This window comes from Erwinia billingiae Eb661 (assembly GCF_000196615.1).
Lineage (GTDB): Bacteria > Pseudomonadota > Gammaproteobacteria > Enterobacterales > Enterobacteriaceae > Erwinia > Erwinia billingiae.
Map to the genome: position 1 here is coordinate 3,898,707 of NC_014306.1, position 115,343 is coordinate 4,014,049.

92 protein-coding genes and 3 tRNA genes (2 of these 95 cut by a window edge) are annotated in these 115,343 nt (G+C 56.4%); 25 read left to right on the forward strand and 70 right to left on the reverse strand.

The genetic code is table 11. From position 1 onward, the window contains the following. Together EBC_RS19260 and EBC_RS19265 are read right to left on the reverse strand one after the other, a co-directional pair. On the reverse strand, positions 1 to 39 hold the 5' portion of the coding sequence (locus EBC_RS19260) for a nitrate reductase subunit alpha (protein WP_013203520.1). Its footprint begins 3,723 nt before the window's first position; the window shows 39 of its 3,762 coding nt (coding positions 1-39); the start codon lies at positions 37 to 39; its stop codon lies beyond the left edge, outside the window. 306 nt (positions 40 to 345) lie between these two features. After that, complete coding sequence (locus EBC_RS19265; protein WP_013203521.1) at positions 346 to 1,740, reverse strand: NarK family nitrate/nitrite MFS transporter; 1,395 nt, start codon at positions 1,738 to 1,740, stop codon at positions 346 to 348. A 323-nt stretch (positions 1,741 to 2,063) separates the two neighbouring features. Here EBC_RS19265 and narL point away from each other — a divergent pair, with 323 nt between their 5' ends. Next, positions 2,064 to 2,711 (forward strand): two-component system response regulator NarL, encoded by a 648-nt coding sequence (narL, locus tag EBC_RS19270; protein WP_013203522.1) that lies wholly within the window; start codon positions 2,064 to 2,066, stop codon positions 2,709 to 2,711. 29 nt (positions 2,712 to 2,740) lie between these two features. Here the strand turns inward: narL and EBC_RS19275 are convergent, their stop codons facing one another. Beyond that, entirely contained in the window at positions 2,741 to 3,688 is a 948-nt protein-coding gene (locus tag EBC_RS19275; protein ID WP_197535583.1) for a LysR family transcriptional regulator, read from the reverse strand. Between the two features lie 148 nt (positions 3,689 to 3,836). Here EBC_RS19275 and EBC_RS19280 point away from each other — a divergent pair, with 148 nt between their 5' ends. Beyond that, the gene (locus EBC_RS19280) at positions 3,837 to 4,823 is read left to right on the forward strand and encodes an aldo/keto reductase (RefSeq protein WP_013203524.1); all 987 of its coding nucleotides are present in this window, start codon (positions 3,837 to 3,839) and stop codon (positions 4,821 to 4,823) included. A 103-nt stretch (positions 4,824 to 4,926) separates the two neighbouring features. On the opposite strand, the gene EBC_RS19285 is transcribed toward EBC_RS19280, so the two are convergent. The 7 genes from EBC_RS19285 to EBC_RS19315 form a co-directional block, all read right to left on the reverse strand. Then, positions 4,927 to 5,841 carry a nucleotidyl transferase AbiEii/AbiGii toxin family protein gene (locus EBC_RS19285; RefSeq protein ID WP_013203525.1) on the reverse strand — a complete coding sequence of 305 codons (915 nt, stop codon included), beginning with the start codon at positions 5,839 to 5,841 and terminating at the stop codon, positions 4,927 to 4,929. 6 nt (positions 5,842 to 5,847) lie between these two features. Beyond that, a complete protein-coding gene (locus EBC_RS19290; RefSeq protein ID WP_013203526.1) occupies positions 5,848 to 6,621 on the reverse strand; it encodes a type IV toxin-antitoxin system AbiEi family antitoxin in 774 nt (257 codons plus the stop codon). Positions 6,622 to 6,810: 189 nt separating this feature from the next. Further along, positions 6,811 to 7,830, reverse strand: a complete 1,020-nt coding sequence (locus EBC_RS19295; RefSeq protein ID WP_013203527.1) for a fimbrial protein — start codon at positions 7,828 to 7,830, stop codon at positions 6,811 to 6,813. Then, entirely contained in the window at positions 7,831 to 10,290 is a 2,460-nt protein-coding gene (locus tag EBC_RS19300; protein ID WP_162096476.1) for a fimbria/pilus outer membrane usher protein, read from the reverse strand. Between the two features lie 156 nt (positions 10,291 to 10,446). Further along, entirely contained in the window at positions 10,447 to 11,136 is a 690-nt protein-coding gene (locus EBC_RS19305) for a fimbrial biogenesis chaperone (RefSeq protein WP_013203529.1), read from the reverse strand. Positions 11,137 to 11,197: 61 nt separating this feature from the next. After that, positions 11,198 to 11,749 carry a fimbrial protein gene (locus EBC_RS24730; RefSeq protein WP_013203530.1) on the reverse strand — a complete coding sequence of 184 codons (552 nt, stop codon included), beginning with the start codon at positions 11,747 to 11,749 and terminating at the stop codon, positions 11,198 to 11,200. 211 nt (positions 11,750 to 11,960) lie between these two features. Beyond that, on the reverse strand, positions 11,961 to 12,380 hold the full coding sequence (locus EBC_RS19315; protein WP_013203531.1) for a DUF4354 family protein: 420 nt from the start codon (positions 12,378 to 12,380) through the stop codon (positions 11,961 to 11,963). A gap of 1,108 nt (positions 12,381 to 13,488) precedes the next feature. Here EBC_RS19315 and mutS point away from each other — a divergent pair. The 4 genes from mutS (at position 13,489) to biuH (ending at position 19,864) form a co-directional block, all read left to right on the forward strand. Beyond that, positions 13,489 to 16,050 (forward strand): DNA mismatch repair protein MutS, encoded by a 2,562-nt coding sequence (gene mutS / locus EBC_RS19320; RefSeq protein ID WP_013203532.1) that lies wholly within the window; start codon positions 13,489 to 13,491, stop codon positions 16,048 to 16,050. A gap of 328 nt (positions 16,051 to 16,378) precedes the next feature. After that, positions 16,379 to 17,821 (forward strand): amidase, encoded by a 1,443-nt coding sequence (locus EBC_RS19325; protein WP_049789623.1) that lies wholly within the window; start codon positions 16,379 to 16,381, stop codon positions 17,819 to 17,821. Between the two features lie 37 nt (positions 17,822 to 17,858). Then, positions 17,859 to 19,160 (forward strand): purine-cytosine permease family protein, encoded by a 1,302-nt coding sequence (locus tag EBC_RS19330; RefSeq protein WP_013203535.1) that lies wholly within the window; start codon positions 17,859 to 17,861, stop codon positions 19,158 to 19,160. A gap of 17 nt (positions 19,161 to 19,177) precedes the next feature. Next, complete coding sequence (gene biuH, locus EBC_RS19335) at positions 19,178 to 19,864, forward strand: biuret amidohydrolase (RefSeq protein WP_013203536.1); 687 nt, start codon at positions 19,178 to 19,180, stop codon at positions 19,862 to 19,864. Positions 19,865 to 19,933: 69 nt separating this feature from the next. Here the strand turns inward: biuH and rpoS are convergent, their stop codons facing one another. The 13 genes from rpoS to cysG all read right to left on the reverse strand — a co-directional run bounded on the left by rpoS (position 19,934) and on the right by cysG (position 31,325). Continuing rightward, the gene (gene rpoS, locus EBC_RS19340; protein ID WP_013203537.1) at positions 19,934 to 20,926 is read right to left on the reverse strand and encodes an RNA polymerase sigma factor RpoS; all 993 of its coding nucleotides are present in this window, start codon (positions 20,924 to 20,926) and stop codon (positions 19,934 to 19,936) included. Positions 20,927 to 20,980: 54 nt separating this feature from the next. Next, entirely contained in the window at positions 20,981 to 22,147 is a 1,167-nt protein-coding gene (gene nlpD, locus EBC_RS19345) for a murein hydrolase activator NlpD (protein ID WP_013203538.1), read from the reverse strand. Between the two features lie 143 nt (positions 22,148 to 22,290). Next, positions 22,291 to 22,917: a protein-L-isoaspartate(D-aspartate) O-methyltransferase gene (locus tag EBC_RS19350; RefSeq protein ID WP_013203539.1), complete on the reverse strand. Its 627-nt coding sequence runs from the start codon at positions 22,915 to 22,917 to the stop codon at positions 22,291 to 22,293. Continuing rightward, positions 22,911 to 23,672, reverse strand: coding sequence for a 5'/3'-nucleotidase SurE (surE, locus tag EBC_RS19355; protein ID WP_013203540.1), 762 nt, complete (start codon positions 23,670 to 23,672; stop codon positions 22,911 to 22,913). The genes EBC_RS19350 and surE overlap by 7 nt, the downstream gene beginning before the upstream one ends. Next, a complete protein-coding gene (gene truD / locus EBC_RS19360; RefSeq protein WP_013203541.1) occupies positions 23,653 to 24,699 on the reverse strand; it encodes a tRNA pseudouridine(13) synthase TruD in 1,047 nt (348 codons plus the stop codon). The genes surE and truD overlap by 20 nt, the downstream gene beginning before the upstream one ends. Beyond that, positions 24,699 to 25,178 carry a 2-C-methyl-D-erythritol 2,4-cyclodiphosphate synthase gene (gene ispF, locus EBC_RS19365; RefSeq protein ID WP_013203542.1) on the reverse strand — a complete coding sequence of 160 codons (480 nt, stop codon included), beginning with the start codon at positions 25,176 to 25,178 and terminating at the stop codon, positions 24,699 to 24,701. Before ispF ends, truD begins: the two co-directional genes overlap by 1 nt. After that, a complete protein-coding gene (ispD, locus tag EBC_RS19370) occupies positions 25,178 to 25,888 on the reverse strand; it encodes a 2-C-methyl-D-erythritol 4-phosphate cytidylyltransferase (RefSeq protein WP_041692396.1) in 711 nt (236 codons plus the stop codon). The genes ispF and ispD overlap by 1 nt, the downstream gene beginning before the upstream one ends. Before the next feature lie 9 nt (positions 25,889 to 25,897). Continuing rightward, positions 25,898 to 26,218, reverse strand: a complete 321-nt coding sequence (ftsB, locus tag EBC_RS19375; protein ID WP_013203544.1) for a cell division protein FtsB — start codon at positions 26,216 to 26,218, stop codon at positions 25,898 to 25,900. Between the two features lie 203 nt (positions 26,219 to 26,421). Beyond that, positions 26,422 to 26,742 carry a DUF3561 family protein gene (locus tag EBC_RS19380; protein WP_013203545.1) on the reverse strand — a complete coding sequence of 107 codons (321 nt, stop codon included), beginning with the start codon at positions 26,740 to 26,742 and terminating at the stop codon, positions 26,422 to 26,424. Positions 26,743 to 26,946: 204 nt separating this feature from the next. Further along, positions 26,947 to 27,555, reverse strand: coding sequence for an adenylyl-sulfate kinase (cysC, locus tag EBC_RS19385; protein WP_013203546.1), 609 nt, complete (start codon positions 27,553 to 27,555; stop codon positions 26,947 to 26,949). Next, positions 27,555 to 28,982, reverse strand: a complete 1,428-nt coding sequence (gene cysN / locus EBC_RS19390; RefSeq protein WP_013203547.1) for a sulfate adenylyltransferase subunit CysN — start codon at positions 28,980 to 28,982, stop codon at positions 27,555 to 27,557. The genes cysC and cysN overlap by 1 nt, the downstream gene beginning before the upstream one ends. 9 nt (positions 28,983 to 28,991) lie before the next feature. Further along, positions 28,992 to 29,900: a sulfate adenylyltransferase subunit CysD gene (cysD, locus tag EBC_RS19395; RefSeq protein ID WP_013203548.1), complete on the reverse strand. Its 909-nt coding sequence runs from the start codon at positions 29,898 to 29,900 to the stop codon at positions 28,992 to 28,994. A 9-nt stretch (positions 29,901 to 29,909) separates the two neighbouring features. Beyond that, positions 29,910 to 31,325, reverse strand: coding sequence for a siroheme synthase CysG (cysG, locus tag EBC_RS19400; RefSeq protein ID WP_013203549.1), 1,416 nt, complete (start codon positions 31,323 to 31,325; stop codon positions 29,910 to 29,912). 255 nt (positions 31,326 to 31,580) lie between these two features. On the opposite strand from cysG, the gene EBC_RS19405 reads away from it, so the two are divergent. Together EBC_RS19405 and EBC_RS19410 are read left to right on the forward strand one after the other, a co-directional pair. Continuing rightward, positions 31,581 to 32,600: an aminopeptidase gene (locus tag EBC_RS19405; RefSeq protein ID WP_013203550.1), complete on the forward strand. Its 1,020-nt coding sequence runs from the start codon at positions 31,581 to 31,583 to the stop codon at positions 32,598 to 32,600. A 13-nt stretch (positions 32,601 to 32,613) separates the two neighbouring features. Next, positions 32,614 to 32,898, forward strand: coding sequence for a YciI family protein (locus tag EBC_RS19410; RefSeq protein ID WP_013203551.1), 285 nt, complete (start codon positions 32,614 to 32,616; stop codon positions 32,896 to 32,898). A 61-nt stretch (positions 32,899 to 32,959) separates the two neighbouring features. On the opposite strand, the gene cysH is transcribed toward EBC_RS19410, so the two are convergent. The 3 genes from cysH to cysJ are packed head-to-tail and all read right to left on the reverse strand — an operon-like array spanning position 32,960 to position 37,225. After that, positions 32,960 to 33,691: a phosphoadenosine phosphosulfate reductase gene (gene cysH, locus EBC_RS19415; RefSeq protein ID WP_013203552.1), complete on the reverse strand. Its 732-nt coding sequence runs from the start codon at positions 33,689 to 33,691 to the stop codon at positions 32,960 to 32,962. Between the two features lie 13 nt (positions 33,692 to 33,704). Next, on the reverse strand, positions 33,705 to 35,420 hold the full coding sequence (gene cysI / locus EBC_RS19420) for an assimilatory sulfite reductase (NADPH) hemoprotein subunit (protein WP_013203553.1): 1,716 nt from the start codon (positions 35,418 to 35,420) through the stop codon (positions 33,705 to 33,707). Then, positions 35,420 to 37,225, reverse strand: coding sequence for an NADPH-dependent assimilatory sulfite reductase flavoprotein subunit (cysJ, locus tag EBC_RS19425; protein WP_013203554.1), 1,806 nt, complete (start codon positions 37,223 to 37,225; stop codon positions 35,420 to 35,422). The genes cysI and cysJ overlap by 1 nt, the downstream gene beginning before the upstream one ends. 306 nt (positions 37,226 to 37,531) lie before the next feature. Between cysJ and queD the strand changes: the two genes are divergently transcribed. Further along, positions 37,532 to 37,891 carry a 6-carboxytetrahydropterin synthase QueD gene (queD, locus tag EBC_RS19430; RefSeq protein WP_013203555.1) on the forward strand — a complete coding sequence of 120 codons (360 nt, stop codon included), beginning with the start codon at positions 37,532 to 37,534 and terminating at the stop codon, positions 37,889 to 37,891. A 104-nt stretch (positions 37,892 to 37,995) separates the two neighbouring features. On the opposite strand, the gene queE is transcribed toward queD, so the two are convergent. Continuing rightward, a complete protein-coding gene (gene queE, locus EBC_RS19435) occupies positions 37,996 to 38,667 on the reverse strand; it encodes a 7-carboxy-7-deazaguanine synthase QueE (protein ID WP_013203556.1) in 672 nt (223 codons plus the stop codon). A 145-nt stretch (positions 38,668 to 38,812) separates the two neighbouring features. Continuing rightward, complete coding sequence (locus tag EBC_RS19440; RefSeq protein WP_013203557.1) at positions 38,813 to 40,699, reverse strand: acyltransferase family protein; 1,887 nt, start codon at positions 40,697 to 40,699, stop codon at positions 38,813 to 38,815. A gap of 324 nt (positions 40,700 to 41,023) precedes the next feature. Here EBC_RS19440 and EBC_RS19445 point away from each other — a divergent pair, with 324 nt between their 5' ends. Next, the gene (locus tag EBC_RS19445; protein ID WP_013203558.1) at positions 41,024 to 42,421 is read left to right on the forward strand and encodes an amidohydrolase family protein; all 1,398 of its coding nucleotides are present in this window, start codon (positions 41,024 to 41,026) and stop codon (positions 42,419 to 42,421) included. Between the two features lie 82 nt (positions 42,422 to 42,503). On the opposite strand, the gene eno is transcribed toward EBC_RS19445, so the two are convergent. The 5 genes from eno to rlmD form a co-directional block, all read right to left on the reverse strand. Beyond that, on the reverse strand, positions 42,504 to 43,799 hold the full coding sequence (gene eno / locus EBC_RS19450; protein ID WP_013203559.1) for a phosphopyruvate hydratase: 1,296 nt from the start codon (positions 43,797 to 43,799) through the stop codon (positions 42,504 to 42,506). A 135-nt stretch (positions 43,800 to 43,934) separates the two neighbouring features. Further along, positions 43,935 to 45,572 (reverse strand): glutamine hydrolyzing CTP synthase, encoded by a 1,638-nt coding sequence (pyrG, locus tag EBC_RS19455; protein WP_013203560.1) that lies wholly within the window; start codon positions 45,570 to 45,572, stop codon positions 43,935 to 43,937. A 194-nt stretch (positions 45,573 to 45,766) separates the two neighbouring features. Then, positions 45,767 to 46,549, reverse strand: a complete 783-nt coding sequence (mazG, locus tag EBC_RS19460; RefSeq protein WP_013203561.1) for a nucleoside triphosphate pyrophosphohydrolase — start codon at positions 46,547 to 46,549, stop codon at positions 45,767 to 45,769. Positions 46,550 to 46,755: 206 nt separating this feature from the next. After that, a complete protein-coding gene (relA, locus tag EBC_RS19465; RefSeq protein ID WP_013203562.1) occupies positions 46,756 to 48,984 on the reverse strand; it encodes a GTP diphosphokinase in 2,229 nt (742 codons plus the stop codon). Between the two features lie 32 nt (positions 48,985 to 49,016). Next, positions 49,017 to 50,333: a 23S rRNA (uracil(1939)-C(5))-methyltransferase RlmD gene (gene rlmD / locus EBC_RS19470; protein ID WP_013203563.1), complete on the reverse strand. Its 1,317-nt coding sequence runs from the start codon at positions 50,331 to 50,333 to the stop codon at positions 49,017 to 49,019. 125 nt (positions 50,334 to 50,458) lie between these two features. Between rlmD and barA the strand changes: the two genes are divergently transcribed. Then, complete coding sequence (barA, locus tag EBC_RS19475) at positions 50,459 to 53,185, forward strand: two-component sensor histidine kinase BarA (RefSeq protein ID WP_013203564.1); 2,727 nt, start codon at positions 50,459 to 50,461, stop codon at positions 53,183 to 53,185. 35 nt (positions 53,186 to 53,220) lie between these two features. Here the strand turns inward: barA and EBC_RS19480 are convergent, their stop codons facing one another. The 6 genes from EBC_RS19480 to EBC_RS19505 all read right to left on the reverse strand — a co-directional run bounded on the left by EBC_RS19480 (position 53,221) and on the right by EBC_RS19505 (position 60,191). Continuing rightward, positions 53,221 to 54,360 (reverse strand): glycerate kinase, encoded by a 1,140-nt coding sequence (locus tag EBC_RS19480; RefSeq protein WP_013203565.1) that lies wholly within the window; start codon positions 54,358 to 54,360, stop codon positions 53,221 to 53,223. Positions 54,361 to 54,434: 74 nt separating this feature from the next. Beyond that, positions 54,435 to 55,319 carry a 2-hydroxy-3-oxopropionate reductase gene (gene garR / locus EBC_RS19485; RefSeq protein WP_013203566.1) on the reverse strand — a complete coding sequence of 295 codons (885 nt, stop codon included), beginning with the start codon at positions 55,317 to 55,319 and terminating at the stop codon, positions 54,435 to 54,437. 24 nt (positions 55,320 to 55,343) lie between these two features. Continuing rightward, the gene (garL, locus tag EBC_RS19490; protein ID WP_013203567.1) at positions 55,344 to 56,114 is read right to left on the reverse strand and encodes a 2-dehydro-3-deoxyglucarate aldolase; all 771 of its coding nucleotides are present in this window, start codon (positions 56,112 to 56,114) and stop codon (positions 55,344 to 55,346) included. A gap of 22 nt (positions 56,115 to 56,136) precedes the next feature. After that, positions 56,137 to 57,477, reverse strand: coding sequence for a glucarate dehydratase (gene gudD, locus EBC_RS19495; RefSeq protein ID WP_013203568.1), 1,341 nt, complete (start codon positions 57,475 to 57,477; stop codon positions 56,137 to 56,139). Between the two features lie 23 nt (positions 57,478 to 57,500). Beyond that, a complete protein-coding gene (locus tag EBC_RS19500; RefSeq protein ID WP_013203569.1) occupies positions 57,501 to 58,838 on the reverse strand; it encodes an enolase C-terminal domain-like protein in 1,338 nt (445 codons plus the stop codon). 9 nt (positions 58,839 to 58,847) lie between these two features. Then, positions 58,848 to 60,191, reverse strand: a complete 1,344-nt coding sequence (locus tag EBC_RS19505; protein ID WP_013203570.1) for an MFS transporter — start codon at positions 60,189 to 60,191, stop codon at positions 58,848 to 58,850. Positions 60,192 to 60,716: 525 nt separating this feature from the next. Between EBC_RS19505 and garD the strand changes: the two genes are divergently transcribed. Continuing rightward, positions 60,717 to 62,276: a galactarate dehydratase gene (gene garD / locus EBC_RS19510; RefSeq protein ID WP_013203572.1), complete on the forward strand. Its 1,560-nt coding sequence runs from the start codon at positions 60,717 to 60,719 to the stop codon at positions 62,274 to 62,276. A gap of 88 nt (positions 62,277 to 62,364) precedes the next feature. Here the strand turns inward: garD and EBC_RS19515 are convergent, their stop codons facing one another. The 4 genes from EBC_RS19515 to syd form a co-directional block, all read right to left on the reverse strand. After that, the gene (locus tag EBC_RS19515; RefSeq protein ID WP_013203573.1) at positions 62,365 to 62,814 is read right to left on the reverse strand and encodes a flavodoxin; all 450 of its coding nucleotides are present in this window, start codon (positions 62,812 to 62,814) and stop codon (positions 62,365 to 62,367) included. A gap of 21 nt (positions 62,815 to 62,835) precedes the next feature. Next, positions 62,836 to 63,615 (reverse strand): tRNA pseudouridine(65) synthase TruC, encoded by a 780-nt coding sequence (gene truC, locus EBC_RS19520; RefSeq protein WP_013203574.1) that lies wholly within the window; start codon positions 63,613 to 63,615, stop codon positions 62,836 to 62,838. Then, positions 63,615 to 63,941, reverse strand: a complete 327-nt coding sequence (locus EBC_RS19525; protein WP_013203575.1) for a YqcC family protein — start codon at positions 63,939 to 63,941, stop codon at positions 63,615 to 63,617. Before EBC_RS19525 ends, truC begins: the two co-directional genes overlap by 1 nt. 560 nt (positions 63,942 to 64,501) lie before the next feature. Further along, positions 64,502 to 65,065: a SecY-interacting protein gene (gene syd / locus EBC_RS19530; protein ID WP_013203576.1), complete on the reverse strand. Its 564-nt coding sequence runs from the start codon at positions 65,063 to 65,065 to the stop codon at positions 64,502 to 64,504. Between the two features lie 92 nt (positions 65,066 to 65,157). Here syd and queF point away from each other — a divergent pair, with 92 nt between their 5' ends. The 3 genes from queF (at position 65,158) to xni (ending at position 68,367) form a co-directional block, all read left to right on the forward strand. Further along, positions 65,158 to 66,003 carry an NADPH-dependent 7-cyano-7-deazaguanine reductase QueF gene (queF, locus tag EBC_RS19535; RefSeq protein WP_013203577.1) on the forward strand — a complete coding sequence of 282 codons (846 nt, stop codon included), beginning with the start codon at positions 65,158 to 65,160 and terminating at the stop codon, positions 66,001 to 66,003. A 189-nt stretch (positions 66,004 to 66,192) separates the two neighbouring features. Beyond that, the gene (gene ppnN / locus EBC_RS19540; protein ID WP_013203578.1) at positions 66,193 to 67,557 is read left to right on the forward strand and encodes a nucleotide 5'-monophosphate nucleosidase PpnN; all 1,365 of its coding nucleotides are present in this window, start codon (positions 66,193 to 66,195) and stop codon (positions 67,555 to 67,557) included. Positions 67,558 to 67,605: 48 nt separating this feature from the next. Continuing rightward, a complete protein-coding gene (gene xni / locus EBC_RS19545) occupies positions 67,606 to 68,367 on the forward strand; it encodes a flap endonuclease Xni (RefSeq protein ID WP_013203579.1) in 762 nt (253 codons plus the stop codon). 74 nt (positions 68,368 to 68,441) lie between these two features. Here xni and rlmM read toward each other — a convergent pair whose 3' ends face one another. The 4 genes from rlmM to EBC_RS19565 form a co-directional block, all read right to left on the reverse strand. Continuing rightward, entirely contained in the window at positions 68,442 to 69,542 is a 1,101-nt protein-coding gene (gene rlmM / locus EBC_RS19550) for a 23S rRNA (cytidine(2498)-2'-O)-methyltransferase RlmM (protein WP_013203580.1), read from the reverse strand. After that, positions 69,535 to 69,930: a DUF423 domain-containing protein gene (locus EBC_RS19555; RefSeq protein ID WP_013203581.1), complete on the reverse strand. Its 396-nt coding sequence runs from the start codon at positions 69,928 to 69,930 to the stop codon at positions 69,535 to 69,537. Before EBC_RS19555 ends, rlmM begins: the two co-directional genes overlap by 8 nt. A 60-nt stretch (positions 69,931 to 69,990) precedes the next feature. After that, positions 69,991 to 70,908, reverse strand: coding sequence for a transcriptional regulator GcvA (locus tag EBC_RS19560; protein WP_013203582.1), 918 nt, complete (start codon positions 70,906 to 70,908; stop codon positions 69,991 to 69,993). Between the two features lie 344 nt (positions 70,909 to 71,252). Then, on the reverse strand, positions 71,253 to 71,477 hold the full coding sequence (locus EBC_RS19565) for a YgdI/YgdR family lipoprotein (RefSeq protein WP_013203583.1): 225 nt from the start codon (positions 71,475 to 71,477) through the stop codon (positions 71,253 to 71,255). Between the two features lie 224 nt (positions 71,478 to 71,701). On the opposite strand from EBC_RS19565, the gene csdA reads away from it, so the two are divergent. Next, positions 71,702 to 72,907 carry a cysteine desulfurase CsdA gene (gene csdA / locus EBC_RS19570; protein WP_013203584.1) on the forward strand — a complete coding sequence of 402 codons (1,206 nt, stop codon included), beginning with the start codon at positions 71,702 to 71,704 and terminating at the stop codon, positions 72,905 to 72,907. Next, entirely contained in the window at positions 72,907 to 73,350 is a 444-nt protein-coding gene (gene csdE, locus EBC_RS19575; RefSeq protein ID WP_041692107.1) for a cysteine desulfurase sulfur acceptor subunit CsdE, read from the forward strand. Before csdA ends, csdE begins: the two co-directional genes overlap by 1 nt. Positions 73,351 to 73,372: 22 nt before the next feature. On the opposite strand, the gene tcdA is transcribed toward csdE, so the two are convergent. Next, positions 73,373 to 74,173, reverse strand: coding sequence for a tRNA cyclic N6-threonylcarbamoyladenosine(37) synthase TcdA (gene tcdA / locus EBC_RS19580; protein WP_013203586.1), 801 nt, complete (start codon positions 74,171 to 74,173; stop codon positions 73,373 to 73,375). A gap of 55 nt (positions 74,174 to 74,228) precedes the next feature. Further along, positions 74,229 to 75,374, reverse strand: a complete 1,146-nt coding sequence (gene mltA, locus EBC_RS19585; protein ID WP_013203587.1) for a murein transglycosylase A — start codon at positions 75,372 to 75,374, stop codon at positions 74,229 to 74,231. A 205-nt stretch (positions 75,375 to 75,579) separates the two neighbouring features. Between mltA and EBC_RS19590 the strand changes: the two genes are divergently transcribed. The 3 genes from EBC_RS19590 (at position 75,580) to EBC_RS19600 (ending at position 75,942) form a co-directional block, all read left to right on the forward strand. After that, positions 75,580 to 75,656: transfer RNA gene (locus EBC_RS19590), tRNA-Met, on the forward strand. A gap of 65 nt (positions 75,657 to 75,721) precedes the next feature. Continuing rightward, positions 75,722 to 75,798 (forward strand) — tRNA-Met (locus tag EBC_RS19595). A gap of 67 nt (positions 75,799 to 75,865) precedes the next feature. Continuing rightward, positions 75,866 to 75,942, forward strand: a tRNA-Met gene (locus EBC_RS19600). A 112-nt stretch (positions 75,943 to 76,054) separates the two neighbouring features. Here EBC_RS19600 and amiC read toward each other — a convergent pair. After that, positions 76,055 to 77,308, reverse strand: coding sequence for an N-acetylmuramoyl-L-alanine amidase AmiC (gene amiC, locus EBC_RS19605; RefSeq protein ID WP_013203588.1), 1,254 nt, complete (start codon positions 77,306 to 77,308; stop codon positions 76,055 to 76,057). 236 nt (positions 77,309 to 77,544) lie between these two features. On the opposite strand from amiC, the gene argA reads away from it, so the two are divergent. Then, positions 77,545 to 78,891 (forward strand): amino-acid N-acetyltransferase, encoded by a 1,347-nt coding sequence (gene argA, locus EBC_RS19610; protein WP_013203590.1) that lies wholly within the window; start codon positions 77,545 to 77,547, stop codon positions 78,889 to 78,891. 53 nt (positions 78,892 to 78,944) lie between these two features. On the opposite strand, the gene recD is transcribed toward argA, so the two are convergent. The 12 genes from recD to rppH all read right to left on the reverse strand — a co-directional run bounded on the left by recD (position 78,945) and on the right by rppH (position 97,395). Beyond that, complete coding sequence (gene recD / locus EBC_RS19615) at positions 78,945 to 80,780, reverse strand: exodeoxyribonuclease V subunit alpha (RefSeq protein ID WP_041692108.1); 1,836 nt, start codon at positions 80,778 to 80,780, stop codon at positions 78,945 to 78,947. Then, positions 80,768 to 84,313, reverse strand: coding sequence for an exodeoxyribonuclease V subunit beta (gene recB, locus EBC_RS19620; protein ID WP_013203592.1), 3,546 nt, complete (start codon positions 84,311 to 84,313; stop codon positions 80,768 to 80,770). The genes recD and recB overlap by 13 nt, the downstream gene beginning before the upstream one ends. Further along, positions 84,310 to 87,195, reverse strand: a complete 2,886-nt coding sequence (ptrA, locus tag EBC_RS19625; RefSeq protein WP_013203593.1) for a pitrilysin — start codon at positions 87,193 to 87,195, stop codon at positions 84,310 to 84,312. The genes recB and ptrA overlap by 4 nt, the downstream gene beginning before the upstream one ends. 159 nt (positions 87,196 to 87,354) lie before the next feature. Then, a complete protein-coding gene (recC, locus tag EBC_RS19630) occupies positions 87,355 to 90,723 on the reverse strand; it encodes an exodeoxyribonuclease V subunit gamma (RefSeq protein ID WP_013203594.1) in 3,369 nt (1,122 codons plus the stop codon). Positions 90,724 to 90,800: 77 nt separating this feature from the next. Further along, positions 90,801 to 91,109, reverse strand: coding sequence for a prepilin-type N-terminal cleavage/methylation domain-containing protein (locus EBC_RS19635; RefSeq protein ID WP_013203595.1), 309 nt, complete (start codon positions 91,107 to 91,109; stop codon positions 90,801 to 90,803). Next, a complete protein-coding gene (locus tag EBC_RS19640; protein WP_041692109.1) occupies positions 91,087 to 91,530 on the reverse strand; it encodes a DUF2509 family protein in 444 nt (147 codons plus the stop codon). Before EBC_RS19640 ends, EBC_RS19635 begins: the two co-directional genes overlap by 23 nt. Then, on the reverse strand, positions 91,527 to 92,075 hold the full coding sequence (locus tag EBC_RS19645; RefSeq protein WP_041692110.1) for a prepilin peptidase-dependent protein: 549 nt from the start codon (positions 92,073 to 92,075) through the stop codon (positions 91,527 to 91,529). Before EBC_RS19645 ends, EBC_RS19640 begins: the two co-directional genes overlap by 4 nt. Then, positions 92,066 to 92,506 (reverse strand): prepilin-type N-terminal cleavage/methylation domain-containing protein, encoded by a 441-nt coding sequence (locus EBC_RS19650; protein WP_331426426.1) that lies wholly within the window; start codon positions 92,504 to 92,506, stop codon positions 92,066 to 92,068. Before EBC_RS19650 ends, EBC_RS19645 begins: the two co-directional genes overlap by 10 nt. 286 nt (positions 92,507 to 92,792) lie before the next feature. Next, entirely contained in the window at positions 92,793 to 93,587 is a 795-nt protein-coding gene (thyA, locus tag EBC_RS19655) for a thymidylate synthase (protein WP_013203598.1), read from the reverse strand. Beyond that, positions 93,584 to 94,465: a prolipoprotein diacylglyceryl transferase gene (lgt, locus tag EBC_RS19660; RefSeq protein WP_013203599.1), complete on the reverse strand. Its 882-nt coding sequence runs from the start codon at positions 94,463 to 94,465 to the stop codon at positions 93,584 to 93,586. Before lgt ends, thyA begins: the two co-directional genes overlap by 4 nt. Positions 94,466 to 94,608: 143 nt before the next feature. Beyond that, the gene (gene ptsP, locus EBC_RS19665) at positions 94,609 to 96,855 is read right to left on the reverse strand and encodes a phosphoenolpyruvate--protein phosphotransferase (protein WP_013203600.1); all 2,247 of its coding nucleotides are present in this window, start codon (positions 96,853 to 96,855) and stop codon (positions 94,609 to 94,611) included. A gap of 12 nt (positions 96,856 to 96,867) precedes the next feature. Next, entirely contained in the window at positions 96,868 to 97,395 is a 528-nt protein-coding gene (rppH, locus tag EBC_RS19670; protein WP_013203601.1) for an RNA pyrophosphohydrolase, read from the reverse strand. Between the two features lie 687 nt (positions 97,396 to 98,082). On the opposite strand from rppH, the gene mutH reads away from it, so the two are divergent. From mutH to EBC_RS19690, 4 genes are all read left to right on the forward strand, one after another. Beyond that, positions 98,083 to 98,769, forward strand: a complete 687-nt coding sequence (mutH, locus tag EBC_RS19675) for a DNA mismatch repair endonuclease MutH (protein WP_013203602.1) — start codon at positions 98,083 to 98,085, stop codon at positions 98,767 to 98,769. Positions 98,770 to 98,872: 103 nt separating this feature from the next. Further along, the gene (locus EBC_RS19680) at positions 98,873 to 99,583 is read left to right on the forward strand and encodes a TerC family protein (RefSeq protein ID WP_013203603.1); all 711 of its coding nucleotides are present in this window, start codon (positions 98,873 to 98,875) and stop codon (positions 99,581 to 99,583) included. Positions 99,584 to 99,761: 178 nt separating this feature from the next. Next, entirely contained in the window at positions 99,762 to 99,977 is a 216-nt protein-coding gene (locus EBC_RS19685; protein ID WP_013203604.1) for a YgdI/YgdR family lipoprotein, read from the forward strand. 195 nt (positions 99,978 to 100,172) lie between these two features. Next, positions 100,173 to 101,213: an NADP(H)-dependent aldo-keto reductase gene (locus EBC_RS19690; protein ID WP_013203605.1), complete on the forward strand. Its 1,041-nt coding sequence runs from the start codon at positions 100,173 to 100,175 to the stop codon at positions 101,211 to 101,213. 74 nt (positions 101,214 to 101,287) lie between these two features. Here EBC_RS19690 and lplT read toward each other — a convergent pair whose 3' ends face one another. The 8 genes from lplT to EBC_RS19730 all read right to left on the reverse strand — a co-directional run. Next, positions 101,288 to 102,499 (reverse strand): lysophospholipid transporter LplT, encoded by a 1,212-nt coding sequence (gene lplT, locus EBC_RS19695; RefSeq protein WP_041692111.1) that lies wholly within the window; start codon positions 102,497 to 102,499, stop codon positions 101,288 to 101,290. Beyond that, positions 102,492 to 104,660 carry a bifunctional acyl-ACP--phospholipid O-acyltransferase/long-chain-fatty-acid--ACP ligase gene (aas, locus tag EBC_RS19700; protein ID WP_013203607.1) on the reverse strand — a complete coding sequence of 723 codons (2,169 nt, stop codon included), beginning with the start codon at positions 104,658 to 104,660 and terminating at the stop codon, positions 102,492 to 102,494. Before aas ends, lplT begins: the two co-directional genes overlap by 8 nt. A 146-nt stretch (positions 104,661 to 104,806) precedes the next feature. After that, the gene (locus tag EBC_RS19705; RefSeq protein WP_013203608.1) at positions 104,807 to 106,207 is read right to left on the reverse strand and encodes an efflux transporter outer membrane subunit; all 1,401 of its coding nucleotides are present in this window, start codon (positions 106,205 to 106,207) and stop codon (positions 104,807 to 104,809) included. Positions 106,208 to 106,212: 5 nt separating this feature from the next. Beyond that, positions 106,213 to 109,302, reverse strand: coding sequence for an efflux RND transporter permease subunit (locus EBC_RS19710; RefSeq protein ID WP_013203609.1), 3,090 nt, complete (start codon positions 109,300 to 109,302; stop codon positions 106,213 to 106,215). Next, positions 109,299 to 112,481, reverse strand: coding sequence for an efflux RND transporter permease subunit (locus tag EBC_RS19715; RefSeq protein WP_013203610.1), 3,183 nt, complete (start codon positions 112,479 to 112,481; stop codon positions 109,299 to 109,301). Before EBC_RS19715 ends, EBC_RS19710 begins: the two co-directional genes overlap by 4 nt. Continuing rightward, positions 112,478 to 113,719, reverse strand: coding sequence for an MdtA/MuxA family multidrug efflux RND transporter periplasmic adaptor subunit (locus EBC_RS19720; protein WP_013203611.1), 1,242 nt, complete (start codon positions 113,717 to 113,719; stop codon positions 112,478 to 112,480). Before EBC_RS19720 ends, EBC_RS19715 begins: the two co-directional genes overlap by 4 nt. Positions 113,720 to 113,880: 161 nt before the next feature. Continuing rightward, positions 113,881 to 115,293 carry an efflux transporter outer membrane subunit gene (locus EBC_RS19725; RefSeq protein WP_013203612.1) on the reverse strand — a complete coding sequence of 471 codons (1,413 nt, stop codon included), beginning with the start codon at positions 115,291 to 115,293 and terminating at the stop codon, positions 113,881 to 113,883. Then, positions 115,293 to 115,343, reverse strand: partial view of an efflux RND transporter permease subunit gene (locus EBC_RS19730; protein WP_013203613.1) — the 3' portion only. The gene runs 3,069 nt beyond the window's last position; the window shows 51 of its 3,120 coding nt (coding positions 3,070-3,120); the start codon falls outside the window, past its right edge; the stop codon is at positions 115,293 to 115,295. The genes EBC_RS19725 and EBC_RS19730 overlap by 1 nt, the downstream gene beginning before the upstream one ends.

Below are 115,343 nucleotides of genomic sequence, written 5' to 3' on the forward strand. Positions count from 1 at the left end.
CTGTTTGAAATAGCGGAACCGGTCAAGAAACTTGCTCATCCGGAATTCTCCTGAAGGCCTGATATTGTTAGGTGTGAAGCGACAACATTGCTTAATCTGCGGGCAGAGTACTGTTGCCCCCGAAGGGGCAGATTGATGGCGATCAACAGAAACAGAGGCTAAACCCGAGGGTTTTAGTCGGAATACCACTAAAGGAGGAGGCGGTGAAAAGCGCGTATTTATCTGAAATTGTTCTATAAAAACACGCTTCGCATCCCTTTCCCGCTTCCCGTTACGCCTGCCCGGCGCAGAGGGAGTAGTGGCTTGCGGTCCGCCTCAACATTGCCGAAACGGACCGAATAACCGCTAGCTGATTTTCTTACGGCCGTAGACCGCCCAGGTGATCACCACGCACAGCAGGTAGAAACCGAGGAAGACTTTCATCGCGCCGGCGGGGGATCCGCTCATCGCCAGTGACATGCCAAACATCTGCGGGATAAAGAAGCCGCCTGCGGCGCCAATGGCGGAGATAAAGCCCAGCGCTGCGGAGGTTTCGGTTACCGCTTCATGCTGCGCCAGTTCGTCGCTGCCGCCCTGCGCTTTCACCCGCTCAAGGGTATTTTTGCGGAAAATAACCGCGATCATCTGGAAGGTCGACCCGCTGCCCAGACCGGCATTGATAAACAGCACCATAAACACGCTGTAGAAGGCGATAAACGATCCCGGATGGTCGCCCGCAGGCAGCGTCATAAACAGCAGTCCGCTGAAGACGGTCATCACCACAAAATTGATCAGCGTGACGCGCACGCCACCGAATTTATCGGACAGCATGCCGCCGACGGAGCGGGCCAATGCGCCAAGGAACGGGCCAAAGAAGGCGTACTTGAGGATCACGATGTCCGGGAACTGGGTTTTGGAGAGCATGGCAAAGCCCGCCGAGAAGCCAATAAAAGAGCCGAAGGTCGCCAGATACAGCACCGCCATAATCCACAGATGGCCGCGTTTAAGCACCGGCAGCTGCTCACGCAGCGAGGATTTCGAGGAGGCCAAATCGTTCATGCCAAACCAGGCCAACAGGGTGCCAATCACCAGGAACGGTACCCACAACCAGGCGGCGTTTTCCAGCCACATCACCTCACTGTTGGCAGCCACCTGCGAACCCCCGCCAAAGAAACTGAAGATGCCGAAGGAGATGGCCAGCGGGGCGAAGAATTGCATCACGCTGACGCCGAGATTGCCCAGGCCGCCATTAATTCCCAGCGCGCTGCCCTGTTTCGCTTTCGGGAAGAAGAAGCTGATATTGCCCATGCTGGAGGCGAAGTTGGCTCCGGCACAGCCGCACAGCAGGGCGATAATCATAAAGGTGGAGAACGAGGTCCGGGTGTCCTGCACCGCGAACCCGAGCCACAGACAAGGGATCAGCAGGATGCCGGTACTGAACGCCGTCCAGCGGCGGCCACCAAAAATGGGGATCACAAACGAGTAAGGCACCCGCAGTAACGCGCAGGCCACGGACGGGAGAGCGGTCAGCAAAAACAGTTGTTCGGTGGTGAAGTTAAACCCCACCTTGTTCAGATTGACGGTAATGGCGCTGAACAGCATCCAGACGCAGAACGCCAGCAGCAGGCAGAACACCGAAATCCACAGGTTACGGCTGGCGATGCGTTTGCCGTATTGCTGCCAGAATTCGGCATTTTCAGGCTGCCAGTCCTGAATGACCGTTCCGCCTTTGGTTGAGGGAGTAGAAGGTGTAAGCGACATAGTGTTCTCAGTGACAGGAAGATTTAACGCACATCCTGCTGATCGCTCTGCTGATTCAGGTTGATGCAAATCAACCAGACGGCAGGTAGTTACTGCGCGTTTTTAGCGCCAGACTCCAAAAGAGGTAGATAAGGGGAGTTTATTAACCTGCTGTATATCCTCAGCTTTAAAACACCACTCCTGCGCTATAATCAATTTCTGAACGAATTTGGAAATTTGGTGTTACCCATTAAGTGGTATAGGGATAATCCGCGGGATACGTAGAATAGCGTCCAGGCCCGGCCAGTCTGGCCTGTAACAGCACTGACCCACAGGACACTACCGTGAAAGAAGAAGCCGCCACCATATTACTGATTGACGATCACCCGATGCTGCGCAACGGGGTGAAACAGCTGATCGCGCTGGACGAGCGGTTGCAGGTGGTTGCCGAAGCGGGCAACGGCACGCTCGGCGTCGAACTGGCGGGGGAACTGGATCCGGATCTAATCCTACTGGACTTAAATATGCCGGGCATGAACGGGCTGGATACGCTGGTGCAATTGCGCACCATCGAGCTTTCGGGCCGCATCGTGGTGTTCAGCGTGTCAGATCATGAAGATGATGTGGTGAATGCGTTGAAGCGCGGTGCCGATGGCTATCTGCTAAAGGATATGGAGCCGGAAGAGTTGCTGAAATCGCTGCATCAGGCCGCCGCCGGGCAAATGGTGCTGAGTGAAACGCTGACCAATGTGCTGGTTGCCAGCCTGCGGGAAAACCGCCCTTCCGACGAGCGGGACATCGAACAGCTCACCCGCCGCGAGCGCGATATCCTCAAGCTGATCAGCCAGGGCATGACCAATAAAGCCATCGCCCGCAAGCTGTCGATCACCGAAAGCACGGTCAAGGTTCACGTTAAGCATCTGCTGAAAAAGATGAAGCTCAAGTCCCGCGTCGAAGCCGCCGTCTGGGCGTTGCAGAGCGGGCATGAGTGAGCAAGCACTGCCGGCGACTGTCAAAACCCTCAGCTTTCCTTCGCCGGATCCTTATCCGGCAAATCGGGCAACGTCTGTAATCCGTTATTCCTGCGAATGATATTAATAAGCTCCCGTAAGGCTGGATGAACATAGCGACGGCTGCTGTAGTACATGTGAAACGGCTCACCCTGACATGCATGGCTCGGCAGCACGTTGATCAGCGACCCGCTGGCAAGCTCAGCATCCACCCGCGACTCCAGCACATAGGCGAGGCCAATCCCGTCGATGGCGGCGGCGATAGTGGTTGAGGTATCTTTCAAGGTGATAGCACCCGGCACACTCATGCTGTAAACACCGTCAGCCCCATCAAACTCCCAGCGGAAACTGGCGTTATTGCCAAGAAGCAGTTGCAGACAGTTATGTTCTGATAATTCAGCCGGGGTGGTTGGCACGCCATGACGCTTCACATACTCCGGCGAGCCGACCACGATCCAACGCTGCGTATCGGTCAAGGCGACGGCAACCATATCCTCGGGCACCAGATGCCCGTATCGCATGCCGGCATCAAAGCCTTCAGAGGTAATATCGACCGGCCTGTCCTCGACAACCACCGTCAGCCTGACGTCTGGCCACTGTTCAGCAAACGCCTTCAGCGCCGGCACGATTAACTGCGCGGCAGCATCGGCAAAAACATTGAGCCGCAATACGCCGAAACGACTGCGGCCAGGCGCGTTGACGGTATCCAGCGCGGACGAAATGACATCAAAACCCTCGGAGAGCTTCTCAGCTACCTCCAGCCCAAGCGCCGTGGGTGAGACCGAGCGACTGGTCCGGTTTAAAAGCCGTGCATCGAGTCGGGTTTCCACCCGGCGTATGGCATGGCTTATGGCGGAAGAAGAGAGGCCAAGTTCGATGGCGGCAAGCTTGAAACTTCGGCAGCGCAGTACCACCAGGAAGGCCTGCAGATCGGCAAAATCAACACGTTCCATTTTCATGATGAATACCATTAACTGATTCAATGAATAGCATGCATCTTTTAGCATGGGATCTCATGGCCCGTAAACGCTAAGCTCTGTTAAACGTTCCCTACTCAGTTTGAACAATCGGTGCGTAAGCTGTCGGCACCCTCAAAAGGAAGTTTTCATGAAGAACAGAATTCTTGGTAAAACGGGCCAGCGTGTTTCCGAAATCGGTTTTGGCGCCTGGGCCATCGGCGGCACCTGGGGTGAAGTCAGCATGGAAGATGCGAAAGGTGCATTGAATGCGGCGCTGGATGCCGGGATGACGTTTATCGACACCGCTGACGTTTACGGTGATGGCCGTTCCGAAAAAATCATCGCCGAGGTGCTAAATGAACGAGGAGGAGATCGCCCGTTCGTGGCGACCAAACTGGGGCGTCGCCTTTCACCGCATGTGGCATCCGGCTACAGCGAAAAAAATCTTAATGACTTTGTCGATCGTTCCCGAGATAACCTGCAAACCGAGACGCTGGATTTAGTCCAGCTGCACTGCCCTCCAACCGAGATCTATTACACCCCTGAAGTTTTCGCGGTGATGGATGAAATGATTAACTCCGGCAAAATTCGCAGCTACGGGGTTTCTGTCGAAAAAGTCGAAGAAGGCCTGAAGGCGCTTGAATACCCGAATGTGTCTTCCATCCAGCTGATTTACAACATTTTCAGGCAGCGCCCTGCCGAGCTTCTGCTTCATGAGGCCAAACGCCGGGATGTCGCTATCATTGCCCGCGTCCCGCTGGCGTCCGGCGTGCTGACAGGCAAAATGACCGCTGACACCGCGTTCGCAGCCGACGATCACCGCACCTTCAACCGTAATGGCGAGCAGTTTGATAAAGGCGAGACCTTTGCGGGCGTGCCATACGATGTGGCGCTGGATGCCGTGGAAGATATCCGTCGCTTGCTGCCGGGTGACACCAGCATGGCAACATTCGCGCTGCGTTGGATCCTGATGAATGAAAATGTCTCGGTGATCATTCCCGGCTCTAAAAATAAAGCCCAGTCAGAAACCAATGCGCAAGCAAGCGCTCTCGCCGACCTGTCCGACGACACTATGCTGGCGTTGAAAACCCTTTATCAAAACAAAATTGCCCCGTGGGTTCATCAGCGCTGGTAAGCAACTGACGCCTTCCTGAACGGAAGGCTTTCAATGCAGATGATTTTAAGCTGCAAGATTTCTCCTCAGCTGGAGCGGTCGGGCACCGATAGGTTCAATATGCTTAAAGATGCAAAACATGCCGGAGAAGAGTCAAAGCTTCGGCATGTTTAGCCTTGTTCATGTTGGCGAGGTTATGCAGCTTCCAACGTACGGCGGGTAACTGGTCAACCCCGGGCAATCCAAGCAATTGCCAGTCCGGGGAGCCTTTTTTAAACGATATCAAAAAATCACGTTCAGCCCGGGAAAGAGACCTGTTTATACATTCGACAAGATCTTTTCGCACATCCTCAAGCTCATTTAACGTAACATCTACTTCTGCCATATTTCTAAACTCACCTGCGTAAAGCCCGGATATCTCTTTAAAATGTGGCTGAAGTAATTCAGTAATCGGCCGGGGATGGCTGATGATATACACCAGCAAGGCTTTGCGTAGCGACTCTGTCACTCCCTCGTTATCCAGCAAGAACTTAACATCGAACAAATCTCTGGGATGCTGGCGGTCAAGCGCAGCGCAAATTTTGCCCGCATAAAGATCGGCGAAAGCGACTACGGACATTTCTGCAAAGCCGAACTCATCTTCAACGGCTTCACAGACAGGCTGGACATGTGGCTGATAGACGGTTCCCCTCAACACCGGTGAGAGTTCAATTTTGATCAGTATTCCTGCACGCTCAACCAACAGCCGCAAAGCATCATTTTTATCTTCATAGGACTTGCTCACCTTACACTCCGGCAGTGCACTTGTTGCCGCTTGCGCAATAGCGTCCAATGCTATTTTTATCTGCATTAACGATTCTTCGCGCTCCAGCACGGGCAAAAACACCAAATCGATATCTACGGATAAGCGAGGAAGATTGCGTACAAACAGATTTATTGCGGTGCCGCCTTTCAATGCAAAACAGTCATGTCTGGCGATGAAGGGGATCAGTTGAAGTAACAGCTGGACCTGCTTATGGTAAATGCTTTCCCTGTCCATATCGATTTACATCTCTCTGGGTACCGTTATCTGCCACGTCTTGTCCAGCCGCCCTCCCTTTGCGATTTCTCGCTTTCCCGTACCAAGCTCATATCGTTCTGGATCCAGATATTTAAGCCAGGCATGCTGGTGTCGGTTGGCCAACCACAGAAAAAGACGTTTCACCTTGATACTGGAACTTGCTTGCAGCAGCAGATCTAACTTACGCGGTGATAATGTTGTCAGGCCCTGCATAAGTTGATCGGCATGTTCAACGCTAATGCTTTTAGGTACGTCTGCCAGCAGTTCAAGAAAAGCTTTTTCAGGCCCGGAATAGCATAAGGTCGGCAGCGACTCCCGCCAGCTATCTTCACGAAAATACTTTGGGTTTTCTGTCACCGATGAAGGCCAGAGCCGTTGTACTCCACGCCATTCGAATTTGGCATCAATGTCAATTTTGTGTAACCAGGCAGGTAACGGGGACGCAGAGAACAGGTGAATGTGGGGTGTGCTTCCTCTGGCTTGATAATGCACCAAACCTTCTATCTCCAGTGCGCTAAATGCTCCGACACAGACCGGTTCGTCGCGCATGCGTTGAAGCGATGCAACGACGCCTTTCCAGTGCTGCGGCTTTTCTTCTCGTGCATAGACACCCGGCGTGAGTGGCAGTAGTGTCCTGCTCTTAACCGCATTATCAAGAAAATGAAGGTTAATTCCCTGAGCGAGCAGCCAGGATTTTGTCGCCACCATGCCAACGGGGAGCAAATTTTTAAGCTGTTGTCGTGCAATGAGATTGAGCATAACTCCCCAGGGGGTTTGAAGAAGCCAGAATTCACGTCGATTACTGCCGTAATCTATTATTTATTCAAACTTACTCTGCCTCGGGGTTTAAGTAAACCTCAATACACGGCAATAAACGCCGTAAAAACCAATATTATTAAACCAACCCTGTTCCTTTGCCTGCGCCCGCAGCGTCAGATTCAGAGCGAATCAATTATAATAAACATTAAATATCACCATCGAATCGGCGCTGCCAGGCGTGACGGTTTCGGCCGTCTGGTAGTACTTCGCTTCGAAATTCACCAGGTTATCCCCCTCGGCGATGGTGGCGACATTATCATTGAAGCCGGCGATTTCCTTGCCGTTCATCAACAGTTGAATGCCGACGCCGGTTGCTGAATTTTCATCGTTACTCAGCGCTATCACGCCCCGGTCTTGATTAGCAAAGCCATAGATCGGCGTGAAGTCAAAGTGGGCCTGGGTTGCTGCGCCCTTACACTCGGTGAGGCTCACGGCAAAAGGCACCTTAGGACCGGTGCTGCCTGCACGGGTAAAGCTGGCTGATGATAATGTCCCCATCTCGACGTCCGTTACGCTGCTAACCGTGCAGCCGCCCGCCGAAACGGTCATGACGCCCGAAAAGGTAAAGCTGTAGAGATGGCCGCGAGCAACGCGATCGGCATTGGCTTCATCAATGTAAGCCGTTTGCGAGAGTGCGTTGGTTTCACCGTATTTAAGATCCTTATTCGTTCTGACAATATATATTTTGTCGGTCAGGGTGGTTGAACCATTGGATAAAAGCCCCCGACGAACCGATGTGCCGGTAAAGGCTGTAGTCATACAGGACCATGTACCGGAAGCGGAATTGAAATTTGTCCAGACGATACCGAGGCCGGAATCCGATATGGCGGTCCCCTCATCAATCACCGGGCAGGTTAAGCCGTCTACCGACACCGTCATACCTGAACTGCTCCAGGCGGTTTGGCTGACCTCAGACACCTGCTGAAAGTTACCCGATGATTTGCAGGTGACGTTCACGTTTTTGGTATCAACATGCAGGATATCGCCGGCCCTCGAATTTTCGGCAACCGCAACATCGCCAAGATTAAGAACATGGACATCGGTATCGGATGTGCAGTTCATGTCTTCTGCAGAAGCAGACTGGCACGTTAAAAGCGCGGCCATCAACGTTATCAGGCACAGTGTGATTTTCAGACTATTTAGCATCATTTAGTTTCCGTTAATTCCGCGTTCGGTGGTCGCATCACACGGCAAGTCAGCCACAATAATGCCGTTATTTTTGCTGCGCCCCTTCGCCGAGAAGGGCACCGTACAGAGCTGTTCGCCCCCGGCCAGAGACACCTGCAACTGCGCTGTTTCGGGCACACCTGCCAGATAAACGCGCCCTTTTTCATCGGTAATCCCGCTGACGTCGTCCACACGGACCACACTCGCCAGCGGCAGCGGCCGTCCATCCCTTGTCAGCGTCAGGAACACCCGCAGCCCAACTTTGGTTTCATATTCAGCCAGCACCAGCGATTCTCTCGATGGCGTTTTACGCTGGATTGACTGCTTCAGATCGACGTCATCTTCTAAGGTGGAGGTGTCCAGGCTGACCTCATTTTCACGATAGGGTGTCAGTGACGGGACGATGGCATACCCGCGCGAATCCGTTGACAGCCCGCTGCGGTTTTTGATTTTGATATCTTTGCCACCCGGTGCCCGCACCAGTGCCCAGGAACTGCCTTCCGATAACTCCCGGGAAAGCGTGACGCCGTACGGGTGGACGACAACCGAGCCGCGTACTCCCCAGTTAACGGATTCGCTTTCACCATAATAATTTGCATATCCCAACGAGGCGGTTGCCTTGCTCCCCTGCAGGCTGCCGGACAGCGCGGTACTGTTCTTCACCCGGCCATCGGATTGACTGCTGCGGGCCTGGGACATTGACCAGGAAAGGTTATTGCTTTCAAGTGAGGTCCCTGACAGCGTGGTCGACAGGCTGCCCGTTCCCCGGTTTGACTGTGACCAGTTATTGCTCATCCGCATGTTGCTGTCGGAGGTCGGCGACAACCATTTGCCGATTGGCAAGCTGACGTTAACGGAGGTGCTGTTGTCGGTGCGACCTGTGCGCCACAACCGGCTCTGGCTTTGGTTCAGGCTGACGGTGACGCCGGAAAAACTTTTACTCCAGCTGCCGGTGATGGAGCGATTACGTGAGTTAGCCCGGTTCCAGTATTCGGATTGATAGGCGCTGAGCGAGACCGATCCGGCCACGCCGGCATTCTGATTCAGGGTTATCTGTGACTTATTCTTCAGCGTGTAGCGCGAGGCCAGGCGGCTGTTGTTAAAATACTCACTCGCTTCATCAAATGCATAGTATCCGTCGGTGCCATAGCGATAACCGGCCAGGGTCATGGAGGTGCCGGTGGTGTCAAACCGTTTACTGTATTTGGCTTGCAGGGACTGCCCGGTTTTGGACGATCCGTCGCTGAAGGTGGTTTCTGCCTGGGTCAAATCCAGCGAAATCGCCCCAAACATTCCCAGACTCTGACCGACACCGAGCGTCCCGGCGCGATAATGTTCGGCCACCAGGCCGCCGCCATACACCGTCGTATTGTTCAGCACGCCATACAGCATTTCGCCCTGCACAAAACGCTGATTTACTGCGCTCTCGGCATTGTTATTGCGCGTGCCATATTCACCGGCGGTCACCGAGTAATTGACCATGCCACGACGGACCGAAATCGGTGGCGAGGCGAATGACTGCGTGTAGCTACGCAACGAACCGTCTTCTTCTTTCACCGTAATCTCAAGATCGCCGGACGAGGATGTCGGATAGAGATCGTTGATCACAAAGGCGCCTGGCGGCACAAAGGTCTGATACAGCAGGTTGCCGTTCTGGCGCACTTCAACCGTGGCATGAGAAAGCGCAATCCCGCGGATTTCCGGCGCATAGCCGCGCTGACTGTCCGCCAGCATTTCGTCCTGGGTGGCCAGCCAGGCCCCCCGGAAGCTGAAGCTGTCCATCACCAGACCGGGGGTAGCCGTTTCACCGGCGACAAAGCGGGCACGCAGCGGACGGATGTCACGCTCCACCGACGTTTGCAGACTGTTCCACTGGCTGATGTTGTTACTGGTACGGCTGTAGGTGCTGTAGTTTCTTAAACGCCAGGGTCCCAGGTTGATGCCACTGCGCACGTTCAGATACTGAGAACTTTGGTTCTGGCTTAGTGCCGACTGATTGCGGGTTTCTGAGCCGGAAGCACTGTAGGAAGCAAAAAACATCGGCAATCCGTCGTCCCACTGTTCAGGGGGGACATCGCCGCGCGCAGACTGATTTAGCGCGGCCTGCGGCAGAGTGATTTCCAGCACCCGCCGTTCAAAATCAAAAAGCGTATCGGCATCGGGGATCGCCGCCGCAAGATCGGAGAGCGTGGCTTCCGCAGGCAGAGAAACCAGTGCCGGGAACGCAGCCACCTTGACGCCCAACTTCTGCAACAATGACGGCGTGAGCTCCGGGCATAAGCGGGTTCCGCAGACGATAAATTTCAGGGTGTATTCGCCCTGCTCTACCCGGTTAACGCTAACCTGCACCGTGTATTCACCTGGCATCTGAATTTCCGGCCGGGACAGGGTTTCAAGGTCAGTATCGGCTTTTTGCGCAGGCGTCAGTTTCAGTGCGTTCACGTTAAAATAAAGCTCCGCCCTGGCCGTTGATAACCCCATTAGCGAGACGATGACAAATAACAGTCCCGCTCCCCGATTTGCTGCCAGATGACTGACAACAAAACCTTGACCTGAATGCTCAGCATCACCACGCATCATTATCTCCAGAACATTGTCTTAGAAATTGACGGTGCGGGAAGGGGTTGTGCCGCCCCAGTCATTGATGGTGCTCCACGAAAAAGTCCGCAGCGCAGAGGCCGGCAGCGCGATCTCAAGGGATGATAAAGGTCGAAGGGTGCCCGGATTTTCAATCTTGCTGCCGTTAACCGTGACCTGAGTCAGGGTGACAACGTAAGGGGTCGGATTTTTGATGATGACGCGGCCAGACCCGGCTGATATCTGCAGTTTTTCTCCGGCGGCGGCCGCGCCACGGGCGGTTAATCCTTCCGGCCGGTAGATAAGTTTGATGATGTTCTGGGTGGCAATGGTCAGGCGCGTTGGATTTTGCTTTTTCTCCACCGCGGGGATTGTGCGGATGTTTAACAGAAACAGGCTTTCACGGTCTTTCGGCAACGCCGTTGGCGATCCGACATAGACAACCCGCACCGGACTTTCTCCACCGGCGGGGAGTTTAAAAAGCGGCGGCGTATTAATAAACGGAATATTATTAGTATCACGACTGTCGAAATTAGAGACCCAGTTCTGAACCAGCTGCGGCGCCTGACGGGGACCATTGCGCAAAGGAACACTGGCTTCTTTCTTACCAGCCTCATAAATCAGCCGTGTTGCACCAAGCGTTAATCCATCAGCCTGGCAAATTAAAGGCAGCAGCAAGGCTATTCCGAGAATAAGTTTAGTGTGTTTCATCGGGAATTGACTCCATATAAAGCGGAAGCATAATTAATTATGCCTCCACTCAATATTTATATTAGGTATTGGCGTAATCGATAACAAAGGTCACATTGGTATCAATCGTTCCGGTGTAATCTGAACTACCGGTATAATCCACCAGCCACGCTTTGAAATTAGCGACAGCCTGGGTTACGCCCGTTTTCAGTGAGTTAAATCCCGTATTTTCAGAGGAGACGCCGGGGGCATAGACAGTCGAAAGATTATCCGCGTCGCTGATACGTATCCCCAGTCCAGCAATATCAGTGGAGAAGAGCGACGTATAGCCCGTCGTGGCGACGGCCGCACCGTTAAAGGTGATAGAGGGGGAGGAGGCAACAGCACAGTCTTTCAGTTCGATACTGAACGGCGTGCCGCCGGTGGTACTGCCAGCCTTACCAAACGAAGTGCTACTGACGGTACCGAAGTTGACGGTTCCCGACGCGGTGGAGCTGCCAGCAATGCTACTGACCGTACAGGCCGCAGCAGAAATGACGCCTTTGAAATTGATTGTCCCGTCCGACGCCAGCGCGCTGGCCGAGAGGCCTAAAGACACCGCTATTACAGCGATTTTGGTACAAAGCTTACTCATGATTATTTCCTATGTTATCAATGTAAAATTTATTTCATTATCTTTCCCGGCAAAATAGGGAGGTATTAAAAACACTCCCTGTTAAAGTGATCACGGATTTCCCTGTCATCCCGATACAATTAATCATTGGGAATCTCCGTTAATTAACTCTTTAAAGAAAGTATGTGTTATCTCGCCGTCACTACGCACACGGATAGATGAATAATATTATTTATCGAACATTAAGGTCTGAAACAACGTCAGGCATTGGGTCATTCTCGGTACTGTTACTTTCTATCCATTTCACAAATGGCAGCGTATAAATGGCTTCATTGTCGCTGAAGAAATAGACCGTCCCCGTTTTACTCTCACCCGGCGCAAACTCTTGTTGTAAATTCAGCTCAACGCCTCTGGCCACAATTTCTTTACCGGCACGGTTGAATAAAACAAAACAGCCCTTTGATAACGTCGCGGCACTGTCTAACGGGTTAAAGATACTGATCCGGTATGAAACCATATACTGCGCTTTATTATGATCCGTCATGCTGCCGACATCTTCATTCGTCGCGTAGATTGGGCCTGGCTGGAACAGCTGATTAGCATATGCCGGAACCCCCACCATCAATAATGCCAACATCAGTATTTTTTTCATTTATGACTCTCGTGATGTTTTTCGCTTAACTTAAATAATTAGAAAAATGATATCAAGCATCTTTACGTGCATTGTTAAGGTGCTGACACTCATTTTAAGAGTGCGATAAAAACGTACAACTCATGAATATCCCATTCCTCTCATGAAAATCTCACGCACTTCTTAACCAACCACAAGTCATTGATAAAAAACACACGAATGTTGATCGCGAGCATTTACATAAATAATTACTCTGATGAAAATATTTTTCAACCTGCGTTATTTGAGCTGTGATAAGGTTTTTTCTTTAGCGTCAGGATTATCTAAGGTCGTGATTAGCGCTTTAACCACGCTTATAATCACGAAAAAATAAACACCTGCGTTAAGCATTTACCCTACGCATCAGGAGTCTCCGATGAGAGGATTAGGTTAACTTTAAACGGGCTTTCCGATATTATTTCTTCCTTGTTTTTATTTAAATAACCCATAACAAATGCCAACACCAGAAAGATATACTTTATAAAATACCCTCTCTGCGGTCAATAGCGGCCTTTAACCAAATAAAAAAGAACTAATAGCGAGTCAGGCCAGTCTGAATTTCGTCTATAGTCTCCTATCATACTGGTCAGTAAGGAAATTCCCCTATTCCACACCCTCACATTAAAATACTTTTAACATTATTAGATTCAATACTTCAAAAATATTCCGGAAAATAACCACCGTTATATAGGTATGCATTGAGGCGTTTTGTTAAGGCAGATATAATTTATTAACAAATAAAATAAATATCGCACAAGTAATGTTAAAGCCATCACGACATATTTCGCATTTATTTTATTGCGAGCGTTGTCGGAAGCTGGAGTTTGCCGACTTGCCCTGCATAATGAATGTTTGGAAAATCGGGTCGATTGGATGGCTATTCACTTGAAGCAGAGCCAGCCGTTTTGCCTTCGCTGAGAAACCCGCTGAGCAGGGTACTCTTCACTGGATTACCTCTGTTTTTTTCGTCAAACTGACCGGCCAGGCTCCCTGCACCAGTTGAGCGACAAATTGACGAGTTTATGTGGATGTAAAGGCTGTGTTAAGGTCCACGTAAGTACTTGAAAGAATTGAAATGAGTAAAATGATTATGAAAGAGTCGATTGACAAGGATTTATCAGGCCACACCCCAATGATGCAGCAATACCTGCGTCTGAAGGCCGATCATCCGGAAATCCTGCTGTTTTACCGCATGGGGGATTTCTACGAACTGTTCTATGACGATGCGAAGCGCGCCTCGCAGCTGCTGGAAATCTCGCTGACTAAACGCGGGGCGTCAGCCGGTGAACCGATCCCGATGGCGGGCGTACCTTATCATGCGGTGGAGAACTACCTGGCGAAGCTGGTGCAGCTGGGCGAATCGGTGGCCATCTGCGAACAGATTGGCGATCCGGCGCTGAGCAAAAGCCCCGTAGAGCGCAAAGTGGTGCGCATCGTGACGCCGGGCACCATCAGTGATGAAGCGCTGTTGCATGAGCGCCAGGATAACCTGCTGGCCGCCATCTGGCAGAGCCCACGCGGCTTCGGCTTCGCCACGCTGGATATCAGCTCTGGCCGCTTCCGCCTGGCGGAGCCGACGGACCTGGAAACCATGGCCGCCGAGCTGACCCGCTCCAATCCTGCTGAACTGCTCTATTCCGAAGACTTCTCCGCCATGTCGCTGATTGAAAACCGCCGTGGCTTGCGTCGTCGCCCATTGTGGGAGTTTGAAGTCGATACCGCGCGTCAGCAGCTGAACATGCAGTTTGGCACCCGCGACCTGAGCGGCTTTGGCGTCGAGCAGGCTCACCATGCGCTGCGCGCGGCGGGCTGCCTGCTGCAATACGTTAAGGATACCCAGCGTACTTCCCTGCCCCATATCCGTTCTCTGACTATGGAGCGGCAGCAGGACGGCATCATTATGGATGCGGCAACGCGCCGTAACCTGGAGATCACCCAGAACCTGGCCGGCGGCATTGAAAACACCCTGGCGGCGGTGCTGGATAAAACCGTCACGCCGATGGGTAGCCGCATGCTGAAACGCTGGCTGCATATGCCGGTGCGGGAGATTAAAACCTTAGAGAACCGTCAGCAGAGCATTGGTGCACTGCAGGACTTTACCGCGGAGCTCTCGCCTCTGCTGCGTCAGGTCGGCGACCTAGAGCGTATTCTTGCGCGTCTGGCACTGCGTACCGCCCGTCCACGCGATCTGGCCCGGATGCGCCACGCCTTCCAGCAGCTGCCTCAGCTCGATGCGCTGCTGGCGGAGGTCGCTACGCCGCATCTGCAAACGCTGCGCACGCAAATGGGCCAGTTTGATGAGTTGCGCGATCTGCTGGAACGGGCGGTGATTGAGTCACCTCCGGTGCTGATCCGCGACGGTGGCGTGATTGCGCCCGGCTACCACGCCGAGCTGGATGAATGGCGTGCGCTGGCCGACGGCGCGACCGACTACCTTGATAAGCTGGAAATCCGTGAGCGGGAAAAACTGGGGCTGGATACGCTGAAGGTCGGCTTCAACGCCGTGCATGGCTATTATATTCAGGTCAGCCGTGGGCAGAGCCATCGGGTGCCGATCAACTATGTCCGTCGTCAGACGCTGAAAAACGTTGAACGCTATATCATTCCCGAGCTGAAAGAGTACGAAGACAAAGTTCTGACCTCGAAAGGCAAGGCGCTGGCGCTGGAAAAAGGCCTGTATGAGCAGCTGTTCGACCTGCTGCTGCCACATCTGGAAGCCTTGCAGCTCAGTGCCGCGGCACTGGCGGAACTGGACGTGCTGTCCAACCTGGCCGAACGCGCGTGGACGCTGAATTACAACTGCCCAACCCTGACCGACAAGCCCGGCATCAAGCTGACCGGCGCGCGTCATCCGGTGGTGGAGCAGGTGCTGAAAGAGCCGTTTATTGCTAACCCGCTGTCGCTCTCTCCGCAGCGCCGCATGCTGGTGATCACCGGTCCCAATATGGGCGGTAAAAGTACCTATATGCGTCAGGCGGCGCTGATCACGCTGCTGGCCTATATTGGCAGCTATGTCCCGGCGGAGCAGGCGGTGATTGGTCCAATCGACCGCATCTTTACCCGTGTGGGTGCTGCGGATGACCTGGCGTCCGGCCGTTCGACCTTTATGGTGGAGATGACCGAAACCGCCAATATCCTGCACAATGCGACCGAACACAGCCTAGTGCTGATGGATGAGATTGGGCGCGGCACCTCAACCTATGATGGCCTGTCACTGGCCTGGGCCTGTGCGGAAAGCCTGGCGAACCGCATCAAGGCGATGACGCTGTTTGCTACCCACTACTTTGAGCTGACCACCCTGCCCGAAAAAATGGAAGGCGTGGCCAACGTTCACCTCGATGCCGTTGAGCATGGCGACACCATCGCCTTTATGCACAGCGTGCAGGAGGGTGCTGCGAGCAAAAGTTACGGCCTGGCCGTTGCCGCGCTGGCGGGCGTGCCGAAAGAGGTGATCAAGCGTGCGCGACAGAAACTGAAAGAGCTGGAAACCCTGTCCGGCAGCGCGGCCAGTAGCAAAGCCGATGGCCCGCAGTTGCCATTACTGGTTGAGGAAACCTCTCCCGCTGTGGAAGCGCTTGAAGCACTGGATGCGGATTCCCTTACGCCGCGTCAGGCGCTGGACTGGATCTATCGCCTGAAAACGATGCTCTAAGCGTCGTTGCTGAACGGCATACGGTCATCACGGGCCGCTGCCGTCTGAAATGCAGAACCAAACGGTGGGCATAATGCCTGCCGTTTTTTTTGCACCACTTTACGGCCAGGCTGCACTCCCGCAGTGATTCTCCTTCTGCACTGAAGCGTCTTAGTGTTATTAACGCAAACCTCCCGCCCATCAAACCCTCACGAATACCGGCCTGTATACAAGATGTTAGACCCGCGTCTTACGCTTATTTTTAGTGCCATCACAAATCTGGCCTGCAATATGCATTGCTATCCTCCAGCTAGCAATCATCAGCTCTTCAGGGGCACAGGGGACACCGTTGAACCAACAGGATATCTTGAATCTTGACGCCATCACGCTGGCGGCACACATCCGCGACAAGTCGCTTTCTCCGGTTGAGGTGGTGACCGCCTCGCTGGCTCGAATGGATCTTCTCGAGCCCGAGCTGCATGCCTTTTGTACGCCAACGCCCGATCTGGCGATGGCGCAGGCCAAAGCGATCGAACAGAAGATCCTGCGCGGCGAAAAGGTCGGCCCATTGGCTGGCGTGCCGGTGGCGATTAAAGATCTGATCAGCACCGCCGGGATCAAAACGGTGTCCGGCTCCTGGATCTACGAAAACTTTATCCCCGATGAAGACGACATCACCGTTGAACGCCTGAAGGCGGCCGGCGCCATCATCCTCGGCAAAACCAACGCGCCGGAGTTTGGCTACAGCGGCACCGGCCACAACCCGGTGTTTCCAACCACCCGCAATCCGTGGAATACCGACTTAACCCCTGGCGGCTCCAGTGCCGGTTCGGCAGCGGCGCTGGCGGCAAGAATGTGCCCGCTGGCGCTGGGGAGCGATGGCGGCGGTTCCGTGCGCATTCCCGCCGCCCACAGCGGCCTGTTTGGCATGAAAGCGTCGATGGGCCGCGTGCCGCTGTATCCCGGCTGCCGCGATGAACGCTTTCCCGGACTCTCCAGCTGGGAATCGCTGGAGCATATTGGCCCGATGACCCGCACCGTGGCGGATGCCGCGCTAATGCTTTCGGTGATCGCCGGACCCGATCCCCGCGACCGCCACTCGATCCCCACCAGCGACATTGACTGGCTCAACGCCCCCAAGGGCAGCCTGAAAGGGCTACGCATTGCCTTCAGCGCTGACTGGGGCTATGCCGCGGTCGACCAACAGGTCCGCGAGGTGGTGGCCAAAGCGGTCAGGGTCTTCGAGCGGGAGTTGGGCTGCATTGTGGTCGAGGCCCATCCAGGCTTCAGCGATCCGAAAGAGACCTTCGCTGCGCTGGTCGCTCAGGAAACCGATCTGACCGGCATGCGCAAACTGATGGAAAGCTATGGCGATCGCATGTCACCCCATCTGGTGGCGATGCTGAACACCGACTGGACCGCCGAGATGTTCACCGATGCCAATATGAAGCGCAAAGAGGTGGTCAACAAAATGTGGCGCTTTATGCAGGGCTACGATTTGTTGCTGACCCCGACGCTGGCAACACCGCCCTTCCCAATCGATATCGAAAGCCCGGCGATGATAGATGGCCGTAGCGTGACGCCTGCCGAATGGCTGGCCTTTGTCTTTCCGATTAACCTTACCGGACAACCGGCCGCCTCTGTGCCGGCTGGCTTTACCGCCGACGGGTTGCCGGTCGGTTTACAGATTGTTGGTCGTCACCTTGACGATGCGCTGGTGCTGCGTGCCAGTGCGGCATTTGAAAAAGTTTGCGGCTGGCAACATCGGTTACCGCCGATGCTGACCCGCTGATTAACGCCTACTGCTATTTACCGGGGATCACACCACTATGAGCCAGAAATCATCGCAGTCGCATGAGAGCACGTCAGGATTAGAGCAGGAGTTTGAAAACGCGGCCGTACCGCTTTCCCATCGCCATACCACCCGTTCGGTTTCTGCGGTGTGGTTTGGTTTCCCGATGATCCTGACCAATGCTGTTTTTGGCGGGATCATGGCGTACAACCTCGGCTTCTGGCATTCAATTATCGCCATTCTGGCCGGCAACCTGGTGCTGTTCGCCTATGTCGGCGCGCTCAGCTATCTGGCGGGCAATACCGGACTGAACTTTGCCATGCAGGCGCGCAAGACCTTCGGCAGCCGTGGCTACATCATTACCTCGGCGTTTCTGTCGACCGTGGTGATTGGCTGGTACGCCTTCCAGACCGGACTGACCGGCACCATCGTTAACGCCACCTTTGGCTGGAATACCTCGTGGGTGATCGTGCTGGCGACGGTGCTGTATACCGGCGTCACCTTCCTTGGCGTGCGCGCGCTGTCGGTGATTGGCATGATTGCTGCGCCGATGTTTGTCATCCTCGGCCTGGTGGCGCTGTACTTTGTCGGCCAGCACACCGACATCAGCCAGATCAGCAGCTATAAAGGTTCCGCCAGCGGCATCAGCATGGGCATCGCGATGACCATGGTGATCGCCGGATTTGCGGATTCGGGCACCATGACCGCCGACTTCACCCGCTGGTCAAAGAACGGCAAATCGGCGGTGGTCGCCACCTTCTCCGCGTTCCCGCTGGCTAACGTTGTTTCGCTGCTTTCGGGCGTGGTGATTGTGTCTGCCGGTGCGGGCATCAATCCGGCACAAAACGGCGGCGATTTCCTGCATCTGCTTACCGGTCACAATCCGGTGCTGGACATGCTGGCGCTGCTGTTCGTCTTTATCAACCTCGGCTCGGTCTGCACCCACTGCCTGTACAACGGCGCGGTCGGTTATGGCCATCTGTTTAAAAGCAAAATGCGTCTGTGGACGGTGATCCTCGGTGTGATTGGCGGACTGCTGGCGGTGATTGGCGTGTGGAGCTATTTCCTGAACTGGCTGAGCCTGTTGGGTGTCGCCGTACCGCCGATTGGCGCGGTGATGATTGTCGACCTGCTGTTTATGGGCCATATCGCCAGTTCTCGCCCGGAAACAACTTACCGCACCAGCGCGTTTGCCTGCTGGGCGTTCGGCACCGTCTGCGCCAGCATCGCGCACGTCTGGTTCCCGGATGCCGGTGAAGCCCTGATTGGCATGGTTGCCGGCGGGGTGGCTTACGGCATCGTGCAGTCACGATCGGCGAAAAAATGGGCCACGGCATAAGCCTGGGGAGAGTCAGCATGCAGGATTTTTATATTCAGGCCGCACCTTACCACTGGCCGTATGACGGCCAGCTTTCGCCGCAAGACACCGCATTAGTGATTATTGATATGCAGACGGACTTCTGCGGAGCAGGCGGATATGTCGATAAGATGGGTTACGACATTGGCTTAACCCGCGCGCCGGTAAAACCCATCAGCGCGCTGCTGGCGGTGATGCGGGCGCAGGGCTTTACTATCATTCATACCCGCGAGGGACACCGGCCCGATCTGGCCGATCTGCCGGCCAATAAGCGCTGGCGATCGCGGCAAAAAGGCGCCGGGATCGGCGATCCCGGCCCGTGCGGGAAAATACTGGTGCGCGGTGAGCCCGGCTGGGAAATCATTCCCGAACTGGAGCCGGCCGCTGGGGAAGTGGTGATCGACAAGCCGGGGAAAGGATCGTTTTACGCCACCGATCTGGAGCTGATCCTGCATACGCGCGGGATCCGAAATCTGCTGCTCACCGGCATCACCACCGATGTTTGCGTACATACTACGATGCGTGAAGCGAACGATCGCGGGTTTGAATGCTTACTGGTTGCCGATTGCTGTGCCGCAACCGATCCGGCAAATCATGCGGCGGCGCTTGAAATGGTGAAAATGCAGGGAGGGGTGTTCGGGGCGGTCGCCGGGTCCAGCGAGGTGCTGAAGGCGTTGAGTCAGTAAACGACGGGCAATAAAAAAGCGGTGGCTTTCGCCACCGCTTTTCGCATTAACATCGGTAAGTGCCCACGATTATTCGCGGAACAGGGCTTCGATACTCAGACCCTGAGCCTGCAGAATTTCACGCAGACGACGCAGACCTTCAACCTGAATCTGACGGACACGTTCACGGGTCAGACCAATTTCGCGACCCACATCTTCTAACGTGGCCGCTTCATAACCTAACAGGCCGAAACGACGCGCTAACACTTCACGCTGCTTGGCGTTCAGTTCGAACAGCCATTTGACGATGCTCTGCTTCATGTCATCGTCCTGGGTGGTATCTTCCGGACCGTTGTCTTTCTCGTCGGCCAGGATATCCAGCAGCGCTTTCTCAGAATCACCGCCTAGTGGCGTGTCGACTGATGTAATGCGTTCGTTGAGGCGCAGCATACGGCTGACATCTTCAACGGGTTTATCAAGCTGTTCGGCAATTTCTTCTGCACTCGGCTCATGATCTAACTTGTGGGTCAGTTCACGCGCGGTGCGGAGATAGACGTTCAGCTCTTTAACGATATGAATAGGCAAACGAATGGTACGGGTTTGGTTCATGATAGCCCGTTCAATCGTCTGGCGAATCCACCAGGTAGCGTAAGTAGAGAAGCGGAACCCTCTTTCAGGGTCAAATTTCTCTACCGCGCGGATTAACCCCAGGTTACCTTCTTCAATCAGATCCAGCAAAGCCAGACCACGATTGCTGTAACGGCGGGCAATCTTCACTACCAAACGCAGGTTGCTTTCGATCATGCGGCGACGAGACGGAACATCACCACGTAATGCGCGACGAGCGAAGAAAACTTCTTCTTCAGCCGTTAGCAGAGGAGAATAACCAATCTCTCCCAGATAGAGCTGCGTCGCGTCCAATACTCGTTGCGTAGCACCTTGTGACAACAGCTCATCTTCAGCTATTTCGTTATCAGCAGGTTCATTTCCGACGAGAGCCTTCTCATCAAAAACCTCAGCTCCGTTTTCGTCGAATTCCGCATCTTCATTTAGATCTTTAACTTTCAGCGTATTCTGGCTCATTTTCGGCTCCTACCCGTGATCCCAAAGCAAAGCACCAGTTGGTGTTCTGCCGGACTATCGCTGCGGTAAATAACGCAGCGGGTTTACGGATTTCCCCTTGTAACGAATTTCAAAATGCAATCTGACCGAACTCGTGCCGGTACTACCCATGGTGGCGATCTTTTGACCCGCTTTAACTTCTTGTTGTTCACGGACCAGCATAGTGTCGTTATGGGCGTATGCACTCAGGTAGTCATCATTATGTTTGATGATAATCAAGTTACCGTAACCGCGAAGGGCGTTACCGGCATACACAACGCGCCCTGAGGCGGTTGAAATGACGGGTTGTCCTCGCGAGCCCGCGATATCAATACCTTTATTGCCTCCTTCGGAAGCAGAGAAGTTATCGATGATCTTACCGTCGGTCGGCCAACGCCAGCTTCCCACTGGGGTGCTGCTGTTGGTTGTGCTACTGACGGTCGGAGCGGTAACCGGCGCTGTTGTCGTTGCAACAGTCGTTGTGCCGGATGATGGCAACATTTTGCCTTCACTTGGTTTACCTGAATCCTCAGAATACGTAATAACAGGCTGGTGTGCAACAGCCCCGCCCTGGTTTTGTGGCGCAGAAGGCTGGACAGCGACACCGCCCGCAGAGGCATCCGCTGCGGTCACCGCATTACCACCGGTTAAGGTTCCACCGGAGCCGTTACTAACCTGCAACTGCTGGCCAACATTGAGCGCATAAGGCGCGGCAACGTTATTTCGTTGGGCTAAATCACGGAAATCATTGCCGGTGATCCAGGCAATATAGAACAGCGTATCGCCCCTTTTCACCGTATAGGTCTGTCCGCCGTAGCTACCTTTAGGAATATTCCCATAAGAACGGTTGTAGACAATATGGCCATTCTCGGTCACCACGTTCTCTTGTGGTGCAGCATTGCTGCTGGAAATGTTCTGTGGCGCGCTCACCACATTGGAGGAGTTGGCCGAAATAGAGGCCGGTGGCGCGGTGTAGCCGCCATTGCCGCTATTGGCGTTGCTGAGCACTCCGCTGTTGCTGTTACCGCTGCCGCTGCTGGCGTTGGAGCCACCGCTCAACATACCGCCAGAGCCGCCGCCACTGCCGACAGAACTGATAGGGGCTTGTGTGGAGTTATCGCTGGAACAACCAGCTAACCAAAAACCAACAAGTGAAACGGCCGCAATCCGGCGCAACTTAAACATTGGGCTTCCCGTGCTCATTTATATCCCCCTGAAGGCAAAACTGTGACTACTGCCGCGACGCATCTGGCCCGCATACAGTAATAAAGAGTGAAATTAAGCAGATAGTAACAACATCACAGACCCGGTGCCATTTACAGATGTGTGCAATTGCTAACGATCCGTCAGGCTAAGTCGCCTTTTACCAGCGGCACAAAACGCACTGGCTCAACGATATCGACGATAAACTCACCGCCCTTACGGCGGATGCGCTTCAGTTCCTGATGCTCTTCACCCACCGGCAACACCAGGATCCCGCCTTCGTCCAACTGCGACATTAGCTCGACAGGAATTTCTGGCGGCGCGGCGGTGACGATGATGGCATCAAACGGCCCGCGAGACGGCCAGCCCTGCCAGCCGTCGCCGTGCCGGGTAGAAACATTATGTAAATCAAGCTGTTTTAACCGTCGCTTGGCCTGCCACTGCAAGCCCTTAATCCGCTCGACGGAGTAAACGTGTTCGACCAGGTGTGCCAGGATCGCAGTCTGATAACCCGATCCGGTACCAATTTCTAACACGCGTGATTCTGGCGTCAGCTCCAGCAGCGCGGTCATTTTCGCCACCATATACGGCTGGGAAATGGTCTGGCCGGAGCCAATCGGCAACGCCATATTCTCCCACGCCTTGTGCTCAAACGCCTCGTCCACAAAACGCTCACGCGGTACATCTTCAATCGCTTTCAGCAACCGTTCATCGTCAATGCCCTGCTGGCGCAACTGCGCCAGTAGCGTATCAATGCGGCGACTCACCATTCGCGACTGACCTCAACGCTGGACAACCACGACGCCACCACATCCTGCGCGGCATGCGCGGTTAAATCGACGTGCAGCGCGGTGACGGACACATAGCCCTGGTCAACTGCGGCAAAATCGGTATCCGGGCCTGCATCCAGCTTTTGTCCCGGCGGCCCAATCCAGTACATCATATTGCCGCGCGGATCCTGCTGCGGGATAACCTGATCGCTGGGATGGCGGCTACCACAACGGGTGACGCGAATGCCCTTGATTTCTGACAACGGCACATCCGGCACGTTGATGTTCAGAATGCGACCGGTGCGTAACGGTTCGCGCAGCAACGCACGCAGTATAGAACAGGTTACCGCCGCTGCCGTGTCGTAATGCTTATGCCCATCCAGCGACACCGCCAGCGCAGGCAGTCCAAGATGACGCCCTTCCATCGCCGCCGCTACCGTCCCGGAATAAATCACATCATCCCCGAGGTTCGGGCCGGCGTTGATGCCGGACACCACGATATCCGGCTTCGGCTGCATCAGCGAGTTCACACCCAGATAGACGCAGTCTGTTGGCGTGCCCATTTGCACCGCGATATCGCCGTTGGGATAGGTGAAGGTGCGTAACGGCGTTTCCAGTGACAGCGAATTGGAGGCGCCGCTGCGGTTGCGGTCAGGCGCCACCAACTGCACCTCAGCAAACTCACGCAAGGCCGCAGCCAGCGTCTGAATGCCGGGCGCATGAATACCGTCATCGTTACTCAGCAATATTCGCATCATCACCTTCTTGTAGAAGAACTTCACGCACCAGCGTGGTGGCAAAACTGCCCGCAGGCAGCCAGAAAGTCAGCTCAACGGTCACGTCATCCTGCCAGTCCCAGCGCAGATCGCGCGGTTTCACCAGCACCGCACGACGGGCCGCATCGACTTTCTCACGCTCAAGCAGTGTAATCAATTCTGTCTCAGTCGCCAGGCTTCGTTGCTCAAAGTCCAGCGCATCCTGCAAGGTTCCCCAGGCGCCGCTGCCGGGAAGCGGTGCGGTCACGCGCAGTTCGTCGTTATCGACGCGCGCCTGCAACGTTTCCAGTTCCGCCTCTTCCGCCACGAACCAGCTGCCCCGTCCGGTCAGCTGGAGTGCATCGCCGGCCATCACGGTGGTCAGCGAGCCCTGCTGCGCTAACCGGTCGCTCGCCACCTGGTTGAACATCGCACTGCGGGCGGCAGAAAACAGGAAGCTGCGCTTGTTACGCTCCTTCACCCGGATCTCGTTGGCTGCCCAGCGGCGCGCCATCAGCAGGTTATTGCCATCATGCCCAAAACGCTGCACGCCAAAATAGTTTGGCACACCGGCGGCGGCAATCTGCTGCAAGCGCTGCTCAACCGCATCACGATCGGAAATCTGACGCAAAATAAGGGTAAAGGCATTGCCCTGCAACGCTCCCGTACGCAGTTTACGTCGATGACGGGCACTTTCCAGTACCTCGCAGCCTGGCAGCTGAAAAGCAGAAAAATCTGGCGTCTCTTTGCCGGGAATGCGCAGGCAAATCCACTGCTCGGTGACCGCATGGCGATCTTTCATGCCGGCAAAGCTGACGTCACGCGGGTGAATACCGGCAAACTTCGCCAGCGCTTCCGCGACAAATCGGGTGTTACAGCCGGTTTTGCGAATGCGCACCAGCACCTGCTCGCCATCGCCGTCCGGGCCATAGCCGAGGTCTTCGATGACGATAAAATCTTCCGGGTTGGCTTTCAGCACGCCTGTGGCCGTGGGCTTGCCGTGCAGCCAGCTCAGCTCATCGACCATTACGCGTCCGCCTTAAAGATCAGCGCAACCGCTTCACAGGCAATGCCTTCGCCACGACCGGTAAAGCCCAGCTTCTCGGTGGTGGTGGCTTTGACGTTAACGTCATCCATATGGATACCCAGATCTTCCGCGATGTTGATGCGCATCTGCGGCACATGAGGCAGCATTTTCGGCGCCTGTGCGATGATCGTGACGTCAACGTTGCCTAAGCGGTAGCCTTTTTTCTGGATCTGACGCCAGGCTTCACGCAGCAGTTCGCGGCTGTCCGCGCCTTTATAGGCGGCGTCCGTGTCCGGGAACAGCTTGCCAATATCGCCCAGCGCGGCGGCACCCAGCAACGCATCGGTCAGCGCATGCAGCGCCACGTCACCGTCGGAATGTGCCAGTAACCCTTTTTCATAAGGAATTCGCACGCCGCCAATAATCAGCGGGCCTTCGCCGCCAAATGCGTGAACATCAAAACCGTGGCCGATACGCATTATGCGCTCTCCTTATTCTGTGATTGAGTCAGGTAAAACGCCGCCAGCGCCAAATCTTCCGGCCGCGTTACCTTAATGTTGTCGCTGCGGCCGATCACCAGTTCAGGATGATAGCCACAATACTCCAGCGCCGATGCCTCGTCGGTGATCGTCGCCCCTTCCCTTAACGCCCGTTCAAGACAGGTGCGCAGCAGTTCCAGCGGGAACAGCTGCGGCGTCAGCGCATGCCATAAGGCTTCGCGATCGACAGTATGCGCTATCGCTTGTTTCCCTGCTTCGGCCCGCTTCATGGTGTCACGCACCGGGGCCGCAAGAATGCCGCCCACGCGACTGGTCGCGGCGATCGCCAGTAACCGCGTGAGGTCATCAAGATGCAGACAGGGACGCGCAGCGTCGTGAACCAACACCCAGCGCGAGGCAGACGCCGCCTGCAGGCCTGCCAGCACGGAATCCGCACGCTCTTTGCCGCCGTTCACCACCGTGATACGCGGATCGCTGGCCATTGGCAGCGCAGGAAAGAAGGGGTCATCAGGACTGATGGCGACAATAATACGGCTGATGGCTGGATGCGCCAGCAAGCTGTTAAGCGCATGTTCCAGCAGCGTTTTGCCACCGATTGAAAGGTATTGTTTGGGGCACTCTGCCTGCATCCGGCTGCCGATCCCGGCAGCGGGAACCACAGCGATGATGTCCGGAAAGGACCCTGCGATGTTCATGAGTTATCGTTGCTGACTGTTAGAAGCACCCTGCTGCGCGTTTCGTTTATTTTGATCCGGCACAAGGCGATAGAAAGTCTCACCGGGTTTAATCATCCCCAGCTCGTTACGTGCGCGTTCCTCAATTGCTTCAGAACCGCCGTTAAGGTCGTCGATTTCTGCAAACAACTGATCGTTTCGCGCTTTTAGCTTCGCGTTGCCGCCTTGTTGCACCGCAACATCGTCTTTAACACGCGTAAAATCATGTATGCCGTTCTTGCCTAACCAGAGCGAATATTGTAACCAGCCCAGTAGCACAAGTAACAGCAGAGTAAGTTTTCCCATCCCCGCCCCCTGAAAACGGCTCAATCATCCCATAACTTTACATCCGACTCCACTTTCACAGTGATTTAACCGTCGATTGGTGGATCGGTGAGCGTTCCCCGCCCTGAAATCAGGTTTTGCGAGCAAAGTTTTGTAACCGCAGTGGGAATTCTGACATCAAATCCTGCCAGCCGGGCTGGCGAAAGATCCAACAAAGAGACCGGCTACCATCCGGTCAGTAGCGTAAACAGCAGCCAGAACAGACAGACCACCACCACAGCGGTCAGCAAAATGGTCCAAATCAACTGGCCCCGCAGCAGCACGTTGGCGACAATGCCGACCAACACCGAAACCGGCAGCAGCGCCAGGAAAAACGGCCAGGTATAAAGAAAGAAAAACAGCGTGTTTGCCCCATACATCACAAAGGGGATCGCCAGCGCGAGCCAGTATGAGGCAAAGCCAACCACACCACCGGGAAATGACCAGGAAGGGTCTTCCTGATCCCGATCGTCTTTGCGGGCGAGCATGGGCGTAACGTTATGCATAAGTATCCTGTTGACGCGAAATACAGCACGCTCTGAGGCGTTTTGCCGGGGCTATCTCAGGGGGTGATGATATCGCGACAACGCGGGAGATCTAACACTTGAACCCGCAATATTGTTACCAATTGTTCGCGGTTTTTCCTACGCAGCAGTAAGAAGCGCCCGGGTCTTTCCAGCGCGCTTCTGTGGCTATTTTTGAGGGCAATATTAACCGGCAATCACACCACGCTGGCGGAGGACATCCAGCGTTTGCGTCAGCAGATGGGCAACGGCCTGTTCACCGTCGAGATGGATTTCCGCCTGTTCAGGCGCTTCGTACACGCCATCGATACCGGTGAAGTTACGCAACTCTCCGGCACGGGCTTTCTTGTAGAGCCCTTTCGGATCGCGGGCTTCGCAGATCGCCAGCGGCGTATCAACGAACACCTCGATAAAGCGCCCTTCTCCCAGCAACTCCCGCACCATCTGACGTTCTTCACGATGCGGAGAGATAAACGCGCTGAGCACCACCAATCCGGCATCGACCATCAGTTTGGCCACTTCACCGACCCGACGGATGTTCTCTTTGCGGTCATCATCACTGAAGCCCAGATCGCGGCACAAACCGTGACGAACATTGTCGCCGTCAAGCAGGTAGGTGCTGACACCCACCTGTTGCAGCGCTTGCTCCACTGCACCGGCCACCGTGGATTTACCCGACCCCGAAAGGCCGGTAAACCACAACAGCACGCCCTGATGGCCATGCTGCTGCTCACGATCTTCACGCGTGACAAAGTGCGAATGCCAGATGACGTTTTCATCGTGTTCTGCGGCCATTATTTGCCGCCCAACAGATCGCGTGCGCCCCAGTGTGGGAAGTGACGGCGAACCAGTTCGTTCAGCTCCAGCTCGAAAGCGCTAAAGTTGCCCGGATTCTGCACCACGTCTTCCAGCGGCTGACGGATCATCCCGGCGCCGACGGTGACGTTGCTCAGGCGATCGATAATGATCATGCCACCGGTCACCGGGTTCTGCTGATACTGATCCAGCACCATCGGCTCATCAAAGGTCAGATCGACCAGACCGATACCGTTCAGCGGCAGGCTTTCCGCATCATGTTTCGCCAGGCTGTTGATCTCAACCTGATGTTCAATCTTCTCAACACGGGCGCGAGTTTTCTTGCCGGCGATTTTAATGTCAAAGCTCTGGCCTGGCACCAGCGGCTGTTCCGCCATCCATACCACGTCAACCGACGCGGCCTGCACTGGCTTGAGCGTGGCATCGGCCGCCACCAGCAAATCACCGCGGCTGATATCGATTTCGTCTTTCAGCACCAGGGTGATCGCTTCACCGGCCTGCGCTTCCTGCAGATCGCCGTCAAAGGTCACGATGCGGGCAATCGACGATTCAACGCCCGATGGCAGCACCTTGACGCGCTGTCCGACGGTCACGGTGCCGGATGCCAGCGTGCCGGCGTAACCGCGGAAATCCAGGTTCGGACGGTTAACGTACTGCACCGGGAAACGCATCGGCTGCTGCTCAACCACGCGCTGCACCTCGACAGTTTCCAGCACGTCCAGCAGCGTTGGGCCGGTGTACCAGCTCATCGCTTCGCTTGGGGAGGCCACGTTCTCGCCTTCCAGCGCCGACAACGGCACAAAGCGGATATCGAGATCGGCGGGCAACTGGCCGGCAAAGTCGAGGTAATCCTGTTTGATCTGCTCGAAGGTCGCTTCGCTGTACTCAACCAGATCCATTTTGTTGATCGCCACGATCAGGTGCTTGATGCCCAGCAGCGTGGAGATAAAGCTGTGTCGACGCGTCTGATCCAGCACGCCTTTACGCGCATCGATCAGCAGGATCGCCAGGTCGCAGGTGGATGCGCCGGTGGCCATGTTGCGGGTGTACTGCTCGTGTCCTGGCGTGTCGGCAATGATGAACTTACGCTTCTCGGTGGAGAAATAGCGGTAGGCGACATCAATGGTAATGCCCTGCTCGCGCTCGGCCTGCAGGCCATCCACCAGCAGCGCCAGATCCAGTTTCTCGCCCTGAGTGCCGTGACGCTTGCTGTCGTTATGCAGTGAAGAGAGCTGATCTTCATAAATCTGACGGGTGTCATGGAGCAGGCGACCAATCAGCGTGCTCTTGCCATCGTCGACGCTGCCGCAGGTCAGAAAACGCAGCAGGCTTTTATGTTGCTGGGCGTGCAGCCAGGCTTCCACGCCGCCCTGGTCGGCAATTTGTTGTGCAATGACGGTATTCATCTCGGCTCCTTAGAAATAACCCTGGCGTTTTTTCAGCTCCATCGAGCCGGACTGGTCGCGGTCGATCATGCGGCCCTGACGTTCACTGGTGGTGGAAACCAGCATCTCTTCAATGATCTCCGGCAGCGTTTGCGCCTCGGATTCCACCGCGCCGGTCAGCGGCCAGCAGCCGAGGGTACGGAATCGGACCATGCGCTGCTCAATCACTTCGCCAGGTTGCAGATCGATACGGTCGTCATCGATCATCATTAACATGCCATCGCGCTCCAGCACCGGACGCGGTGCGGCCAGGTACAATGGCACGATGTCGATGTTTTCCAGGAAGATGTACTGCCAGATATCCAGCTCGGTCCAGTTGGAGAGCGGGAAGACGCGGATACTTTCGCCTTTATTGATCTGGCCGTTGTAGTTGTGCCACAGCTCAGGACGCTGATTTTTCGGGTCCCAGCGGTGGAAACGGTCGCGGAACGAGTAGATACGCTCTTTCGCACGGGATTTTTCTTCATCACGACGGGCACCGCCGAACGCGGCATCAAAGCCGTACTTGTTCAGCGCCTGCTTCAGGCCTTCGGTCTTCATGATGTCGGTGTGCTTGGCACTGCCGTGAACGAAGGGATTGATGCCCATCGCCACGCCTTCCGGGTTTTTGTGTACCAGCAGCTCGGCACCGATGTTTTTCACCGTGCGGTCGCGGAACTCGTACATTTCACGGAATTTCCAGCCGGTATCCACGTGCAGTAACGGGAACGGCAGCGTGCCCGGATAGAATGCCTTGCGCGCCAGGTGCAGCATCACAGAGGAGTCCTTGCCGATGGAGTACATCATCACCGGGTTGCCAAACTCTGCTGCCACTTCACGGATAATATGAATACTTTCCGCTTCCAGTTGACGCAGGTGAGTCAGTCGTTTTTGATCCATAACCTTTCCTCAAGCCAAATTCACAACGGCGGACTCACGTCCGGCCTGCTGCGCTGAATGTTGAAACCATGCCAGTTGCTGATGCAGGTGAACCACTTCGCCTACCACCAGTAATGCCGGCGTCGGTGCGCGTTGCGCTAATGCTTCTAATTCTTCCAGCGTGCCGGTCAGCACCTGCTGATCCTGACGCGTCCCGCGACCGATCACGGCCACCGGCGTCTGTGCGTCGCGGCCATGGGCAATCAGCTGCGAGGAGATTTCCCCCGCCTTCATGGTGCCCATATAAATTGCCAGGGTCTGACGCGAGACCGCCAGGGATGCCCAGTCCAGCCCTTCGCCATCGGCGCGGCAATGACCGGTAATAAAGGTGGCGCTCTGCGCGTAGTCGCGGTGAGTCAGCGGGATGCCGGCATAGGCGGTCGCACCCGCCGCAGCGGTCACGCCAGGCACAACCTGGAAAGGAATGCCGGCTTCAACCGCCGCCTGCAGCTCTTCGCCGCCGCGGCCAAAGATAAACGGGTCACCGCCTTTGAGGCGCACCACGCGCTTGCCCTGTTTCGCCAGCGACACCAGCATGCGGTTGGTCTCTTCCTGCGGAATGCTGTGCGCATTGGCACGCTTGCCCACGCAGATACGGTCGGCGTCACGGCGCACCAGATCGAGAATTTCATCGCTGACCAGATGGTCATACAGCACCACGTCAGCCTGCTGCATCACCTGCAAGCCGCGCAGGGTCAGCAAACCCGGATCGCCCGGACCTGCACCGACCAGAATGATTTCGCCTTCGCCGGCATCGGGATCGTCAAGCTGTTGGTCCAGCGTGCGCTTCGCGCCCTCGATATTGCCGGAGGCCACCTGGCTGGCAAACAGGCCGTTAAAGGCCGCTTCCCAGTAGCGACGACGCTCGGACATTTTTCCGAGCCGCTGCTTCACTTTCGTCCGCCACTGACCGGCAAGCTCCGCCATCTGACCAAGGTTGGCAGGCAGCAGGGCTTCCAGCTTCTCACGCAGTAACCGCGCCAGCACCGGTGCCGTGCCGCTCGACGAGATCGCCACCACCAGCGGGGAGCGGTCGACAATAGAGGGGAAAATAAATGAGCACTTCGGCTGATCGTCCACCACGTTGGCCAGCATCTGACGCTCGGTGGCATCGTGATAGACGCGGGCATTCAGTTCGCCGTCGTCGGTGGCAGCGATCACCAGATAGACGCCGTCCAGCAGCGCGTTCTGATACTCTTTGGCTATCCAGCTGACCTCGCCACTGTTTTCCAGCGCGGTCAGCTCCTCACACAGCGTGCGAGCGGCGATTTGCACCCGGGCACCCGCGCGACGCAGCAAGTCAATCTTGCGCGCAGCCACGTCACCGCCGCCTACAATCAGCACCGGTTTGTTTCGGATGTCAGCAAAAATCGGAAGATAGTCCACGTCAGCCTTTTCTGTAATTACACAAAGTTAGCGTGACTATACGGCCCTGGCTTAAGGCTTATGAAATTACTAATTGGAATGAGTAGTTACCGAATGGAATAACGATCTGGCATAGCATCCGACAAAATGTGCTTAAGGGATGATATTTAGGGGTTTTCAGAGAGATTGAAATTGTGCAATCGCCGTCACACTTTCATACTAAGCGGGTAAAAATATTTCGCAAGATCGTCACAGGATGACGACTAAGGATCCCGCATGTTTTCCCGACTCCGCCTGCGCGCGCTTGCCGTGTTGCTCAGTTGCGGTGCTATTTTTCCTCTGCAGGCCGCCAGCCAGCCAGAGGGCCATTTTGCTGAACAGCAACTGCGTCACATTGCCACCTACTTCCCTGGCCGCATGGCCGGCAGTCCCGCCGAGATGCTGACCGCAGATTATCTGCAACATCAGTTCAGCAGCATGGGCTATGAAAGCAACAAACGCGACTTCACCGCCAGCTATCCCTATCGCTTACAGGATGGGCAGATTACGCCGCATAAAGTCACCGCCACCACGGTGATTGCCGCCCGCGAAGGCAAGGTGCCGCAGCAGATTGTGATCGTCACCCAAGCCGACACCTTTATGCCGGTGAGCGACAGCGATCGCCAGCACAACCTTGGCGGCCTGACGTTACAGGGTGCAGACGATAATGCCTCGGGTCTTGGCGTAATGCTGGAGCTGGCGCAACGTCTTAGCAAGGTGCCGCTGCACTACAGCCTGCGCTTCGTGGCATTAAGCGGTGAAGAGAACGGCCATCAGGGCGAAGCGGATTACCTCGCCCGCCTGAAGCCGGAAGAGAAGAAGAACACGCTGCTGGTGATCAACCTGGACAGCCTGATTGTCGGCGATAAACTTTACTTTGATAGCGGCAGCCACACGCCGGAAGCCGTCGCCCGACAAACCCGCGACCGCGCGCTGGCCATTGCCCGCCAGCACGGACTGGCGGTGGCCAGCAATGGCAAAGCCGTGAAGAACCAGCCGACCGACGATCTGTTCGATAAAGCCGGTATTCCTTTATTACGCGTGCGCGCCACCAACTGGGAGCTGGGTAATAAAGATGGCCAGCAGCAGCGCGCCATCAGCCGCCACTTCCCAGCGGGCACCACGCGCCATCAGGCTTCGCTGGATAATCTGGCTTATCTGGATCGCTGGCTGCCTGGACGCATTACGCAACGCACCCGAAGCACCGTTAAGATCCTGCTGCCGCTGGTCACCGAGCTGGCGAACCCCAAAACCTGAGAGGAGCTACCGCATGTACATCGTCTATCTGAACTATGTCCGCCCGCTGGAAGAGGTGGAAGCCGTACTGGATCCGCACGTCGCCTGGCTGAACAAGTATTTTGACGCCGGCGTGTTTATCACCGCAGGCCGCAAAGATCCGCGCACCGGTGGCGTGCTGATGGTGAAGGATATCGATCGTGAGCGCCTGAACACCATTCTCGCCGAAGATCCCTTCCAGGCCGTTGCCGAGTATGAAGTGACGAAGGTCAACGTCACCCGCAGCGCGGAGGAATTCCAGTCGCTGGTGGGGATTTAAGCGCAAAAAAAAACGCCTGATGGCAGCATCAGGCGTCGATCGTTCATTTCACTCTGCGGCGTTATTCGTGCAGACCGCATTCGCGCTTCAGACCAAAGAAGCGCGTCTCTTCTTCCGCCATGCCTGGCTCCCATTTGCGGGTGGTGTGCGTATCGCCAACCGACAGATAGCCCTGATCCCACAGCGGGTGATAACCCAGATCGTTATCCTGCAGGTATTGATGCACCTGACGGTTATCCCAGTCGATGATTGGCAGCAGCTTAAAGACGCCACGCTGGATGGCCAGCACCGGCAGATTGGCGCGGCTACTGGACTGATCGCGACGCAGACCGGCGAACCACGTCTGGGCCTTCAGCTCTTTCATCGCGCGGTTCATCGGCTCAACTTTATTGATGTCGTTGTAGCGTTCAATGCCTTCCACGCCCTGCTCCCACAACTTGCCGTAACGCGCTTCCTGCCAGGCCGCGCTCTGTTCAGCACGGTAGACTTTCAGGTTGAGCTGCAGCTTGTCGGTCAGATGATCGATAAACTGATAGGTTTCCGGGAACAGGTAGCCGGTATCGGTGAGGATCACCGGAATGCCGGGCTTCGCCTGATTGACCAGATGCAGGCTGACCGCCGCCTGAATGCCAAAGCTGGAAGAGAGCACCGCTTCGCCCGGCAAATTCTCCAGCGCCCAGAGCACGCGATCCTGGGCAGACAGTTTCTCCAGCCTGGTGTTCAGCTCCGCCAGCGCCATCACGCGCTTAACCTTCGGTAATTCGTTCAGTTCAGAGAGATCGAGTACAGACATTATCACGCCTCCGTCATGCCCAAAAATCGCGGGCCGGATCAACAACCGGTTTCACCACGCCTGCGCGGATAGTGAAATCACCAAAGCCTTCATCGGCTTCGCGTTCTGTTGACCAGCGCCCCAGTAATTCATCAAGGGTAGACAAAATTTCGTCTTCGGTGATGTTTTCACGGTACATCCGTGGGATACGCGTACCGATGCGGTTACCGCCCAGATGCAGGTTGTAACGGCCCGGCGCCTTGCCCACCAGCCCAATTTCCGCCAGCAGCGCACGGCCACAGCCGTTAGGACAGCCGGTTACGCGCAGCACGATGTGCTCATCGCCCACGCCGTGTGCGGTCATCAGACCTTCCACCCGGGTGACGAATTCTGGCAGGAAGCGTTCGGCTTCGGCCATCGCCAGCGGACAGGTCGGGAACGACACGCAGGCCATCGAGTTTTCGCGCTGGGCAGTGACGCTTTCCATCAGCCCATGACTGCGCGCCAGCGCTTCAATTTTCGGCTTATCCGCTTCCGGCACGCCGGCAACAATCAGGTTCTGGTTAGCGGTCAGACGGAAGTCGCCCTGGTGAATTTTGGCGATTTCAGCAATACCGGTCTTCAGCGGACGGCCCGGATAATCCAGCAGGCGACCGTTTTCGATAAACAGCGTCAGGTGCCATTTGTCATCGATACCTTTTACCCAGCCAATGCGATCGCCACGGGTGGTGAATTCGTAGGGACGCGTCGGTTCAAAGGTGATGTCAGCACGACGCTCAACTTCCGCCTTAAAGGTTTCCACGCCGACACGCTCAAGGGTGTACTTGGTTTTGGCGTTTTTACGATCGGTACGGTTACCCCAGTCGCGCTGCGTGGTGACCACGGCTTCCGCAACGGCCAACGTTTTATCCAGCGGCAGGAAGCCAAACTCGCTGGCGGTGCGGGCATAGGTCGCTTTGTTACCGTGATCGATAGACAGACCGCCGCCGACCAACAGGTTAAAGCCGATCAGCTTGCCGTTCTCGGCAATTGCCACGAAGTTCAGGTCGTTGGCGTGCAGATCCACGTCGTTGTGCGGTGGCACCACCACGGTGGTTTTGAATTTACGCGGCAGATAGGTTTCGCCCAGAATCGGCTCTTTGTCGGTGGTGGCAACCTTCTCTTTATCCAGCCAGATTTCCGCATAGGCACGGGTCTGCGGCAGCAGATGCTCGGAGAGCTTCTTCGCCCACTCGTAGGCTTCCTGATGCAGTTCGGACTCCACCGGGTTCGAGCTGCACAGCACGTTACGATTGACGTCATTGGCGGTAGCCAGTGAATCCAGCCCCACTTCACTCAGCATCTGGTGAGCGGGCTTCACGTTGCCCTTCAGGATGCCGTGGAACTGGAAGGTCTGACGGTTGGTCAGACGGATGCTGCCATAAATGGTGTTGTTCTCGGCAAATTTGTCGATGCCCAGCCACTGCTTAGGCGTGATGATCCCGCCCGGTAAGCGGCAGCGCAGCATCATCGCGTGGCGCGGTTCCAGCTTCTGCTCGGCACGTTCGGCACGGATATCACGGTCATCCTGCTGATACATGCCGTGGAAACGGATCAGTAAAAAGTTATCGCCGGTAAAGCCGCCGGTCAGACCATTCTGCAGATCTTCGGTGATGGTACCGCGTAAGTAGTTGCTCTCTTTCTTCAGGCGTTCTGCGTCGGTGAGTTTGCCTTCAACCACCAGCGGGCCAGGATGTTTTTCATTGCTCATTAGTAAACGTCTCGCTGATAACGGCGCTCAATGCGCAGCTCACTTAAGAATTCGTCGGCGGTCTCTGTGTCCATGCCACCGTGCTCGGCGACCAGTTCCAGCAAAGCCTGCTCGACATCTTTCGCCATACGGTTGGCATCACCGCAGACATAGATGTGCGCACCCTGTTGGATCCAGTCCCACACTTCCGCCCCTTTGGCGCGGATTTTATCCTGTACATACACTTTCTGCTGCTGGTCACGGGACCAGGCCAGATCGATATTGGTCAGCAGGCCATCCTTCACGTAACGCTGCCACTCTACCTGGTAGAGGAAGTCATCGGTAAAGTGCGGGTTGCCAAAGAACAGCCAGTTTTTGCCGGCGGCGCCGTCCGCATCACGTTGCTGCATAAAGGCGCGGAACGGGGCGATGCCGGTGCCAGGGCCAATCATGATCACCGGCGTTTCCGGGTTGGCCGGTAAACGGAAGTTATCGTTATGCTCAATAAACACCCGCACGTCGCCGTCTTCTTCCAGACGGTCGGCCAGGAAGCTGGACGCCCCGCCCGCACGCGCGCGGCCATCAATGTCGAAGCGGACCGCGCCAACGGTGATATGCACCTCGGTGTCGTTCTCCGCCTGCGATGAAGCAATGGAGTAGAGACGCGGCGTCAGCGGACGCAGCAGCGCAATCAACTGCTCAGCGGTCAGCTCAACCGGCGCGCCGCGTACCATGTCGACGATGGGCGTGTTCTGCGCGTAATGCTGCAGTTTGGGCTTTTCGCTGATCAGGCCCAGCAGCGTTTCGTCGCGGCTCAAGGTGCCGTACTGCTCCACGATCTGCGGCGTGTTGACCGTCAGTTCAAAATGCTTTTGCAGCGCCTCGCTCAGGGTCAGCGTCTGGTCATTGACCGTAACGCTCTCATCGCCTTTCAGCCACACCAGCTCAACCAGCTCCTGCACCAGCGCTGCATCATTTTCAAACCAGACGCCTAACGCATCGCCCGGCTGATAACGCAGACCCGAGTCGCCCAGATCGATTTCAATGTGGCGAACATCTTTGTCAGAGTCACGGCCGGTAATCTTCTGGTTAACGGCGAAGCTGGCGGTTAGCGGCTCTTCTTTGCTGTACGGGCTGCTGAACACTTCGTTCACCGAGCCGGCGGCAGTGGCGGCCGCTGCCGCCGGTGATTCGGCCGGTACGCGGGCTTTCAGGATGGTAACAATCTGCTTGCGCCATTGCTCGGCGTCTGCGGCATATTCCACATCGGCATCGACGCGGTCCAGCAGGCGTTCACCGCCCATCTCCGCCAGCTTGCCGTCGAAGTCCTTCCCGGCCTGGCTAAAGAATTCATATGAAGTATCGCCCAGCCCGAACACCGCAAACGCGGTGTTATCCAGCTTCGGCGCCTTTTTGGACATCAGGAACTTGTGCAACGCCACGGCTTCTTCAGGCGGTTCGCCCTCACCCTGGGTCGAGGTCACCACCACCAGCAGTTTTTCCTGGGCGATCTGCTTGAACTTGTAATCACCGGCGTTAACCAGGTTGACGTTCAGTTTCGCGGCCAGCAGGTCGTCGCGCAGCTGTTCTGCCAGACGGCGGGCGTTGCCGGTTTGCGACGCCGAAAGCAGGGTAATCGCCGGGGCTTCAACCGGTGCCGGTGCGCTGACGGCGGCGGTGCCGGGAGCCTGATTGACCATGCCCCAGAAATAACCGGAGAGCCAGGCCAGCTGAGTCGTGGAGTAATCCCCGGTGGCCGCCTGCAAACGGGCGAGTTGTTCCGGGTTAAGCGGAAGCAGAGAGCTTGGAGGTGCCTGAGTCGTCATTGCGTAGAAGGTTCCAGTATCGGTGGTCCGGGCCGTAAAGACAGCAAGATGAGAGTAGGGTAACGACTAGCATAATAACCATTAAATAAGGGTTGGTAATAATAAATAACCAAAATGACTAAACGGTTTTACGGGTAAGGCATAGTGGCAAAACAGGTTAATTAACTCACTGATATTCAACAGGTTAGAAGCGACATCGTTTACCGTTAGTGCTCAGAATAAGAAACAGCCGGGAAACGGGTGCGAAAAAAGGCTTTTTCGGGTAGACTTCGGCGGTTTTTTCAAGAAAAGTTTACTGAGACTGTTATGGCTACCACGCTGTTTAAAGATTTTATGTTCGAGGCTGCTCACCATCTGCCTAACGTTCCTGCAGGGCACAAATGTGGCCGCCTGCACGGGCACTCCTTCCTGGTGCGGCTCGAAATTACCGGCGAAGTGGATGCGCATACCGGCTGGATTATGGACTTTGCCGAACTGAAAGCGGCCTTCAAGCCGATCTACGACCAGCTCGATCATTACTACCTGAATGAGATTGCCGGTCTGGAGAATCCAACCAGCGAAGTGCTGGCGAAATGGATTTGGGATCAGATGAAACCGAAGCTCGCAGAACTGAGCGCGGTGACCATCAAAGAGACCTGCACCGCGGGCTGCATCTACAGAGGTTAAGCGATCGGCTGCGGCCAACGCTCTGCTTTATTAACCCCGGACAAAGAAAAGGGGAGAACCTTGCGGTTCTCCCCTTTTCTTTGTCCGCTGTTCACAGTGGACCACTAAGCGATGTTCAGGTACTTATGCGTCTGCATCGATAAACGCCAGTTGTGCTTGATACAGGTTTCAATACACAGCTTAGTCGCATCGTCTTTCTGACTGATCGGCTGCAGCGCGATAATCCGCGGCTTGTCATCATTCAGCGTCGCCAACAGCGCCTGTAAAGCCTCCACATCACGCTGACGGGCCACCGGATGCTTCACTTCATCTGCGCGCACCAGCGCCTGATTCAACACGTCATAACCCCCGCGCATATTCACCTTCGGCGACACCGTCACCCAGGTCTCTGCGCTGCAAAGCACCTCGTGAGTACCGCTGGTTTCGATCTGGCAGCTGAAGCCGTGCTGCTGCAGCGTCGCGGTCAGCGGCGTCAGATCGTGGATGCAGGGTTCGCCGCCGGTGATCACAATATGGCGCGCCGTCCAGCCATGGTTGGCAATCACTGCCAGCAACGCGGCGGCATTGGCCGAGCCCCACGCATCGGTTTCGACGGTTTTGGTTAAGATATCGCCCAGCGAGGTTTCCCGATCGGCCAGCTTATCCCAGGTGTGTTTGGTATCACACCAGCTGCAGCCCACCGGGCATCCTTGCAGGCGGATAAAAATTGCCGGAACGCCGGTGTAAAACCCTTCGCCCTGCAACGTCTGGAACATTTCATTAATCGGGTACTGCATGACAGTCTCAACTGGAAGTGAATTTAAGGGCGCAGAGTATGGCAGATTGGCGCGGAGATAGCCAAACCGCTTTGTGCTGGCTGGCGGCTATCTGACTTCCGTTAGGTGAGGGTTGACGGGCCAGCGTGCTGCCAGCCCCGGCGGGTTACATAAAGTTGTCCTGATGCATCTCGGTCATCGCCTGTTTCGCCACGTCTTTTGCGCCACTCAGGGTGAAATGGCCATAGTCGTTGGAGATGGGATGACCATCCGACGCCAGCCCACGACAGATATCGCCCGGACAAATGATGGAATAAACCGAGATGTAGCGGGTCTGCGCATCCACCATCGCCTGCTTCATCGCGCTGTCGGTCTGTTTGATGCTGTGGTCGATCGACGACGCCACCAGATCTTTACGGCCGTCGGTCTGATAGGCCAACAGGTCCGGCAACGCTTCCGAATACTCAATGGTCGGGCCCATCACGATCACGTTGTCCGACACGCCTTTCAGATGCTGTAGTGTGGCTTTCAGCGGCGCAATGTCTTCCGGTGCCCAGCGTGCGGAGATGATGATGCCGTCAATCTTGTGTTTGGGGATCCACGAGCCGTAGACATAATCCACCAGATCGGTACAAGGGTTGCGCAGCGACTGCTGGTACAGCGGCTTACAGCCTGCCGAAGTGGCCTGAATCACATTGATGCCCTGCCCGGCCGCCAGGCTGAGTGCCCGCCACAGATGGGCCGCATGGCTGTCGCCAATCAGCACGTAATTTTTCGCCGTGTCTGAGGTTTTCAGGCAGTAATCCCGATCGAACGGTTTATCTTCCTCGCTTTTACCGTCCACAAAGCAGCGGCCCAGTCGGTACTGATAGTTAAATTCGGGCATGTCCTTGTACTGGGTATATTTCGCCAGCGCCAGCGCATCCGTGGAGAACTGGCCGGCATTGTTGTCGAGATGCCCTTTATAGAAGGTGCCGGAAGCCATCAACACCAGCCCCACCACCGACGCCGCCACAATTCTGCCCGGGCTGAACACCGCCAGCTTGTAGCGGAAGGGGATTTCAATCAGGTAACGAGAGGCGACCGCCAACAGCAGCGACAGGCCAGCGATAACCATCTCGCGAACGCCAGGCGCAAAGTTCGCGAACATCCGGCTGTAAACGATAATCGGCCAGTGCCACAGATACAGGCAGTAGGAGATCATGCCGATGTAGACGATCGGCTTCAGCGCCAGCACGCGGGAAACCGCCGCTTTTTGCCCGGCAAGAATAATCAGGAAGCTGCCGAGACAGGGCCAGATGGCATTCCATGCCGGGAAGGGTTTATCGGTGTTGAGCCACAGGAAGCCAAACAGGATCAGCCCGAGCCCTGCCAGGCTCATCAGATGTTTAATCCCCTGCGAGACCTTCGCCATTTTCGCTTCCAGACCGGCAACCGCAATGATGCCGCCCAGCGCCAGTTCCCAGGCCCGGGTTGGCAGCATATAGAAAGTGAAGGTCGGTTTTCGTGTCACCGCATAGATGCTTAACATCAGCGACACGGCGATAATCAGCAGCATCACCTGCGTGGTGCGCTGACGGAAGAAGCGCACCACCAACAGCAGGATCACCGGGAAGATAATGTAGAACTGCTCTTCAACGGCCAGCGACCAGGTATGCAGCAGCGGCTTCAGTTCGGCTGGCCCGGCAAAGTAGCCGGTGGTTTTCCAGAAGAAGATGTTGGACGAGAACAGCAGCGTGGCCAGCGAACTGTTGCTGAGATCGCTGAACTGCGCCGGCAGCAGATGGTAGTAGCCAAAGGCTAAGGTGGTCAGCATCACCACAAACAGCGGCGGCAGAATGCGCAGGCTGCGGCGTTTGTAAAAATCCAGATAGGAGAAGGTGTTGTTCATAGCGCCATTGTAAATAATGCCGCAGATAAGGTAGCCTGATATCACGAAGAAGATATCCACGCCGGTAAACCCGCCCGGGATCCCGGATATTCCCATGTGATAGGCGATTACCGGCAACACCGCCAGCGCCCGCAGTCCATCAACATCCGCTCTGTATTTCATTTTATACTGGTCCTGATTACATTTCGTTACCGCGAACTTACATAAATTGACCTGATATTTCGCCCTCCTTAACACAAATCAGACCATTCCTTAAAAGGCAGAATTGGTTCGCAACTCATTAATAAAAATCACAAAGTATGCAGATCATCCCGCTGACAGGCCGGTTTTTTCAGATAATCCTCAGGTGGCGTGTGCCGCACCGCTGGGCTGGACTTAAAACCTGCGCTGCCAACCTTGCATATTTTTACATCACACAGGATTGCTAGCAATCTTCATTCAGGTAATATTGCTGGGGAAATGACCACAATAAAAAAGGAAACTGATGTGCAAACCGTTCAACAAAGCCGCAGGAACTTCCTCTCTACCGGCGCCAGAATGACCGCTGGCAGCGCCCTTCTTGCCTCTGGGATGGCAGGCGCCGCAACCGTCAACAATGCATCGGCAAGCGTACCCTGCGACGATGCCAGCCAGACCAAAACCCTCGCTGATGCGCATTACGTCCTGCGAAACGTCAGGCTGGAAGAGGGATTTGAGCGCGAAGGCGAGATGATTATCGCCACGCACACCGCGCTCTACGATCTGGAAATCAATCACGGCAAAATCGTCGCGATAAGTCAGGTTAAGGCGCGCGCGGCCAGCGCCCTGCCCGCCTACGATGCACAGGGCATGCTGCTGCTGCCCGCCACGCGCGATATGCATATCCATCTGGATAAAACCTTTTACGGCAGCCACTGGGAAGCGCCACGCCCGCGCAAAGGCAAAACCATCATGGATATGATTGCCCGTGAGCAGATGCTGATCCCGCAGCTGCTGCCGCATTCCGTGGAGCATGCCGAAGCGATCATCGGGCTGTTGCAATCCAAAGGCACCACCGTTGCCCGCAGCCACTGCAATATCGATCCGGTCAGCGGCCTGAAAAGCCTGGAGCATTTGCAGATTGCCTTGCAGAAGCATCAGCAGGACTTCAGCTGTGAGATTGTGGCGTTTCCACAGCATGGCCTGCTGCACGCTAACGTCGATGGCCTGATGCGTGAAGCGATGCAGATGGGCGTGCAGTACGTTGGCGGCCTCGATCCCACTAACGTCGATGGCGCAATGGAGAAGTCGCTGGATGCGATGTTCCAGATCGCGCTGGATAGCCACAAAGGCGTCGATATCCATCTGCACGAAACCACCCCAGCGGGCATTGCCGCGGTGAAGTACATGATCAGCACCGTCGAGAAGAACCCGCAGCTGAAGGGCAAGGTCACGCTGAGCCACGGCTTTGCGTTATCGGTAATGCAGGGAAATGAGCTGGAAGAGGTGATCCACGGCCTGGCCGAGCAGCAGTTTACCGTGGCTTCCACGGTGCCGATTGGCAAACTCTCGATGCCGCTGCCGCAGTTGAGTGAGAAAGGCGTGTTGGTAATGACCGGCACCGACAGCGTGATCGATCACTGGTCGCCGTTTGGCACCGGCAGCATGCTGGAGAAAGCCAACCTGTATGCCCAGCTGTACGGCAACTCCGACGAGTTCGGCCTGACCCGTTCGCTGGCGATTGCCACCGGCAATATTTTGCCGCTGAGCGATGCCGGGCAGCGTCAGTGGCCGGCGGTCAATGATGCGGCAGAGATGATGCTGGTCGACGCCAGCTGCTCTGCCGAAGCGGTCGCCCGCGTACCGGCGGTGCAGGCCAACTTCCATCAGGGAAGACTGGTGTTCGGACAGCTGAAAAAGGCATAAAAAAACCGGGCCCGCGATTAACGGGCCCGGTTTAGTTTCAGCTGAAATTCCTCAGCCCGCGACGGGCCGGGAAGTCAGGTCATTACTGACCTTTAACTTCTTTCAGACCGTTGAATGGCGCACGTGCTCCCAGCGCTTCTTCGATACGGATCAGCTGGTTGTACTTAGCAACACGGTCAGAACGGCTCATAGAACCGGTTTTGATCTGGCCCGCTGCAGTACCTACCGCCAGGTCAGCGATAGTGGCGTCTTCGGTTTCACCTGAACGGTGAGAGATCACTGCGGTATAACCAGCATCTTTCGCCATTTTGATCGCAGCCAGAGTTTCGGTCAGAGAACCGATCTGGTTGAATTTGATCAGGATGGAGTTAGCGATACCTTTGTCGATACCTTCTTTCAGGATCTTGGTGTTGGTTACGAACAGGTCGTCGCCCACCAGCTGGATTTTGTCGCCCAGTACTTTAGTCTGGTATGCGAAGCCAGCCCAGTCAGATTCGTCCAGACCGTCTTCGATAGAGACGATTGGGTACTGTTTGGTCAGGTCTTCCAGGAAGTGAGTGAACTCTTCAGAGGTGAATTCTTTGTTGCCTTCACCCGCCAGCACATACTTGCCGTCTTTGTAGAATTCAGATGCTGCACAGTCCATCGCCAGGGTGATGTCTTTGCCCAGCTCGTAGCCTGCTGCTTTTACCGCTTCAGCGATAACCGCCAGCGCTTCTGCGTTGGAACCCAGGTTAGGCGCGTAGCCACCTTCGTCACCCACAGCCGTACCCATACCTTTAGACTTCAGCACTTTCGCCAGGGTGTGGAAAACTTCAGAACCCATACGGATGGCTTCTTTCAGGGTTTTTGCGCCCACAGGCTGGATCATGAATTCCTGGATGTCGACGTTGTTGTCGGCGTGCTCGCCGCCATTGATGATGTTCATCATTGGCAGTGGCATAGAGAATTTGCCCGGGGTACCGTTCAGCTCAGCGATGTGCTCATACAGCGGCATGCCTTTGGCAGCAGCAGCGGCTTTCGCAGCAGCCAGAGAAACAGCCAGAATGGCGTTAGCGCCGAACTGGGATTTGTTCTCGGTACCGTCCAGATCGATCATGATCTTGTCGATGTTTGCCTGGTCTTTCGCGTCTTTACCCGTTACCGCGTTAGCGATAGGGCCGTTAACCGCAGCAACGGCTTTCGTTACGCCTTTACCCAGGAAACGAGATTTGTCACCGTCACGCAGTTCCAGCGCTTCGCGAGAACCGGTAGAAGCGCCTGATGGTGCAGCAGCCATACCTACGAAACCGCCTTCCAGGTGCACTTCAGCTTCAACGGTCGGGTTTCCACGGGAGTCGATGATTTCGCGACCGATGACTTTAACGATTTTGGACATTAGTTTTTCCTCAGTATCAAGTTTACTTAAACTCAGACAAACAACGCCCGGATTAACCGCCATTTTGGCGCTGCAGCGTTGTGAGCTGCAGCCCGGCATCTGGTGATTAGTCAGTCAGCGCCATTATGAAAATACTTAGTTTGCCAAACGCTTCTGGTAGTCGCTGGCGGCTTTCACAAAGCCAGCAAACAGCGGGTGACCGTCACGCGGGGTTGAGGTGAATTCCGGATGGAACTGACACGCAACAAACCATGGATGGTCAGGGATCTCAATGATCTCCACCAGCTGGTCATCCCCGGAGCGGCCTGCCACACGTAATCCAGCCGCTTCAATCTGCTTCAACAGCATATTGTTGACTTCATAACGATGGCGATGACGCTCAACAATGGTTTCTGAACCGTACAGCTGGTGAACCAGACTGTCGGTGGTCAGCTGGCACTGCTGGCTGCCCAGACGCATGGTGCCGCCTAAGTCGCTCTGCTCGGTGCGCTGCTCAACATTGCCTTCTTCATCACGCCATTCGGTGATCAATGCCACCACCGGATACTTACAGTCTGGCACAAATTCCGTGGAGTTTGCGCCTTCCATTCCGGCGACGTTACGGGCGAATTCCATCAGCGCAACCTGCATACCCAGGCAAATGCCGAGGTAAGGAACGTTGTTCTCACGCGCGTAACGGGCGGTCATCAGTTTGCCTTCCACACCACGGTAGCCGAAGCCGCCAGGGATAAGAATAGCATCCAAATCTTTCAGCAATTCGACACCGCGGGTTTCAACATCCTGCGAGTCGATCAGCTTGATGTTTACCGTCACACGGTTTTTCAGACCACCGTGCTTCAGGGCTTCAATCACTGACTTGTACGCATCTGGCAGCTCGACATATTTGCCGACCATACCGATAGTCACTTCGCCGCCCGGATTGGCTTCTTCGTAGATCACCTGTTCCCATTCGGCCAGGTTCGCTTCCGGTGCATTCAGATTGAAGCGCTTACAGATAAAGTCATCCAGACCCTGGGATTTTAACATGCCCGGGATTTTATAAATGGAATCAACATCTTTCAGCGAGATTACCGCTTTTTCCGGCACGTTACAGAACAGGGCGATTTTCGCACGTTCGTTGGCGGGTACGGCGCGATCGGAACGGCAAATCAGCACGTCTGGCTGAATACCGATGGACAGCAGTTCTTTTACCGAGTGCTGAGTTGGCTTGGTTTTCACTTCGCCAGCGGCGGCCATGTAAGGCACCAGCGTCAGGTGCATATACAGGGTGTGCTCGCGGCCAACCTGAACCGCCATCTGGCGGATAGCTTCAAGGAATGGCAGGGATTCGATATCACCCACGGTGCCGCCAATTTCAACCAGCACCACATCATGGCCTTCACCGCCTTCGATGATGCGCTCTTTGATGGCATTGGTGATATGCGGAATAACCTGAATGGTCGCGCCCAGATAATCGCCCCGGCGCTCTTTGCGCAGGACTTCTGAGTAGATACGGCCAGTGGTGAAGTTGTTACGACGGCTCATCTTGGTGCGGATGAAACGCTCGTAGTGACCCAAATCCAGATCGGTCTCTGCGCCGTCGTCGGTGACGTACACTTCGCCGTGTTGAGTTGGGCTCATGGTGCCTGGGTCCACGTTGATGTACGGGTCCAGTTTCATGATGGTCACGTTAAGACCGCGTGCTTCAAGAATAGCGGCCAGGGAGGCTGCGGCAATGCCTTTTCCCAGAGAGGATACGACCCCGCCGGTCACAAAAATATAGTTCGTTGTCATGCTGAACCTGAGAAAGTAGGTTTAAAGACGATGGAATAACCAGGACGGGAAAACAGTCTACCCGAATCCCTGCAGTGCCACAATTAATCGTTTCCGATTGTCTGCCTGCCACCGTATTGACCGGCAAAATATTACCCGATTTGCCGGCGGCGGAGGTTGATACAAGTCACACTTTTGTTGAATCGAGTCAGCTATTACTCGCGGGCTTTGATTTGCTGCCAGGCGGCTTCCATCTGTTCGAGCGTTGCGTCCTGCATCGCCAGCCCTTGATCGGCAATGATCTGCTCAACCTGACGGAAGCGGCGTTCGAATTTGTCGTTGGCTTTTTGCAGCGCGATTTCGGCTTTGCTGCCCAGATGCCGCGACAGATTCACCGTGGCAAACAGCAGGTCGCCAATTTCCTCTTCCAGCTTCTGTTGATCGACGACCGCCTGCTTAGCCTCATGCATCACTTCATCGATCTCTTCATACACTTTGTCCAGCACCGGCCCAAGCGTATGCCAGTCGAAGCCGACGTTACTGCAGCGCTTCTGAATTTTGTGCGAGCGCATCAAGGCCGGCAGCGCGCGCGGGATATCATCCAGTGCCGAATGCTGCGCTTTCTCTGCCCGCTCACGGGTTTTAATCTGCTCCCAGTGAGTCAGCACATCCTGACTGCCGCTAACCTTCACGTCGGCAAAAATGTGCGGATGGCGGCGTTCCAGCTTATCGCTGATAGTGTTGCAGATATCGTCGAAGTTAAAGCGCCCTTCTTCATTGGCCATCTGCGCATAAAACACCACCTGGAACAGCAAATCACCCAGCTCGCCCTGCAGATCGTCAAAATCTTCACGGCTGATGGCATCCAGCACTTCGTAGGTTTCTTCAAGGGTGTAAGGCGCGATGGTGGCGTAAGTCTGCTCGCGGTCCCACGGGCAACCGCCTTCAGGATCGCGCAGGGTTTTCATGATGCCCAGCAGGCGATCGAGTGCATTCATAACATTTTCCATAATCAGATTGGCAAGAACTGACAGCCAGAGGGTTGTCGTTCTTGATGTGAACGTATCTTTAACAACGTCGTGGCGTAACTGTCGCAGTCAGGTTGCGTCCCGCCAGCGCACAGGCCTGGGAGCATACATGAGTATGTGACCTGGACGAGCACTGCCGGGACGCAAACTGGCAAGTAAAGTCGCCACCTGACAAATTAATGCAAGCGCCTGGCGTCGATGATGTCTGGAACCTGGTTCAACCGCGCAATCACCCTTCCGAGCACCTGCTGGTTGTAGATCTCAATATCCATATCGATGGTCGCCAGCTGCTTTTTGGTGTCGCTGCGGCTGGAAACACCCAGCACGTTGACCTTTTCATTGGCCAGAATGGTGGTGATATCGCGCAGCAGGCCGCTACGATCGTTGGCGGTGACGCGCACCACCAGCGAATAACCGCTGGAGTAGCTTTCGCCCCACACTGCATCAACAATCCGTTCCGGCGCATGCGAGGTCAGATCGGTCAGCTGATCGCAGTCGGCGCGGTGGATCGAGATCCCGCGTCCCTGGGTGATAAAGCCGACGATATCGTCGCCCGGAATGGGCTGGCAGCAGCGCGCGATATGGTGCATCAGATTGCCGACGCCTTCGACCACCACCCGGCCACTCTCTTTGCTGCGCGGTGCCGCTGATTTCTGCGTGAGCTGACGCAGCGCCTCGCGATCTTCTTCCTCAGCACTGGGCTTGTGCAGCTTCGACTGCAGGAAGTTGCTCATCTGGTTAAGGCGGATATCGCCACCGCCGATGGCGGCCAGCAGCTCGTCCAGCGAGTTAACGTTGTAGCGCGGCAGCAGCAGCTTCTCTGCCTCTTTCATGCTGATATCAAGATGGTCCAGCTCGCTGTCGAGGATCTGACGACCCGCCACCACGTTCTTGTCACGATCCTGCTTACGGAACCAGGCATGAATTTTTGAGCGCCCGCGGCTGGTGGTGACATACCCGAGGTTCGGGTTCAGCCAGTCGCGGCTTGGGTTCGGCTGCTTCTGGGTGATGATGTCGATCTGGTCGCCCATCTGCAGCTGATAGGTAAAGGGCACGATGCGCCCGCTGATCTTGGCACCGATGCAGCGGTGGCCGATATCGCTGTGGATATGATAGGCAAAGTCGAGCGGGGTTGAACCCGCAGGCAAATCCACCACGTCGCCTTTCGGGGTAAACACATACACCCGATCGTCAAACACCTGGCTACGCACCTCATCCAGCATTTCGCCGGAGTCCGCCATCTCTTCCTGCCAGGCAATCAGCTTACGCAGCCAGGCAATACGTTCTTCATGACCTGCCGCACCGCGCGCATTGCCGCCGGTGCCACCCTCTTTGTATTTCCAGTGCGCGGCGACGCCCAGCTCGGCATCTTCATGCATCTGGCGGGTACGGATCTGCACTTCAACGGTTTTGCCTTTCGGCCCCAGCACCACGGTATGGATTGACTGGTAACCGTTCGGTTTCGGATTGGCGACGTAGTCGTCGAATTCGCTGGGCAGATGGCGATAGAGCGTGTGCACAATCCCCAGCGCACCGTAGCAATCCTGCAGGCGTTCGGCCACGATACGCACCGCGCGCACGTCAAACAGCTCGTCAAAGGTCAGCGACTTTTTCTGCATCTTGCGCCAGATGCTGTAGATGTGTTTCGGACGACCATAGACTTCTGCCTTGACGCCCTCTTTCACAATCTCCGTGCGCAGGGATTGCACAAAGGTATCGATGTAACCTTCACGATCGATGCGCCTTTCATGCAGCAATTTGGCGATGCGTTTGTATTCGTCGGGATGCAGATAGCGGAAGCAGAAATCTTCCAGTTCCCATTTGAGCTGGCCGATGCCGAGGCGGTTCGCCAGCGGCGCGTAGATATTGGTACATTCTTTCGCCGCCAGCACGCGCTCATCTTCCGGCGCATCCTTCACTTCGCGCAGGTGGGCGATGCGCTCGGCGAGTTTGATCACCACGCAGCGGAAATCTTCCACCATCGCCAGCAGCATCCGGCGGACGTTATCCACCTGCTCAGGCGCCATGGAATCATTGTGGGTGGCTTTCAGCTGGCGGATGGCGTCCATATCACGCACGCCGTGCACCAGTGAGACAATGGCTTTACCGAAGTGCTCTTCCAGCACCTCTTCAGAGACGACGTGGGTGTTGGCGAGTGGGAACAACAGCGCAGCCCGCAGGCTTTCGTTGTCCATACTGAGCATTGAGAGGATTTCCACCATCTCAACGCCTCGCCACAGCAGCAACGCCGCGTCAGGATGATTCCGGGTGGCTTCTTCGCAATAGCGCCAGGTCTCGGCCAGTCGTTCACATGACTGCGGATTAGAGATCCCCAAACTGGTGATCCATTGGTCGAGTGCAAACTCGCCAGCCGTATTCAAATGTGCACTTCTTACCGCAACCATATCCTCTCCTGCCTTGACGCCCGTCCGGGCGCCTATTTTCGGCTAAATAACACCATGGATTCCACGTGCCCGGTATGCGGAAACATATCAAGCAGCGTAATCCTTTCCAATTGGTAGCCGGAGGTCAGAAGACTCTGACTATCCCGAGCAAGTGTAGTCGGATTACAGGAAACATAGACCACGCGTTCGGGCGCAAGTTTAATGATGTGATCCATCACGCCTGCCGCCCCGGCACGGGCCGGATCCAATAACACCTTGTTAAATCCCTCTGCGGCCCATGGCTGCCGCGTCACGTCCTCTTCCAGATTGTGCTGAAAGAAGCTGACATTATTCAGATTATTCAGGGCGGCATTATAACCACCCTTTGCCGCTAATGCTGCAACGCCCTCCACACCCGTAACATTTTTAACGACTTTTCCTACAGGCAGCGTGAAGTTTCCCATGCCGCAAAACAGGTCAAGCACCCGATCTTCCGGTTGTAAATCGAGCCATGCTAACGCCTGGCTTACCATTTGCTCGTTCAGCGCGCCGTTGACCTGAATAAAATCGCGCGGGCTGAACGTCAGGGTCAGGTCATGGATGCGGTAGAACGGCATCTCCCCATTTACCTGCTCCAGCGTATCGCTTTCTGCTGCCAGGTATAACGCCACCTTATGCTTATGCGAAAACTGTTCCAGTTTTTCACGATCCTCAGCAATTAATGGCTCAAGATGGCGCAACACCAGCAGCGGGCCGTTATCGGCCAGCACCAGCTCGATATGCCCTAAGGTGCTGACTGCGTGTAAAGTGCTCAACACCTGATGCAGCGGCGCGATCAATGCATTAAGTTCGGGCTTTAAAATAGGGCATTGCGTCAGAGAGACCAGATCGTTGGAGCCCGCCTTGCGGAATCCCATTTGCAGCGTTTTGCTGCGCGGCTGGTAGCTGAGGCCCAGCCGGGCACGACGGCGATAGCCATACGCCTCACCGGAAAGGATGGTATCGACCTCGGCCGGCTGACCGGTTTGCTGGCTCAACAGACGCGACAGCGCCTGGGCTTTGCTGCTCTGTTGTAAAGCAGGTGAGACGTGCTGCTGCTGGCAGCCGCCACATTCGGTGAAGTGCGGGCATTTTGGCGTGACGCGGTCCGGGCTGGCCTTGAGGATTTTGCGCGTTTTCCCCCTGGCCCAGGCGCGTTTATCTTCGGTGATATCGACTTCCACCTGCTCACCCGGCAGCGCGCCTGCGATAAACAGCGCTTTACCATTATGCCTGGCCACGCCCTGGCCAAATCCATCGAGGTCATTAACCGTCACTATGATGATCTGGCGGGTCGTCACGCGCCGTTTTGCAGAGTAGAATTGCGCCATTATTCGCCTGTCCCGAAAGTAATCAGCTGTGTCAGCCACTAAAAAGCGTGCGTAGCCTACACCAGCATACGGATTAATTCGACCCGCGTGATGGCCGGGCGAAAGAGATTTTCTTAAGGAAGTTTATGACCAAATATAGCCTGCGGGCACGGATGATGATTTTAATACTGGCCCCGACGCTGATGATTGGCCTGTTATTAAGTACGTTTTTCATCGTACATCGCTATAACGAGCTGCAGAACCAGTTAGTGGACGCGGGCGCCAACATCATCGAGCCGCTGGCGGTTGCCAGTGAATATGGCATGACCTTTCACAGTAAAGAGTCGGTCAGGCAGCTGGTCAGCCTGCTGCACCGTCGCCACTCGGAAATCGTCCGCTCTATTTCGATTTTTGACGCGCAAAATCAGCTATTCGTCACCTCGAACTTTCATACCGACGCCGATAAGCTGCGGCTGCCGGCCGGGCAAAAATTGTCGAATTTATTCAGCTATCAGCGCGAAGGCAATTCGGTCATTCTGCGCACGCCAATTGTCTCTGAAAGCTATTATCCCGACGAGTCACCCGGCGAAGATGCCAAACCCGACGGCAATCCCCTCGGCTATGTGGCGATTGAATTAGATCTGCAGTCGGTGCGCTTGCAGCAATATAAGGAGGTATTTGTCTCCACTCTGCTGCTGCTGCTCTGTTTGTGTCTGGCGATGTACTTTGCCTATCGCCTGATGCGCGATGTCACCAGCCCGATCCGCGATATGGTCAGCACCGTTGACCGCATTCGTCGCGGCCAGCTGGACAGCCGGGTCAACGGCAATATGCTCGGTGAGCTGGATATGCTGAAGAACGGCATCAATTCGATGGCCATGTCGTTAACCGCCTACCACGAAGAGATGCAGCAAAATATCGACCAGGCGACCTCCGATCTGCGCGAAACGCTGGAGCAGATGGAGATCCAGAACGTGGAGCTGGATTTAGCCAAAAAGCGCGCGCAGGAAGCTGCGAGGATCAAGTCCGAGTTCCTGGCAAATATGTCGCACGAGCTGCGCACGCCGCTGAACGGCGTGATCGGCTTTACCCGCCAGACGCTGAAAACCCCGCTGAATATTACCCAACGCGACTATCTGCACACCATCGAGCGGTCTGCCAATAACCTGTTAAGCATCATCAACGACGTGCTCGACTTTTCCAAGCTGGAAGCGGGCAAGCTGGTGCTGGAAACCATCCCGTTCCCGCTGCGCGACACGCTGGATGAAGTGGTGGTGCTGCTGGCGCAGTCGGCCCATGAAAAAGGGCTGGAATTAACGCTCAGCATTCAGCCGGAGGTGCCGGATAACACCATCGGCGATCCGCTGCGCCTGCAGCAAATCATCATCAATCTGTTAGGCAACGCGATCAAATTTACCGAGCGGGGCAACATCGATATCCGTATTGAGCTGCGTTCGCTGAGCACTAACCGGGTGAATCTGGAAGTGCAGATCCACGATACCGGTATTGGCATCTCCGAGAAGCAGCAGTCGCAGCTGTTCCAGGCGTTCCGTCAGGCCGACGCCAGCATTTCCCGTCGCCATGGCGGAACCGGGCTTGGGCTGGTGATCACCCAAAAGCTGGTGAACGAAATGGGCGGGGAAATCTCGCTGCACAGCCGGATGAATCAGGGTTCCACCTTCTGGTTCAATATCAACCTGGCGCTGAATCCGAATGCCAATAGCGATCGCCGGGCAACGGACTGCCTGATCGGTAAACGCCTGGCGTATGTTGAAGCCAACAGTGCCGCGGCAAAAGCGACGCTTGAAATGCTCGGCGCCACGCAGATGAACATCAGCTACAGCACCACGCTGGATGGCCTGCCGGACGGGCATTTTGATGCCCTGCTGCTGGGCCTGCCGGTGACCAAACAGGCCGACCGGGAAATCTCCGCCGAGCTGCTGCTACCCGCCTTGAAACGCGCCGATAACCTGATCATGGCCCTGCCTTGCCAGATGCAGATTTATGCCGAGGAGCTGAAGTCTCGCGGCGTCAACGCCTGCCTGATTAAGCCGGTCAGCCTGACGCGTTTGCTGCCGGTACTGATTGAGAACCACACCCGCGAAGCGGTCTACCTCCCTGCCCGTCTGCGCCTGCCGCTGACGGTGATGGCGGTGGATGATAATCCGGCCAACCTCAAGCTGATTGGCGCGCTGCTGGAAGAGCAGGTTGAAAATATCGTGTTGTGCGACAGCGGTGAAGCGGCGATCAAGCAGGCGCAGCAGCGCAATCTGGACATTATCCTGATGGATATTCAGATGCCGGATATCGACGGCATCCGCGCCAGCGAAATCATCCGCAGTTATTCGCAGCACGCCTCCACGCCGATTGTGGCGGTGACTGCTCATGCGCTGGATGGTGAGAAAGAGCACCTGATTGAAGCCGGGATGAACGACTACCTCGCCAAGCCGATTGATGAAGCCAAACTGAGCCAGCTGCTGGCGCGCTATACGCCGGGATTACTGGCGGTGGCGGCGAAATTGCAGGATGTTCCGGCGTCGCTGGACTGGCAGCTGGCGCTGCGTCAGGCGGCGAATAAGCCGGATTTGGCGCGCGATCTGCTGCAAATGCTGGTGGACTTCCTGCCGGAGGTGAAGGGGCTGGTAGAGAGTTATATGGCGTCTGACGATACGCTGGCGCTACGTGACATTGTTCATAAGCTGCACGGCAGCGCCAGCTACAGCGGCGTGCCAAGGCTGAAGCAGCTTTGTCTGCAGCTGGAACAAGGCCTGCGCGCCCATGACAGCATTGATGCGGTGGAACCGGAGCTGTTTGAACTGCTGGATGAGATGGAAAATGTGGCCAGACTGGCGAAAAATCGGTTGGGTCTCTAAGCCCGGATGGCCGCTAAACAGCGGCCTGATAACCGTCAGAGTTTTTGCCCTATTGCCAGCGTCGCCGCAATATTGCGCGCGCTTAAACGCACGTTTTCGGCGGCATTATCCAGCGCTTCTTCCAGCGTGCAGATGCTGTAAATCACGCTGAACACCGCGTCCAGACCATGCTGATGCACGATCCCCACGTCTTTGGTCAGGCTGCCCGCAATACCAATCACCGGTTTGTTATAGCGTTTCGCCACCTGAGACACGCCAATAGGCACTTTACCGTGAATGGACTGGCTGTCGATTCGGCCTTCACCGGTGATCACCAGCGTCGCATCCTTCACCAGCGCATCCAGCCCTAACGCTTCGGTAACGATTTCGATACCGCGACGCAGTTCTGCCTGGCAGAAAGCGTGCAATGCCACGCCCATGCCGCCCGCCGCGCCGCCGCCGGCAATGGTCAGCACATCTTTATCCAGATCGCGGCGGATCACCCCGGCGTAATGCGCCAGCGCGCTATCCAGCTGTTTCACCAGTTCTGGCGTTGCGCCTTTTTGTGGACCAAAAATGGCCGACGCGCCTTCTTCACCCAGCAACGGATTGGTGACATCGCAGGCCACTTCAAAGCGACAGTGTTTAATGCGGGAATCGAACTGGCTCATATCAATGCGGGCCAGGGCCAGCAGCTGTCCACCGCCATAACCAATCTGCTGGCCGTCCGTGTCCAGCAACTGTGCACCCAGCGCCTGCACCATCCCGGCACCGCCATCATTGGTGGCGCTGCCGCCGATGCCAATAATAAAGTGCTCAACACCCTTATCCAGCGCGTTACGGATCAGCTCGCCGGTGCCATAAGAGGTGGTGATCAGCGGATCGCGCTGGGCGGCCGGCACCAGCTCCAGCCCGCTGGCCGCCGCCATCTCAATAAATGCGCAGCTTTCGTCACCGGATAAGCCGTAAAAAGCGCTCACCGTTTCGCCCAGCGGGCCAGTGACATCAAGCTCAATTATTTTGCCTTTGGTTGCCGCTACCATCGCCTCGACAGTTCCCTCTCCGCCATCTGCTACCGGCAGCTTAACGTAGTGCGCGTCGGGAAATATCTCGCGAAACCCCAGCTCGATCTGCGTGGCGACCTGCTGAGCCGACAGGCTCTCTTTATATGAATCCGGTGCGATTACTATTTTCATACGGTTTCCTGGCGCGTTGACCTGGCCTCAACCAAAAGTGCAGATACCGGCCTGCGGACAAGCCGGACCATAGGCTATTTAGTGATTTCCACTTTCGCTAACTTCTCATAGTAGCAAGCCAGCGCGCTGTGGTCGGACGTGCCCATGCCATCGGCCTTCACCGCCTGCATCATCTCCATCACCGCCGCCGTTAATGGCAGCTGCGCGCCCACGCCATGAGAGGTATCCAGCGCATTGGCTAAATCCTTGATATGCAGATCGATACGGAAACCAGGCTTGAAGTTGCGATCCATCACCATCGGCGCTTTGGCTTCCAGCACGGTGCTGCCGGCCAGACCGCCACGGATCGCCTGGAACACCAGTTCCGGGTTCACGCCCGCCTTGGTAGCCAGCGTCAGCGCTTCGGACATGGCGGCAATGTTCAGCGCCACAATCACCTGATTTGCCAGCTTGGTGACGTTACCGGCACCAATATCGCCGGTGTGCACCACCGAGCCCGCCATCGCTTTCATGATGTCGTAGCACTGATCAAACAGCTCTTTATCGCCGCCGACCATCACCGACAGCGTGCCTTCAATCGCTTTCGGTTCGCCGCCGCTAACCGGCGCATCCAGCAGCGAGATGCTTTTCTTCGCCAGCTCATCGTGAATTTCACGGCTGGCCAGCGGCGCAATGGAACTCATATCAATCACGATAGTGCCCGGTTTTGCGCCCTGGATCACGCTGTCTTCACCGAGCAGGGCTTCTTTCACCTGGGGTGAGTTAGGCAGCATGGTGATGATCACATCGCTCTGCTCGGCCACTTCTTTCGCGCTGCCGGCCACCGTCGCCCCCAGGCTTACCAGCTCAGCTTCGTTTTCGCGGTTATGGTCGCGAACCACTAACGAGTAACCTGCTTTCACCAGGTTTTTGCTCATGGGTTTGCCCATGATGCCCAGACCAATAAAGCCAATTTTCATTTTTTCTTCTCCAGATTCGGGGGATTATTTTTTGAAGCGGTCGCACAGCGCCTGCGTGGCACCACGGAAAACGCCAACGTCGCTGCCTACAGCAACAAATCCAGCGCCCCACTCCAGATAACGACGGGCATCGGCTTCGACCGGCGCCAGGATACCGCTTGGCTTGCCAGCGGCTTTGGCCCGCTCGAACAGGTATTTGATCACTTTCAACACTTCCGGATGCGCGGGCTGGCCGAGGTAGCCCAACGCGGCGGACAGGTCGCCAGGGCCGACAAAAATGCCGTCCACGCCGTCGACCGCAGCAATCGCATCAATGTTGTCGACGCCCAGCTGGGTTTCAATCTGCACCAGCACCGTCACGTTATCGTTGATGGTGTTGTTGTAGTCCGGCACCGTGCCGTACATGTTGCTGCGGTGCGAAACTGAGACGCCACGGATCCCGGCTGGCGGATAACGGGTGGAGGCGACCGCGCGGATGGCTTCCTCTTCGGTTTCGACAAAAGGCACCAGGAAGTTGGAGAAACCGATATCCAGCAGGCGTTTGATGATCACCGGCTCGTTGGTCGGTGGACGTACCACCGGCGCACTGTGGCTGCCTTTCAGCGCCATCAGCTGCGGCACAAAGGTGGTGATGTCATTCGGCGCATGCTCACCGTCCAGCACTAACCAGTCAAAACCGGCCAGCCCAAGCACTTCCGTGGTCAGCGGGTTAGCCATGGCACACCAGCTGCCAATTAAGGTTTCACCGGCCAGCAGGCGCTGACGGAAGCTGTTGGGGTTGTTTACGTAGCTCATCAGTAACTCCTGTGAAAGAAAATTAGCGCACCAGACACGGGCGTTTATTGTCGAAGGTCCAGTTCGGCACCAGGAACTGCATGGCCTGCGCATCGTCGCGCGCGCCCAGTCCGTGCTTCAGATAGAGCTGGTGAGCCTGCATGACTTTATCCATATCCAGCTCCACGCCCAGTCCCGGTTGTTGCGGAACCTGCACCCGTCCGCCTTTAATTTGCAGCGGTTGTCGGGTCAGTCCCTGATTGCCTTCCTGCCAAATCCAGTGGGTATCGATGGCGGTAATTTTGCCAGGCGCGGCGGCGGCCACATGGGTGAACATCGCCAGCGAAATGTCGAAATGATTATTGGAGTGCGAACCCCAGGTGAGGCCAAAGTCATGGCACATCTGCGCCACGCGAACCGAACCTTGCAGGGTCCAGAAGTGCGGATCAGCCAGCGGAATATCGACCGACTGCAAGGACAAAGTATGGCCCATCTGCCGCCAGTCGGTGGCAATCATATTGGTGGCGGTCGGCAGTCCGGTTGCCCGGCGGAACTCGGCCATCACTTCACGGCCGGAATAGCCCTGCTCGGCACCACAGGGATCTTCCGCATACGCCAGCACGCCCTTCAGCTGCTTGCCCAGCGCAATCGCCTCGTTAAGTGACCAGGCGCCGTTCGGATCGAGGGTGATCCTCGCCTGCGGGAAGCGTTTAGCCAGCGCGGTCACCGCTTCGGCCTCTTCGCTGCCTGCCAGCACGCCGCCTTTTAGTTTGAAATCGTTAAAGCCGTATTTCTCGTAGGCCGCTTCAGCCAGCCGCACGACCGTTTCCGGGCTCAGCGCTTCCTGATGGCGCAGGCGATACCAGTCGCAGCTGTCTTCGGGCTGACTTTGGTAAGGCAAGTCGGTCTTACGGCTGTCGCCGATGTAGAACAGGTAGCCCAACATTTCGACCTGGTCGCGCTGCTGACCGTCACCGAGCAACGAAGCCACATTAACGCCGAGGTGCTGACCCAGCAGATCCAGCAGCGCCGCTTCAATGCCGGTAACCACATGAATGGTGGTGCGCAGATCGAAGGTCTGATTTCCCCTGCCGCTGGCATCACGATCGGCGAAAGTTTCGCGCACGTGGCTCAGCAGGTTTTTATATTCGCCCAACCCGTGGCCGATAATCAGCTGCGCCGCGTCTTCCAGCGTTTTACGAATTTTCTCGCCGCCGGGAATTTCACCCACGCCAGTGTGCCCGGAGTTGTCTTTGATGATCACGATATTGCGGGTGAAAAACGGCGCGTGCGCGCCACTCAGATTCAGCAACATGCTGTCGTGACCGGCCACCGGGATAACCTGCATTTCGGTGACTAACGGGGTTCCTGTCATCGCGTTCATAACTCTTCCTTACCTGTCAGGGTTCAGCGTCCAAAGGCCGGACGTTTACGATCGAAGGTCCAGCCGGGGACCAGATACTGCATTGACGTGGCGTCATTACGGGAGCCGCCAGGCAACGTTTTGTAGAGTTCGTGGGCCTTCTCGATTTGCGCCCAGTCCAGCTCAACGCCCAGCCCCGGTGCGTCCGGAACCGCAATTTTGCCCTGGCGGATCTGTAATGGATTTTTGGTCAGGCGCTGGTCGCCTTCCTGCCAGATCCAGTGGGTATCAATGGCGGTCGGCTTACCCGGTGCGGCTGCGGCAACGTGGGTAAACATCGCCAGAGAGATATCGAAATGGTTGTTGGAGTGACAGCCCCAGGTGAGGCCCCAGTCATCACAGAGTTGCGCCACGCGCACCGCGCCGCTCAAGGTCCAGAAATGCGGATCCGCCAACGGGATATCGACCGAATTCAGCATCACCGCGTGATTCATCTCGCGCCAGTTAGTGGCAATCATATTGGTGGCGACCGGCAAACCGGTGGCGCGGCGGAATTCCGCCATCACTTCGCGGCCGGAGTAGCCCTGCTCTGCGCCGCAGGGATCCTCGGCATAGGTCAGAATCCCCTGCAGGTCTTTGCACAGCGCGATGGCTTCATCCAGGTGCCAGGCACCGTTTGGATCAACGGTGATCCGCGCATCCGGGAATCGCTTCTTCATCGCTTTGACGGCATCGATTTCCTGCTCGCCAGGTAAAACGCCGCCTTTCAGCTTGAAGTCCCTGAAGCCATATTTATCCTGTGCGGCTTCCCCCAGGCGAACAATGGCGGCGCTGTCCATCGCCTTTTGATGACGCAGGTGATACCAGTCGTGGCCAGATTTCTCGCCCGCCAGATACGGCAGATCGCTTTTCTCCCGGTCGCCGACGTAGAACAGGTAGCCCAGCACCGTCACTTCATCGCGCTGTTTACCGGGTCCAAGCAGTTCAGCCACCGGCACATTCAGGCATTTGCCCAGTAAATCCAGCAGCGCGGCTTCCAGCGCAGCCACCGCGTTAACCCGCAGTTCGAAGGTCCAGGCGCCTTTGCCAAAGGTATCGAAGTCCGCAGACTGATTGCCTTTGTGCACCTGCTGCACCAGGCTGTTCATCCTGGCCACTTCTTTACCGATCACCTGCGGGATGGCATCGACCAGCGTCTGGTAAATGGTTTCGCCGCCTGGCGCTTCCCCGACGCCGGTGTGCCCGGCGCTGTCCGTTAACACCACAATGTTGCGGGTGAAGAAGGCGCCATGCGCGCCGCCGATGTTCAACAGCATGCTGTCGTGGCCCGCCACCGGAATGACTTTCATCTCAGTAATGACAGGGCTGCTTTGCGTGGTCATAACGCGTCCTTACAAAGGTTTCAGTTCGATGCGTTTGATATCCTGTACCAGCACCAGATAGCTCAGCACGGCGACAAAAGCATGGATACCCACATAAATCAGCGCACCGTTGTACGAGCCGGTAGACGCAATGATGTAGCCGATGGCGATTGGCGTAATGATGCCGGAGATGTTGCCGAACATATTGAACAGACCGCCGCTCAGGCCACTGATCTCTTTCGGCGCGGTATCCGCCATCACCGCCCAGCCCAGTGCACCAATCCCTTTACCGAAGAACGCCAGCGCCATAAAGAACACCACCACCCATTCGGTATCGACGTAGTTACACACCACCATCGAAATCGACAGCAACATGCCGAGCACAATCGGGGTTTTACGGGCGATATTCAGCGAGCCGGTTTTGCGCATCAGCCAGTCGGAAATAATCCCGCCCAGCACGCCGCCAAGGAAGCCGCAGATCGCCGGGATTGAGGCGACCATCCCGGCTTTCAGAATCGACATGCCGCGCGCCTGCACCAGATAGACCGGGAACCAGGTGATAAAGAAATAGGTTAAGGCGTTAATGCAGTACTGGCCCAGGTAGATGCCGACCATCATACGCGAGGTGACTAACTGTTTGATTTGATGCCTTTTCTCAGCCCAACTCACCTTACGTTCTTCTTTTTTCTGATCCATATTGATCAGCGCACCGCCTTGCTCCATGTACTCCAACTCGGCTTTGTTGACGCCCGGATGGTCGTTTGGATCGTGGATCACTTTCAGCCAGATAAAGCTGAGGATGATGCCGAGGCCACCCATAAACCAGAATACGTGCGCCCAGCCAACGGAAGAGACCAGCCAGCCCATAATCGGCGCGAAGATCACCGTGGCGAAGTACTGTGCGGAGTTAAAGATAGCGACCGCGGTGCCACGTTCCTGCGCCGGGAACCAGGCCGCAACAATACGGCTGTTGCCCGGGAAGGAAGGTGCCTCTGCCAGGCCGACCAGGAATCGCAACATAAACAGCGTAGCGATAATGGTGAAGCCGCTGAACAGATCCACGAAGCCTTGCAGTAAGGTGAACAGTGACCAGAGGAAGATACTCCAGAAGTAGACGCGTTTAGACCCGAAGCGGTCCAGCAGCCAGCCTCCCGGAATTTGGCCAACCACATAGGCCCATGAGAATGCGGAGAAGATGTAACCCAGGCCTACCGAGCTGAGCCCGATATCCTTGGACATGGCGGAACCGGCAATGGCGATGGTCGCCCGGTCGCCATAGTTGAAAGAGGTGACGATAAATAACATCACCACTATCCAGTAGCGAGCATTTGTTCTTTTTTGCACGGCGCTCGCAGCACTACTGATTGAATTCATGATGCACTCCTGAAATATAGCGGTCAGGCTACTTTCACTCTGAACTGCATACACATCGCGTTGGGTATCAGAATGATGTTGGGTTAAACACAGCGATTAATTTGGCAGAATAGTTTTCACGCAGCGTGGCAATATCTCATCGTTCTGTTCGCTAAAAAGTATAGGAACAGCCCAAACGGAATACATCGGTAAATAGCCCTATAAAAAGCCATAAATATTCATATTCTTATGGCATATGCACAACCCCTTGCGGGGTGGCTCACGGAACCCGACCGTTCTGCGTGGGCGGTCACAGTCCGGTGGCTTTCCCCTTGCCTTTGTGAGCGTTCTCACTGATATCTGTACGTATGCCAGAAAAAGTCCTGCTCATCCGCCAGTATGTCGGACATCTGCATAATGTTTTCCACCGGGCGGGCTTTTATACTGTTTGGCAGCAGAATACGATTCAGGCACAAAAGGACGCATCGTTCATCACGGAGAGAATAAAAGACGCTTACCTTACTTATTTTCAGGAATTGTCGAGCAATGAACATTCAAAAAAACGATCCGCCCCTTTATATAAAGGTCCATGAGAACGATAACGTTGCCATCGTGGTAAATAATAACGGCCTGGTGGCGGGAACTGAATTTCCTTGCGGGTTGGTACTAAAAGAACATATTCCTCAGGGTCACAAAGTGGCTCTCAGTGATATTGCCAAAGGCGCGAATATTATTCGTTATGGCGAAGTGATTGGCTATGCGGTGAGGGATATCTCACGCGGTGGCTGGATTGACGAATCGCTGGTGGTGCTGCCCGAAGCGCCGGAGCTGTCCAGCCTGCCTCTCGCGAACAATATTCCCCCGGCATTGCCGCCGCTGGAAGGCTATACCTTTGAAGGCTACCGCAATGCGGATGGCAGCGTCGGCACGCGCAATCTGCTGGCCATCACCACCAGCGTTCACTGCGTCGCGGGTGTGGTCGATTATGTGGTGAAGATCATTGAGCGCGACCTGCTGCCCGCGTTCCCGAACGTTGATGGCGTGGTGGCATTAAATCACCTGTACGGCTGTGGCGTGGCGATCAACGCGCCCGCGGCCGTCGTGCCGATCCGCACTATTCACAACCTGGCGCTGAACGCCAACTTCGGTGGAGAAGTGATGGTGGTCGGTTTGGGCTGCGAGAAACTTCAGCCTGAGCGCCTGCTGGAAGGCACGCCCGACGTGCAGACCATTTCGCTGGGCGAAGAAGATGTTGTGCGCCTGCAGGATGAAAAGCATATCGGATTTGAGTCGATGGTCGACGATATCCTGCAGGTGGCCCGTCGGCATTTGCAGCGCCTGAATCAGCGGCAGCGCGAAACGGTTCCGGCTTCGGAATTGATTATCGGTATGCAGTGCGGTGGCAGCGACGCCTTCTCCGGCGTGACCGCGAATCCGGCCGTAGGCTATGCCTCTGATTTGCTGGTGCGCTGTGGAGCCACCGTGATGTTTTCTGAAGTAACGGAAGTGCGTGATGCCATTCATCTGCTGACGCCACGGGTGATCAATGAAGAAGTGGGCAAACGCCTGCTGGAAGAGATGGCGTGGTACGACGACTACCTGAATATGGGTCAGACCGACCGCAGCGCCAACCCTTCGCCAGGCAATAAAAAAGGCGGGCTGGCCAACGTGGTCGAAAAAGCGCTGGGTTCGATCGCTAAATCCGGCCGCAGCCCGATTGTAGAGGTGCTTTCGCCAGGGCAGCGTCCGACCCGACGCGGGCTGATCTACGCCGCCACCCCGGCCAGTGATTTTGTTTGCGGAACGCAGCAGATGGCGTCCGGTATTACCCTGCAGGTGTTTACCACCGGACGGGGAACACCCTATGGCCTGGCCGCCATCCCGGTGATCAAAATGGCGACACGCAACGCGCTGGCCGACAGATGGTTCGACCTGATGGATATTAATGCCGGAACGATTGCCACGGGAGAAGAGAGTATTGAGCAGGTGGGAACGCGCTTGTTTGAGCTGATTCTGGATATTGCCAGCGGACGTAAACAAACCTGGTCCGATCGATGGGGTATTCACAATGCGCTGGCGGTGTTTAACCCTGCGCCAGTCACCTGATTGACGGCTGAGACAAACAGCGAGCGCATCCGGCTATTGATGCCAGGATGCGCCCGACCCAACCGGCGTCGGGAAAAGCGTCAACGGTTTAGCCGATCTGCTTTGCCCAGTCTTCAATCCACGGAGAAGTGATCTCTTCCGGTTCCGGGTTCTCAGTCGCATCCACTAACAGCACCTCACCCACGCGTTTAGCACTGTGTTCCTGCAACAGGGCATCAAACTTCTTGCCGCCGCCACAGAAATCTTCGTAGCTGCTGTCGCCCAACGCAATCACACCGTACTGCAACGTCGGCTGATGGCCCAGCTTGTCTTTGATGGCATGAAACAGCGGAGCGATGCTGTCCGGCAAATCACCCTGACCGGTGGTGGAGGTGATAATCAGCGCCACATGATCGGCATAACGCTGCCAGTCATCCAGCGTCGGATCTTCAAAAATCTTAACCTGATGTCCCTGGTCGATCAGCAGAGGTTCAGCCTCTTCCGCCACCAGCAGCGCATTACCGTAAACGGTGCCTACAAAAATACCTACCTGAGCCATGCTTTTCTCCATTGCTGGCGCTTATTCTGAGGGACTATCCTGCAGGTTAGCCGCCACAAACTCAACCCTTGGGATATGCGGAAGGCACTCCTGCCAACAAAAGGCGGTCATGCACCCTTGCCACACCGAATCGAGGCCGGCACGCAGTACCAGCGGTTCACCGGTAACCGGATGCAGCAGACTCAGCTCGCTGGCATGCAGCATCAGACGCTTCATGCCGAAGTGCTGCGCCGCGCTACGGTTTTGTTTCAGATCGCCGTGCGCGCTGTCGCCGATAATCGGATGGCGAAGATGGCGTAAATGACGGCGCAGCTGATGTTTGCGCCCGGTTTCAGGCTTGAGTTCGACCAGACTGAAGCGCGAAGAGTCGTAACGACTGACCGCGACCGGCAGCTCTGCTTTGGCCAGCGATTTCCAGTGGGTTACCGCAGGCTGTGGCGCTTTGTCCGGGTTAGTGAATTTATCAGCGATTTTGTCCAGCTCTTCGGTCAGCGCATAGTCGAGGGTCTCTTCCCCTTCCAGCCAGCCTCTGACCACCGCATGGTAGGTTTTCTGCATCGCATGCTGTTCGAACTGTTGCGACAGCAGGCGCGCTACCTCGCTCGATAACGCCAGCAGCAGCACGCCGGACGTCGGGCGATCCAACCGGTGTACGGTGAAAACATGCTGACCAATCTGGTCGCGCAGGGTCTGCATCACGAACACCGTTTCATGGCGATCTAACCAGCTGCGGTGGACCAACCAGCCGGCCGGTTTATTGACGGCAACCAGCCACTGGTCCTGATAAAGGATCTCAAGCATCAGGCATCATGCTCAAACAGATCATCCAGCGCGACAAGGACATGCAGCAGGCTGGTGCGCTCGGGCATATCGGCTTCAAGGGCCATTTCGTAATACGGCGCGAGGGCTAATTTCACCGGCAGTTCGGTGCCGGCATCGATCAGCGCATGCATTCTTGGCAGGAAGATCCACTGAAGCCATTGCAGCGGCATCATGGTATCGACGCAGAAAGGTTCCACGCTGTTGAAAGCCTCGCTTTCAGGTGGGATGGACTGCCACAGCCCTTTATCGTGCAGTAGTTGTTCAATCGCCTGAAGGCGAAGCAGAACCTGTTGTTCGCGGCTCATTGGCTGCTCCCTGTTATCCGGTTTTTAATGGCCGCAAGCATACCACTCGCGCCCGGATTGGGAAAATAGCGACAAAAAAAAGGAGCACTGTAATAACAGTGCTCCCGGTTCGTTTGCAGCAATCCCGCCACGCTAATGCTCCCTGCTCGTCCTTGATAACTTTGTCCCCAGTTTTCCTTACAAATCACCTTTCTGGTGATAATCCCTTGCGTCCTGTCTCGCTATCGTCTTTGACAGCTCACTTCTCCATCCTGGAGGTGTCCCTGATCTCATCCTGAGACATCCTTTCTTCATCCTGAAGATTTCCTTGCAACCTCATCCAGAGGGGGTCCTGACTCAATCCTTAAGTCACAGAATCCGTTCTGATTAGGCTATTTTGCCAAATTGACATAAGCAAACAATATGGCTGGCGTTAAAATCCGGGGTAATTGAGGTGAAGCTGGCAAGGTGGAAGCACTATCGCGTTGATTAATAATCAATTAGTGAAAAAACCTGTTCATATGCCCGCGATATTTCTAGCGATCTCTCACAGCGAGTGTGAGAGATGTCTCACAGAAAAATTACCCTTTTCGGCCTGCCGGCAGTTCAACCTGCAACTCAGCGATAAACTGTTCCAAATCAGGCGCTAGCAGACTGCGCTTTTCCGTTCCCAACTGCTCCAGAATCACTTCGCCGGTCAGATTGCAGACCGAAATCACTTCCAGCTCCGAATCCGTGGTGGCGATAAACAGCGTTGGCGACTGTTTCAAGCGACGCTTCATCACCAGATGGCCGATAAGATTTTCCTGCACCCGCAGGTAATCCTCTTCGCTCCAGGTTTGCAGCAAGGTGCAGGCTTTTCCGCCAAACGTGGCCGTCATATCGCCCGCAAATTGCGTACTGTACCAGGCGGCAACGGAAGGCTGGATGCGGAACTCAATGGCGCGTTCAACCGCTTCGAGGTTCTGCGCCAGAGTGAACGGCTGCGGCAGCCAGTAAAGTTCGTCGGCACCGGTCTGCTGCACGCAAGGTGAAGGCACACCCAGTAATTCCACGCTGGCTGGCGGATGGCCGCATACACGGTCCCATTCGTCACAATATTTTTGCGTAAACTCGGTTAAGGCACGGCTGGTTTCTTCAATCATTCTTTTTTCACTCTCTGTAGCCTGAGTTACACTAAGGCTATCTCTGCATTCTGCTCTACCGCCTGCAAACGGCAGGCCATAAGGTTATTACGATGTCTTTAACGGATCCACATCAGGCGCTAAGCAACCTGACGCTCGGCAAGCCAACAGAATACCACGATAAATACCAACCCTCTTTACTGCAAGCCGTTCCGCGCAGCATGAATCGCGAACCTCTGGGTCTGTATCCCGATAGCCTGCCCTTCCACGGTGCCGATATCTGGACACTGTATGAGCTGTCCTGGCTGAACGCGAAAGGCCTGCCACAGGTCGCGGTGGGCGAAATCACCCTGCAGGCCGACAGCGTCAACCTGATCGAATCCAAAAGCTTCAAGCTCTATCTGAACAGCTTCAATCAGACCAAATTTGCCGACTGGGGCGACGTGCGGGCCGCGCTGGAACGCGACCTCAGCGCCTGTGCTGAAGGTAAGGTCACCGTCGCCCTGTTCCGCCTGCAGGAAGTGGAAGGCCAGCCGATTGGCCATTTTGCTGGCTCCTGTATTGATGAACAGGATATCGAAATTGATAATTACCAGTTCACCACGGATTACCTTGAGCAGGCAACGCAGCCGGAAATTGTGGAAGAGCAGCTGGTCAGCCATTTGCTGAAGTCTAACTGCCTGATCACCAATCAGCCCGACTGGGGCTCGGTGCAGATCAGCTATCGCGGGCCGCGCATCCAGCGCGAAGCTCTGCTGCGCTACCTGGTCTCTTTCCGCCATCACAACGAATTTCACGAACAGTGCGTCGAACGTATTTTTAACGACATCCTGCGCTTCTGTAAGCCGGAAAAGCTCAGCGTCTATGCCCGTTATACCCGACGCGGTGGCCTGGATATCAACCCATGGCGCAGCAATGGCGAGTTCAGACCGGGGCATTCTCGGCTGGTCCGCCAGTAATCCACGAAGTTTTGCGCGCCGCGCCGCATAAGCATCGCGCGACACCTTGTTAAATCCCTGCTGACAAGGCTACTCTGGAGTGGGCTCAGGTAATCACCGGGCTCAGGGATTTTACTCTCCGCGTCCGGCCTGTTTTAGCGGGTCAGACCATGGAGTGACGATCACCCGGATGGGTGTAAAGGAGTTAATTTGATTACACATGTCAGCCCGTTGGGCTCAATGGATCTGCTGTCTCAACTGGAAGTCGATATGCTGAAGCAGACTGCCAGCAGCGACCTTTACCAGTTATTCCGCAACTGTTCTCTTGCCGTACTTAACTCCGGAAGTCAGACCGACAGCAGCCATGAGTTGCTTTCTCGTTTTGAGAATTTTGATATCAACGTCCTGCGTCGTGAGCGCGGCGTGAAGCTGGAATTGATCAATCCACCGGAAGAGGCCTTTGTTGATGGCCGGATTATTCGTTCCCTGCAGGCCAACCTGTTTGCGGTGCTGCGCGATATTCTGTTTGTAAACGGCCAGCTCAACAGCAACGAACGTTTCCAGAATCTGGATATTGAAGACACCGTGCAGCTGACCAATATGGTGTTCTCAATCCTGCGCAACGCCCGTGCGCTGCATATTGGCGAAGAACCCAATACCGTGGTGTGCTGGGGTGGCCACTCAATTAACGCGGTGGAATATCAATACTGCCGTAATGTCGGCTCGCAGTTAGGTTTACGTGAGCTGAATATCTGCACCGGCTGTGGGCCGGGTGTGATGGAAGCGCCAATGAAAGGCGCGGCGGTGGGCCATGCTCAGCAGCGCTATAAAGAAGGTCGCTTTATTGGTCTGACCGAGCCGTCCATTATTGCCGCTGAGCCACCGAACCCGCTGGTCAATGAGCTGATTATCATGCCGGATATTGAAAAGCGCCTTGAAGCGTTTGTCCGTATCGCCCACGGCATCATCATCTTCCCAGGCGGCGTAGGAACGGCTGAAGAGCTGCTTTACCTGCTGGGTATTTTGATGAATCCGCACAATCAGGATCAGGTGTTGCCGCTGATCCTGACCGGCCCCAAAGAGAGTGCAGACTACTTTAACGTGCTGGATGAATTTATCGTCAGCACGCTGGGCGAAGCGGCCCGCCAGCACTACACCATCATCATTGATGATGCGCCGGAAGTGGCTCGACTAATGAAGCAAGCGATGCCGAAAGTGAAAGAGCACCGCCGTGAAACGGGTGATGCTTACAGCTTTAACTGGTCGATTCGTATCGCGCCGGATCTTCAGGTGCCGTTTATGCCAACGCATGAAAATATGGCCAACCTGAATCTTCACCCTGACCAGCCTGCCGAGCAGCTTGCGGCCGCGCTGCGCCGGGCTTTCTCGGGCATCGTTGCCGGGAACGTGAAGGATATGGGCATCAAGGCGATTAAAGAAAAAGGCCCGTATAAGCTGCATGGCGATCCGGAAATGATGCGCCGCATGGACGATTTGTTACAGGGATTTGTTGCTCAACACCGCATGAAGCTGCCGGGCACGGCCTACATCCCCTGCTACGAAATCATCAAATAACACTCCCAACCGGAGCGGCTCTTGGGTCGCTCCGCCTTCGTGGTACTTATGACTATTCATTTGCTGATTGTTGATGCCCTGAACCTGATCCGCCGTATCCATGCTGTGCAGGGTTCCCCGTGCCAGGAAACCTGCGTCAACGCCCTGCACCAGTTAATCCGCCACAGCAATCCCACCCATGCGGTGGCCGTGTTTGACGATGACGAACGTCATGAAGGCTGGCGACATCAGCTGCTGCCGGGCTACAAAGCCGGCCGCACGCCAATGCCGGACAGCCTGCATGAGGAGATGCCGCTGCTGCGCGCCGCTTTCGCTGCCGCTGGCGTGGCCTGCTGGCAGGTTGCCGGTGAAGAAGCAGACGATCTGGCGGCCACGCTGGCTTGCAAAGTGGCGGCTGGCGGCCATCAGGCCACCATCGTTTCGACCGATAAAGGCTATTGCCAGCTGCTGGCACCCGCGATCCAGATCCGTGATTATTTCCAGAAACGCTGGCTGGATGTGCCTTTTATCGACGCGGAATTTGGCGTGTCGCCCGCACAGCTGACCGATTACTGGGGGCTGGCAGGCATTAGCAGCAGTAAGATCCCAGGCGTAGCGGGAATTGGCGCCAAAAGCGCGGCGGAGCTGTTAAGGGAGTTTGGTACGCTGGACGCTGTCTATCAGCAGCTTGCCTCGGTGCCGACAAAGTGGCAGAAGAAGCTTCAGGAACATCAGCAGATGGCAGAGATTTGCCGGCAGGTCGCCACGCTGAAAACGGATTTGGTGCTGGAAGGGAATCTGAAAGAGTTACGCTTGCCCGATCGCCTCTGACCGCCCGGCCATGGGGTAAATGGCCGGGCAATTTTCTGCTAATACCCGCCAACATGGCGAGCTATTCTGAAAGCTTACTTCTCGTCACGGCGTCCGGGCTCTGCAGCCCAGATGCGGCGGATATGCACCGTCACTTCTTCACGATCGTGATACAGCTGACGGGCCTGGATCTGGGCATTAATGCCGTTGGCCTTCAGCTTCTCGTCGATCATCGCCAGGTTTTGCGACACTTCCTCATAACGCTTTTTCATCGGCAGCTTGAGGTTAAAGATCGCCTCACGGCACCAGCCGTTAACCACCCAGTCAGCCATCAGGTTGGCAACGCGCACCGGCTTCTCAACCATGTCGCACACCACCCAGTAGATATTGCTGCGGGTTGGGCGGTATTTGAAGCCGTCTTCACGGTGGTGAAACACCTGACCGGTATCCATCAGGCTTGGCGCCATCGGGCCATTATCTACCGCATGAACCATCATGCTGCGTTTCACCAGCTGATAGGTCCAGCCGCCTGGACAGGCGCCTAAATCTACCGCGAACAATCCGCTGCCCAAACGCTCATCCCATTCATCGGCCGGAATAAAGGCGTGGAAGGCTTCTTCCAGCTTCAGCGTGGAACGGCTTGGTGCATCGGAAGGAAACTTCAGGCGCTGGATGCCCATAAACAGCGGCGAGTTATTTTTCGGCATTGAGTAGCCAACGTAGCAACAGCCTGGCGCGATAAAGAACACGTGCACCACAGGACGGCGGTCGGTCTCATACTTCAACAAAATGCCCGCGGCACGCAGGCTGCTGCGCAGCGGTACGGTGAACTTACGGCAAAACTTGAGCAGCTCTTTACTTTCGTTAGTGTCGGGTACTTCGACACGCAGTTCGCCGCCTTTCTCGACAAAGCCGGTCAGCATGCCGGTTACCGGCGTGACGCGGTCTTCCGGCGGCAGGTCGCGCAGCAGTTCGCCAACCACAATCATCTGGCGGGCAAAAATTAGCTCGCTGAAAGGCAGCTCGGCAATCAGCTTTTCCGCTTCTTCCGCCTGATAGCATTCAAACAGCACGTAGCCGGAATCGTCTTTTACCCGCGCAAAGCCAAACACTTCACGCTGGGCGGCTTTAGCGGTAATTTCTGCCGCACACTCTTTCTCAAAGCCCTGACGGCAATACAGTAATACTTTATTCATGGCGTTCTGCCCTTTTTTTCAGACGCAGCGCGCCAACCAACATCAAAATCCAGCCAATCAGGAAGCAGGTGCCGCCGATTGGTGTAACGAAAACCCACAGCTTCAGGTGCGAGAGTGCCAGACAATATAAGCTGCCACTGAACAACACCGTCCCCAGGGCCAGCAAGGCGCTGCTCCAGTAAAACCAGAAATTCGCCCGGCGGATCATCGCCGCAGCCAGACCCATTATCGCCAGCGTATGGAACGCCTGATAATCCAGACCGGTTTTAATCCAGGCCATTTCCGCTGACCCCAGCGATTTACTCAATACGTGGGCGCCAAAAGCACCCAGCATCACATAGACAAACCCGCTTATTGCTGCAAAAACCAGCATCGCACGACTCGACATTTCCCAGATCCTCAGAGGGTGCACGCGCCGCCATCAGGCCACGCGGCAAAAAATCACATCTCAGCTCTCGTATCGAAAGCGGAATTTTTCTTGTTCACTGGCGGCTTTTGCCAGAATCCACTGCCGGAAGGCGGCTATTTTACCCAGTTCTGCCTGACTGTCATGACAAACCAGATAAAAAGCGTTTTTACTGACTAAAACGTCGTTGAACGGGCAAACCAGCCTTCCCGCTTCCAGCTCGGTTTGCGCCATCACATTATTCGCCAGCGCCACGCCCTGCCCGTGAATTGCCGCCTGCAGCACCATCGCACTATGGCTGAAGATCGGCCCTTGCTGCACATTAATATGCCCAACGCCCAGCTGCCGGGTGTAAGACTGCCAGTCCCGGCGCGAGGCATCATGCAGCAACGTCTGGTTAGCCAGGTCTTCCGGCGTCTTCAGCGGCTTATCCCCGGTCAACAGTAAGGGCGAACAGACCGGCAGCAGATATTCGGCGTAGAGTTTTTCCACCCGCAGGCCCGGCCAGTTGCCACGACCATAAAAGATAGCCACATCGACATCATCGGCCAGCTTCTCTTCGTCGCGGTCCACCGCAGAGATCCGTACGTCGATCCCCGGATAAGCTGAGTTAAAGCTGGTGAGCCTCGGCACCAGCCACTGAATGGCAAAACTGGGCAGCAAACTGACCGTCAGCGCGCCCTTTGCACTGCGCGCCTGAAGCTTGCGCGTCGCATCATTCAGCGAGGTAAAAATCTCTTTAATGTCGAGGTAATAGCTTTGCCCTTCTTCGGTCAGCAACAGCGAACGATTGCGACGACGGAACAGCTTCAGCCCAAGAAAGTCCTCTAATGACTTAATCTGGTGGCTGACAGCGGCCTGAGTGACGAACAGCTCTTCGGCGGCTTTGGTAAAGCTGAGATGACGCGCCGCGGCATCAAAAACCCGCAGAGCATTTAAAGGGGGAAGACGTTTTGACATGGTTACCGGATACTTTTGAACATCATCGGAAGTAACACTCCTGACGGAGCTTTACGTATTAGTTTTTTTTATCCGAGACATTATAATTTGTCCGTTGAGGATGTACCAGCAAATACCTATAGTTGCCGCACTTCCTGAGCCGGAACGAAAAGCAGTTTGAAATTGGGGCGGAAACGCCGGATTTTGAAGGGCTTTTGGCTTGTGGTCGTGATGTTGTGTTTGCATTTGATCTGACGCTTTTCAGATCTGATAGCCTGGCTATCTTTTATTCCTGTAGATTTACCCTGTCTGTCCATAGTGATTAATAGCACCGCAAATTGCGGTGCTTTTTTTTTGCCTGAAGCTTACTGGCCCATCTCAACCATTTCTTTCACGTCAGAACGGTTGATCTGCTGTTTGTTGCCATTGGCATCCTGATAGCTGATCATACCGGTATCGGTGTCGACCACAGGTTTGCCGTCTGCGACGATAGTGCGGCCATCATTGGTATGCATCACATAGTTGCTTGAACAAGCAGCCAGGGTAAAGGTCATGGCACAGGCGGCCAGAATTGCAGCAAATTTTTTCATCTTTATTCTCCTTGAAGACGGTAATCCGATAAATCACCTTCAGAGCACGACCTGTTGGCAAAATGCGGGTAAATTGCCTGCCAAAAGGGTGCTTATCTGCTGGTAATGTTTTAAAGCTTTCCTGAAAAAGCATAACCCGCTTTTCCAACTTTGCCAGGAATATGCCTGTTATTCAGAGTGGTCCTGAGTGATACCGCACCAATACATCATTAGTCGAGGAAATTATGACAAGCTTTAATCCCGCCCTCTTTCGTCAGCATTTCCCGGCGCTGGCTGATGCTGGAGTCTATCTCGACAGTGCGGCCACCACCTTAAAACCCTCGGCAGTGATTGACGCTACCCGGCAGTTTTACAGCCTCAGCGCCGGCACCGTTCACCGCAGCCAGTTTGCTGCTGCCCGTGAATTAACCGAAAAATATGAGCAGGCGCGCGAACAGGTTGCCCGGCTGCTGAATGCCCCGCTGGCGACCAATATCGTCTGGACCAAAGGCACCACCGAAGCGATTAACCTGGTGGCTCAAGGCTATTTTCGTCCTCGTTTAGCGCCAGGTGATGAAATTCTGGTGAGTGAAGCCGAGCATCACGCCAACCTGGTACCGTGGCTGATGGTTGCCGCCCAGACCGGCGCAAAAGTGGTGAAGTGGCCGCTGGGCAGCCATCTGCTGCCCGATATGGCCTTGCTGCCAGAACTGCTGTCGTCAAAAACCAAAGTGCTGGCACTTGGACAAATGTCGAACGTCACGGGCGGTTGCCCTGATATCGCTCAGGCCATCGCGCTTGCTCATGGTGTCAGTGCCAAAGTGGTGATTGATGGTGCTCAGGGCGTGGTTCACGCGCCGCCGGATGTGCAAACCCACGATATCGATTTCTACGCATTTTCTGCCCACAAGCTGTATGGCCCCATGGGCATTGGTGCGCTGTATGGCAAAACCGCGCTGCTGGAGGAGATGGAACCCTGGCAGGGCGGCGGCAAAATGCTGAGCAGCGTCAGCTTTGACGGATTCGTCCCGCAGCCGGTGCCGTGGCGCTTTGAGGCAGGAACGCCAAACGTCGCCGGCGTCATTGGGTTAAGCGCCGCGCTAAGCTGGCTGGAAGGCATTGATTTGGACGCCGCCGAGAGCTGGAGTTGTGGATTAGCCGATGTGGCAGAAGAACGCCTATCCGCGCTGAGTGGATTCCGCAGTTACCGGGCCAGCCGCTCCAGCCTGCTTTCGTTTGATATCGCCGGCGTTCACCACAGCGATGTGGTCACGCTGTTGGCGGAAAGCGGCATTGCCTTAAGGGCCGGGCAGCACTGCGCACAGCCGCTGTTGCAGGCATTAGGAGTAAGCGGGACTTTGCGTGCGTCATTTGCGCCGTATAATACCCTTCACGATGTAGACGCGCTGGTCAAAGGGATGACCACCGCACTGGACCTGTTAGGCGATTAATCATGACTTCTTTACTGGCACCTCATCCCTTCGGCGAACTGATTACCGCCGACGGCCTGAAGCAAAAATTCTCGGCGTATACGCAATGGGAAGACCGTTATCGTCAGCTGATCCTGATGGGAAAACAGCTTCCGGCGCTGCCAGAGGCATTAAAAACGGCAGATATCGAACTTAGCGGCTGTGAAAATCGGGTCTGGCTGGGGCATCAACGGCGTGAAGATGGCAGCCTGCACTTTTACGGTGATAGCGAAGGCCGGATCGTGCGCGGATTGCTGGCGGTATTATTAACCGCCGTAGAAGGTCAGCAACCCGCCACTCTGCTGAGTCACGACCCGCTGACGCTGTTTGATGAGCTGGGATTACGTGCCCAGCTGAGCTCGTCGCGCAGCGCCGGGTTGAGCGCGCTGGCGGAAGCGGTGATCGAAGCGGCTAAGGAAAGCTAAGGCTCACACCTGGTGCACGCCATCAGGCGCGCGCGGCTTTCGCCATCATCTTTTTCAGCACGTGGGAAACGGCAATAAAGCCAAAGGTTGCCGTCACCATTGTCGCCGCACCAAAACCTGACGCGCAATCCATCTTCTTCGGACCTTCCGCCGTGCTGCGGGAGGCACAAACCGAGCCATCCGCCTGCGGATACATCAACGCTTCCGTCGAAAATACGCAGTCGATCCCCAGCTTGCCCTTACTGTTTTTCACGATCTTAAAATCGCTCTTCAGCCGCTCACGCAGTTTGGCCGCCAGCGGATCCTGAATAGTCTTCGCCAGATCGGCAACCTGGATCTGAGTCGGATCGATCTGCCCACCGGCTCCCCCCGTGGTCACCAGCGGGATCTTATTGCGGCGGCACCAGGCCAGCAACGCGGCTTTTGGCCGGACGCTGTCGATCGCATCAATCACATAGCTAAAGCCGGCGCTCATCAGCTCAGCCGTATTATCCGGGGTAATAAAATCATCCACGCAGGTGACTTTGCACTCCGGGTTAATTGCCAGAATACGCTCGGCCATCACGTCGGTTTTCGCCTGACCAACCGTCTCTTTCAGCGCATGGATCTGCCGGTTGGTATTGGTGACGCAGACATCATCCATATCAATCAGGGTGATGGCACCAATGCCGGTGCGGGCCAGCGCTTCAGCGGCCCACGAGCCGACGCCGCCAATACCCACCACGCAGATATGCGCGTCGGCAAACAGCTGCAGCGCCGGTTGCCCATACAAACGCGCCGTGCCGCCAAAGCGTTGCAGCCAGGCGTCAGAAAGAGAAGTCATGCTTTACCTCAGAATTCAGTGAAGGGCTGGCGAACCAGCCCGCTAACAGCAACGATTACTGGGTCAGCAGAGCGGAACCGTTAGTGCTATTTGATGCAGAAGAGAATACCGGCACACCAGCACCAGGGGCTGATTTCAGCACCCAGACGCGGCCATAATGGTTGAACCAGCCGGCCATATGCCCCGCCTGCTCACCAATGCCCTGATAGATATCAAAGTGTTGGCCTTTGATCGCACCGCCAACATCCAGCGACACCATCATTCGCATCTCATATTTTCCGGTAAATTTACCGTTGTTGTCCAGTATTGGCACTTCGGCCAGCAGCGCGGTACCCGGCGGGATCAGCGAACGGTCAGACGCCACGGAGGCTTTCGCCACCAGCGGAACGGCGCTGGCTCCGCGCACCGGCGCAAAGTTTTCTGGCTTGAAGAACACAAAGGAGGGGTTCTGCTCCAGCAGTTCGCGCACCTGTTCCGGGCTGTGCTCTTCGCCCCATTTGCGGATCGCCTGCATCGACATATCTTCACGCTTCACTTCACCGCGATCGATTAACACCTTGCCGATACTGCGATACGCGTGGCCATTCTTGCCGCCGTAACCGAAGAAGGTCAGCGGACGACCGTCGCCATAATCCACGTAGCCGCTGCCCTGCACATCCATAATGAAGTTATCCATCAGCGAGTTGCTGTAGCCAACGATGTAGCGATCGCCCAGCGCGCCGCTGTAAATGTCAGCACGGCTTGGCAGGCGTCCGCCTTTAGCACGCGCAGGCATTCTGTATAAAGGATACTGGAACTCGCCCTGGCGCGTGTAACGGGCCTGCAGCACCGGCGTGTAGTAACCGGTGAACTGCACGTTGCCATAGTTATCGGTGCCTTCCATCTGATAGGCATCCAGACCAAACTGGCGCAGCTGGCGCGTGTCGCCGCCCGCCATCAGCCAGGCTTTAATCGAACCGTAGGTGCCGGTCTGGCGGGAATACATCGCCGGCGACGCGTACTGAATTTCGCTGACCTGATCGCTGAAGTCTTTGCCATTCACCGGACGCCCTTTCGCATTCGGCTGATTGACCAGTCCGAGCGGCTCGTCCAGCTTTCCGTCTTTATACTGCTGGCCACGATCGGTCGGTTTTGAGGAACATCCCGCCAGCAGGGCAAGCAACGCCCCTGTTACTGCAAACTTCGCCCAACATCCTTTCATTATTTCACTGCCCTCTATGCGGAATTCCTCGCCGAAGATAGCAAAGGCACCGGGAGAATTAAACGGCTCAACGGTAAAGTTCATCGGTTGCTGTACGAGAATAAGGCAAATGCAGAAGAAGTGAGCAGTAAGCGCTATTTTGATGACTTTATTGCAGAAAGGGGTTGCATCAAAACTCCTACAGCGTATAGTGCGCTTCCACAGACGCGGGATGGAGCAGCCTGGTAGCTCGTCGGGCTCATAACCCGAAGGTCGTCAGTTCAAATCTGGCTCCCGCAACCATTTCTCTTCGGAGAATGTTCTGTGAACAGCAAGACCTGTTGTGATGGAAGCAACAGTATATCGGACGCGGGATGGAGCAGCCTGGTAGCTCGTCGGGCTCATAACCCGAAGGTCGTCAGTTCAAATCTGGCTCCCGCAACCATTTCTCTTCGGAGAAAGCAGTAAAAGAAAGACCTGTTGTGACGGAAGCAACAGTAGTACACTACGGACGCGGGATGGAGCAGCCTGGTAGCTCGTCGGGCTCATAACCCGAAGGTCGTCGGTTCAAATCCGGCTCCCGCAACCAACTTAACACCTTAACGGGTGTTTTTTTGTTTCTGGCCTCCGCCAAATTCCCCGCAATGGATTTGCCTGTGCGCTTAATGCCGGGCGAGCAGCACCCCGCCCCACAATCCCGATTATTTTCTGGGTGCCAGGCTTGCGCCACTGGCGAAGTAAGCTTTGATCCCCGCCAGAATAGATTCCGCCACCTGATGCTGATAACGCGTCGTCCGCAGCTTTCGTTCTTCTTCTAAATTACTGATAAACGCTGTTTCCACCAGAATCGACGGGATGTCGGGCGCTTTCAGCACGGCAAAGCCCGCCTGGTCGACGGTTCGTTTATGTAAATGGTTGACCTTGCCGAGGCGGGACAGCACCTCTTTACCAAATTTCAGGCTGTCGTTGATGGTCAGGCTCTGCACCATATCGAACATGGTGTGATCAAGATAGCGATCGCCGCTCATGCTGACGCCGCCAATCAGGTCTGATTCATTCTGCGTCTGCGCCAGAAAACGTGCCGCAGTGCTGGTCGCGCCTTTGGTCGAGAGCGCAAATACCGACGAGCCGCGTGCCGCACGGCTGGTGAAGGCATCGGCATGGATGGAGATAAACAGATCGGCACGCTGTTTGCGCGCTTTGGCCACCCTGACTTTTAACGGAATAAAGACATCTTCGTTGCGCGTCATATAGGCCCGCATATTGGGCTGCTTGTCGATCAACACCTTCAGTCGTCTGGCGATCTTCAGCACGATGTCCTTTTCGCGGGTTTTATGTTTGCCGATGGCCCCCGAGTCTTCGCCGCCGTGCCCCGGATCGAGCATGATCACAATCGGCCGATCCCGTCCCGCCTTGCCCGGCAAAGCCGCCGCTGCAGGCTGGCTCTTTTCCAGATCGCCTTTGTTGTAATCTTCCAGTAACGACAGAAGCGGATCGTCAGCATGATCGTAACTGCTGCCTTTTGCCGGATAGAGATCCAGCACCAGGCGATCGCGGATCCCGGCGACGGGCGCGAGGGTGAAAATCTTTGGCGACACATTTTGCTTTAGCTCAAGCACCAGTCGGACGGTATTGGCATCGAACTGCCCCACTCGCGCATTTTTAATGTAGGGATCGTTGCTGCGCACCAGGTTCCCGACGCCTTTCAGCGCATGGTTAAGCTGGATATTGGCAATATCAATCACCACACGTTCGGGATGACTGAGCGCAAACTGCTTATATTTCAGCGGGCGGTTGGATTCCAGCGTCAGCCGGGAATAGGTTGAAGACGGCCAGATGCGGATGGCCACCACATGGCTGCTGGCGGCCAGCCCTACTTTGCTGACGCTCAGCAGCACGACGGCGCCGGCGTTTTTTAACCACCGGCGGCGGCCTGGTGAGGGTAAATCGGACATGCTACTCCAGAGGTGTTTGCTGAACTGTGTCTAAAAAAAAGCCAAATGACTACCAAGTGCAAAAACTTTAGCGAATCCCTCCGGCGGTGTCACCCAGAAAAAGCGATAAAATGCAGCGTATTAGCGTGGCCGCCAGGGAAAGAAACCAGAAAATACTGAGAAATTGCCCCTTGCGCCCGGCCAATAAAAGAATAAAAATACACTTTTAGCGAATAATAATTCATAGAGGGTTTGCCGTGAAGGAACGGAGTACCGAGCTGGTTCAGGGTTTTCGTCATACCGTGCCCTATATCAATGCCCACCGTGGTAAGACGTTTGTCATTATGTTGGGTGGTGAAGCCATCGAGCATGAGAACTTCTCAAGCATCGTCAATGATATTGGCCTGCTGCACAGCCTGGGCATTCGCCTGGTGGTGGTGTATGGCGCCCGGCCGCAGATAGACGCCAACCTGGCTGAACACCAGCTGGAGCCGATTTATCACAAGCATACCCGTGTCACCGATGCGCAATCCCTTGAGTTGGTTAAGCAGGCCGCAGGCCGTTTACAGCTGGATATTACCGCCCGCCTGTCGATGAGCCTGAACAATACCCCGTTGCAGGGTGCGCATATTAATGTGGTCAGCGGCAACTTTATTATTGCCCAACCGTTAGGCGTGGATGATGGCGTGGATTACTGCCACAGCGGCCGTATTCGTCGTATCGATGAAGAAGCGATTCACCGTCAGCTGGATAGCGGCGCAATTGTGCTGATGGGGCCGGTTGCGGTTTCCGTCACCGGTGAGAGCTTCAACCTGACCTCTGAAGAAGTGGCGACGCAGTTGGCCATCAAGCTGAAAGCCGAGAAGATGATTGGTTTCTGCTCCGAACAGGGCGTGACCAATGATGAAGGCAATATCATCTCCGAGCTGTTCCCGAATGATGCCCAGCAGCGTATTGAAGAGCTGGAAACGCGCGATGACTACCTGTCCGGCACCGTGCGTTTTCTGCGTGGTGCGGTTAAAGCCTGCCGCAGCGGCGTGCGTCGTAGCCATTTGATCAGCTACCAGGAAGACGGCGCGCTGTTACAGGAACTGTTCTCGCGCGATGGCATCGGTACGCAGATCGTGATGGAAAGTGCCGAGCAGATCCGCCGTGCCACCATTAATGATATCGGCGGCATTCTGGAGTTGATCCGTCCGCTGGAGCAGCAGGGAATTCTGGTTCGTCGCTCACGCGAGCAGCTAGAGATGGAAATTGATAAGTTCACCATCATTGAGCGCGATAACCTGACGATTGGCTGCGCCGCGCTCTATCCGTTCCCGGAAGAAGCGATTGGCGAGATGGCCTGTGTGGCGGTGCATCCTGATTACCGCAGTTCCTCGCGCGGTGAAGCCTTGCTGGAACGCGTGGCACTGCAGGCGCGTCAGATGGGGCTGAAGAAACTCTTCGTGCTGACCACCCGCAGCATTCACTGGTTCCAGGAACGCGGCTTTACGCCGGTCGATATCGAACTGCTGCCGGAAAGCAAAAAGCTGATGTACAACTATCAGCGCCGCTCAAAAGTGCTGATGGCCGATCTGCGCCACGCGCGTCTCTTCTCCTGAAGACCAAAAAGGGGCGATTTATCGCCCCTTTTTAACGTCTCATCTCAGCCCGATTATTCGGTAAGCCGTTCGACCAGCCCGCTGCGCCTCAAGGTGCGCATTTTCACCGCGCTGTTTAACACGTTTTGCTCCGCATACAGCGTTAATCGTAATTTCGCGCGGGTGATGGCGGTGTAAACCAGCTCGCGGGTCAGCACCGGCGTGAACTGATTAGGCAGCACCAGCACGGTGTGATCGAATTCGGATCCCTGCGATTTATGCACCGTCATCGCATAGGCAGTATCGTGCGGCGGCAGTCGGCTGGGCTGTACGGCTTTGATGCTGCCGTCAGGCAGTGGGAAGAACACCTTCAGCGCCTGTTCCTCATCCAGCATCGCAATACCAATGTCGCCGTTAAACAGCCCCAACGCACTGTCGTTGCGGGCAATCATCACCGGCCGGCCGGGATACCATTTATTCGCCGCGCCCGGTGAACGACGGATCAAGCCCGCTTTTTGCAGCGAGACCTCAATGCGTTCATTCAGCCCCATCACCCCAAACGGCCCTTCGCGCAGCGCGCAAAGCAGCTGGAAACGGCTAAACGCATCCAGCACATCGGCAGGCTGTGCACCGGCTGCAAGGCGGCTCAGATAGTCGCGGTATCCGGCAACACAGGCAGTAAGCAGATGCTGATACGCTTCGCTACTCCCCAACGTGAAGCGCTCAATATCGGCGTAATCAGCGGCAAAGACTGCATCGACCTGGCGCGTATCGCCCGCATTGACGGCCAGCGCCAGCTGACCAATTCCTGAAGAGGCATCGAAGCGGTAGCTCTTGCGCAGCAGGCAAATACTGTCACGCACCGGCGGCGCCTGCGGGTCTTCCCGGCCTTCGATAAGGCAGCCCGTTAAGGCACTCAGCTCTTCTGCACGTGCAAGACTGTATCCCGTTTCAGCGCAGCGGCAGATATCGCCCAATACCGCGCCCGCTTCAACCGAGGCCAGCTGATCGCGGTCACCGAGGAAGATCACCCGCGCCTGCGAAGGTAACGCGGCAATCAGGTTAGCCATCATCGGCAGATCGACCATCGACGCTTCATCCACCACCAGCAGATCGAGGTGCAATGGGTTACCGGCGTGATAACGCATTCTCTGACTGCCGGGCACCGCACCGAGCAGGCGGTGCAGCGTGGTCGCCTCAGCCGGGAACCGCTGTTTCTCCTCGTTACTGACCTCCAGCCGCTGCAGAGCTTTGCCCAGCGATTCGGTCAATCGGGCCGCGGCTTTACCGGTTGGCGCGGCCAGACGGATACGTACCGTCTCTTGCGACAGCGAGAGCAAGGTGGCCAGCAGTTTGGCCACGGTGGTGGTTTTACCGGTGCCTGGTCCGCCGGAAATCACCGAGATCTGACGGGTGATCGCGACCGCAGCCGCAATCTTTTGCCAGTCATCCGGCTGCTGACCAAACTGCCGATCCAGTGCTGCGCGCAGCTGCTGCGGGTCGAATGCGGTTGCAGCGGCTTCCCGCCCAATAAATCGCGCCACCTCTCCTTCAGACTGCCACATGCGGTGCAGGTAAAGACGCTGCTGATGCAAAACCAGCGGTGTGGCCGTGGAACCGTCACCGACGGCCTCAGCGTTTTGCAACAGGTCCAGCCACGCTGGTTCACCCGCTGCCCGCCACAGCTGACGGGCAAGTTCAGGCTGTCGCCCGTCAAACAACGCCTGTTCGGTAAACTGGGCCAAAGGCAGGCAAACATGCCCTTCTCCGGCTTCCGCGCTGACGCAGGCCGCGGCCAGCATTAAAGCAGGATGATCTTCAGACGCAATCATGCGGGCAAACTGTATATCCAGCGAGCGGAACAGCCGCAGTTCACCGGCCTGTTGCAACAGCGCGGCTATCCCTGACATACGTCCTCCTGCGCGGTACCGGCAAACAGCGCGTCCAGCGCGGTGATAAACCCAACATCCGGCCGCGTTCGGTAAATACCGTTCTCGCTGGCGGTGCCGTCCACGCCGCGTAAAAACAAATAGAACACGCCACCAAAATGCTGCTGATAGTCATAATCCGCCAGACGATGGCGCAGATAGCGGTGCAGCGCCAGGCTGTAAAGTTGATACTGCAAATCATAGCGGTGCGATTGCATTGCCAGCGCCATCGCCTCTGGCGTGTAGTCTTCTGCTGAAGCCCCGAGCCAGTTGGATTTGTAATCGAGCAGGTAATATTTCCCCTGCCAGCAAAAGACCAGGTCGATAAAGCCTTTCAGCATCCCCTGAACCTGCTGGAAGTTTAGTGGAGGACATTCGGCAGAAAGCGGATCGTGGTGGCGAATAAGCTTATCCAGTCCGGAAGCGGTCAGCATTTGCTGAATCGGCAGATAGAACTGCAGCTCGACCTGGCGCTTATCGGCAGGAAGCTGGCTGAGGCTGACGCCGGAATCATCCAGCGGCGTTTGGAGAATCCGCTCCAGCCAGGCCTTCATCACCGGCAGCCAGGCAAGGTCATGTCCTTGTGCCAGCAGCTGCTCGCTGAGCCACTCATCCTCAACGGGTTGCGTGAAGTCCAGGTTTTCAAAAAGCCCGTGCAGGAAGGTCCCCGGCGCGGCGCCACGCGGAAAACTGTGCGGCGTCAGCTGGCTCATCAGCGGGTTCTGACCTTCGCCTGCGGCATCGACGTCCAGTTTAGGTAGCAGGTCGAAGGTGACCGACTGTCCGTGTTGCTGAAGGCCGGAGTAGCTGGTAACTCGCCACTCATCGCGCAGCGTTCGGCCGATCTGCTGGCTGCTTAATACCTGCTCTTCATCCTGCACCGGCTGCCACGGCGTGGCATCTGGCGCTGCGGCGGCAATCACCTCAATAGAATCATTTTCCAGTGACTGGAGATGGCTGAGCAGCTGGCTGGCATCGGCAGCTTCGCCATGCTGAACCAGATAGCCCAACGCGCTGCGATGCAGGTCACTGTTGCCCTCTTTCTTGCGGTTGCCTTTAACCAGAGGCGCAATGCCTACGCTGCAATGCCAGACCGAACGGGTCAGCGCCACATACAGCAGCCGCAGATCTTCGGCCAGCCGTTCCTGCTCGGCCAGCTCAACACTCTCTTCATCGTCACGCAAATCCAGCAAGGCCTGATAGCTCTCACGGTCGTGATAAATGCCCTGTCCCGCTTCGCGATAGTTGGCGACAAATGGCAGCCAGACCAGCGGATACTGCAATCCTTTGGATTTATGGATGGTGACGATCTGCACCAGATGACGATCGCTCTCCAGCCGCAGCTGCTGGCTGGATGACTGCCCGTTGGGCTGAGCCACTTCCTGCGCCAGCCAGCGAACCAGCGCATGTTCACTGTCCAGCTGGGCCGAAGCTTCCTGCAGCAGTTCACCGAGATGCAGCAGGTCGGTCAGCCGCCGTTCCCCGCTCTCTGAAGCCAGTAAATCTTCGGCAATATTGCGGTTAATCATCAGCTCACGCAGCATCGGCAGCACGCCGCGTTTTAGCCAGCGTTGACGGTAGCCGTCGAACTCATCCACCAGCGCATCCCAGGCACGCTCATTCTGGTTTAGCGCATCCAGCGTGACCGCATCCAGACCAAAAATGCTGGTGGCCAGCGCGCTGCGCAGCACGCGTTCCTGCTCCGGGGCCAGAACCGCCTGCAGCAGCCAGAGCATTTCACGCGCTTCCGGTGTGGTGAAAACGCTGTCGCGGTTTGAAAGATACACTGAGGGAATATTCAGGCCATTCAGGGCTTCACGCATCACCGAGGCTTCACCGCGGCTGCGAACCAGAATGGTGATATCAGAGGCCTGAACCGGGCGATGTTTTTCGCCTTTGCCAATCAGCGCAGTACCTTGCTGACCCGCGGTCAGCCAGTGGCAAATTTCCGCCGCGCACTGACGAGCCATAAACTGTTGGTAATCACTTACTCCGACGCCGTCGCCAGGCTGCAGCCAGAAGCGCAATGCCGGTTGCTCAGTGCCATCAAGAGTAAAACTCAGGGCGGCATTCGGTCCGGCAGGTTGCACCGCAATAAACGGGATATCGCTGAATAAAAATGGATGTTGTTGCTGAGAAAACAGACGGTTAACGCTGTTAACCATGCCCGGAGAAGAGCGCCAGTTGGTCTCCAGCGTATAGTGGGCACTAACTTCATTACGCGCTTTCATATAGGTGAAGATGTCTGCACCCCGGAAAGCGTAGATCGCCTGCTTCGGGTCACCTATCAGCAACAGCGCATTCTCGGGCTGCTTGCCATACAGGGTACGGAAGATGCGGTACTGCTGCGGATCGGTATCCTGGAATTCATCTATCAGCGCCACCGGATAGCGTCCACGGATAGCCTCAGCTAATGCGCCTCCGGCCGGTTGCTGAAGCGCACTGTCCAGCCTGCCCAGCAGATCGTCAAAGCCCAGTAACGCGTTGAGCTGCTTCTCTTTTTGCGTGGCAAAACGGATTTCACTTAAGGCGCGTGCGATCACCAGCTCGCGCAGAGAGAGAGGCTCCGCCAGGAAGCGGTCTATCTCGTCAAACAGCGGATGCTGAGGTGCTTCACCCTTTTTGGTTTTCTCCAGCAAAACCCGCTGACTAAAACGCTCGAGATCTTTGGGGAAGCTGTAATCCTGCGTCTCTTCCGTCGCCCACTGATTAAGCTTCTCCAGCCAATTAGGTAAGTGCTTACTACTGTAACTGCGCTTATCCACGCCAGAGTTAGCAATCACATCATGCAGGTTTCCCGCGGCCAGCCAGGCGGCCTTCAGCCGGTCAATCTCGGCAATGATTTTTTCATGCCGCTCGGTAAAGGTTTCCTGCAGATTGGGCGGGTGTTTGAGTGACGGTGCTTCACCGTTCAACCAGGGCGATAGCGTGCTGAGCAACTGCTCCGGCCCCTGCCACATCTGGGTCATCACCCGGGCAATCGGCAATGGCAACGGATAACAGTAGCGACGCCAGAAATCAGCCGTGGCCTGTCGGCGTAACGGATACTCATCTTCAATCAGCTGTTGTTCAAACAGCATGCCGGATTCAAAGGCGTTGAGGTTGAGCATGCGCTGACAAAAGCCGTGAATGGTGAAGATCCCGGCGTCATCCATCTGACGCTCGGCGGCCAGTAACTGGGCAGCGGCCTGCTGTAAATCGGGAATTTGCTCAAGGAGGTGGGCCAACATCACATCTGAAGACTGCCCCCGCACGCAGGCGATGCGCAGCTTATGGATGTTTTCCCGGATGCGGCCACGCAGTTCAGCGGTGGCCGCCTCGGTGAAGGTCACCACCAGAATTTCCTCTACCGGCAGAGGGCGGCTGTAAGCCGCTTCGCCGCCCAGCCCTAACAGTAAACGGAGGTAGAGCAATCCGATAGTAAAGGTCTTGCCGGTGCCTGCCGAGGCCTCGATAAGCCTTTCTCCCTGCAATGGCAGCGTTAAGGGATCAAGGCGCTGGGCAAGTTGAGTCATGGTTTATCGCTTTTCACCGGGAAAGATTGCTGCAGTTTGGACACTTCTTTCCAGTTGGTAAAGCCTTCTGGTTTGGCATAATCCGCCTTATCGTGCTGACTGCCTGAAATTTGTGATAACAGCGTCAGGCCCTGCGGTTCAATCACCGCCTTGTGGAAGAAGGTGGCCATTTTTTCCGGCGTCAGCGCCTGGATCTGCGCAATCACCTTCTCGCGCGTATCAAACTGGTAGTTTTCACGGTTGAAGTCTTTGCTGAAGCGTCCGGCTTCTTCATCCAGGGTTTGCGGTCGTTGCTTCAACTCGTTAATCATCGACGCCTGATACTGCGCAAAATCGTCTTTGCTCATCTCACGCAGGCGTTTCTCCGCGGTTGGATAGAACGCCTGGAAACGGGTCAGCAGGTAGGCTGGCTGCTTCACGTTACTCTGCAGCAGGAAGCCAATGCCCCACTGACGGCCAACCGGCATCTGGAAGGAGAATACCGCATAGCCCAGCTGTTCTTCGGTACGCAGCTGGTTGTAGAACCACGGCTGGATGATCTGGCTTAACAGCGCGCTACTGGCAACGCTCTCATATTCCGGATAGCCCAGCGGGACATACAGCGCGGCCAGCGCAGAATCCGTACTGCTGCCTTCATCCTGCAAGTTGGCGGAGGTTTTCTTGTCGATGTACAGATACTGACTGTGCCACCAACTTTCTCCTGAGCAGTTCAGCTGGCTCTTCACGTCCGTGGCCAGGGTCTTAGTGGCGTCTTCGGTCATGTTACCCACTACCATCAGCTCCGGCGTCGCCTTCTCCAGCAGCATATTGCGATAGGCTTTTACCTCATCCAGCGTGATGCCCGCCACCAGCGCACGGCGTTCGCTGCGTTGGGTGTAAGGCAGTTGCGAAACCATCTGGGCAGGCTGAATGGCCAGCTCAAAGGCTTTGCCCTTCGCTGCGGAGGCCAGCCGTTCCAGATACCAGGACTTAGCCTGATCCAACATCTGCTGATCGGGCTGGTAGGTGGCGTAGCTTTTCAGCAGCTCTTTCATCAGTTCTGGCAGATGCTGGGTAAAACCGCTGGCGCTAAAGGTCACACCATCGTCTTCACCGGTGGAGAAACTGATCCCCGCCACCGAGGCCTGAGAATTCAGCTCGTCCAGCGCCAGCCCGGCCATATAATCATTCAGCCCATACATCACCTGATTTTTAGCCGTGCTCATCGCCTCTTTATTACGCAGCGAAAGGGTAATACTGGCCTTGGGGTCATCGGCGTAATACTGGCTAGGCATATAAAACACCCGCAGACCTGGCTGATTCACCACTTCGGCCGGATGATCGTATTTATGATCCGGCTTAATCAGGCTGAAATCGTTGGGGATATACGGGTTAAGCACCGGCAACGACAGGTCGATTTTTTCACTGGCCGCCTGCCACTGCGCGAAATGCTCAGGGGTGATGGTATCGACCTGATAAGGCGCGTTAACGAAATACGCCACTTTGTTGTGAGGTTCGTCCGGGCTGATGTACCAGATGCGGGCATTCTGTGGCGTCATGCCGTCAAGACGGGCCTTGATCGCCTGCGGATCGTACTGGTCGGCGATATAGGGGGCGTCCAGGGTATCGGCAACCGGAACCCGCAGCATGGTGTCAGCCAGCCATTCGATATAATCCATATCACGGGTAATGGATGGGTAACGGAAATCGAGATTCAATACGTTGGCGACTTCATCGAAATAGCGCTTATCGATGCCGCCAGTGCGCAGCGTATTCAGATAGCTGAACACCGCCGCAACCACCCGATCGCGGTCAGCCTGGCCCTTATCGGTCAGCGAAACGGAAATAGAGAACACGCCGCCGTTGCGGTCAACCACCGGGTCGGCGCCGGCATCAATGGAATCCGCCAGCCCCTGATTTTGCAGCCAGTCAGAAAGGGTGTTCTTACTGCGGTTGCCAATCAGATAGGCAATCAGCGTGTCGGTCTTACTGCGGAATTTGTCGCTGTTATTTTCAATACGGAATTCAATTTTCAGCTGCTTGCGCGGTTGAGCAGGAACGTAATGAATGATGATGCCTTTCTGCTTGTCGGTGACCACCGGCACGGTGATAGCCGGCACCGTCGCATTACGGTTTGCCACCCGGCCAAAGGTTTTGGCCGCAATGGTCTGCAGCTCATCCATCGGCTTATTACTGTAAATCACCGCCTTCATCAAATTGGCAGAGTAATAACGCTGATAGAAGGCGGTTAACGCATCGTGCAATTTGCTGTCCGGCTTGTCCTTCAACGTGTCCAGATTTCCGCCGGAGAACAGCGAGCTTGGGTGATCGGGATTCAGCGTTTCGGCACCCACTTGCGCCATACGCAGGCCGTCGCGTGAGCGAGCCATGGTCAGTTCCGCATTGACCGCATGACGCTCACGATCGGCATTGACCGGATCCAACAGCGGTTCGGCAATGGCATCCGCCAGGCGATCGACCGCCGGTTCCAGCGCGTCGTTTTCCACTTCAAGATAGAACGCGGTGCGATAAGACGCGGTGCTGGCATTGTGGCTGCCGCCATGCTTTTTAAGGAATTCGGCCAGGTTGTCAGGTTGAGGATAGCGTTTTGAGCCCATCAACAGCATATGCTCAAGGTAATGAGCCAGCCCTTGTTGATTGCGCGGGTTTTCTAAGGAGCCTACGGGGATGGTCAGCGCGGAAAGCGATTTTGTCGCCTGCGGGTCGGAAACCAGCAGCACCGTCATGCCATTATCCAGCTTGATGGCCTGATACTGACGAGGGTCTTTTTCACTCTTGCGGATCGTTTCAGGGATCGGCTGCCAACCAGGTTGTGCCTGTACCAAAGGGCTCAACGTAAACAGCAGGAAAAGCGTGGAAAACCAGACTGCATAACGACGCATTCAAACTCCTCGACGATCTAATCTTCTGGCTTACCGCTCCGGTGCGGGCAGAGCGGTAGCAGACATTTAACCTGGATATTTTCTTTGACGGCTGTGGACGAAAAAGAAACAAGAAAGTAAAAAACGACAAATGGTTATAAAGTAACACTACAGGATGTCTTACTGCATGTCATTCATCTGCAGCAGCGGCAGCAGCCAAATTTCCGCGTTGTGCGAGATCTGCTGCACTATTTCATCATCCAGCGTACGGAACAGACGGGCCAGATAGCGATCGCTGCCCTCACCTTCAATCTGCATATTCCCCTGCCAGGCCTGCAACAGCTTGATACGGGCTTTGGCCTGCGTGCCATCATCCGTCAGCAGCTGTCCGGCCTTTTCGTCATAACAGGCTTCCAGCCAGGCACCGCCGGTTCGCGGTAATAACAGTAGCGGTGAGCACATCCCCTGCTGGTAGCCTTCGACATAACGACCCAGCCATTCTCTGGCCTGTTCAGCAGGCAGTGCGGGAAAGCGCCACTGACTCTCTTTACGGCCAACCATCCGGCTTTCGCCCTGGCCGCCAAGCGTGCAGTAAACCAGGTGTTCCAGCCACAGCGATAGCCCGTCGGTAAAGTTAAGGTGGCCCGGCCGCCAGCGCAGTAAGCCATCATCCTGAACCTGAGGCAGCCAGCCGTTCAGCTGTATCCCGCCGATCGGCAAGGCTATTTCCCAACTGACCGCCCCGGCGCGCTGTTCGCGCACGCGATTTGCCAGCTCGGCCATCTCTTCCTGTTGCTCCAGCCAGAACAGCTCACCATAGGCGCCGTAAGGGAGATTCCCTGAGGCACGCTGCCGGGCGTAAAGCGGCTCGCTCGGCTGTTCATCAATCAGGGTATTAAGCAGTTGGGTGTTAACCTGATAACGACTGAGATTATCGAGGGTGAACGGCTCCGCATCGGGTAAACCGGCCTCTTCGGCGATAAAACTTACCCCCAGCCGCTGGCTGAAAAAGGCCCGCACCGGATGCCGCCAGAAACGCACCAGCTGCTCGAAATTAAGTTCCGCGATCTCCAGCACTGGCAGCGGCTGCATAAAGGCGGGATGCGGCACGCCGCTGGCATTGGCGGCAGGCAACCATTCGGCGGCAAAGCTTTTGAATTCGGCCTGCGGCGAGAAATTTTCCGCGGCAAAAGGCATCCGGCTGTGCAGATGGTGCAGATGTCGTATCACCGCCTCGGCGCTTTTGTCGACGTCGAGCGACTGGTCCTCCGGCAGGCAGAAGCTCTGGCTGATGTACTCGACCAGTTCGCTAACCAACACCGACGGGAAGCGCTCTGAGTTGTCCTGAATGGTGCGCCCGATATAGCTGATATACAGCTGCTGCTGCGCCGAGTTAATCGCTTCCAGGAACAGATAACGGTCGTCATCGCGACGGCTACGGTCGCCCTTTTTCGGCTGCTGGCTCATCAGGTCAAAGCCCAATGGCGGCAGCGTGCGCGGATAAACCCCGTCGTTCATTCCCAGCAGGCAAACCACCTTAAACGGGATGGAGCGCATTGGCATCAGCGTACAGAAGTTGATGGGACCGGCGAGGAAGCGCTGGCTGATCCTTTCCTGATCGAGGCGGGAAGCCAGTTCATCCCGCAGCAGGGAGAGCGGAACAGCCTGTTGATACTGTGCCTGGATGCCGTAATTAATCGCCTGCTGCCACTGCTCTTCAATCAGCGCCAGCGCCGCTTCGGTATCGGCATCGCCGGCAAAGAAATCCTGCAGCAGCGTCCGGCACAGCGGCAGCCACTCTTCCAGTGGTTGCGTGGTATTCAGCAGGGTTCGCCAGTGGCGCAAACGCGTTAGCAGCTCGGCCAGGTTGCCGGCCAGTTCTGCAATCAAGCCGCTGGACTCATCATAAGGCAGCACGCCCTGCCAGTGACCGCTTTCGCTGTTCATCGCATAGCCCAGCAACATTCTGGTCAGGCCAAATTGCCAGGTATGCTGCCCGGTCGGCGGCAGTTCCAGATCGCGGACGGTATCGTCATCCAGCCCCCAGCGGATCCCGGACTCTTCCACCCAGCGGCGCAGGCGCTTCAGTCCTTCTTCATCAATGGCAAAGCGGTTTGCCAGTGCCGGAACGTCCAGCAGCGCCAGCACCTCTTCTGAGGTGAAACGGCTGTCGGGCAAACTCAACAGCGAGATAAAGGCCTGCAAGGCGGGATGAGCCTGACTGGCGCGGCGGTCAGAAATGGCAAACGGCAGATAACGCCCGGCGGGCGCATTACCAAATACCGCCTGAATAAACGGGGTATAAGCATCAATGTCGGCCACCATCACAATCACTTCACGCGGAGACAGCGAAGGATCGTCAGCCATCATTTGCAACAGGCGATCCTGCAGCACCTCCACTTCCCGCTGCGGGCTATGGCAAAGGTGAAGGCTGATCGATCGATCAGCAGGATCCAGCCGCCGTTTCGCCGTGCTGGTTTCCCACTCATTTTGTTGCAGGCCAATCACCGCGTTGTCTTCCAGCTCTAACAGGTCGCGCTGTACCGTTTGCAGCAAGGTAGTGGGCTCAATATCGACAAAGGCGTCTATTTCCTGGCACTCCATCTGGGCCAGCAGAAAGAGGTTATCCCTGCCCAACTTGCCCCAGGAGGCCAGCAATGGATTGCTGAGCTGCTGTTCTCCCGCGTCATTAAACAGCGCGGAGGCATCGGCCTGGCGGAACAGCGGGCTTTCACTCTGCCGCTGAAAATGCTGACGGTGGCGGCTCTGTAGTTTGGCGAGGAAAGCATAATCCTGAATGTCGCCCCAATAATGGCGGCAGGGATTGGTAAACAGCAGATGGATATCAATGTGCCTGCCCAGCGCTTGCAGCGCCTGCAGATAGACCGGTGGCAGGGCAGAAATACCGCAGATAAACACCCTGTCAGGCAGATTGGGCGGCCGCTCATTGCTGCTCTCAAGCTTACGGATAAAGCGTGCATAGAGATTGGCGCGGTGCCATTCGGGTTGGCCCAGTTCGGCGGTGTATTCCACCAGCGCGGCCCATAACGGTGCCTGCCACTGCTGCGCCTCGCCCAGCCCGTCAATGATCTGGCCTTTCTCCCAGCTGTTGAGCCATTCCGGGCGATAGACCAGATACTGGTCAAATAAATCCGCCACGCGGGAAGCCAGCTGGAAGAGTTTGCGCTTGTCCTGGTCTTCGGTCAGATAGTGCTCTAACAGCGTGAATTCGGGGCGTGTCAGCATCGCTGGCAGAATAGCCATCAGCTTCCAACTCATGCTGGCTTTATTAAAGGCACTCTCTTTAGGAATGCCCGGTAAAACGCGAACAAACATGTCCCAGATAAAGGTCGCCGGTAACGGGAAGGCGATGTTGGCCGCAATACCAAACTGCTCAGCCAGCGACATTTGTAGCCACTGCGCCATGCCAGGGCTTTGTACCAGCACCACTTCAGACTGAAAGGGATCGCGCAGGGGCTGGTTTTCAATCTGAAAAGCCGCCAGCGATTTCAGCAAGTCCAGCTGATTTGAGTGGTAAACGGTAAACATGTCTGCTCCTTTTCCGGGATGTTGCTTTGCGCCAACACTGTAACCTGTCAGGGGCAGGTTGCAAATCGCCAGTCCCGTCACTCGGTGATATCGGGGCAACGCAGCAAGGTTAACTGCGCCTGACGTCCGAGCGGGCTGACCACCGACGCAGTTAATAGCGGACAGTTTGCTGGCCCCATCTGCTGCACCACGGCGCTCTGCCAGTTGGGTGGCTGATAGCCCTCGAAACGCTGTAAGGCATAGCGCCAGGCCTCACGTTGTTGTGCCTGCTGCTGGAACCCTTTGGCCAGCGCCAGCTGATACTGCAGTAAGGCCGTTAAGCTGCAGGCAAACAGCAGCAGCGCAACCAGGGTTTCCGGCAGGCTAAAGCCCAGCTGATTTTTCATCGGGATAGCATCCTTCTTCCTCTGCCAGCGGGCAGTAATCAAGCCAGCCGTGGGGCAGCGGTTTGAGGCTCATCGCCCCCGGTCGTGCTACCCACTGATACTGGGCAATAGTGCCTGGCCCGCTGTCGCCCATTAACAGCTCGCGCTGGTCATTAACAGTCAGCAGGCAACTTCGCCAGCCGCTGGCGTTTTCCCGCTGACATTGCCATTCCGGCGAGACCGGCCACCGTTGTCGGGCTCCCCAACTCAACGCCGAGCTGGCCTGCACCCTTTGTTGCAGGAACTGCCGTTCATCATTGACCCGGCTCAGCCCGCCATCCAACTGCTTGCGCGTGGCATTGAGCAAGGCCGCCGATAACGCCAGCAGGATAATCACCATAATCAACGCGCCGCCGCCCTGCTGCTTTGGTAAATCAGTCATAGATTGGCCGGGGTCAACCAACGCTCCACCGTCAGCCGAACGGAGGGAAAGGCTTTGGCGAAGGCGGTGATCGCCAGACGGATCTGGCGATCGACCTGGGTTGCCCGGAACGACTCGATGGTCACGGTGCGGGGGTCGTTTAGCCTTTCCCAACCGCCACCGTCACACCGATCGACGCCCCGCTGCGTTTCCAGACTGCCGTCACGCCAACGGTAGCCATAGAAATCACTGTCGCTGCTTTCCACGCCTTCCCATTTGCCGTTACTGTTTTCATCCCAACGCACCAACAGGCAGTGGCCATCAGCGCCGAGAGTCAGCCCCTGTCCGCGACATTCTCCCCGGCAATATCCAGCCCGGAGCACCGATTTTTCCAGGGTGAACATCATCAACTGCAATTCCTCCTGCAATTGAAAGCGCATCAGGGTTTGCAGATTGTTGCGTTGCAGCACCGGAAGCAGCCTGGCGGCGCTAAGCAACAGCACGCTACTGATGGCCAGCGCAACCAGCATTTCTGCCAGGCTGAATCCCGTCTGCTTCACAGGCAGTTATCCTCACATATCCGCACCCGTCCTCGTGACGACACCACCACATGCCGTTCACCGGCTTCCCCGGCGAGGACAATGCGGCCGGGACGGGCAACATTATTGCGGCCATAAAAGCCCATTTCCTCGGTCAGTGAACGCAAGCCGACCTCCGGCCAGGGTGCGGGAAACAGGCTGCGTGAGGCTTTGCCGCAGGGTTGCAGCGGGCCGCTGCCCACGCACCAGGCTGCCCCAGTGCGTCGCCAAAGTATCCGTGCGGCGTTGTGCTCATTCGCCTCGCTGCGCAACCGCAACAGGAAATGCTGGAGCTGGCGCGCGCTGTCATTCAGCCGTTGCAATTGCTGCCAGCTTTGCCAGCTGCTCATGGCACCGAGCGTCAGGATACTGGCAATCACCATGACGATTAACAGCTCGGCTAAGGTAAATCCGCTCATCGTTTTCATCGCTGTATTGTGCTTTTTACCCCACATCAATCCAGCGGCAATCCGGCAAAGCACGCGGCGTTTTCCAACAAGAATTTGGCGTTGCAGCATAAGGACAAAGTATTTGCGGGGGCTCTCGTAAAATGATTTGCTGGACGGCGAAGCGAATACAACAGGGATTGCCTGGCTCCAACGGCTATCCTCTGCTCGAAGACCGTTTTGCCTGTTTTCCTGTGGCTTAAACCTGAGGAGAGAATAAAAGGAAGGACAGGAGCGGAGGGTTCCGCTCCTGCTTAACTCAGATAGCGACCGGCGCCTTGATAGGCGGATGCGGGTCGTAGCCTTCAATCTCGAAATCTTCAAAACGGTAATCAAACAGCGAAGCAGGCTTGCGCTTAATCACCAGTTTTGGCAACGGACGAGGTTCACGCGTCAGCTGCAGATGGGTCTGCTCGAGGTGGTTGCTGTAAAGGTGCGTGTCGCCGCCGGTCCAGACAAAATCCCCGACCTCCAGGTCACACTGCTGCGCAACCATATGCACCAGCAACGCATAGCTGGCGATATTGAACGGCAGGCCAAGGAAGATATCGCAGGAGCGTTGATACAGCTGGCAGGAGAGCTTGCCATTCGCCACATAGAACTGGAAGAACGCATGGCAAGGTGCCAGCGCCATCTTATCCAGCTCGCCGACGTTCCAGGCTGACACGATGATGCGGCGGGAATCCGGGTCGCTTTTTAACTGTTGCAACACGTTGGTCAGCTGATCGATCTCACGACCGTCGGCTGCGCCCCAGCTACGCCACTGTTTGCCATACACCGGGCCCAGGTCGCCGTTTTCATCGGCCCATTCGTCCCAGATGGTGACTTTGTTCTCTTGCAGATAAGCGGTGTTGGTATCCCCATTGAGGAACCACAGCAGCTCATGCACGATTGAACGCAAATGACATTTCTTGGTGGTGACCAGCGGGAAACCATCCTGCAGATTGAAGCGCATCTGATGGCCAAAAATCGACAGCGTGCCGGTTCCGGTACGGTCATCCTTCGGCGTGCCCTCTTCCAGCACTTTTCGCATTAAATCCAGATACTGTTTCATTTTGCCCCACGTACTTGCTGCGCGCCCTGACGGCGGTAGGCCCAGACCATCATGATCACGCCGGCCAGAATCATCGGAATAGACAGGATCTGCCCCATGCTGATGGCGTTATCGAACAGGCCCAGCTGCGCATCCGGCTGGCGGAAGAACTCAACGATGATCCGGAACGCGCCGTAACCGATCAGGAACAGGCCGGAGACCGCGCCCATCGGACGGTTTTTACGGATAAAGACGTTAAGAATGATAAACAGCACCACGCCTTCCAGCAGCAGCTCGTAAACCTGCGAAGGGTGACGCGGCAGCACGCCGTAGGTCGCCAGCAGTGACTGCCATTCCGGGTGAGTGGCTGCCAGCGCAACGTCTTCGCTGCGCGAGCCTGGGAACAGCATTGCCCACGGCAAGTCCGGTGCCACACGGCCCCACAGCTCACCGTTGATAAAGTTGCCTAAGCGCCCGGCACCCAGACCAAACGGGATCAGAGGCGCAATAAAATCAGCCACCTGGAAGAAGTTACGTTTGGTGCGACGCGCGAACCACAGCATCACGCAGATCACGCCGATCAGGCCGCCGTGGAATGACATGCCGCCATCCCAGACTTTGAACAGGTACAGCGGATTGTCGAGGAACAACGGCATGTTGTAGAACAACACGTAGCCGATACGCCCACCGAGGAACACGCCGAGGAAGCCTGCATACAGCAGGTTTTCAACTTCTTCTTTTTTCCAGCCACTGCCAGGCTTGTTGGCGCGACGCACGGCCAGCCACATGGCAAATACAAAGCCAACAAGGTACATCAAACCGTACCAGTGCAGGGAAATTGGCCCGATGGAGAATATTATCGGGTCAAATTGAGGGAAAGCCAGATAGCCGTTATTCATCTTTCACCATTGTTAAAGTCTGTCCTGACCTGCAGGCGACGGAATAAGTAAACCAGTGCGCGCGGGGCGCTGCATTAAGGCGCGCATAATAGCACAGCCCGAATTGTTGCGATCTCGCGGAACTGTAAACTTTGTTAAGAGATTCAGCGCCCGCCGCGGATCAGCCCGCCAAGGCCACGTCGCTCCATAAAGGCGGCAACCAGGTGGCGGACGTCGCTGGCCAGCATCGCGTCAAGCGCGCGGTTGGCCAGCGCGTGGGCTTCTTCGTAATCAATGTGTTGCAGCAGGTATTTTACCCTCGCCACGTTACGGCCGTTCATGCTCAGGTGGTGATAACCCAGGCCAATCAGCACCGCCACGCAGATCGGATCACCCGCCATCTCGCCGCACAGGCAGAGCTCAACGCCCGCCTTTTCGGCTTCCAGCGCAATGGTTTTCAAACCGCGCAGCACCGCCGGATGCAGGCTGTCGTACAGATTGGCGACCCGCGTATTGTTGCGGTCGACCGCCAGTAAGTACTGGGTAAGATCGTTGGTGCCGACCGACACAAAATCGACGCGGCCGGTCAGATGCCCGATCATAAAGATCATCGATGGCACTTCGATCATTACCCCGATGCGCGGTTTCGGGATGGTGTAACCCAGCATCTCTTCGACTTCGCGCCCGGCACGATCGATCAGCCGTTTGGCTTCATCAATTTCATCGATGCTGGTGATCATCGGCAGCAGAATGCTGAGGTTATCGCTGGCGACGTTGGCGCGCAGCATGGCGCGAACCTGCACGAGGAAAATTTCCGGCTGATCCAGCGTCAGGCGAATGCCGCGCCAGCCGAGGCACGGGTTTTCCTCACTGATCGGCATATACGGCAGCTGTTTATCTGCGCCGATATCCAGGGTGCGCAGCGTCACCGGCTTGTCGAGGAACAGCTGCAGCATGCCCTGATACTGCGCGACCTGCTCCTCTTCTGAAGGGAAGCCGTTTTGCAGCATAAAAGGAATTTCAGTGCGGTACAGACCGACACCATCCACCCAGCTTCCCAGCGCTTTTTCATGTTCAGCGCTCAGACCGGCATTCAGCATCACCTTCACCGGCTGACCGCTTTTCAGCGTGGCGGGCTGTTCAACGACATTTTCGGCCAGCTTGCTGAGTTCATTTTCTTCGCTGATCAGCTTCTGGTATTCCTGTACCAGTACCGGTTCAGGATCCACCAGCAGCTCACCGCGATAGCCGTCAACGATCAGCAGCCTGCCATTCATCAACTCGGGCTGAATATCCGCGCCCATCACCGTTGGAATGCCCATCGCGCGCACCATAATGGCGGCGTGTGAGTTGGCGGCACCGTCCCTGACCACCACACCCGCTAAACGGTCGTGCGGCAGCTCGGCCAGCGTGGTGGCGGTGAGTTCATCGGCCACCAGCACAAACTTTTCTGGCCAGGTACTGGTGCTCTGCACGCTGTCATCGAGGTGGAACAGTAGGCGCTGTCCCAGCACCCGCAGATCGCCCGAACGCTCACGCAGATAGCTGTCCTGCAGGCTGGCAAACTGTGCAGCAAACTTCTCAATGACTTTTTTAACGGCCCACTCAGCCACTGAACCGGCGTCAATCTCCGCATAGAGATCTTTCTTCAGCCGGTTGTCGCTGAGTAAGTGGGAATAGAGGTCGAAGATTGCCGCGCTTTCTTTGTGCACGCTGGCGGTAAAGCGTTTGCTGTAGCGACGGAATTCGCTGGAGGCTTCATCCATCGCCAGAGAGAGGCGCTCACGTTCGCGGTGCGTATCCAGCGTGGACGCGGCAAACACCAGGTCCAGCGAAGGCTGCGTGGTGTCCACCCACCCTTCCGCCACCGCCACGCCTGGGGATGCGGCCAGCGCACGAATGCGGGTCTGGCGGTACTGACCAAACAGGGCGTTGAGCTGTGACTGCGACAGAATGGTCGCCATCTGCGTGGCCAGCGTGACGAGGAAAGACTCTTCGCTCTCGTCAAACTGACGGTGTTCGCGCTGCTGAACCACCAAAACGCCTAACAGCTGGCGTCGGCTGATGATCGGCACGCCGAGGAACGAGCGGAAACGCTCTTCTTTTACGGAAGGAACATATTTGAAGCTGGGATGACTTTGCGCGTCAGCCAGGTTGATTGGCTCAGCCAGCCGGCCCACCAGCCCGACGATCCCTTCGTCAAAGGCCAGTGCGACGGTACGACCACGCGGCTTTTTTAAGCCACGGGTCGCCATCAGGTAATAGCAGCGGCGGTCGTGATCGGCCAGATACACCGAACAGACTTCGGTATCCATTGCCAGGCAGATCTCATTGACCAGGATATCAAGCGCCTCGGTTAACCGGGGCGCACCTGCCACTTTTTCAACTATTTCGCGCAGCTGTGTGAGCATAATCTACGTGGCTTAACCTCTCTTCCGTCGATAAGCGGGCATATTTCGCTGTACGGTCGTCTCCTGCAGTGGCATGACCACGCTGGCGAACTCTTTCATCACGCGGCGATAAACGTCGCGTTTAAACGAGACCACCTGACGAACCGGATACCAGAAACTGACCCAACGCCAGCCGTCAAATTCCGGCGTGCTGCTGGTCTGCATATTGATATCTGCGTCATTGCACATTAACTGCAAAAGAAACCATTTTTGTTTCTGGCCGATACAAACCGGCTTTGTGTCCCAACGCACCAAACGTTTTGGCAACTTGTAGCGTAACCAGTTTCGGGTAGAGGCAAGGATGCGCACATCTTTGCGGTGCAAACCGACTTCCTCGAACAGTTCCCGGTACATCGCCTGCTCCGCAGTTTCACCCGCATTGATCCCACCCTGGGGAAACTGCCAGGAGTGCTGGCCAAAACGTCTGGCCCACAACACTTGTCCCTGCCTGTTACAAATTACGATACCAACATTCGGGCGGTAGCCATCATCATCGATCACTGGACTACCTCAAACTAAAACTCGGATGTTCTGATTGTTTCATACTCCTTACAGGTGGTAAACCACTGCTTTACGCCCTCAGCACGTGGCTGACGCGGGATAACTCACAGTTTTGCACCAAGTTATAAACAGAGACCGGCCAGAAAGCGCGATCTTATTCACGTTTTCTGTGGATAGCTTTGTGCAGAACTCCCTTAACGGTTGGGGAAAACTTTTTGACGCCCAATCGGCTCCCGATTTTACCGGCTGATTAACTGATTCTAAAACCTCGGAATTATCCTGATTTCCACCGAAAAATGCCTCACGTCATCCTGCTGTCACAGAGGGATATTCAGTGACTGGTGAAAGATCGAACACCCGCGTTTTTATCCACAGGATATGCCGCTCACTTAAGCATAAATCGTGCAAAAAGTGGCAAAACAGCCACAGTCAAGGCTGTAAATCGAAACAGTGTTCGCGTAAAAGACGAGTTATCCCATTTTTCTGTGGATAACAGGGGGGGTGATCCTGTTCATTGTCGGTGACAAGTCGGGCATAACCTTTTGCCCTTCCCTTTTTTACCGGGGATGGCGGGGTAAAAAATCATGATTTATCATGCTATTATTCCTGTTTTGCACAATCCGCTTTGCCTTAATTTTCCCTGTGCAAAAGAGTGGTGATTTTTTGAACGGCAACAGAGAGTTATCCATGAGTTCTGAATTTATTCCGCTAACGCCGCCAGAAAACGAAACCGTGCTGCTGGATCGTGCCCAACAGCTGGCAGGCTTTACGCTGGGTGAACTGGCGGCAAGAGCCGGTCTGAAGATCCCGCAGGATCTGCGTCGGGATAAAGGCTGGGTCGGAATGTTACTGGAACGCTACCTGGGAGCCAGTGCCGGCAGCAAGCCCGAGCAGGATTTTGCCGAGATTGGTGTGGAGTTGAAAACCATCCCGATAGACGCGCTGGGTCGCCCACTGGAAACCACCTTCGTCTGCGTCGCGCCACTGACCGGCAACAGCGGCGTCACCTGGCAGACCAGCCATGTGCGGCACAAACTGGCCAGAGTTTTATGGGTTCCCGTTGAGGGTGACCGGGCGATCCCGCTGGCTGAGCGTCGGGTGGGTGCGCCGCTGTTGTGGAGTGCCAGTGAGGAAGAGGAAGCGCTGTTGCAGCGCGACTGGGAAGAGCTGATGGATATGATTGTGTTAGGGCAGGTCGAAAAGATCACCGCCCGCCACGGTGAAGTGCTGCAAATCCGCCCCAAAGCCGCCAACAGCAAAGCGCTGACCGAAGGGATTGGCACTAACGGCCAGCCGATTATGACCTTACCGCGCGGTTTTTATCTGAAGAAAAGCTTCACCGGTCCCCTGCTGGCCCGCCATTTTTTATTGTAATCCGACGGGCTGACCGCCCCAGATAAAAGGAAAGCAGGATAGCGGCGCGACCACGGGTTGCGTATACTCCTCGTTTACTTTTCGTTTAGGAAGCAAAGTTAGCATGTTTGATTGGATTGCAGATCCCAATGCCTGGCTGGCCCTGGGCACGCTGACGATTCTGGAGATCGTCCTCGGTATCGATAATATTATTTTCCTCTCCCTGGTAGTCGCCAAACTCCCTAAACATCAACAGAATACCGCTCGCCGTGTAGGTTTAGCCGGTGCGATGTTAATGCGTCTGGGTCTGTTAGCGTCCATTGCCTGGGTGATCCGCCTGACCACGCCGCTGTTTACCCTGATGGATCACAGCTTCTCCGCCCGCGATTTGATCCTGCTGTTCGGTGGCCTGTTCCTGCTGTGGAAATCCAGCGCGGAGATCCACGAAACCATTGAAGGCGGCGATGCCGAGCATAAAACCAATGTGCACTCGTTTGTCGGTGCCATCGTGCAGATTATGCTGCTGGATATTATTTTCAGCCTCGACTCGGTGATCACCGCCGTCGGCCTGTCGGATCATCTGATTATTATGATGGCCGCCGTGGTGATTGCGGTGGGTGTGATGATGTTCGCTGCTAAAACCATTGGCGACTTCGTTGACCGTCATCCTTCGGTGAAAATGTTGGCGCTGGCTTTCCTTATTTTAGTCGGCTTTACGCTGATACTGGAAAGCTTCAATGTGCATGTTCCTAAAGGCTATATCTATTTCGCCATGTTCTTCTCAATGGCCGTGGAATGCCTGAACCTGATGCGCTCTAAAAAGAACCTCGCCTGATCCTTTACTGGCCGGTCACGCCGGCCAGTACCTCGCTCTGTAGTATCATCTTACGATTAATGTCAATGGCCCGACGTGCTCGCAGCACATTTTCGGACATCTACTACTGCGTCTGTTGCCAAAATGCGTTATTAATGGACGTACCAGTATTCAGTAGCGGGCCTTAAGGGAGCGAAGTATGAAGTATATGTTTGGCGCAGCAGCGCTTATGTTGGCCGTGCTGGTCAGCGGGTGTAGCAGCGATTACGTGATGGCGACTAAGGAAGGCAACATGATCATGACCCAGGGCAAACCTGAGATTGATAAAGAGACCGGCCTGGTGAAATATACCGACCGCTCTGGCCATGAGTTACAAATCAACGGTGATGATGTTTCCTCCATCGTTGAGCGCTAAGTCAAATTAAGCCACCTTTGGCAATCCGTTGGTGGCTCTGCCCGCATTTCCCGATAAATCCCCTCTTCCCCCTGCAGCGAACGGCGGTTATAGTCAAATGCCGGACCTGAGCACGTACCGCGGGGCTATGCACCTCATTGCAGGCCGTTCTTCAGGTTCCAGAACCTTTTAATAATGTAAAAAGGAAGCCGGCACATGCACTATCACCGTATCCCCCACAGCACCCTGGAAGTCAGTAGCCTGGGGTTGGGAACCATGACGTTTGGTGAGCAGAACAGCGAAGCCGACGCCCATGCGCAGTTAGATTTAGCTCTCCGTTCCGGTATTAACCTTATTGATACCGCAGAAATGTATCCGGTGCCTCCGCGTCCGGAAACCCAGGGTTTAACCGAAAAATACATTGGCAGCTGGCTTCAGGCCCGCGGCAATCGTGACAAAATCATCCTTGCGTCCAAAGTGGCCGGCCCGGTGCGTGGCGCCGATGCGTCAATTCGCCCGAATCAGGCGCTGGATCGCAAAAACATTCGTGAAGCGCTGGATGCCAGCCTGAAGCGTCTGAAGACTGATTATCTGGATTTGTATCAGCTGCACTGGCCACAGCGTCAGACCAACTATTTCGGCAAGCTGAGCTACGAATACAACGACACCACGGCCACCGTCACCCTGCTGGAAACGCTGGAAGCGCTGAACGAACAGGTGCGTGCCGGTAAGATCCGCTATATCGGCGTCTCCAACGAAACCCCTTATGGCGTGATGCGTTACCTGCAGCTGGCGGAAAAACACGAGCTGCCGCGCATTGTCAGCATCCAAAACCCGTACAGCCTGCTGAACCGCAGCTTTGAAGTCGGTTTGTCGGAAATCAGCCACCTTGAAGGCGTTGAGCTGCTGGCCTATTCGAGCCTGGCGTTTGGGACCTTAAGTGGTAAATACCTGAACGGTGCCAAACCGGAAGGTGCGCGTAATACGCTGTTCAGCCGCTTCACCCGTTACAGCGGTGAGCAGGCTCAGCTGGCTATCGCCGAGTACGTGGCGCTGGCGAAAAAACACGGTCTGGATCCGTCGCAGATGGCGCTGGCCTTTGTCCGTCAGCAGCCGTTTGTTGCCAGTACCCTGTTGGGTGCCACCACGCTTGAGCAGCTGCAGATTAATATCGACAGCTACAATCTGACGCTGACCGAAGACGTGTTGCAGGAACTGGAAGCGATTCATCGTCGTTATACTTTCCCTTCACCATAAAAAAACCGAGGCGGGATCGCTCCCGCCTCGGTTATTCACGCCTTATAAGCCGCGACGACACTGCCTTCCTTTAGCTATACGCTGCGCTTGTGACGTTTCTGCGCCAGCTGCCATCCCCACAGCACGGCAATCGCCAGCGCAAACAGCGCCCCAAATCCCACCCCTGTCGCCACCGGCGGCGCGCCAAGTTTGATCGCCAGCGAGTAAAGCCCCAGCATCAGCAGCATTGCGCTGTTCTCACCGAGGTTCTGCACGGCGATTGCATTGCCTGCGCCAACGCTCTCTCTACCGCGCATTTGCAGCAGCGCGTTCAGCGGCACCACAAAGAATCCGCCCAACATACCCAGCACGATCAGCAGGCCGTAAGCGCCGGTGGTGGTGTGTTGCAGCGAGAAAAAGACCACCGCCACACCAATCAGCACGCCAGCAGGCATACAGCGGCCGACGTTTTTCAGCGTCACCAGTTTCGCTGCGGCACCCGCGCCAAAGACGATACCGATGGCGACCATGGCATTCAGCAAGGTCGGGGTTTTGTTATCGGTAATCCCCAGCGCCACCGGCACCCACAGCACCAGCAGGAAGCGCAGCGTGACGCCTGCGCCCCAGAACAGGCTGGTGCCGACCAGCGAGAAGCGGGTTTCGCCATCACGCCACAAAATGCGGCAGGCGCTGAAGAAGCTGGCCGACATTTTTGCCGGATGCCACGACTGGCCAGGTCTGGCCGCCGTCAGCGTCGGGATCAGGGTATTGGCGGCAACCGCCAGACCATAGGCCGCGACGCAGGCCACCAGTGCGCCGGTCAGGTTCCAGTCAGCCAGCACGCCACCGGCAATCGATCCCAGCAGAATGGCGGCAATGGTCGACGACTCCATCAGGCCGTTGGCTTTCACCAGCGTATCGCCACCGGAGATCTCACCGAGAATGCCGTATTTGGCCGGTGAATAGGCCGCCGCGCCGACGCCGACCAGGCTGTAGCCGAGAAACGGATTAAAACCGAAGCAGATGGTCAGCGCGCCCAGCAGCTTGAGGCCGTTAGAGAACATCATCACCCGACCTTTGGCGAAGCTGTCCGCCATCTGGCCGACAAACGGCGCCAGAATGATGTAGGTGGCAACAAACACCATCTGCAACACCGGCTGGCTCCAGTCGGGATAGACCTGCTGCTTCAGCACCGCGAGGGTAGCAAACAGCAGCGCATTATCACCAAACGCGGAGAGGAACTGGGCGGCAATCACCGCCATCATCCCTTTCGACATCAGCCCCTGAGGGTTGGCGGGGTTAGTCATTGGCGTTCTCCGCGTTCTCTGGATTTTCGGCCATGCTGCGCAGGGTGACGAAATCAGGTTTACCGCTGCCCAGTAACGGCAGCTGCTTGAGGAAGCGGATGTCTCGCGGCACCGCCAGCTCCGGGCTGCCCAACTCACGCGCGGCTTTCTGCAGCCCATCGCGGCTCAGTTCGCTGTCGGTGGTGAACAGCACCAGGGCTTCGCCACGGTTGCCGTCCGGCTTCATTGAGGCGGCATGCTGCTTCTCTGGCGAGGCTTTCAGCGCCAGTTGCTCAACCGTTTCCAGCGAGACCATTTCACCGGCGATTTTGGCAAAGCGCTTCACGCGGCCCTGGATCTGGCAGAAGCCGTGATCGTCAAAGCTGACGATATCACCGGTGTCGTACCAGCCGGCTTCCATCTGCCCTTCACCGTTATCGGCCTGTGGGGCTTCCAGCACGCCAGGATTTTCCACCCGCAGATAGCCTTTCATAATGTTCGGGCCGCGCAGCTGCAGCAAACCGCCCTGCTCAATGCCCGGCACCGAAATCAGACGTGAATCCATGCCCGGCAGAATGCGGCCAACGGTATGGTTTTTCGCCGCCATCGGCACGTTAATCGCCACGACCGGCGCGCACTCGGTCACGCCATAGCCTTCCAGAATACGGATACCAAATTTGTCCATCCAGGTCTGGCGCGTGCCTTCCTGTAATTTTTCCGCACCCGCGACAACATAACGCAGCCGGCCAAAATCGTACGGGTTGGCGAAGCGCGCATAGTTGCCGAGGAAGGTGGAGGTGCCGAACAGCACGGTGCAGTTACGGTCATAGACCAGTTCCGGCACGATGCGATAATGCAGCGGGCTGGGATAGAGGAACACCTGCGCGCCGGTCATCAGCGGGGTAAAGAGTCCCACCGTCAGGCCAAAAGCATGGAACAGCGGCAGCGCGGACATAAAGCGGTCGCGCGGCGTGAAGTCCGCCACGGTTCTGATCTGCTCAACGTTGGCCAGCAGGCTTTTATGGGAGTGCACCACGCCTTTCGGGTTGCCTTCCGATCCGGAGGTAAACAGCACCATCGCGGCATCTTCCGGCTGCTGCTTCACTTCGGCCTGACGCGGCATCAGCAGATGGCGCAGGATCCAAAGCTTGTCCTGAGTGGTGACGGTGTCTTTCAGATCTTCGAGGAAGATCCATTTCACCTGGGTAATCTCTTCCGGCAGATGCCACAGCTTGCCTTTGTCGAGGAACTGGCGGGAGGTGAAGACCGTTTTCACTTCCGCAGCATTTAGCGCGCTGCTGACGCCCTTTACTCCAGCGGTGTAGTTCAGCATCGCCGGGATACGTCCGCGCATCGACGCACCGAGGATCGCCGCCGCGGTAACCGTCGCATTAGGCAACAGCAGACCGATATATTCACCGGGCGCGGTATAACGCTCCAGAATACGGCCGACGCCGAGGGATTTTTTCAGCAGGCCGGTGTAGCTGTCAGGCGTGAAATTGACGTCTTCGATTGCCGGTTTGAAGTAGCCATACCGGGTACGCGCAGACAGAAAGGCCTGATACAGGGTTTCGCGTGGACGCACCGCCATACGGGCTTCCATCATGATGTGATGCAGATGCTCGCCCGCCAGCTTGCGGCGATCGCGCGCTTTTGGCGCGTCCGGCATCGGGATAATGGTGGACGGCAATACGGTCAGGCTGATGCGCGGGAAAAGACGGCGCTTAAACACGCCGGCCAGGCGACCAAAAGGGGTATATTCCGCCCCTTCAATACGCAGCGGCACCACGGTAGCCTGGGATTTTGCGGCCACGAAGCCGGCACCGTCGTAGATTTTCATCAGCGAGCCGGTCACGGTGATACGGCCTTCCGGGAAGATCACCACCGGACGGCCCTGGCCTATCATTTTCACCAGATGCTTGATCGACATCGGCTTAGTCGGATCCATCGGCACGAAATCGACCACTTTGCTGGCCAGGCGCATCGTCCAGTGCTGACTGACCGACGAGTAAACGGCAAACACCGGTTTTACCGGCAGAAAAACGGCCAGCAACACGCCGTCGAGAAACGACATGTGGTTGGGCACAATCAGCACTTTTTCTTTATATAATCCAGACAGATCGCCCTGCAGGCGGGTGCCGAAGCACAGGCGAAACAGCAGGCGGAAAGTTTTAAATAGCATGCCAACTCCTTAGCATAAAAAAGTTGGCTCTAACGATGCAGTATCCAGCGCCACAACTCAATGCTCTGCAGGCAAAATAGTCCTCAAACAGGTCAGGATGGAACCGGCTTCACATCGGGTTTAAAGGCCTTCCGCACTCTCTGCCATCACCGGTCCTGCCAGCCGCCGCCCAGCGCGGCAATCAGCTGGACGCTGGCAACCCACTGCGTGCTTTGCAGCGACAACAGGCTCTGCTGTGAGCTGAGGCTGGTGTTCTCGGTGGTCGCCACATCCAGATAATCAATCATCCCGGCCTGATACTGGTTATAGGTGACGCGCGCAGACTCTTTCGCCGCGTCGGTCGCCCGCTGCTGCGCCAGCATCTCGTCCTGCAGAGTGTTCAGCTCAACCAGATAGTTTTCCACTTCCTGGAAGCCGGTCAGCACCGCCTGGCGATAGCTTGCCACGTCCGCATCATAGGCGGCGCGGGCCTGATCGACTTTCGCCGAGGTGCCACCAAAGTCCAACAGCGTGCCGCTCAGCTCCGGCCCTAATGACCAGACGCGGTTGGGCAGCGAGAGCAAATTGCTGAAGGTGGAACTGGAGAAGCCGCCGGTGGCGCCAAGCGTCAGGTCTGGATAGTACCCGGCAATCGCCACGCCCACCGCAGCATTGGCCGAAGCCACGGTACGTTCGGCATAGGCGATATCCGGACGGCGCTGCAACAGCTCGGACGGCAGCGCGTTCGGGGTGGTCGGCAGCGTGGCGGTAAGCGGTGCGGCAGGCAGGCTGAATTCAGCGGGGGTTTTGCCGATCAGCATGGCGATGGCATGTTCGGTCTGCGCCCGTTGCCAGGTCAGATCCAGCGCGGACGCCCGGGCGCTTTCCAGCTGGGCCTGCGCCTGCGCCAGCGTGGCGCGGGATTCGCTGCCGGACTGGTATTTGTTGTCGATTACCTTCAGATAGCGCTGATAGGCGTCGACACTTTGCTGATACAGGGCGATCTGCTGATCCATAATCCGCAGCTGGAAATAATCCTGCGCCAGTTCGGACTGCGCACTCAGCGTGATGTTGGCTAACTCGGCGGCGCTGGCCTGCGCGCTGGCCTTGTTCTCTTCCAGCGTGCGACGCAGTTTGCCCCAGATATCCAGCTCCCAGCTGGCGCTGGCTTCCAGCGAGTGGCTGTTGCTGACCGTGCGGCCCGAGCCGGTGGTGGTGTTACTGGCGCTGCCGCTGCGGGTGGAAGCGCCGGTTCCGGTCACGCTGGGAAACAGATCCGAGCGGGATCCCGACACCAGTGCCTGCGCCTGACGATATTGCGCTTCGTATTGCGCGACGTTTTGGTTGGAAATCGACACCTGCTGCAACAGCCCGGCCAGCGATTCATCGTGGTAAACCGCCCACCACGCGCCTTTACTATCCGCATCCTGCGGTTTGGCCTGTTGCCAGCCTTTGGCTTCTTTGTACTGGCTGGGCACGCTGGCGGTTGGACGATGGTAATCAGGGCCAACGGCACAGCCGCTCAGGATCAGCGCCAGCAAAACAGGGGTCAGTTTAGTCATTTTCATTATCATTATTCAGCATGACGCAGGCGGGCCCACTGGCGTTTCGTGGCCCGGCTGGCGCGATCAAGATAGAGGTACACCACCGGAGTGGTGAATAAAGTGAGTAGCTGGCTCAAGGCCAGGCCGCCGGCAATCGCCAGCCCCAGCGGACTGCGTAAATCGGCATCGCCACCGCTGCCCAACGCCAGCGGCAGCGCGCCAAAGAAGGCGGCCAGCGTGGTCATCATAATCGGGCGGAAACGCATCAGGCAGGCCTGGGTGATCGCCTGCTGCGGTGACAGTCCCTGCTTACGCTCGGCCGCCAGCGCAAAGTCGATCATCATAATGGCGTTCTTTTTCACAATGCCGATCAACAACAGAATGCCGATCAGCGCGATCACCGTCAGCTGGGTGCCGGTCAGCAGCAGCGCGCCAACGCCCGCCGACGGCAAGGTCGACAGGATGGTCAGCGGATGGATATAGCTTTCATACAGCATCCCCAGCACGATATAGACCGCCGCCAGCGCGGCGAGGATCAGCCACGGCATCGAAGCGGATAGGTCGGCAAAGGCTTTCGCCGTGCCCTGGAAGCCGGCCTGAATGCTGTCCGGTAGCGCGATCTGCGCCATCGCCGTTTTGATCAGCGCCGAGGCCTGTTCCAGCGAGACGCCATCGGCGAGGTTAAAGGCAATGGTGCTGGTCGCTGACTGGCCCTGATGCGCCACCGACAGCGGCGCATTCGCCCCGCTGAAGCTGGCAAAGGCTGAGATCGGCACCTGCGCGCCCTCGTCGTTGACCACAAACATGTTCTCCAGCATCTGCGGATCGCGGGTGTAGGCATCCTGCACCGACATCACCACATGATACTGGTTAAGCGTTTTATACAGCGTGGCCACCTGCCGCTGGGAAAAGGCGTTGTTCAGCAGCGTATCCAGCATATTCACATCCACGCCAAGCCGTTTTGCCCGGTCGCGATCGATATTGATCATCACTTCCTGGCCGCCGGTCTGGGCATCAGAGTCGACGCTGGTCAGCTGCGGGATCGCTTCCAGCGCGGCTTTGACCTTGGGCGTCCAGATGCGCAAGGTATCGAGATCGTCAGCCTGCAGGCTGTACTGATAAGAGGCGTTGGCGCTGCGTCCACCGATATGAATATCCTGCGCCGCCATCAGGAACAGCTGCACGCCGGGGATATTGGCCGATTTGCCGCTCAGCCGGTTGGCGACTTCGGTGGCGGTGGCATCGCGCTTGTCGAAGTCCTTCAGATGCACAAAGAAGTTGGCGGTGTTGCGCGAGCCGAACGCCCCGCTGCCCATCGACGCCATCACGCCATCCACCGCCGGATCCTGCTCAATCATTTTGGCGAACTGCTGCAGCTTGGGCTTCATTGCCTGATAAGAGACGTTCTGGTCGGCCCGCAACATGCCCATCAACAGGCCGGTATCCTGATTGGGGAAGAAGCCTTTCTGCACCACCGAATAGAGGAACAGATTCAGCAGCACCGTCAGGATCAGGCTAAAGAGCGTCAACCGCTGGTGATGCATCACCCAGTCCAGCGCCGAGGAATACGCCGCCAGCAGCCGGTTCAGGCCGTTTTCAATCCACTGATAAACCGGGTGCGGACGCCTGGTGACCGCCGGTCGGCGTTTCAGCAGCCGTGAACAGAGCATCGGCGTCAGGCTCAGCGAAACCAGCATTGAGATAATCAGTGACACCGTCAGCGTCACCGCAAATTCGCGGAACAGCCGCCCGACAATGCTGCCCATCAACAGGATGGGGATAAACACCGCCACCAGCGACAGCGTCATCGACAGCACGGTGAAGCTCACCTCGTGCGCGCCTTTTAGCGAAGCGCGAACCGGGCTCATCCCTTCTTCGATATAACGGGTGATGTTTTCCAGCACCACGATCGCATCGTCGACCACAAAGCCGGTGGCGATAATCAGCGCCATCAACGACAGGTTATCAAGGCTGTAGCCGAGCATATACATCACGGCACAGGTGCCAATCAGCGACACCGGCAACGCCAGCGCCGGGATCAACACCGCCTGCACGTTGCGCAGGAAAACGAACACCACGCCGATCACCAGCAGCACGGCAATCAGCAGCGTCTCTTCGGTGTCATACAGCGAGGCGCGAACGTTGGGCGAGCGGTCGACGACAATTTTCAGCGCCACGTCCGCCGGCAGATCCTTCTCCAGCGCCGGCAGCTGCGCTTTGATCGCATCGATGGTTTCCAGCATATTGGCGCCCGCCTGACGGGTCACGCCGATCATCACCGATGGCGTCTGGTTGTAGTAGCCGACGTTGTATTTGTCTTCGACCGAGTCATACACCGTGGCGACATCGCTGAGGTGGATCGCCCTGCCGTCCTGATAACTGACCACCAGCTTGCGGTATTCGCTGGCCTTATCGAGCTGGCCGTTGCTGTCCACCACCCACGACTGATGTTCGCCCTGCAACATCCCCTTCGGCAGATTGGTGGTGCTGTTGGCTATCGCCTCGCGCACCGTATCCATCGACACGCCGAAGTGCGTCAGCATCTGCGGTTGCAGATCGATTCTCACCGCCGGCAGCGCACTGCCCATCAGCGACACATCGCCGACACCCTGCACCTGGGCAATCTTCTGGTCGATTTTACTGTCGGCAATATCGTACAGCTCGCCGTTGGTGCGGGTGGTGGAGGTCAGCGCCAGCATCACAATTGGCGCGTCGGACGGGTTGGCTTTACGGTAGGTCGGCAGCGACGCCATGCTGCTCGGCAGCAGGCTGCGGGCGGCATTGATCGCCGCCTGCACGTCACGCGCGGCACCGTTGATGTCCCGGCTCAAATCGAACTGCAAAATGATATTGCTCGATCCCGCCGAACTGCTGGAGGTCATCTCGGTGATGCCGGCAATCTGCCCGAGCGATCGCTCCAGCGGCGTGGCCACCGTGGCAGCCATGGTTTCCGGGCTGGCACCCGCCAGCTTCGCCGTCACCATAATGGTCGGGAAATCCACCTGCGGCAGCGGGGCCACCGGCAGCAGGCGGTAACCGAGCGCGCCCAACAGCAGCAGCGCCATGGTCAGCAGCAGCGTGGCGACCGGCCGGAAGATAAACAGCCGTGTGATATTCATCCGCGAACCTTACGCATTCTGCGGCGGGTACGCTCTGCCATGCGGTCGAACCACAGGTAGATCACCGGCGTGGAGAACAGCGTCAGCACCTGGCTGAAGATCAATCCGCCGACGATCACCAGTCCCAGCGGCTGGCGAAGCTCCGCGCCAGAGCCGGATGCCAGCATCAGCGGCAGCGCACCCAGCAGCGCCGCCATGGTGGTCATTAGGATCGGGCGGAAACGCAGCAGGCAGGCCTGATGGATCGCCTCACGCGGGCTGAGATGCTGATGCTTCTCCGCGTCCAGCGCGAAGTCGATCATCATAATGGCGTTCTTTTTCACAATGCCGATCAGCAGGATCACCCCGATTAGCGCAATCAGGCTGAATTCGGTTCCCGACAGCAGCAGCGTCAGCAGTGCGCCGACCGCCGCGGACGGCAGCGTCGAGAGAATGGTCACCGGATGGATAAAGCTTTCATACAGAATGCCCAGCACCACATACATGGTCAGCAGCGCGGCGAGGATCAGCCACAGCGTATTGCTGGTGGCGCTCTGGAATGCCGCCGTTTCCCCTTGATAACGCAGGGTGATGCTCGACGGCTGCGCCAGACTTTGCTGGGTTTCCGCTATCGCTTGCTGCGCATCTTCCAGCGAATAACCGTCCGTCAGGTTAAAGGAGACGGTCACCGCCGGGAACTGATTGAGGCGCATATGGGTCAGCGAGCCGATACGCTGATGGATGGTGGCAATCGACGTCAGCTTAACCATGCCGGTGGTGCTGGCGGTAGTGCTTGTGCTGCTGTCGCTGGTTGACGTGGTGCTGGTGGTGCTGGTCGAATCCGTATCCGAACTGCTGGTCGTTGTGCTGCTGGCCGGCGCCAGATAGATATCATCAAACGAGGCCGGAGACTGCTGATATTTCGGCGCCACTTCCAGCACCACGCGGTACTGATTCGACTGGGTAAAGATGGTCGACACCAGGCGTTGGCCGAAGGCGTTATACAACGCGGTATCGACGTCCGCCGCGGTGATGCCATAGCGGGCAGCCGCATCGCGGTTCAGCTCGACGTAGGCCACCTGCCCCTGATCCTGCAGATTGCTGACCACCGAACTGAACTCCGGCCGCTTTTTCAGCGCGGCCACCAGTTTTGGCGACCAGCTCACCAGATTTTCACTGTCAGCATCATCCAGCGAGAACTGATACTGATCCGGCGTGACCTGATCGTTTACCGTCAGATCCTGCGACGCCTGCATATACAGCTGGATGCCCGGCACGCTCTCCGTGGCCTGCTTCAGTTCGGCAATCACCTGGTCGGCGCGCTCATCGCGCTGGTCAAACGACTTAAGGTTAATTTGCAGCCGTCCGCTGTTCAGGCTGGTGTTGGTGCCGTCGATGCCGATGGTGGATGAGAGGCTCTCCACCGCCGGGTTTTTCAGCACGATAGCCGCCAGCGCCTGCTGACGTTTGGCCATTTCACTGAACGAGATATCCTGCGAGGCCACGGTGACGCCCTGGATCAGCCCGGTATCCTGCGACGGGAAGAAGCCTTTGGGGATCACCAGATACAGCAGGCCGGTAAACACCAGCGTCGCCAGCGCCACCAGCAGCGTCAGCCGCTGATGATTAAGCACGATGGTCAGCAGACGATCGTAACCGGCAATCAGCTTGTCAAAGAACTGGCCGCCTTTACGGTAGAAACGGCTCTGCCGCTCTTCGGGAATATGGCGCAGCAGATAGGCGCACAGCATCGGCGTTAACGTTAATGACACCACCATCGACACCAGAATCGACACCGCAAGCGTGATGGCGAACTCGCGGAACAAGCGCCCGACCACATCGCCCATAAACAGCAGCGGGATCAGTACCGCAATCAGCGAGAAGGTCAGCGAGATAATGGTGAAGCCGATCTGCGCCGAGCCTTTCAGCGCGGCCTGCATCGGGGTTTCGCCCTGCTCCAGACGGCGCGAGATGTTCTCCACCACCACGATGGCATCATCAATCACGAAGCCGGTGGCAATGGTCAGCGCCATCAGCGACAGGTTATTCAGGCTGAAGTCGGCGAGGTACATCACGCCAAAGGTGCCGACCAGCGAAAGCGGCACGGCAATGCTGGGGATCAGCGTGGCAGCCACGTTGCGCAGGAACAGGAAGGTGACCATCACCACCAGTGCAATCGACAGCATCAGCTCAAACTGGACGTCGCTGATCGAGGCACGAATGGTCTGGGTGCGGTCGGAAAGGATCTGCACCTTGACGCCATCCGGCAAGGCGGCCTGAAGGGTTGGCAGCTGTGCTTTAATCGCATCCACCACCGAGATCACGTTCGCGCCGGGCTGGCGCTGCACGCTGATCACAATCGCCGGGGAATTATTGGCCCACGCCGACTGATAGGTGTTCTCCGCCGCTTCCTGAATGGTGGCGATATCGTGCAATCGCAGCGCCGCGCCGTTCTGATACGTCAGGATCAGGTTGCCGTACTCTTCCGCCGTGCGCAGCTGATCGTTGGCGTCGATGGTCACCGAGTGATACTGACCGTCGAATCCGCCTTTCGAGCCGTTAACGTTGCTGTTGCCGATCAGCGTATTGACGTCTTCCAGCGTCAGCCCGTGGGCCGCCAGCGCTTTCGGGTCCATCTGTACGCGGATTGCCGGCTGATGTCCGCCCGCCAGCGTCACCATACCGACGCCGGAAATCTGTGACAGCTTCAGCGCCACGCGGGTGTTGACCAGGTCCTGCACTTTGATCAGCGGTAGCGTGTCCGAACTCGCCGCCAGGGTGATGACTGCGGTATCCGCCGGGTTAACCTTTTTGTAGGTCGGCGGGTTCGGCAGATCGGACGGCAACAGGCTGTCGGCGGCGTTGATCGCCGCCTGCACTTCCTGCTCGGCCACGTCCAGCGACAGATCCAGCGAGAACTTCAGGGTGATCACCGAGGATCCGCTGGAGCTGCTGGACGCCATCTGGCTCAGGCCCGCCATCTGCCCAAGCTGGCGTTCCAGCGGCGCGGTCACCGACGAGGCCATCACGTCCGGGCTGGCGCCAGGATAGAGCGTGGTCACCTGAATGGTCGGGTAATCCACCTGCGGCAGCGCCGAGGTGGAGAGGAAGCGGTAGGCGAAGATGCCGGAGAGCAGCACCGCCACCATCAGCAGAATGGTGGCAACCGGACGTTCGATAAAGATGCGAGAGGGATTCATTGCGCTTTCGCGCTCCCGCTGGCGGTTTTGGTTTCTGCGGCGGTCACCACTTTCACCTTGCTGCCGTTGCTCAGGCGATCGATCCCTTCGGTAACCACCTGCTCACCCGCGCTGACGCCGGAGAGGATCGCCTGCTGCGTGTCCCCCAGCGTTGGCCCGGTTTTAACCGCCTTGCGGGTCACGGTTTGGTCTTTATTGATCACGTAGACAAAGCTGCCATCGCTGCTCAGCTGCAGGGCCTGGGCCGGGATCACCGTCGCCTGTTTCAGCGTGCCGGTTTGCAGCCGCAGGTTCACAAACTGGTTGGGATACAGCGTTTCGTCCTGGTTGGCAAACAGTGCTTTCAGCTTCACCGAGCCGGTGCTGGTATCAATCTGGTTGCTGATAAACTGCACGCTGCCGCTGGCCAGCTCGGCGTTGCCATCCTGATCGAAGGCGGTGGCGGGCAGGCTCTGGCCGTTGTGCAGCGACTTCAGCAGAACAGGAATGTTGTTCTGCGGCACGCTAAAGGTCACGGCGGCAGGCTGGGTCTGGGTGATGGTGACGATGCCGGTGGTATCGGTGGTGTGCACCATATTGCCCGCGTCGACCAGGCGTAAACCGGCGCGACCGGCAATCGGTGAGGTGATTTTGGTGAACTCAAGGTTCAGCTTAGCGGCGGCAATCTGTGCCTCATCGGCCTTGATGGTGCCGGCATACTGGCCAACGGTGGCAATCTGCGTATCCAGATCCTGGCGAGCCAGCGAGTCCTGGGCAAACAGCTTGCGGTAACGCGCCAGCGTCAGTTCGGCACTTTTCAGCAGCGCCTGATTCTGGCTTAAATCACCCTGATACTGCGCCAGCGTGGCCTGATAGCTGCGCGGATCGACCTGCGCCAGCACCTGCCCTGCTTCCACTTTTTGCCCTTCGGTAAACAGCACCTTGATCAACTGTCCGTCGACCCGGCTGGTGACCGTCACCGTCGAGTTAGCCACCACGGTGCCTAACGCTGTCAGATAGACCGGAACATCCGCCGTCGTGACCTCACCCGCGTGCACCGGCGTCACCGCACCGGCCATCATCCCCGGACCGCCAGGCCCACGCATACCGCCATGGCCCCCCGGTCCACCAGGACCACCCGCTTCTCCACCCCCGTGCGGCCAGAAACGCCAGGCAAGCAGGGCAACGAGGATGACCAGGATCAGTAAAATGATTTTTTTACGTCGGGAGGATGAGGTTTTCGAAGTCGTTGGGGTCATGAGGCTCTGTGGAGTCAAGTGAGGCAAAGGGTTCAACGGGGGCCGTTGCCCACGCCTGAAAAAGGTCAGGCCAGCAAAACTGGCCTGACGCTATTATGAGCGAGGGGGGTGATTAAATTCCATCCTCAGAGCGTAAGGATTTCGTAAGGAAATCAAGGGAATCATGATTTCCAACCACCGCCGAGCGCTTTATACAGTGTTATTTGCTGGTTCAACCGTCCTAACTGAGTGGTTATCAGCGATTGCTGCGCCGCATACAGTGAACGCTGCGCCACCAGCACGTTGAGGTAGTTATCCACTCCCTGCTGATAGCGGATATGGGCGAAGTCATAGTTCCGTTGATTCGCCTGCTCATCCTGCTCTCTGGCCGTCAGTTCATCTTTGTAGGTGTCCTGTCCGGCCAGCGCATCGCCCACTTCCTTGAATGCCGTCTGGATCGATTTTTCGTAGTCGGCAATTTCAATTCGCTTCTGTAAATGCGCGATATCGAGGTTAGCCGAATTCACGCCGCCGTCGAAGATCGGCAGGTTGATGCTCGGCCCAAAGGACCAGGCCGCCGTGCCGCCTTCCAGCAGATGCCCCAGACTGCTGGAGGTCGATCCGCCGGAAGCCGTCAGGCTGATGCTTGGGAAGAACGCCGCACGCGCCGCGCCGATATTGGCATTCGCCGCTTTCAGCTCATGCTCCGCCGCGATGATATCCGGACGACGGGTCAACAGATCCGAAGGCAGACCGGATGGCGTCGCCGGGAAGTGCCAGTTTTTGTTCAGGCGGGCATTGGCCAGCATGTCGGACGGCAGATTGGTGCCGACCAGCAGCGCCAGCGCGTTGACGTCCTGACGTACCTGACGGGTATAAGACGCAACGTCCGCCTGAGCGGTCCGCACCGAGGTTTCCGCCTGCACCAGATCCTGCTCGCTGCTGACGCCACCATCGACGCTGCGTTTGGTCAGGTTGTAAGAATCCTGCTGGCTTTTCACCGTGTCCATCGCCAGCTTCAGCAGCTCGTTATCCGCACACAGCGACAGATAGCCAGACGCCACTTCGGAGATCAGGCTGATCTGCGTGGCGCGCTGGGTGGCAGCGGTGGCCAGGTAGCTTTCCAGCGTCTGGTCACGCAGGCTGCGCAGGCGGCCAAAGAAATCCAGCTCCCAGGCGGTGACGCCCAGGCTGGTGTTCAACTCATGGTAGGTCACCGGGCCGGTTGAGGCGGTGTTATACAGATTACCCGGAAGATGCGCGGCGGTCTGGGACGCGCTCAGGTCCACCGAGGGCAGCAATGCGGCCCGGTCAATCTGCACCTGCGAACGGGCCACATCGACATTCAGCGCGGCAACGCGCAGGTCGCGGTTATTCTCCAGCGACAGCGCAATCAGCTTGTTCATCACCGGATCGGTGAAGAAGTTCTGCCAGCTGATATCCGCGCCGTTTCCGGCCCGATCCTTGCCCTGCTGGCCATAATCTGCCGCCACCGGCAGCGCCGGGCGCTGGTACGTCGGCTCCATAGTACAGCCGCTGAGCACCAGCATCATCGCCATCGGCAGCGCGGCCAGGGTTAACGTCTTGCGTAGCATTATTTCTTCACCTCAATATGCGTTTTTTTCTTACCTGAGAAGCGTTGCGC

What these genes read in the sequence shown, in the direction of transcription:
- EBC_RS19500 (WP_013203569.1), bottom strand. Translation starts at nt 58,838, where the DNA reads ATGACCACGCAAAGCAGCCCTGTCATTACTGAGATGAAAGTCATTCCG.
- mltA (WP_013203587.1), bottom strand. Translation starts at nt 75,374, where the DNA reads ATGAAAGGATGTTGGGCGAAGTTTGCAGTAACAGGGGCGTTGCTTGCC.
- EBC_RS19315 (WP_013203531.1), bottom strand. Translation starts at nt 12,380, where the DNA reads ATGAAAAAAATACTGATGTTGGCATTATTGATGGTGGGGGTTCCGGCA.
- xni (WP_013203579.1), top strand. Translation starts at nt 67,606, where the DNA reads ATGACTATTCATTTGCTGATTGTTGATGCCCTGAACCTGATCCGCCGT.
- cysI (WP_013203553.1), bottom strand. Translation starts at nt 35,420, where the DNA reads ATGAGCAATGAAAAACATCCTGGCCCGCTGGTGGTTGAAGGCAAACTC.
- EBC_RS19560 (WP_013203582.1), bottom strand. Translation starts at nt 70,908, where the DNA reads ATGTCAAAACGTCTTCCCCCTTTAAATGCTCTGCGGGTTTTTGATGCC.
- EBC_RS19480 (WP_013203565.1), bottom strand. Translation starts at nt 54,360, where the DNA reads ATGAAAATAGTAATCGCACCGGATTCATATAAAGAGAGCCTGTCGGCT.
- EBC_RS19690 (WP_013203605.1), top strand. Translation starts at nt 100,173, where the DNA reads ATGCACTATCACCGTATCCCCCACAGCACCCTGGAAGTCAGTAGCCTG.
- cysD (WP_013203548.1), bottom strand. Translation starts at nt 29,900, where the DNA reads ATGGATCAAAAACGACTGACTCACCTGCGTCAACTGGAAGCGGAAAGT.
- EBC_RS19515 (WP_013203573.1), bottom strand. Translation starts at nt 62,814, where the DNA reads ATGGCTCAGGTAGGTATTTTTGTAGGCACCGTTTACGGTAATGCGCTG.
- amiC (WP_013203588.1), bottom strand. Translation starts at nt 77,308, where the DNA reads ATGTCCGATTTACCCTCACCAGGCCGCCGCCGGTGGTTAAAAAACGCC.
- mazG (WP_013203561.1), bottom strand. Translation starts at nt 46,549, where the DNA reads ATGAATGCACTCGATCGCCTGCTGGGCATCATGAAAACCCTGCGCGAT.
- EBC_RS19280 (WP_013203524.1), top strand. Translation starts at nt 3,837, where the DNA reads ATGAAGAACAGAATTCTTGGTAAAACGGGCCAGCGTGTTTCCGAAATC.
- csdA (WP_013203584.1), top strand. Translation starts at nt 71,702, where the DNA reads ATGACAAGCTTTAATCCCGCCCTCTTTCGTCAGCATTTCCCGGCGCTG.
- EBC_RS19410 (WP_013203551.1), top strand. Translation starts at nt 32,614, where the DNA reads ATGTACATCGTCTATCTGAACTATGTCCGCCCGCTGGAAGAGGTGGAA.
- ptsP (WP_013203600.1), bottom strand. Translation starts at nt 96,855, where the DNA reads ATGCTCACACAGCTGCGCGAAATAGTTGAAAAAGTGGCAGGTGCGCCC.
- aas (WP_013203607.1), bottom strand. Translation starts at nt 104,660, where the DNA reads ATGCTATTTAAAACTTTCCGCCTGCTGTTTCGCCTGTGCTTCGGCACC.
- mutH (WP_013203602.1), top strand. Translation starts at nt 98,083, where the DNA reads ATGAGTTCTGAATTTATTCCGCTAACGCCGCCAGAAAACGAAACCGTG.
- cysJ (WP_013203554.1), bottom strand. Translation starts at nt 37,225, where the DNA reads ATGACGACTCAGGCACCTCCAAGCTCTCTGCTTCCGCTTAACCCGGAA.
- pyrG (WP_013203560.1), bottom strand. Translation starts at nt 45,572, where the DNA reads ATGACAACGAACTATATTTTTGTGACCGGCGGGGTCGTATCCTCTCTG.
- EBC_RS19635 (WP_013203595.1), bottom strand. Translation starts at nt 91,109, where the DNA reads ATGAAAAATCAGCTGGGCTTTAGCCTGCCGGAAACCCTGGTTGCGCTG.
- EBC_RS19710 (WP_013203609.1), bottom strand. Translation starts at nt 109,302, where the DNA reads ATGAATATCACACGGCTGTTTATCTTCCGGCCGGTCGCCACGCTGCTG.
- mutS (WP_013203532.1), top strand. Translation starts at nt 13,489, where the DNA reads ATGAAAGAGTCGATTGACAAGGATTTATCAGGCCACACCCCAATGATG.
- truC (WP_013203574.1), bottom strand. Translation starts at nt 63,615, where the DNA reads ATGCTTGAGATCCTTTATCAGGACCAGTGGCTGGTTGCCGTCAATAAA.
- surE (WP_013203540.1), bottom strand. Translation starts at nt 23,672, where the DNA reads ATGCGAATATTGCTGAGTAACGATGACGGTATTCATGCGCCCGGCATT.
- EBC_RS19265 (WP_013203521.1), bottom strand. Translation starts at nt 1,740, where the DNA reads ATGTCGCTTACACCTTCTACTCCCTCAACCAAAGGCGGAACGGTCATT.
- queD (WP_013203555.1), top strand. Translation starts at nt 37,532, where the DNA reads ATGGCTACCACGCTGTTTAAAGATTTTATGTTCGAGGCTGCTCACCAT.
- syd (WP_013203576.1), bottom strand. Translation starts at nt 65,065, where the DNA reads ATGATTGAAGAAACCAGCCGTGCCTTAACCGAGTTTACGCAAAAATAT.
- EBC_RS24730 (WP_013203530.1), bottom strand. Translation starts at nt 11,749, where the DNA reads ATGAGTAAGCTTTGTACCAAAATCGCTGTAATAGCGGTGTCTTTAGGC.
- nlpD (WP_013203538.1), bottom strand. Translation starts at nt 22,147, where the DNA reads ATGAGCACGGGAAGCCCAATGTTTAAGTTGCGCCGGATTGCGGCCGTT.
- EBC_RS19555 (WP_013203581.1), bottom strand. Translation starts at nt 69,930, where the DNA reads ATGTCGAGTCGTGCGATGCTGGTTTTTGCAGCAATAAGCGGGTTTGTC.
- EBC_RS19380 (WP_013203545.1), bottom strand. Translation starts at nt 26,742, where the DNA reads ATGCATAACGTTACGCCCATGCTCGCCCGCAAAGACGATCGGGATCAG.
- EBC_RS19275 (WP_197535583.1), bottom strand. Translation starts at nt 3,688, where the DNA reads ATGAAAATGGAACGTGTTGATTTTGCCGATCTGCAGGCCTTCCTGGTG.
- EBC_RS19330 (WP_013203535.1), top strand. Translation starts at nt 17,859, where the DNA reads ATGAGCCAGAAATCATCGCAGTCGCATGAGAGCACGTCAGGATTAGAG.
- barA (WP_013203564.1), top strand. Translation starts at nt 50,459, where the DNA reads ATGACCAAATATAGCCTGCGGGCACGGATGATGATTTTAATACTGGCC.
- garD (WP_013203572.1), top strand. Translation starts at nt 60,717, where the DNA reads ATGAACATTCAAAAAAACGATCCGCCCCTTTATATAAAGGTCCATGAG.
- ftsB (WP_013203544.1), bottom strand. Translation starts at nt 26,218, where the DNA reads ATGGGAAAACTTACTCTGCTGTTACTTGTGCTACTGGGCTGGTTACAA.
- lplT (WP_041692111.1), bottom strand. Translation starts at nt 102,499, where the DNA reads ATGACTAACCCCGCCAACCCTCAGGGGCTGATGTCGAAAGGGATGATG.
- EBC_RS19725 (WP_013203612.1), bottom strand. Translation starts at nt 115,293, where the DNA reads ATGCTACGCAAGACGTTAACCCTGGCCGCGCTGCCGATGGCGATGATG.
- EBC_RS19650 (WP_331426426.1), bottom strand. Translation starts at nt 92,506, where the DNA reads ATGAGCGGATTTACCTTAGCCGAGCTGTTAATCGTCATGGTGATTGCC.
- EBC_RS19705 (WP_013203608.1), bottom strand. Translation starts at nt 106,207, where the DNA reads ATGAAAATGACTAAACTGACCCCTGTTTTGCTGGCGCTGATCCTGAGC.
- EBC_RS19290 (WP_013203526.1), bottom strand. Translation starts at nt 6,621, where the DNA reads ATGCTCAATCTCATTGCACGACAACAGCTTAAAAATTTGCTCCCCGTT.
- recD (WP_041692108.1), bottom strand. Translation starts at nt 80,780, where the DNA reads ATGTCAGGGATAGCCGCGCTGTTGCAACAGGCCGGTGAACTGCGGCTG.
- EBC_RS19640 (WP_041692109.1), bottom strand. Translation starts at nt 91,530, where the DNA reads ATGACTGATTTACCAAAGCAGCAGGGCGGCGGCGCGTTGATTATGGTG.
- EBC_RS19685 (WP_013203604.1), top strand. Translation starts at nt 99,762, where the DNA reads ATGAAGTATATGTTTGGCGCAGCAGCGCTTATGTTGGCCGTGCTGGTC.
- gudD (WP_013203568.1), bottom strand. Translation starts at nt 57,477, where the DNA reads ATGAACGCGATGACAGGAACCCCGTTAGTCACCGAAATGCAGGTTATC.
- tcdA (WP_013203586.1), bottom strand. Translation starts at nt 74,173, where the DNA reads ATGACTTCTCTTTCTGACGCCTGGCTGCAACGCTTTGGCGGCACGGCG.
- EBC_RS19680 (WP_013203603.1), top strand. Translation starts at nt 98,873, where the DNA reads ATGTTTGATTGGATTGCAGATCCCAATGCCTGGCTGGCCCTGGGCACG.
- EBC_RS19715 (WP_013203610.1), bottom strand. Translation starts at nt 112,481, where the DNA reads ATGAATCCCTCTCGCATCTTTATCGAACGTCCGGTTGCCACCATTCTG.
- EBC_RS19720 (WP_013203611.1), bottom strand. Translation starts at nt 113,719, where the DNA reads ATGACCCCAACGACTTCGAAAACCTCATCCTCCCGACGTAAAAAAATC.
- EBC_RS19350 (WP_013203539.1), bottom strand. Translation starts at nt 22,917, where the DNA reads ATGGTGAGTCGCCGCATTGATACGCTACTGGCGCAGTTGCGCCAGCAG.
- queF (WP_013203577.1), top strand. Translation starts at nt 65,158, where the DNA reads ATGTCTTTAACGGATCCACATCAGGCGCTAAGCAACCTGACGCTCGGC.
- biuH (WP_013203536.1), top strand. Translation starts at nt 19,178, where the DNA reads ATGCAGGATTTTTATATTCAGGCCGCACCTTACCACTGGCCGTATGAC.
- ispF (WP_013203542.1), bottom strand. Translation starts at nt 25,178, where the DNA reads ATGCGTATCGGCCACGGTTTTGATGTTCACGCATTTGGCGGCGAAGGC.
- queE (WP_013203556.1), bottom strand. Translation starts at nt 38,667, where the DNA reads ATGCAGTACCCGATTAATGAAATGTTCCAGACGTTGCAGGGCGAAGGG.
- garL (WP_013203567.1), bottom strand. Translation starts at nt 56,114, where the DNA reads ATGAGCTACGTAAACAACCCCAACAGCTTCCGTCAGCGCCTGCTGGCC.
- relA (WP_013203562.1), bottom strand. Translation starts at nt 48,984, where the DNA reads ATGGTTGCGGTAAGAAGTGCACATTTGAATACGGCTGGCGAGTTTGCA.
- recB (WP_013203592.1), bottom strand. Translation starts at nt 84,313, where the DNA reads ATGACTCAACTTGCCCAGCGCCTTGATCCCTTAACGCTGCCATTGCAG.
- eno (WP_013203559.1), bottom strand. Translation starts at nt 43,799, where the DNA reads ATGTCCAAAATCGTTAAAGTCATCGGTCGCGAAATCATCGACTCCCGT.
- truD (WP_013203541.1), bottom strand. Translation starts at nt 24,699, where the DNA reads ATGGTCGATGAGCTGAGCTGGCTGCACGGCAAGCCCACGGCCACAGGC.
- rlmM (WP_013203580.1), bottom strand. Translation starts at nt 69,542, where the DNA reads ATGAATAAAGTATTACTGTATTGCCGTCAGGGCTTTGAGAAAGAGTGT.
- recC (WP_013203594.1), bottom strand. Translation starts at nt 90,723, where the DNA reads ATGTTTACCGTTTACCACTCAAATCAGCTGGACTTGCTGAAATCGCTG.
- ptrA (WP_013203593.1), bottom strand. Translation starts at nt 87,195, where the DNA reads ATGCGTCGTTATGCAGTCTGGTTTTCCACGCTTTTCCTGCTGTTTACG.
- lgt (WP_013203599.1), bottom strand. Translation starts at nt 94,465, where the DNA reads ATGAATAACGGCTATCTGGCTTTCCCTCAATTTGACCCGATAATATTC.
- EBC_RS19565 (WP_013203583.1), bottom strand. Translation starts at nt 71,477, where the DNA reads ATGAAAAAATTTGCTGCAATTCTGGCCGCCTGTGCCATGACCTTTACC.
- rpoS (WP_013203537.1), bottom strand. Translation starts at nt 20,926, where the DNA reads ATGAGCCAGAATACGCTGAAAGTTAAAGATCTAAATGAAGATGCGGAA.
- EBC_RS19405 (WP_013203550.1), top strand. Translation starts at nt 31,581, where the DNA reads ATGTTTTCCCGACTCCGCCTGCGCGCGCTTGCCGTGTTGCTCAGTTGC.
- EBC_RS19295 (WP_013203527.1), bottom strand. Translation starts at nt 7,830, where the DNA reads ATGATGCTAAATAGTCTGAAAATCACACTGTGCCTGATAACGTTGATG.
- EBC_RS19305 (WP_013203529.1), bottom strand. Translation starts at nt 11,136, where the DNA reads ATGAAACACACTAAACTTATTCTCGGAATAGCCTTGCTGCTGCCTTTA.
- cysH (WP_013203552.1), bottom strand. Translation starts at nt 33,691, where the DNA reads ATGTCTGTACTCGATCTCTCTGAACTGAACGAATTACCGAAGGTTAAG.
- EBC_RS19525 (WP_013203575.1), bottom strand. Translation starts at nt 63,941, where the DNA reads ATGAGCCGCGAACAACAGGTTCTGCTTCGCCTTCAGGCGATTGAACAA.
- rlmD (WP_013203563.1), bottom strand. Translation starts at nt 50,333, where the DNA reads ATGGCGCAATTCTACTCTGCAAAACGGCGCGTGACGACCCGCCAGATC.
- EBC_RS19505 (WP_013203570.1), bottom strand. Translation starts at nt 60,191, where the DNA reads ATGAATTCAATCAGTAGTGCTGCGAGCGCCGTGCAAAAAAGAACAAAT.
- EBC_RS19440 (WP_013203557.1), bottom strand. Translation starts at nt 40,699, where the DNA reads ATGAAATACAGAGCGGATGTTGATGGACTGCGGGCGCTGGCGGTGTTG.
- cysN (WP_013203547.1), bottom strand. Translation starts at nt 28,982, where the DNA reads ATGAATACCGTCATTGCACAACAAATTGCCGACCAGGGCGGCGTGGAA.
- garR (WP_013203566.1), bottom strand. Translation starts at nt 55,319, where the DNA reads ATGAAAATTGGCTTTATTGGTCTGGGCATCATGGGCAAACCCATGAGC.
- EBC_RS19285 (WP_013203525.1), bottom strand. Translation starts at nt 5,841, where the DNA reads ATGGACAGGGAAAGCATTTACCATAAGCAGGTCCAGCTGTTACTTCAA.
- cysC (WP_013203546.1), bottom strand. Translation starts at nt 27,555, where the DNA reads ATGGCCGCAGAACACGATGAAAACGTCATCTGGCATTCGCACTTTGTC.
- thyA (WP_013203598.1), bottom strand. Translation starts at nt 93,587, where the DNA reads ATGAAACAGTATCTGGATTTAATGCGAAAAGTGCTGGAAGAGGGCACG.